We start from the raw sequence: 113,458 nt of genomic DNA, 5'->3' as shown, positions 1-113,458 counted from the left end.
CCTGGGAACAGCCTGTCCGCAACCGCTTCCGCCGGGAACGAACCGGTGTGGCACTTCCGTGGCACTTGCGGCGCATCCGGCTGTGCGCACCTGCTTCCATGGGAGCGGGAGGTCACGGCATGGGGTCACTGGCTCACTGGACGGGTCGTGAAGCACGGGCGCTCCGTCGCGCGTTGCGGCTGAGCGTGCGTGCTTTCGCGGAGCGACTCGGCATCGGCGTCCGCACCGTCACCAAGTGGGAGTCACTCGGCACCGGGACCACTCCGCGCCCGTTCATGCAGTCCATTCTGGACACCGCTTTGTCCGCGGCGGATGCGGAAGCGAAGCAGCGCTTCGAGTTGTTGCTGAGGCAGGACGGTGAGGCACCGGTGCGCGACTACTACCGCAGTGGTCCGCGAGAGTGGGACTACGAGACCTGGACGGACGACCTCGGGCGGGCCGCGGCGTGCCTGGCCAGGCAGGACTTCGCGTTCGCGGGAAGCCTCGTCGACCGCTGGCTGCGGCGTTTCTCGCCGCTGGAGCTCGATGGACCGGGCCTGCACCTGCACGCCCGGTCGCTCGTCCTGCTCGGTGACCTGCAGCGAGACCGGGGCGACGTCCGGGGACCGTTGTCGGCCTCGCACACCTACCGTCGTGCCCACCAGTTCTTCGTCGATCTGCGGGCGCCTCGCCGCATGGCGCAGGTCGAGTTGTCCCTGGCCGTCGTGGAGGAGACGAACGGGCGACTCGAACTCGCTGCCCGCCGGTACGAGCTGCTGGCAAGGGACGCCCGGCTCAGCCCCCGCGACCGCACCCGAGCCCTTCTGTGGGTCGGCACAGCCCTCAGCAAGAAGGGCTCCAACGACCACGCGGTGACCGTGATGGCGGAGGCGATCCGCCTGTTCGAAGAGCTCGAAGAGCCCGACGACTGGTCTGTCGCACATCAGAAGATGGCCCTCGCGCACCGCGGCGCGGGAGCTCTCGGAGCGGCGCTGAGCCACCTCGACATCGCGCTCGCGAACCGCTCCGATTCCCCCATGCAGCGGGTCAGGTTGCAGACAGCTCACGGCCACGTGCTCCTGTCCGACCACGCGACCTCGGACGGCGGGCTCCGGCTGCTCGACGAGGCCGCCGGGACGTCCCGTACGTTCGGCATGTCCCACCAACTGGCCAGCATCGAGACCATCCGAAACGCCTTCGAACGCGTGAACTAGGAGCACAGCACCCGTGAGCCAGCTCATCAGCGACGAGCACCTGCGCGACGCCGAGACCATCTGGGACTACCACCAGATGGGACACGAACCGCGTCCCGTGGACGTCGCGATCGGTCTGGGCAGCCACGATCTCGGTGTAGCCGGCTTCGCGGCCGAGCTGTACCACGCCGGTCTGTTCCCGCTGCTGGTGTTCAGCGGCGGCAACAGCCCGACGACCGCCGCGCGGTTTCCGAACGGCGAGGCAGTGCACTACCGCGAGCACGCCCTGTCGCTCGGCGTGCCGGACAGCGCGATCCTCGTGGAGCCGGCGGCGGCCAACACCGGTCAGAACGTGACGCTGTCCCGCGCGCTGCTGACGGAGCACGGACTAACGCCTCGCTCAGTCCTGCTCATTTCGAAGCCGTACATGGAGCGCCGCGCCTACGCCACGTGCCGGAAGGTCTGGCCGGAGGTCGAGGTGGTGTGCGCCTCGGAACCACTGAAGTTCGGCGACTACCTCAGGCAGATCGGCGACGAGAAGCTCGTCATCGACATGCTCGTCGGAGATCTGCAACGGGTGGTGGAGTACCCGAACCTGGGCTTCGCCGTGACACAGGACGTACCGGCCGGTGTGCACGCTGCCTACGAGCGACTTGTCGGGGCAGGGTTCGACAGCCGCATGCTGCGCCGATAAATCACCAGGAAATCCACGCCTCCCTACCGGACACTTCCACTGTGGACGAAGAGGCCTGGAGGGCCGACAGGGCGCGCGAGTTCGCGTCCCTGAACGGCCGACACGTGCAGTCGTGGATCGGCGTGGAGTTCGCGTTGCGCGAGAACACCCCGGACGCAGGCCCACACGTCTTCCGCGACCCAGCCGTCCCTTGCCTGCAACTCTGGGGCTTGCAGGCCGTCCTGGCAGACGGCAGGTTCGGCATCGGCACGTACCAGCACCACGACTGCTGGGGCCTGTGGAAGGACACCGACACGCGCGTCCAGGACCCGGACCACTGGCGCGAGCCGCACAGCGGCACCCGCTGGCGCGTGCTGGACGACGAACTGCCGGTAGGCCCGATCACCGAGGTGACCGTCTACGGCGACGAGGGCGTGGTGGCCGAGGTCCGGCTGACGATCGGCGGACGACCGCTGCTGCTCGTCGCGGGCGAGGCGGACGAGACGTGGTCGGGCGAGCTGCAGTTCTTGAGGCTGGACGAGTCGGTGCTGGCGTTCACGGACCCGGCCAAGGCAGCAGGCATGCCGTGGACAACACCACGAGGGCGCTTGGAAATCCTTTGAGGGCAATGCCGAAGGCCAGCCACCCCAAGCCCGCCGCAAGCGATGGCGAAGCCGAGGCGTGTGAGCACTGGGCCTCAGTCAAGCGGGCATGGCGCGATGGCGAAGCCGAGGCGTGTGAGTGATGGATGTCGGGTCAGTGGTGGTGACGCAACCACGACGGCGATTGGGGCTTGACTTTGGGTGCGAGGCCTTAAACTTGACCCTCGGCCGGGCTGTTCAGACCCGGCTTTTCTGGGCCGAGGAAGGCCTCGCAAGGGCCCCGAAGTCAAGCCCCAATCGCGATCGTCGCGAAGCGGCGATGCCCGGCACCGGCTCGGTACAGGACGCAAGGTGACCACGCTGGAAGGCGACGGGACGCGCGACCAAAGGCGACCACCCTCGCAAGGCGACCAGTCGCACGGCACCCAGCCCCTCCGCTGGAACAGCCACCAGCCGGACACAAGCCGACCCACGCCACGCAACCTCAACAGACCACCCCAAAACCCCACGCCACCACCCATCCACTACCCCGACCGGCCCACCGCAAGGCCCCGCAGCGCCCCCGCAACACGCCTGCACCACCCCTCAGCCCGGTATGCGACTTTCGTCCCGAAAGTTTCCGGAACAAAGTCGTGAGAGCGTTCCCATTGACGCGGACGTAACACGCCGTTGAGGATCGGCGGCATGCATTGGAGAAGCACTCTCGCCGCAGTGCTGGGGCTGACGCTCGCCGCCGGCACGACCTCGGCGGCCGCGGCGCAGGACGCGCAGCACTGGCCGCCGAAGCCGACGCAACCGGTGATCGGGCAGCCCAGGACGGAGCACGGCTGTGCGCGCATCGAGAAGTCGCTGCCGGAGCTGAAGAGCTGGCCGAAGGTCGACAGCCAGCTGGACGGCGACCGCAGGGACGAGGCCCGCATCAAGGCGATCCTCAAGGACATGACGCTGGCCGAGAAGGTCGGCCAGATGACGCAGCCCGAGATCGCCGCGATCACGCCGGAGGACGTCAAGACCTACGGGTTCGGCTCCGTCCTCAACGGTGGCGGCAGCTGGCCCGGCGCCAAGAAGAACGCGACGCCGCAGGAGTGGCTCGCGCTCGCGGACGCCTACTTCGAGGCGTCGAAGCAGTCGCGCACCAAGATCCCCGTCATCTGGGGCATCGACGCCGTGCACGGCAACAACAACGTCTACGGTGCGACGGTCTTCCCGCACAACATCGGTCTCGGCGCGACGCAGGACCCGTGCCTCATCCGCGACATCAACGAGGCCACGGCCGAGCAGATCCGCGCGACCGGTCAGGACTGGGCGTTCTCGCCGACGCTCGCCGTCGTGCAGGACGACCGGTGGGGCCGCACGTACGAGGGCTTCTCCGAGGACCCGCGCATCACCCGCGCCTACGGCTACGAGGCCGTCCGCGGCCTGCAGGACAACGCCAAGAAGCGCATCAGCGAGGACGGCGTGATCGCCACCGCCAAGCACTTCCTCGGTGACGGCGGCACGACCGGCGGCAAGGACCAGGGCGTCAACGCCTTCTCCGAGAAGGACATGATCAACCTGCACGGCCAGGGCTACTACGGTGCCCTCGCCGCGGGTGCGCAGTCGGTGATGATCTCGTTCAACAGCTGGACGAACGACGTCATCAACGAGGGCAAGGTGCACGGCTCCAAGTACGTGCAGACCGGCATCCTCAAGGAGAAGATGGGCTTCGACGGCCTGCTCGTCGGCGACTGGAACGGCCACGGCCAGGTCACCGGCTGCACGAACGGCAGCTGCCCGCAGGCGGTCAACGCCGGTCTCGACATCTTCATGGTGCCGAACGACTGGAAGGCGTTCATCACCAACACGATCGCGTCCGTCCAGAACGGTGAGATCCCGATGGCGCGCATCGACGACGCCGTCACCCGCATCCTGCGCGTCAAGCTGCGCGCCGGCATCTTCGAGGCCAAGAAGCCGTCGGAGCGCGAGCACGCCGGTGACGCGAAGGCCTTGCAGCACAAGGAACTGGCGCGCGAGGCCGTGCGCGAGTCCGCCGTGCTGCTGAAGAACAACAAGCGCGTGCTGCCGTTGTCCAAGCGCAGCAAGGTGCTCGTGGTCGGCAAGAGCGCCGACAACATCGGCAACCAGACCGGTGGCTGGACGCTGTCCTGGCAGGGCACCGGCAACACCAACGCCGACTTCCCGAACGCCACCAGCATCCTCAAGGGCATCCAGGACACCCTGGGCACGTCCAACGTCACGTTCTCCCAGACCGCGGAGGGCGTCGACCCGGCGCAGTTCGACGCCGTCATCGCCGTCATCGGCGAGACCCCGTACGCGGAGGGCGTCGGCGACCTCGGCAAGCGCTCGTTCGAGGCCGCTCGTCTGCAGCCGCAGGACATCGCGGTGCTGGACAAGGTCTCCGGCAAGGGCAAGCCGGTCATCACCGTGTACGTCGGTGGCCGCGCGCTCTACATGAACAAGGAGATCAACCGCTCCGACGCGTTCGTCGCGGCGTGGCTGCCCGGCTCCGAGGGCGGCGGCATCGCCGACCTGCTGATCAAGGGCCGCCACAACGGGTTCAGCGGCAAGCTGTCCTACTCGTGGCCCGGCGAGGCCTGCCCGGCGCTGCCCGGTGAGCCCGCCAAGAAGCCGCTGTTCAAGCTCGGCTACGGCCTGCGCGACTGGGAGACCGGCCGCGTCGGCACGCTCGACGAGACCAGCCCCGGCGCCCTGTGCTCCGGTGGTGGCGGCGGCACGGCCACCGAGGACCTCGAGGTCTTCAACCGCACCGACATCGCGCCGTACCAGTCGATGATCGGTTCGGCGGAGAACTGGGGCGGCACCGTGATCGGCCCCGACGGTCAGGCCTCGCACGCCGAGATCAACGTCGTGCAGTCCGACGTCAACGTCCAGCAGGACGCGCTCAAGACGACGTGGACCGGCACCGGCCCCGGCCAGGTGTACCTGCAGAGCCCCGCGCCCGCCGACCTGCGCGGCTACGGCAACGCGAACGCGGCCATCGTGTTCGACGTGATCGTGCACCAGGCCCCGGCCAACCGCACGGTCATCAGCTCGCACTGCCAGTACCCCTGCATGGCCGAGATCGACGCCACGCAGATGTTCCGCGACCTCCCCGCCGGGCAGAAGTCGACCGTCAAGATCCCGGTCTCCTGCTTCTCGAACAAGGGGTTGGACCTGGAGCTCGTGAACACGCCGTTCCTCGTCTACACCGACGGCGCGTTCCAGGCCTCGTTCGCGAACATCCGGTGGGTGCCCCAGGCGGGCGCTGACCCGGACGCCCAGCCCTGCACGTAACGCACGACACCCGCGGCGCGCTTCAGGCTGTCTTCTCCAGCAGGAAGCGCGCCGCGGTCTGCGCTTGCCGCGCGGGCTCGGACGACACGGTGATCGCCGTGTTCGTCATCGCCCCCTCGAACAGCAGGAAGATCGCGTCCGCCACCCACTCCGGCCGGCCGGTCGCCGCCACCAGCGCCGCGATCGCGCCCCGCACGCCGGACTTCTGGTGGCGCACCACCGCCGTCACGCGCTCCGAGGACGGCCCCAGCTCCGCGTAGGAGTTGATGAACGCGCAGCCGCGGAAGTCGGTCGTCCCCGACGAGTCCGCCATCCAGTCGAAGACCGCGAGGACCTGCTCCTCCGGCGTCGACGCGCGCAGCACGTACTTCATGGTCGCCGCCGTGATGGCCTCCTCCCGCCGGCGCAGCACCTCCTCGACGAGCGCGTCCTTGCCGTCGAAGAGCGAGTAGAGCTTCTTCAACGAAACGCCGGCCTCCGCGCGCAGCTCGTCCATGCCGACCGCGTGCGCGCTCTTCGCGTAGAACAGCCGGTCAGCGGCCTCCAGAACCCTCTCGCGGGCCTTTGTGTCCGTCGTCACCTCAGTTACCCCTTGCCGTGGAGAACGCTCGTTCTCTACCTTAGCACTCATGCCGGAGAACGAGCGTTCTCCACGACCGAGGGAGACGGAAATGTCGAAGATCGTGCTGGTTCACGGACTGTGGCTGACCCCCGCGAGCTGGAAGAACGTCGCCGAGAGGTTCGAGGCCGCCGGCCACGAGGTGCTCACCCCGACCTGGCCCGGCTACGGCGAGGTCGCGCAGATGAGGGCCCACCCGGAGGTCGCCAACGGCCTGGGCGTCGTCGAGATCACCGACCACGTGGAGAAGTTCATCCGCGACCACCACGCCGAGGACGCGATCATCATGGGCCACTCGTTCGGCGGCCTGATCACGCAGAAGCTGCTGGACCGGGGCCTGGGCAAGGCCGGCGTGGCGATCCACTCGGCACCCGCCAAGGGCACGCTGGGCCTGCCGTTCTCGTCCATCAAGGCAGCCTTCCCGGTGCTGAAGAACCCGGCCAACGTCAAGCGGAACGTCGAGCTGTCGCCGCAGGAGTGGCACTACGCCTTCACGAACACGCTCCCGGAGGACGAGGCCGAGGCGCTGCGGCAGCAGTTCGCCATCACCGCGCCCGGACGCCCGCTTTGGCAGGCCGCGACCGCGAACTTCACCACGCACAACGCGACCAAGGTCGACCTGAAGAACCCGGACCGCGCGCCGCTGCTGTTCATCGCGAGCGAAGGCGACAACGTCGTGCCCGCCTCGATGAACCGCGAGAACGCCCGCCGGTACAAGGGTCCGGCCATCACCGAGATCAAGGAGTTCCCGAACCGGCCGCACTTCGTGATGGGCACGCCGGGCTGGGAAGAGGTCGCCGACTACGCCCTGACCTGGGCCACGAAGTTCTGAGACGGGAAGTTCTAGCTGTCGAGGTCCACCGGCTCGCCCCTGATCGCGGTCACCGCGCCGCCGGTCTGAGCGGCGAGCCAGACCTCGAAGTCGTCCGGGTCCTTCGTGAGAACGGTGAAGGTGACGTCATGACCGTAGTCGGTGTCCGCGACGTGGTACCCGGCCGCGCGCAACGCGTTCTCCAGCTTTCCCGCCTGATCGTGGTCCACGGCCAGAAGCACGCTCTCGTGCCGTTCGCGGGTGAGGGTGCCCAACGCGTCGATGGCCTCCGACACGGCCCGTCCGTACGCACGGACCAGGCCACCCGCGCCGAGCTTGATCCCGCCGAAGTAGCGGGTGACGACCACCGCGGTGTCGACCAGGTCGCGCCGGGTCAGCACCTCCAGCATCGGCACCCCGGCCGTGCCGGCGGGTTCGCCGTCGTCGGACGAGCGCTGGGTGTCCGCCGTCCGGAACGCCGTGCAGTTGTGGTTGGCCTGCCAGTGCTCCTTGCGGATCCGCGCGAAGAACTCCGAGGCCTCGGCGTCGGTGGTGACGCGGGCGACGTGGCACAGGAACCGCGACCGCTGGATCTCGATCTCGTGCGTGCCGTCCCGCTTGATCACCTTCACGACTCGATTGTCCGCCTGCGCTCCGCCTCCCCGAACAGCGCGTCCAACTCGGCCGGCGGCACTTCCTCAAGCTGCTCGTACGTGCACTCAAGCGGCGCCTTGTCCTCACGGAAGCGCACGAGCCGTGCGGTGTGCCGGAACCGTCCGCCCTGCACGTGCTCATAGCGGACCTCAGCCACGCGCGTCGGTGCGAGCAACACGACCTGAAGCTGCTTCTCGGGGTTCCACCGGCTGTTCATGCCGGGACCCTCGTACGTCGCCCACGCGGCCCACGGGTGGTCGGCGGGGTTCAGCAACGGCTCCAGCTCCTCGACCAGCTCCCGCCGCCGCGCCGCGGTGAAGCTGCTGGCCACACCCACGTTGTGCAGCTCGCCGTCCTGGTAGAGCCCGAGCACCAGCGACCCGACGGTCTCGCCGTCCTTGTGCAGGCGGTAACCCGCCACCACGCAGTCGGCGGTCCGCTCGTGCTTGACCTTGAACATCACCCGCTTGTCCGGCTCGTAGACGCCGTCCAGCGGCTTCACCACCACGCCGTCGAAGCCCGCGCCCTCGAACCGGGTGAACCAGTCCTGCGCCACGTCCGGATCCGTTGTGGACGGTGTCAGGTAGACGCCGGGGACCTCGGAGACCGCCTTCTCCAGCCGCGACCGCCGCTCCGCCAGCGGCAGCCCCGTCACGTCCTCGTCGCCCAGTGCCAGCAGGTCGAACGCGACGAAGCTCGCCGGCGTCTCGACCGACAGCTTCCTGACCCGCGACGCGGCCGGGTGCAGCCGCAGCTGCAGCGTGTCGAAGCTCAGCCCGTCCGGTGTGACCAGCACGATCTCGCCGTCCACCACGCAGCGCGGCGGCAGTGCCTCCCGCAGCAGCTCGACGACCTCGGGGAAGTACCGGGTGAGCGGCTTGTCGTTGCGCGAGCCCAGCTCCACCTCGTCGCCGTCGCGGAACACGATGCAGCGGAAGCCGTCCCACTTCGGCTCGTAGGAGAGCCCGTCCCCGCGCGGCAGCTCGGGCACGGACTTCGCGAGCATCGGCTTCACCGGCGGCATCACGGGCAGGTCCACGACCCGACCATAAGCTCAGCGCAACGACACCGCGAGCTTTTCGAGCTCCCGCACGTCGGCGTCCATGCCGTCGTCCTCGGGGATCGCGAGCGCGATCGGCCGCCGCAGCGTCACGGCACCCGAGCGGCGCGTCTCGAGCCCGGCGCGCAACCGGTCGGCCAGCGGCAGCGAGTCCGGCGTCTCCGCGACGTACGGGCTGATCCGCACCAGCCCGTCCCGGCACTCGATCACCCGCCGGTAGTAGCGCCGGTGCACACCCCGCAGCGAGAACGCGTCCCGCCGCGACGGCACGCGGTGCAGGGCGTCCTCGGGGAACGACTCGTGCAGCAACGTCCACAGTGGAGCCAGCCGGTGGTACGCGCGCAGGTGCCGCAGCCACAGGCGCGACGCCGCGAACCGCATCGCCGCGATCGGGTAGATCACGCCGACCACGCAGAGCAGCACGCCCGGCAGCAGGAACCACACCGCGGTCGTCAGCAGCCAGCGGGGGAGCGGCTCGCCGAAGTAGCGGGAGACGTTGGAGGACACGAAGATCGCGTCGGCCGGCACCAGCAGCGCGAGGCCCGTCGAGGTGATCAGCAGCCCGCGCCGCAGCCGGGGCTCGGCGCCGCGCGCGTACCGGCGCGCCCACACGAACATCGTCGCGAAGCCGTAGAGCAGGTACCCGTTGCCGAGCGCGTAGAACACCGTGATCGCGAGGACCCCGGTCGGCCCGCCGCCGAGCGAGTTCGGCACGCGCGCCGCCGCCACGCGCAGGTCGTCGGGGATCGCGAGCACCGCCCACGTCATCACGGTGATGCCCAGCACGAGCGGGACGAGCTGCAGCAACGCCTGCCGCCTGGCCGGCGCGTCGTCGAGCGCGGAGAAGATGAAGAAGCAGATCAGGCCGTACACGCCGACCTGCAGCATCGAGTGCTGGATCAGCTGGCACACCATCGGGTCGAGGCCGAGCAACCACCGGCCGCCGGACGCCGCGCGCCCGAACGGGTAGCCGATCGCCCAGCCCGCCACCAGGACGGTGACGCTGCGCAGACGCGGGTCGGACGGGCGGCGCGCCAGCAGGTACAGGACCACCGCCAGCGCGGAGAACGCGACGATGCCCTGCGTCTCCTTCAGGTACTCCACCTACAACCACCCCAGGCGGTCGGCGAGCGAGGCGGACATCCGGCGCGCGGGACCCTCGGAGGCCCGCGGCGCGACCTTGTCGAGCACCGACGCCCACTCCAGGATGATCGTCGCGACCGTCTCCGCCTCGCGTTCGTGGGCGGAGTCGTAGGACGTGCGCCGCAGCGCCCGCCGCACCGCGTCCGGTTCGAGGTCGGGGTAGAGGCCCGTGAGCAGGTCGTCGTCCTGCTCGTCGCTCGTGTGCCCGGCCAGCAGGTGCCCGAGCTCGTGCAGGATGATGTGGTTCTGGTGCGCCTTCGACGTCTCCTGCTGGTACAGGATGTAGTCGGCCTTGGCCGTCGCGATCCACACGCCGTACGGGCCGGGCACCGGGATCGGGTGCGCGATCAGCCGGATCGGCTTGCCACGCTGGTCACCGACCCGGCGGCAGAGCTCCTGCACGTCGAGCGGCGGCTGGATGTCCAGCTCGTTCAGCAGGCGGCGGCACCGCCTGCGCAGATCGCGTTCGGCCACGAGTCATCCTTCGCCGCGCTCGGCCTGTTCCTGGCGGTAGACCACGTCGAGCAGTTCCATGACCAGGCGGCGGCGGTCCGGGGACAGCTCGCCCGCGCGCATGGCCATGAGCTGCGCGTCGCTGCCCGCGGTGAGCTCGTTGAGGCGCGACTGCTCGTCCTGCAACGACTTCAGCTGCTCGTCGACGCGGTCGGTGACCTCGTCGTCGAAGAAGTAGCTAACGGGCACACCGAAGAAGCCTGCCAGCGCCTGCAGGTGCTTGAACGTCGGGTTGTCCTTCTTGCCCTTGCGCAGCTGCCAGATGTAGCTCTGCGAGATCGTCACGCCGGTGTCGGCGATGGCTGCGGCCACCTGTTCGTTGCTGTACTCCTGGCCCGACCTCGCGGTGTGCCGGGCGAAGAGGTTGTTGAGCCTGTCGGCCAGCGACCGGTCCCCCATGGCCGGCTCCCCTCGTCGGCTGTACGTTTTCCACCCACGGAAAGGGCTGATCGGGTGGCCAGATTTTCACCAGTTGAAAGGCCTCCACTGGTCAACATAGACTCCACCCCGTGCCCGTCTCAACTGCGGAGGGTGTCCGCGCGGTCCGGGACGGTCACCGAGTCCACCTGATCGCCACCTCGCGGAGGTCCTCCGGACATGGCGCTTGCTGAACGACAGGGGTCGTTCCACCGCTCGGTGATCGACGTCGTCTACAAGACCATGAACCAGCTCGCCCAGGCGGAGTCGCCTCACGAGGTCTACGAGCTGCGCGAGCAGCTGCGCGCCGCCCTGCCGTGGTGGCGGGGGCTGCTGCGGATGCACGAGCCGAACGAGCGGCACCGCTGCCGGTCGTGCCGCACCTGGTACGGCCAGCACCGCGCGTGGCCCTGCCCGGTGTGGCGGGACGCGGTGCAGGCGCTGCACCAGCTCAACGACATGTACGGGTTCCTGGGGGCGCCGCACGTCTCCGATCTCGTCCCGGGGGAGCGGGTGGTCGTGAGCGGTTCCGGCCGCCTGGACGACCGGGACCGCTCGCGCTCGTCCTAGTGGCGCGTCTCGGAACGTTGGCGAGGTGATCCACGCTCAGCAGGGCACCTCGCGGCTCTGCCCCCACGCCCCCGTACAACCAGTACGAGGACGTGGGGGCAGAGCCACGGTGCACCCGTCTGACCGCGAATTCCCCCGGCAACGTTCCGAGCCACACCACTAGAACGACACCTTGTCCGTGCTGTCGGCGCGCAGCACCGACTGCTGGCCGAACTGGGACTTGTAGTCGGTGCGGATCTCCTCGATCTCGCGGTTCGCGCCGCGGTCGGAGAGCGGGTAGAGCAGGATCAGGACGTAGGAGTCCTCCTTGCCGCCCTTCCACTGGCCGTGCGCCTGCAGCCACGTGAGCCCGTCGGGGAACGCCGGCGTCACCTCCCGGTCGAGGAACGACTCGAACTGCGCCGGGGTGATCGGGGTGCCGTCCTGCAGGTTGCCGCCGAAGTACAGCTCGGTGCGCTTGTACTGCTCGCCGGGGGAGGGGGCCGCCGTGCCGGCGGCGCTCGCCGAGGTGAGGCCCAGCATGAGGGCTCCGACGAGCCAGGCAACGGTTCCGCGTCGTGTCGTCATGCGCACATTCAACCGGCCGGGACCCGGCCGGTTGAACGTGTTTCGCGCAGTGGGAATCAGCCGATCTTGAAGCTCTGCGCCGAGGAACCGTTGCAGGTCAGCTGCACCAGTCGCACGCCGTCACCGGTGCCGGTCGAGGCGCTCAGGCACTTGCCGGAGTGCCGCGCGGTGAGCGTCGAGTAGCCGTCGGAACCGGTGGTGACCCGCCACTGCTGGTTGGTGGCGCCGAAGTTGTCCCACAGGTGGATGCCGGCGTTGTCCGCGGTGGACACGTCGCTCACGTCGAGCACCTTGTTCGGGTCGTTGCGGTACTCGACGCGCGAGTAGCCGTCCGTCGTCGCCACGACGCGGAAGTTCTGCGCCGTGGTGCCGTTGCACGCGTACTGCTGGATGACGGTGCCGTTGGCCAGTCCCGCCGCCGCGGCGTCGACGCACTTGCCGTTGCCGCGGTTGGTGATCGTCTTCCACTCGCCCTGCGGCGGCGGGGTGCCGCCACCGCCCAGCCAGAGCAGGCTGTCGATCAGGAAGTCGTTCTGCGTGGCGCTCGCGAACGTGGACGACAGCGGCCGGTTCGCCGCGTAGTCCATGGCGTTGTGGCCGAAGTTCGCGTAGATCATCTTGTAGTTCTTGTTGGTCCACATGATCGGGTAGTAGCCCGAGCGCCACTGCTGGTTCGGGTCGGTGCCGAGCGGGAAGCTCGACGGGTCGACGCTCGCCAGCACCTGGATGTTCGGGTTCTGCCGCAGGTCGCGGTCCCAGCTGTACCACTCGCTGACCGCCGACGTGAACTTCTCCGGCAGGCGCAGGGTCGAGGGGTGGCTGCGGGTCTCGACCTTCAGCACGGCCGTGGTCGGGCCCCACGTGTTGCTGACGAAGTTGCCCTTCGCCAGGAACGTGTTGTGGTACCAGGACCACTCGTTCGCGTTCTGGGTGAACGCGCTGACGTGGAAGCCGAAGAAGCCGCCTCCCGCCTCGATGTAGCGCTGGAAGCCCGCACGCGCGGCGGACCCGGTGGGCGCGTCGTCGAGGAAGACCACGACCTGCGCCTGGGCCGGGGTCAGGGTGTTCAGCCTGTTCCAGTCGGTGGTGGACTCGTAGGTGAAGCCGTTCTCCTGTCCCGCGCGGGTGAGCCACGGGTTGGCTTCCTTGACGAACGCGATGTGCGCCGCGTCCCAGGTCCCGTTGTAGAACGCGAGGACCTTGAACGGTGCCGCTTGTGCCGAGATCGGTGCCGAGAGAGAAACCGGGACGAGGGTGGCGGCGAGCATTGCCAGCAACGCCAACAGTTTTCGGGCCATTCGGGTACACACCTTCGTGTAGCAGGGGTTGCGCGCCCGAAGATCATCGTAGAGAAGGTCTAGACCTGTTGGGGACCGGTACGTTCACAGAATTCTTTTGCGCCACAACAGGAAGCCGCCGAGCACGGCGAGCCCGCCCAGGGCCGCGACCACGGCCGCCATGCCGAACCTCGTGGCGTCCGAGGGAGGTTGTTCGCTGCTGGACGCAACGGGAACGGCCTTCGGGATGCTGGAGGCCGGCGCGGACGGCTTGGTCGAGGGTGGCGTGCTCCGGCTCGGCGGGGTGGCCCGCGTGGGCGGTGCGGCGGCGGGAGCCTGCTGGGCCGTCGGCGGTGCAGCGGGTGCGGCCGGTGCGGCGATCTCGACGTCCGTGCACGAGTAGTAGGTGTCGGGCGTGTCCGTGTTCTGCCACACCGTGTAGAGGAGGTGGCGTCCCGTGCGGTTCTTCGGCAGCTGGACCTTAAACTCGTACGAGCCGTTCACGAGCGGGGGAGAGGGCACGTTCAGGAACTGGTCGAGGTCGGCCCACCGCAGCGGCCGGGTCGGCGTGTAGCCGTCGCGCGTCACGTAGAACCGGAACGAGCCCTGGTGCGGGATCGTCGCCCGGTAGGTGAAGCCGGTGTCCTTGAGCTTCGTCACGGGCCACTCGGCGCTCGGCAGGTCGAGACCGGCGTACTTGGCGAGGCCGGCACTGCACAGCCGGCCGTCCGGGACCTTCTGCGCGTCGAGGCCGCGCACGTTCGGCAGCCGGATGTTGTCCCACTCCGTGGACGGCAACCCCGCCGCGATGGCGCTGCGGCACGGCGAGGATGATGCTGTGGGCTGACCAGGTGAACACAGGAAAGCCCTGCTCGCGGGGTCGGTGGGCGCGCCGTGGGCGTGCGCGGGGACCGCGGAGAGCAACATGAGCAGCGATAGCACGCCCACAAGGCGAAACACGGGCACCGCCCCCTTCCTTCTAGGGGTACGCGTGCCAGACCCGAGTCGTTCACGGAAGATGTATTGACATGTCCTTCGCTGATGAGGTGTCCGCGGCCGCAGCCCGGCTCGGTGGAGTCGCCCGCACCACGCCGCTCGAGGTGAACCAGCGGCTGTCCGAGCGGACCGGCGCCCGCGTGTGGTTCAAGCGCGAGGACCTGCAGGTGGGCCGCTCGTACAAGCTGCGCGGCGCGTTCAACCTGCTCTGCCAGACCGAGTTCGCCTTCGGTGGCGCCGTCTGCGCCTCGGCCGGCAACCACGGCCAGGGCATGGCCTACGCCTGCCGCCGCCTCGGCATCGAGGGCCGCGTGCACGTGCCGCGGACCACGCCGCGCCAGAAGCGCGACCGCATCGCCGCCCTGGGCCAGGGCATGGTCCAGCTCGTCGTCGACGGCGACACCTACGACGACGCGGCCGCGCTCGCCAAGGAGTACGCCGTGGCGACCGGCGCCACGCTGGTCCCGGCCTTCGACGACCGCCGCACGGTCGCGGGCCAGGGCACCGTCGGCCTGGAGATCGTGCAGCAGCTCGGCGGCGCCCCCGACGTCGTCGTGGTGCCCATCGGCGGCGGAGGCCTGCTCTCCGGCGTCGGCACGTGGTTCAAGGAGCGCTTCCCGCGCACCCGCATCGTCGGTGTGGAGCCGGCCGGCGCCGCCTCGATGATCGCCGCGATCCACGCCGGCGGCCCCGTCACCCTGCCGGAGGTGGACTCGTTCGTCGACGGCGCCGCGGTCCGCCGCGCGGGCGACGTGACGTTCCCGATGGTCCGCGACTCCGGCGCCGAACTGCTGACCGTCGCCGAGGGCGCGGTGTGCACGGAGATGCTGGAGCTGTACCAGATCGACGGCATCATCGCGGAGCCCGCGGGCGCCCTGGCCTCGGCCGCGCTGCTGGAGGAGATCTCCGTCGCGCCCGACTCGACGGTGGTGTGCCTGCTCTCCGGCGGCAACAACGACGTGTCGCGCTACGCCGAGATCGTCGAGCGGTCGATGATCCACCGCGGCCTCAAGCACTGGTTCCTCGTCGAGTTCCCGCAGGAGCCGGGGGCGCTGCGGCGGTTCCTGGACGACGTGCTGGGCAAGGACGACGACATCGTGCAGTTCGAGTACATGAAGCGGGACAACCGGGAGACCGGTGCCGCGCTGGTGTGCATCGAGCTGGGCCGGCGGGAGGACTACGACCTGCTGTGGGGCCGGATGAAGGAGTCGCCGCTCAAGATCCAGCACGTGGAGCCGGGGTCGACGGCGTACCGGTTCCTGATCTGAGCGTCAGCGGGTGACGTCCGCGAGCAGGTCGGGCAGCAGGTGCCGGAACTGCTGCCGGGCCTCGGCGTCCTGGCGCAGCGGCAGGACCAGTTTCGCGGCCGGGTAGGTCAGGCTCAGCACGGCGCCCTTCGGCCACTCGGGTCCGGCGGCCGACCAGGTGGAGGCCGAGTTCCGCTCGGCCTGGGTGGCGTCCGGCAGGGCGATCCGCTCCTCGATCTCCGCGGAGATCAGCGTGCGACGGGCCCAGGTCGCGACCGTCGCGATCGGCTTCAGGTCGTCCGGCAGGTACGCGGACGCGTGGATCACGCGGTCCTCGGTGAGGACGACACCGGTCCACCAGGTCGTCTTGCGGGAGCGGTGGTGCCCGGCGTCGACGTACACGGCGTCGTCGTCGCCCAGCAGCACCGCGATCCTGTGCGCGACGTCCAGCTTCGGCTCGCGGCCCTGCTCGTCGGCCAGGGCCTGCCGGAGGTCGCGGGTCAGGTCGTTGCTCACGATGATCCATCGTCGCGCCTCATGACGCCCTGGGGAAGGGCGTGCCGGGCACCCCGTCGGCGGAATGCCCGGCACCTGGCGTGGAACTACGGCTTGGGAGGACAGACCTTCCAGGCGAAGTGGTACGTCGTCTCGATCGACCCGTCCGTCGAGTCCATCGCGATGAAACTGGTGACCTTCTTCGGGTCGGACGTGCCCGCCATGACCCGCAGCTCCGTGTTGATGTTGAAGTTCCGCTTCTCGCCGCACGGGTGGTAGACGATGGCGGCCACGTCGGTCGTGTCCGTCGCCTGCCAGTCGTCGCTGAACGGGCCGCGGTAGTTGTGCTGCTTGTACTCCGTCTGCGACATGCCCTGGAAGTAGTAGTTCGCCTTCTCCAGGGCGGTGGCGCCGCGTTCGAGGTGCGCGAAGCCGCGGTAGTCCGTGGACGAGATGCCGTAGGTGAAGCCGGACGGCACGTTGACGCGCAGGTTCAGCTGGCAGTTCTTGCGGAAGTCGGTCGGCAGGGCCTGGGGGCCGACCTGCGCCATGAACTCGCTGTAGGTGACGGTGAACGCCTTGTTGTCCGGGCTGACGGCCACCGCCGCCGTGCCTGCCCGGCAGCCTGAGCCGTTGATCGTCACGACGTCGATGGTGATGTGGTCCGGCGGCGGGGTGTCGCCGGGGGCGCCGCCGGGCGGGATGATGATCGTCGACATCGCGAGCGCGGCCGCGGCCAGTGTGTTGAGCATGGGGCACCTTTCCGTCGGGGTTGTCCGCAGAATGAACGGGCGGCGGTTATCGGTGCCTCGTCAGCAGCGCTTCCAGGAGAACTGGTACTTCGTGCTCACGCTGCTGTCCGTGGAATCCATCGTCATGAAGCTGTTCGCCTTCGACGCGGTTCCCGCGTTCACGCGCAGTTCCGTGTTGATGTTCAGGTGCCGCACTTCTCCGCACGGGGCGTAGACGATTTCCGAGACGGTCGCGCGGTCGGTCGCCTGCCAGTTGTCGCTCTTCGGGCCGGTGAACGTGTGGGTGCGGCTCGCGCCCTGCGACATGCCCTGGAAGTAGTAGTTCCCTCTTTCCGTGCCTGTGGCCCCCTGCTGGAGGTTCGCGAAGCCGCGGTAGTCGGCCTGGGCGATGCCGAACGTGAAGCCCTGCGGGTAGCTCACCTTGATGTTGAGCTGGCAGTTCTTCCGGAAGTCGGTGGGGCCGGAGCCCTGGCCGGCCTGGGCGAGGTACTGGCTGTAGGTGACCGTGAACGCCGTGCGGTCGTCCGCGGCCGCGACGGCCGCGGTGCCGGCGGGACAGCCGGAACCGTTCACGGTGACGACGTCGATCGTCACGAAATCGGGAACATCGGGTGCTGCGTGCGCGGGCGCGGTGAGGATCGCGGACAACGCGAGGGCAGCAGCCGCCACCGTTTTCAGCATGGCCAGCCTTTCTTGTCATGACTTCGGTAGCGGCGGCGGAAATCCGACGATATCGGAAACCCTGCGTGGTGACGGGCCGCCGATCGGGTGACCCCATATTCCGGTAGTGCGCGCAGGAATGTACGACGAATTGCACGGCCGAAATCTTCGGACGCGCGCGAACCATGCTCACCCGCCGTGCGGAGAATTGACCTGACGATTGTCTGACGATCGCCGCGGACTGCGCCGGACGAGTGAGGGGCGCGTCTCCCCTGGCCCGGGAAGAAGCGCCCCTGGTGCGGCGTTCACACTGGTGACGTTGTCCGATCCTCGACGAGGAGTGCGCCTGATGGCTCCCGACCAGCTGACCGTCTACTCGACCTCGTGGTGCGGCTACTGCCGGATCCTGAAGAGCTCGCTCGACCGCGAAGGGATCGAGTACGTCGAGATCAACATCGAGGAGACGCCGGGCGCGGCCGACTTCGTGATGGAGGTCAACGGCGGCAACCGCACGGTGCCCACGGTCCACTTCCCGAACGGCGCGGCGCTGACGAACCCGTCGCTCGCGCAGGTGAAGGAGCAGCTGGCCGCCTGAGGGCGGTCACTCGTAGAGGTGCGCCGTGGTCGACTGACCGTCGAGCGACTCGCGGATGATGTCCGCGTGGCCCGCGTGCTGGGCGGTCTCCCGGATGAGGTGCAGCACGATCCGGCGGATCGACATCGGCTGCGGGTCCGGGTCCCAGGGGGCGCTGGGGAGTGGCACGAGCTTGTCGAGCGAAGCGGTGCGCAGGGCCTCGTCGGTCCGGCGCACCGCTTCGTCGTAGGAGGCGAGCAACTCGCCGAAGTCCCCACCCGTCCAGGTGTACTGGTCGAAGTCCAGCATGCCGGGCGGAGGGAGTGGCTGCTCGGTCAGGATGTGCGTCCAGCCGCGCTCACACCAGGTGAGGTGCTTGAGCAACCCACCCAGCGTGAGCGTGCTGACCGTCGTCCGCTTCACCGCGTCGGCCGGGGTGAGCCCCCGCACGGTGACGCGGAACGTCCTGCGCTGGTCGTTCAGTTCGTGCAGCAGATCGGTGAGCTCCATGGTCATGCAGTGAAGCTATGACCGAACTAGGACGACTCAAGTCCTAGTCAGGACGACCACTAGCAGTAGAGGTTCCCACCGGGGGTCACACCGATGACGCCGGTGATCCGGTTGTAGTTGTTGACGCGGCTCTGGACCTGCGCCGGGTTGCGGCCGTCGCACTCCAGGGAACCGTTGATGCTGCGGATCGTCTGGCCGAATCCGGCGCCGTTGACCATCGCGTCGTGCGCGGTCATCGAGCCGGGGCCGCGCTGCGTCATCCAGTACCAGATCGCCGTCCGCCACGCGGTGGTGGAGTTCTGCGCCACCTGGTACGGGTTCTGCAGCAGGTTCAGGCCGAGGTAGTCACCGGCGGCCTTGTAGTTGAAGTTCCACGACAGCTGGATCGGACCGCGGCCGTAGTAGGCGTAGGTGCCCGCCGGGCAGCCGTAGGGCTGGCTCTCGTCGCAGAGATCGTTGTTCTTGTTGATCTCTTCGATGTAGACGAAGTTGCCCGTCTCGTGCGCGGTGTTCGCGAGGAACGCCGCGACCTCCTGCTTCTTCACCGTGTCGCTGCCGGACGTGCCGAACGCGGGGATGGTGCGTGCCGCGTCGACGAAGCCCTGGTAGGTGTAGAAGCTGTTGCGACCGGAGAACAAGCTGTTGAACTGGGACTCGCTGATGGGGAAGCCACCGCCGCCTCCGCCGCCACCACCGCAGTTGTGCGGCTCCCAGAACCAGGTCGAGATGGTCGGGTCGTAACCGGGGTTGTCGTGCTCGGCGATGTAGTAGGAACCGTTGTAGCGCACGATGTTGCCGGTGTAGTACTGCCGTCCGGCGACCCAGTCGGTGGCGCTGGTGCAGGTGCCGCCGCCGCCACCTCCACCACCGCCGTCACAGCTCGTCGGCTCCCAGTACCAGGTGGAGACCGTCGGGCTGTAGCCCGGGTTGTCGTGCTCGGCGACGTAGTAGTTGCCTTCGAATCTCACGATCGAGCCGGCGGTGTACCACGCGCCCTGAACCCAGTCCGTGAAGGTGCAGGCCTGCGCGGACACTTCTGCCTGTGAGGACGCGGTCGGTGCGATGACGGCCAGCGAAGCCGCCATCACACCTGCCGCGAGAGACGCCAAGATGCGTTTTTTCAGCAAGGTCACCCACTCCTGGAGTCTTGGTGCATCCGAGGAATCAAGGATGTGAACAGTGCTGAGGTTGGCACCAGTGGTCCAGACCAGTCAAGGGTCTAGACCTTTTTCGCCACTCGCAGTATTGCGCGGACTAGCAGTACAGGTTGGATCCTGTTGCGACGCCGATGATCCCGGTGAAGGAGCGGTACTTCGAGACGCGGCTCTCGACCGTGCCGGGGTTGCGGCCGTCGCACTCCAGGGAACCGTTGATGCTGCGGATCGTCTGGCCGAAGCCGCGCGAGTTGACCATCGCGTTGTGCGGGGTCATGGTGCCGGGACCGTTCTGCGTCATCCAGTACCAGATCGCGGTCCGCCACGAGATGGTGGCGTTGGTGGCGACCAGTTCCGGGTTGCCCAGGAGGTTCTGGCCGAGGTAGTCGCCCGCCGCCTTGTAGTTGAAGTTCCACGACAGCTGGATCGGGCCGCGGCCGTAGTACTTCTGGGGTGAGGGGCAGCCGTAGGGCTTGGTCTCGTCGCAGTAGTCGCCGTTCTGGTTGATCTCGCGGATGTAGTACAGGCCGCCGGTCTCGTGCGAGACGTTGGCGAGGAACGCCGCGAGCTCCTGCTTCTTCACCGTGTCGCTGCCCTGGTTCGCGAACGAACCGAACGTCGCCATCGCGTTCTTCAGGCCGGCGTAGGTGTAGAAGCTGTTGCGGGACGGGAACATGCGGTTGAACTGGGCTTCGGTGACGATGAAGGGCGCCGCCGTCGCCGGCTGAACGAGCGTGAAGACGCCGATCAACGCGACGAACAGGGCGGCGGCGCGGGTCCTGAGCATGGGACCAACTCCTCGGAGTGTCAGGGCGGCCACTGCGTGTTACCGCTCTCACGGTGGCAGGCCGGGTACTCCGAGCACAAGAGGTGGTCTATACCTTTTAGGTACGTGAACCGGTTCGTCAGCTGCCGGACCCGTACGGGCGGGTGATGATCTCGAGCGCGTGCCCGTCCGGGTCGTCCCAGTAGACGCCGCGGCCGCCATCGTTGCGGTTGATCTGTCCCGGCTGGCTGTGGAACGGGTCGGCCCAGTAGTCGAGGCCGCGCTCCTGGATGCGGCCGAAGATCTGGTCGAACTCCTCCTCGGACACCAGGAACGCGTAGTGCTGGCCCGTGATGGGGCCGGTGGCGGTCATGTAATCGAGGGAGACGCCGTTCGCGACCTCGACGACGAGGAACGGGCCGTAGCGCACCGGGTCCGGCAGGCCGAGCAGCTCGGTGAGGAAGCGGGCGGAGTGGTCCTGGTCGCTGACGTGGACGATGGTGTGGTTGAGCTGTACGGGCATGACACCTGCTTACTCCAGGTGTCATGCCCACGCACGGGTATTACGCCCTGATCGAGAACACCGGCCACGCACCGGTGTGGGTGGACTTGCGGGTCTCGTAGTCGATCGTGTTGGCGATGAGGTCGCTCGGCCGGTTCTCCACGAAGTTCGCGTAGAACGTCGTGTCGGCGCCACCCGAGTACGGCACCGCCAGGTCGCGCTTGGTGGTCGCGCTCCCACCTGGCGTCCACGACTTCACCAGCAGCCGCCGGCGATCCGCGCTCGCGTAGGAGAAGTCGACGCCGCTCCCGGTCGCCACCAGGTCCTTGAACAACGACGTCGACGTGTCGACCGTCGTGGAGGTCCAGGTGCCATCGGCGAACCGCGAGAGCACGATCCGCGCACTGGTGCTGGTGTGCACGCCGTAACCGAGCACGAGCGAGCCGTCCGCCAGCGGCACGGTCACCGGGTTCTCCTCCGGCAGGGTCTTGTCGGCGGGCAGGTCCGTCGGGTTCGTCGTGACCACACGCGCCTTGTCGGTGTCGGACGAGTCGATCACCGTGCCGAGCGACGCGCCGCCGACCGTGAACAGGTTCCCGGACGCCATGTCGAGGTACGCCACGTAGATGTTCTTGCCACCCCCGTTGTGGCCCTTGGGTCCGCCGTGCAGCGACCAGGTGAGGTAGACGCGGCCGTCGCGGTGCGTCACGCCGAACGCGTACACCTCGGCGTACCGGTCGGCGGTGCGGCCCGAGTCGATGACCGTGCGCGGCGCGGACCACGTGCGGCCGTTGTCCGTCGACTTGATCATCTTGTACGTGCGGTACGGGTGGGACAGGTCCGTGTTGTGGCTGTAGAACAGGTGGATCGTGGCCCCGGTGACGATCGGCTCCGGGTAGGTGTTGCGGTCGGTGCTGATCGTCCGCGCGGTCCACGTGCCGGTGATCGACCGCGGCGTGGGCGCGGTGTAGAGCTGCATCGACGTGGTGTGCGTGGCGCGGAAGACCGCGAGCCGGCCGTCGCCGAGCTGCGTGAGCACCGGGTAGTCGTGGTAGGCGTTGTCGTGCGTCAGGTTCAGCGCGGCCACCCTGACCGCCGCCGACCAGCTGCCCGCGGCGTGGTCGAACGCCTTGACGTAGATGTCGTGCCGGGTCCCCGAGTACGTCACGAACGTCTTGTTCACCGTCGCGTCGTACACCCCCGCGCCGTTGGTGCGCAGGCACCCGTAGACGCTCGCCGTGGTGACCGTGTCGAGGGCCGGTGCGGCCTGCACCGGTTGACAAAATGCGACAAGAATCAGCAACACCGCGCCAAAAACGCGCATCGCCGACCTCCGATGGGTGTCGGGGCGGCGACGATCGGACAATACTGCCTTCCATGCGGAGACTGGTTGTAGTCGGACTGTTACTGGGCTTAACAGTTCCTGCCCAGGCGGCACGGGCGCAGGAAGATCCATCGTCGTTGGTGAACCCCTTCGTGGGGACGCAGAACTTCGGCAACACCTTCCCGGGCGCCTCGGTGCCGTTCGGAATGGTGCAGGTCAGCCCCGACACCGGGGGTCAGGGCGGGTACGACTACAAGGCGAACTCCATCTACGGGTTCTCGCAGACCCACCTGTCGGGCGTGGGCTGCGGCGTCATGGGCGAGCTGCCGGTGATGCCGACGGTCGGGTCCGTTGACAACGTTGACTTCAACGCTTACAAGTCCGAGTTCAGCCATTCGGACGAAGCCGCGCAGCCGGGCTACTACCGCGTCGGGCTGTCCCGGTACGGCGTGAACGCCGAGCTCACGGCGACGCAGCGCACCGGGTGGCAGCGCTACACGTTCCCGTCGAGCGGCGCGGCCAACGTCCTGTTCAACACCGGCCGGTCGAACCAGACGGTGCTGGACTCGGAGATCCACGTCGTCGGCGACCGGACGATCGAGGGCCGGGTGCGCAACGGCCGGTTCTGCGCGGGCAAGGACGAGCACACCGTGTACTTCACGGCGACGTTCGACCGCCCGTTCGCATCCTTCGGCGCGTGGCGGGGGAGCGTTCCCACGCCGGGGGTCCGCGACGCCGCCGGCACGGGCGGGAACGGCGCCTGGGTCACGTTCGACGCGACCGCCGACCGCGATGTCGTGCTGAAGCTCGGCCTGTCCTACACCGGCATCGAGGGCGCTCGGAAGAACCTCGCGGCGGAGGCTCCCTCCTTCGACTTCGACGGTGTCGTCGCGGGCGCGAAGGACGTCTGGCGCAAGCAGCTGGACGCCGTGAAGATCTCCGGCGGCACGAGGGACCGGCAGGTCGCCTTCTACACCGCGCTCTACCACTCGGTGCTGCACCCGAACCTCGCCGGCGACGTCGACGGGAAGTACACGGGCTTCGACGGGAAGGTGCGCACGGCGTCGGGCTACACGCCGTACCAGAACTTCTCGCTGTGGGACACGTACCGGCCGCAGAACCAGTTGCTGCAGATCCTGGAGCCGAAGGTCGCCCGGGACGTCGCACTGTCCGTCGTGGCCAGTGGGCGTGACGGCGGGTGGTTGCCGCGCTGGGCGCTGGCGTCGTCCGAGACCAACATCATGACCGGCGACCCGGTCACGCCGTTCCTCGTCGAGGCCTGGTCCAAGGGGCTGCTGAAGGGCTACGAGGACGAGACGTACCAGCTCCTGCGCGCCAACGCGACGTCGTTGCCGCCCGCCGACTCGCCGTACAACGGGCGGTCGGGTGTCACCTACTACGCGGACCGCGGCTACATCCCGTCCGGCCTGGAGCTCGGCAAGGACTGCGCGCACAAGGGCGGCGACAACGACTGCGTGCACCCGGCGTCCGCGACGCTCGAGTACTCGGCGGCCGACGCCTCGCTCGCGCTGATGGCCAAGGGCCTCGGCAAGAAGGCCGACGCGCGGATGTTCGCGGACCGCGGCCAGTGGTACCGCAACCTGTGGGACGCCTCGATCGGCCAGTTCCGCCCGCGCACCGCCGCCGGCACGTGGCTCGCGCCGTACAACCCGGTCGACGCCGCGCACCAGTTCCACGAGGGCGGCGCCTACCAGTACCAGTGGCTCGTGCCGCAGGACCCGGCCGGACTGGTGTCGCTGATGGGCGGGCGCAAGGAGACGGAGAAGCGGCTCGACTCGTTCTTCGTGTACGACAAGCTGCTCCTGGACCCGGCGGGCACGGCGAAGCGCGACTGGATCACCGAGCCGTACGACTACTACGGCAAGCCCACCTACAACCCGAACAACGAGCCCGACCTGCTGGCGCCGTACATGTACCTGTGGGCGGGCACGCCGTCGAAGACCGCGACGGTCGTGCGGGCGGCGATGACGTTGTTCACCACCGGTCCGGACGGCATGACGGGCAACGACGACCTGGGCACGATGTCGGCCTGGTACGTCTTCTCGTCACTCGGCATCTATCCGACGTTCAACGGGGCGGACTTCCTCGCGCTGTCCTCACCGCAGTTCGAGTCCGCGACCGTCCGAATCGGACAGTACGGCTCGCAGGGCGGCACGCTCACCGTGTCCGCCAAGGGTGTCTCGGACACCAACCGGTACATCAAGAGCGTGTCGTTCGGTGGTCGTGACGTCCGCAAGACCTGGCTGTCGTGGTCGTCGTTGCAGCGCGGGGGGAAGCTGACGCACGAGGTGTCGTCGAAGCCGTCGTCGTGGGGCACCGGACGCGGGGACGAACCGCCGTCGCTCAACGACGGCAAGGAAGACTTGCGCCGGGCGCTCTCGGCGTCGTTGCGCAGCAACGAGATCGTCGTGCCGACGTCGGAGTCCGAGCAGTCGCTGACACTGCAGCTCGACGTGCTGGCGCAGTCGCCCGGCGCGACGACGGTGCGTCCCGTCGTCACCGCTCCGGCCGGCTGGAAGGTGAGCGGCGCCAAGCCGTTCGTCATCGTGTCGCGGCACCTGGCGACGCAGAAGACCGTGCCGGTGACGCTGTCGGTGCCCGCGGGCACGGCGCCGGGGTCGTACGAGGTCGCCGTGCAGGTCGAGTCGGTGGCGCTGAAGGCCGTCGTCGAGGTGAAGCAGGCGGCGCTGTGCGCGTTCTCGACGTGCTCGATCGACGTGACGCCGGAGCTCAACCACGACGGCACCGCCACGGTGGCCGACTCCGCGTCCGGCAACTTCGACGGCGGCGGCTGGAGCTACGACGCCGCGCTGCTGCCGCCCGCCGGACCCGTGACGTGGGGCGGCATCACCTACCAGGCGCCCGACCCCACCGGCACGAAGCCGAACTTCGTGGAGGCACGCGGCCAGGGGCTCCTGCTGCCCAGCGGCCAGTTCTCGTGGCTGCACGTCGTCGGCTCGTCGCACAACGGGCCGGTGTCCGCCGCCTTCACCGTCTGGTACACCGACGGCACCTCGGCCGAGGTCTCCGCGTCGGTGCCGGACTGGGCGGGCGGCGGCCCGACCGTGCTGGAGATGCCGCACCGCATCAAGGCAGGACAGGGCGTGGACGGTCCGCCGGTGAGGCTGTTCGGCCAGTCGCTGCGGCTCGACGCGGCGAAGACGGTCCGGTCGGTGACGCTGCCGGACGACCCGCGAGTGGAGCTGTACGCGCTGACCCTGGCGTGATCCGCGCTGGTCGGGGTGCCCCCTTGACGAACCTCTCGGCGGGCACCTCGACCAGCCGGTACAGCAGCCAGGCCGCGACCATCGACACCACGAACATCCCGAGCGCCGCGAGCACCGGGAACGCGTGCACGTCCAGGAGCTTCTCGCTCACCCGGATGACGATCTGGTGGACCATGTAGAACGCGAACGACACGGTCCCCAGCCACACCATCCACTTCGAGCGCCACGGCGACCACGCGCCGGTGAGGTCGGCGACCGCGGCCGCCGGGATCAGCAGCGCCAGCGGGATGACCGTGCCCGCCACGTACGGAAACGACGCCGGCAGGTACCAGGAGCCGAGGTAGGCGACGACGAACAGCGCGCTCGCCGGCCAGAGCCCGAAGCCGATCCACTTCCCCTGCTGGACCACCCGGGCCATCGCCATGCCGAGGACGAACTCCAGCGCGCGCACCGGCGGGAAGACGAAGACGAACCAGTATTCGAGGTGTCCCGGCATTGACAGTGCAATGGCCGGAACTGTCAAAATCGCGATCACCGCGCCACTTGCCACCAGCCACGGCCTGTGCATCCGCCACTTGATCAGAAATGGGAAAGCCAGGTAGAACGCCAATTCGCAGGACAACGACCACGCGGGCGTGTTGAGACCGAAGTAGACGCTTTCGCCCGGAACCCACGCCTGCGTCAGCGTCAGGTTCGCGAGCGCGGCCGCCGGGCTCGCGGCACCGGCCGCGACGAGCACGACGAGCCAGGTCGCGAGGTGGTTGGGGAAGATCTTCGCGGCCCGCCTGCGCCAGACGGTGACCGGTTTGGTGTCCATTTTCGCGGACCACGTGAGCACGAATCCGGACAGGATGAAGAAGAAGCTGACACCGGTCGCGCCCTGGCGGAACGGCACGTCCAGGTACGGCCACAGACCGGCCGCGTTGATGTGGAATCCGAACACGACGAACGCGGCGATGAATCGCATGCCGGTGAGCGACGGTAATCGCTCCAGCTTCGTTTCCTGGTTCTGCACGACCGTGGACTCGCGTGGATATTGTCTGTTGTTACAGAATTCTCCCCGGCTGTGGAATAGTCGATCTCATGGAGCGACTCCCCAGCGGTGTCCGGACTCGGGTGTGGGCGGACGGCGACCGGATCGTCAAGCAGGTGGTCGAGGATCGGGAGGCGTTCGAGCGGGAGCTGACGGCCCTGCGGCTCGCCGGAGACGGGTGTCGTCCCGCGCGTGCCGGAGGTCGACCGGGAGAGCAGGACCGTGGTGCTCGAACGGCTGCGCTCCGAGGCCGTTCGGGAGGGCTGGGTGATCGTTTCGCCGGCGGACACGGCCCCGCCCTCCCTGGGGGCTGACCACCAGGGGAGCGCCGGGCTGACTTTAGCGCCGGCAGGGCCGCGTCAAGGTGCCGTTCGGCGATCTGTGCACAGGTCGGGGGTGGAGGGCGCGCCGAGGCCGAGTTGTCCACAGGTCGCCGGGAAGCCCTCTTGACAGCTCGGCGATTCGACTACGCTGTTTCTTGGTGGTCAGCCCCCGTGGAGGGCGGGGTCGTCGCTGCGGCGCGATCCCGACATCGGGCGTGCCGAGGTCGTCCACCTCCGCATCGGGTTCTCGCCTGCGTGACCGTCTCGGAGACGCCGAGCGAGCTGAGGCGGGCCGCGGAACAGGCCTGCTTCAAGGAATCGTGCTTCGCGCACCACTCGAAGAGACGTCGCGGTGGTTCGTGGACGGCGACGCACTGGTGCAGCGCGCCGACCGCGACGGCACCGACCACCTCGCCAGGGTCGTCGGCGAGGACTGGTTCTGGTACAGCACGACGGCACGCGGCCGGCTGATGTTCCGCGCGGCCGTGGTGGCGACGTTCACCGAGACCCACCCCGAGACGAGCGCGCTGGCGCGGCGGTTGCTGGACCGGATGAACCGGGCCTGGGAGCCGCAGTCGATCGACGCCCGCCGCACGCACGTCTCATGACCAGGCGGACAACTCCAGCTTCGAGGTGAACGACCGCTCGACCCCCGACACCGGGTCCACGAAGGACAGATCGCGGGCCAGCAACTGCAGCGGCGAAGAGAAGTCGTCGAGCGGACGCTCCCGCAGCACCGGGTAGAAGTCGTCGTTCACGATCGGCACGCCGAGCCCGGACATGTGCAGCCGCAGCTGGTGCGTCCGCCCGGTCACCGGCTTCAGCCGGTACCGCCCCAGCCCGTCGCGGTGCTCCACGAGCGACACGTGCGTCTCGGCGTTCGGTTCGCCGTCGGTCTCGAACGCGGTGATGATCCCGCGCTCCTTGATGATCCGCGACCGCACCACGCGCGGCAGCTCCAGCGCGGGGTCGTACGGCGCGATCGCCTCGTACTCCTTGTGCACCAGGCGATCGCGGAACATCGTCTGGTACTTGCCGCGCAGCTCGCGGCGCACCACGAACAGCACCAGCCCGGCCGTGACGCGGTCCAGCCGGTGCGCGGGGGAGAGGTCGGGCAGGCCCAGCGAGTCGCGCAGCTTCACGAGCGCCGTCTGCATGATGTGCTGGCCGCGCGGGATCGTCGCGAGGAAGTGCGGCTTGTCGGCCACCACGATGTCCTCGTCCTGGTGGACCACCCCGACCTCGAACGGCACGGGCACCTCCACCGGCAGGTCGCGGTGGAACCAGATGTAGGAGTCCGGCACGAACGGCGTGTCGGCGCCCAGCGGTCCGGAGACGCCCCAGATCCGGTCCTCGGCCAGCATCTCGTCGATGCGCTCGGCGGCCACGCGCGGCAGGCGGTCCACGAGGTGGTCGCGCAACGACGCCCACGTGCCCTCGGAGGGCAGCTTCAGCCGGGCCGCGTCCAGGCCGGCCCGCTGGGGGAGGGGGGAGGAGGGTTTGCGTCTCATCGCACCGGTCAGTCTAAATGGTCGGGAAAACCGAACAGTATCGCTTGCAAACATTCGCTGTACCGAATGGACCGCGCGACCGAGACTGGGCGCATGGCGGTTTTCCTGGTCCTCGGCTCGGTCGTCTCACTGCAGTTCGGCGCGGCGTTCGCGAACCGGCTCTTCGGCGACATCGGGGCTCCGGGCGCCACGGCGCTGCGGCTCGGGATCGCGGCGCTGATGCTCGTGGTGATCGCCCGGCCGAAGTTCCGCCAGGAGACGATCGTGCTCGGGCTGACGCTCGCGGGCATGAACGGCACCTTCTACCTCGCGCTCGAACGCATCCCGCTGGGCGTGGCGGTGACGATCGAGTTCCTCGGGCCGCTCGGGCTCGCGGCCGTGCTGAGCAAGCGCGCCAGGGACTTCGTGTGGGTCGGGCTCGCCCTCGTCGGTGTCGTCGTGCTGGGCGTGCGCGAGTACACCGGCGCGAAGCTCGACCTCATCGGCGTGGCGCTCGCGTTGTTCGCGGCCGTGTTCTGGGCCTGTTACGTGCTCGCGGGGCGCAAGGTCGCGACCGCGGGACTCGGTGTCGGGGGCCTCTCGGGCGCGAGCCTGATCGCGGCGGCGCTCACCCTGCCGTACGGTCTCGCGGCGGCCGGCGGCACCCTGTTCGAGCCCCGGATCCTGCTGCTCGGCACGCTCGTGGCCCTGCTCGCGTCCGCGATCCCGTACGCGCTGGAGATCAAGGCGCTCAAGTCGCTCGAGGCCAGCACGTTCGGCGTGGTGCTCGCCCTCGAACCGGCGGCCGCCGCGCTCGCCGGGGCGTTGCTGCTCGGCCAGCACCTGAGCGTGATCTCGTTGTGCGGCATGGCACTGGTGATCACGGCGGGGGTCGGAGCGGCGCTACGGAAAGCGCCAGCGCCTCGCGAAACGCCCGCACGGCCGGATGCTGACCTCGTCCTGCCCGTGCCGCAGTGAACAGCAGCCGGGACATCGGCACCGGCAGCTCGTGCAGGTCCACGGTGATCTCGCGGTCGTACCAGACGAGGTCGGGCAGCAGCGCGACCGCGAGACCCCGTTCCACGAACCGCAGCTTCACCAGCACGTCGGTCGACGAGGAGCGCACGTCGGGCTCGTAACCCTGGTGGCGGCACCAGTGCACGTTGAACGTCCGCTGCGGGAACCCGTCGGGCTCCATGATCCACGGGTGCGTGCCCACCTCGGAGAGCGGCAGTCCACGCGGGACGGCCAACCGGATCGGGTCCCGGACCAGTTCCCGGTACTCGAGACCGGTGAACCGCGCCTCCGGCTGGTCCGGCCACTCCTCCACGAAGACGAGGTCGAAGTCCCTGGCGTTCAACGCGGAAAGCGCTTCCGCGGGGTCGAGCACCTGGAACTCGATCCGCAGGGACGGGTGCTCGTCGCGCATCCGCGCGAGCGTGGCCGGGATCAGCGCCAGCGCCGCGGTCTGGAACGTCGCGACCCGCAGCGTGCCGGTGATCTCGTGCAACGACGCCGCGACCTCGGACTCGGCCTGGTCCAGCCGGGCGAGGACCTCCTCGGTGTGCCGCACCAGAATTTCGGCCTGCGGCGTGAGCTTGACACGCCGCCCGACCGGTTCCAGCAACGGCACGCCGACCTCGTTCTCCAGCAACGACAGCTGCTGCGACACCGACGAGGGGCTGTAGTTCAACGCCTGCGCGACGGCGGCGAGCGTCCCCCTCCGGGAAAGTTCGCGGAGCAGTCGCAGACGGTGGAGGTCGAACATCCGATCATTATCCGATACAGTCCCGCTACCGCCCCCTGAGAAAACGTGCTGTCCTCAGCACGCTTTGAGGAGGTATCGGGATGTCCAAACGACTCCGCATCGTCGCGGGGATCGCGATGGCAACCGGTCTGCTCGTGTCGGTCGCCCCGGCACAGGCCCAGGTTGAAACCGGTCCGTGGACCAGCTACTCGCCGTCGTTCACCGTCCAGGAACGCGGCTGCGGCACCGTCAGCAACCTGACGTTCCAGCTCACCTGCTCCACCGCGAGCGGTGACCAGCGTGCCGAGCGGCGTTACGCCACTTACACCGGCGGCACGCGCCAGTTCGAGGGGAGCTTCCGGATCACGAGTCTCGGCGGCACCCGCATCAGTCTCAAGCAGACGTTCCGGGAAGCTCCCAGCGCCGGACCGTTCTGGATGCTCGCCGTGGAACGCGGCGGCCGGCTCTACGCCGTGCACGGGGGCGCCACCATCGCCACCGGTGCGACCGTGGGAGCCACTGTTCGCGTGAACACCGTGCACAACACGGCCACCGAACACCGCACGTACATCAACGGCTCGCGTGCGCACACCTACGCGAGCTCGGGTACGAGCTTCTACGACAAGTTCGGCGCGTACCGGACGTCCAGTGGCCAGGGCCCCGCCACGGTCACCTGGAGCAACATCCGGTTCTGGCGCAAGTGATCCGACGCTCGGCGCTAGTTCTCCTGCTGTTCCTGGCTGCCTGCGGCCAGGAACAGCAGGACCCCGTGCTGACGTCCGAGCTGACCTCGCCCGTGGACGTGACGCTGCACTGGCGTCCCGAGGCGGGGTCGGCCGGGCAGGTCGTCGAGTACGCGAACACGCGCGACGGCGAGTACACGATCCTGGAGTTCAGCCCCCCGGCCAGGAACTCCTACCGGCACCCGGACCTGATCCCGGAAACCGAGTTCTACTACCGGGTCCGGCCCTACACGGGACCCGCGTCGGCCACCGTGGACGTCGCACTGCCCCCGGGCGACGAGGTGCCGGAGATCGAGGGGCCGGACTGGACCGCGCCCGTCAAAGCGGGCGGCGGCAAGGCGCCGGTGACCTCACCCGAGGCGGCGGCGACCGAGCTGAAGGCGGAGGTGAAGCACGCCAACGGGATCCTGTTCACCTGGCAGGACCGGGCGGGCGACGAGGACGGGTACCTGGTCGAGGTCAAGCCCGCGGGCGCGGCCGACTACCGCGTCGCCGTGCAGCTCGACCCGGACACCACCTCGTACGGGGTGATCACACTTCCAGACGAGAAAACCGCGACCTACCGGGTGCGGGCGTTCCGGTTCGGGGCGGCGTCGAACCTGACGCACCAGACGACGGGGAAGGTCTGAGCGCCTGTCTGGCACTCCACGCGCTCGCGGCGAGAAGCATCGCCGCGAGCGCGTAGGGCCAGATCGCCCGTTCGGTGACGGCCAGCGCGACGTTGATCGCGGCCAGCAGCCCGAACACGCTGGTCAGGAGCCACCAGGTCAGTTGGTCGTCGCGCAGGTCAGCTGTCATTCGGGTGGGCTACCCGTTGTCGACGGCCTTCACACCTTCTTCTTCGTCTTTTTCTTCCTTCTTCTCGCCGCGGCGGCGCATGAAGCCGAAACCGGGGATGCCGAGGATCGCCTGGCGCATGTCGCTCGTGACCTCGAGCAGCTGGTGCACCTCGGGGCCGACCTTGTCGAGGGTCGCGAGGATCGGCAGGATGTCGCTGGTCAGGTGCTCGGTCAGCACCGGCAGCTCGTCCACGAGCTTGATCGCCGCCTCGACCTCGTGCGGCGAGAGTTCCTCCACGAACCGCTGCGCGAGCGGCTGGGCCTGCTTCGCGAGCGGGCCGTAGATGCCGATCAGCTCGTCGGCGGTGTCCGCGGTGTGGCCCGCGGTCGTGACGACCTGGCCGGCCCGTTCCGCGACGTCGCTCGCGCTGGCCGTGATCGCGCGGACCTCGACGACGGCCTTCTCCGCGTCCGTCACGACGTTCGCCGTCCGGTCGACCAGGTCGCCCGCCCGAGCGACGATGCCGTCGACGGCGTCGATCGTGCCGTTGACCTTGCGGACGAGCTGTTCGACCTCGCCGATGAGGCTCAGCACGCGAGCCGGGACCGCCGCGACGGCCACCGTCGTGTCGAGTGCGGTGTTGAGCGCTTGCTTGGCAAGTCCCATGCCGGGGATCTCCATGCGTCCACTCTGCCTTATGCGTTGATCTTTTTGGGGGAGCGCCATTCGTTTTTCGAAACTGCCGGGCCCTGCCATCCGAATCGCCGATGCCTTCCTGTTGGCTGACCGGGCGAACCGGGAACCGGGCGCGGTCCGAAGTTGTCAGAGTCCAGGGTTAGCATCGCCGGCGGGCGAGGGAGGGCGCGCTATGTCGAGGTGGCACCGGGTCAGACGCATTATCTCCGGTGGAGGGCGGGAGTCGGCGAGTTTCGTCGCGGCGCTGCTCGGTGTGCTGGTGCTCGCGGGCGCCGCGCTCGGCCAGGGCATCTCCCGGACGTCGGTCGCGGTGTCGGACGGGCTCACCTGGCTGGGCGACGACCAGCGTGGCGAGGTCGTGCAGATCAACCCCGGCTCCGGCAAGCCGCAGACGCGCCTGCAGATCAGCGGCCCCGACTCGCAGCTCGAGATCGCGCAGGAGGACGGCCGGCTGATCGTCCTGAACCGGCGCACCGGCGAGATCACCGTCATCGACCTGGCCACGCTGCTCGCCTCCGGCCGCCGGCAGGCGCCCCCCGGTGCGACGAGCAAGGTGCTGGTGTCCAACGGGATGGTCTACGTCGTCGACCGCGCCTCGGGCACCGTGCACACCGCCGACCCGCTGACCCTGGCCGACGTCGGGCAGACGTGGCAGGCGGGCCAGCCGCTCGCGGACGCCGTCGTGGACGAGCAGGGCGTGCTGTGGCTCGTCGACCACGGCGGCACGTTGCGCGCGCTCGACTGGTCCTACGACGACGAGAGGTTCCAGGAGCGCTCGCAGCGCCAGATCACCGGCGCCGGGCCGCGCACCGTGCTCGTGCCGCACGACCAGGGCGTCACGCTCATCGGTCTCGACGGCGGTGTCGTCGTGCGCGACGGCACGGGCGAGGACGTCGACTCCTCCACCGACCGCTCCGACGCCGAGGTGATCGCCGCCCAGTCCTCGCCGCTCGACCTGGTGCCCGCGTCGGTGCCGTCGTCGTCGGTCGTCGTGCTGGTCGTCGGCCGCGAGGTGCTGCGCGTCGACGTCGGCGCGATGGGGTGCCCGAAGCCGGGCCGCCCCGCGGTGTTCCGCGACAAGGTCTACGTGCCCTGCAAGGGTTCCGGCAAGGTCATCATCCTCGACCGCGGTGGCAGCCGCGGCGGCGACGACGTCCGCACGTCCGGTGGCGCCGACCCCGAGCTCGTGTTCGACGACGGCCGGTTGTTCGTCAACGTGCCGGGCTCGTCCACGGGCGTGCTGGTCGACCCGGACGGCGCGACGCGCTCGCTCACGATCCGCAGCCCCGAGCTCCCGGTGAAGGACCCGGACCGCTCGCCGCCGCCGTCCGTGCCGCCGCCCCCGCCGCCGAACCCGAACGAGCCGACCAAGCCGCCGCGAAACCCCGGCAACGGCACCAACAACGGACCGACCACGGAGGTCTCCACCCCGCCGACGACGACCACGGCCCCGCCCTCCGCGGGGGGCACCGCTCCGGCCGCGCCCGCGGGCGTGTCGGTGCGCGAGAAGTCGCGCAACGCCTCGGCTCTCGTGGTGACGGTGAGCTGGAACGCGGCCACGTCGGCGGATCCGGTCGTCGGCTACACCGTGGCGGGCTCCGGCTCGTTCTCCGGTGGCTCGGTCTCGGCGCAGACGGCCGGCACCTCCGCGGACCTGTCCGTGCCGTGCGCCGGGTCCACGTTCTGCAGCGGTGGCCGGCTCGACGTGACGGTGCGCGCCTCGACGGCCTCGGCCGCCGGTGCCGCGGGCATGGCCGCGTTCACGGTGACGCCGCCGCCGAACAACCCGCCCCCGAACAACCCCCCGCCGGTGACGACGACGACCACGCCGCCTCCGCCGCCCCCGCCCGTGACGACGACGACCACGCCGCCGCCCCCACCGCCACCGCCGCCGTCGCTGCCCACCGCGGGCGCCACGGTGATCACCGGCATCACCGGCGGACGGCTGGTGCAGCGCCGCACGGTCAGCATGGCGCCGCCCGCCGACTGGGCAAGCCACAACGGCCGCTGCGAGGTCGTGAACAAGACCTACGGGTACGCCGTCGGCATCGCGTGCACCGCGACGACGGCGACGATCGACCTGGAGGAGGGCAGCAACGCGATCGTGGTGCGGGCCTACGCGGCCTCCGGCGCCGGTCAGGTCGACTCGGCGGCGCGCAACGCGTTCTTCACCTACGACGAGTGCGCGGGCAAGCCGAACTGCATCCCGAAGATGGCGCCGGCCGGCGTGGAGACCGCGCCGATGGGCCTGGGCGGGCTCGGACTGCTGGCCTGTGCGTTCCTGCTGCGCATCGGTGTTCGTCGTGGAGATGAGGACAAGTGATCGACACCGGTGAGGTTTCCGCCTTCCGCGACCTGCACACCCGCCTGGGCGACGCGGTCGAGAGCGCGGTGCGCGGCAAGCGCGACGTGGTCGACCTGGTGCTGGTGGCGATGTTCGCGGGCGGCCACGTGCTGCTCGAGGACGTCCCCGGCACCGGCAAGACGACGCTCGCGCGGGCCGTCGCGGGCGCGCTCGGCGGGGTGTCGCGGCGCGTGCAGTTCACGCCGGACCTGCTGCCGTCCGACGTCACGGGCACGTCCGTCTACGACCCGCAGACCGGGCAGATCCGGTTCCGGCCGGGCCCGGTGTTCGCGAACATCGTGCTGGCCGACGAGATCAACCGCGCGGCGGCCAAGACGCAGTCGGCGCTGCTCGAGGTGATGGAGGAGCGCACGGTCACGATCGACGGCGTCGGGCACGCGGTGCCCGACCCGTTCCTCGTGGTGGCGACGCAGAACCCGATCGACCTCGACGGCACGTACCGGCTGCCCGAGGCGCAGCTCGACCGCTTCATGCTGCGCACCTCGATCGGCTACCCGTCCGTCGAGGACGAGCTCGACGTGCTGCGCCCCGGCAGCGGCGCGGGCCGGATCGCCGACGTGCGCACGGTGACGTCGCCGCGCGAGGTCAGCGCGTTCAGCGGCCGGTTGGCGCTGCTGCACGTGGCCGACCCGATCCTGCAGTACATCTCCGCGCTGGGCACCGGCACGCGGACCGACGAACGGCTGCGGCTCGGCACCTCGACGCGAGGCCTGCGCACGCTCGTGCGGTGCGCCCAGGTGTACGCGGCGTCCAAGGGCCGGCACTTCGTGGTGCCGCAGGACGTCCAGGACATCGCCGACCCCGTTCTCGCGCACCGCCTGGTGCTGACGCGGGAAAGCGTGCTGGCGGGCGTGACGACGTCCGAGGTGCTGGCCGACGTGCTCTCGCGCGTGGCCGTGCCCAAGCCCGCGACGCAATGAGACTCACCGTGCGCGGCACCGGGGCAGCGGTGCTGGGCCTGCTGATGCTCGGGGTAGGCCTGTGGTGGCGCTACGCGGGCATGGCGGCGTTCGGGCTGGCGCTGGTCGCCCTGGTCGTCGCCTCGATCGTCTCCGTGCTGGTCGCGTCACCGCTGACGGTGTCCCGCACGGTCCGCCCGCGCACCGTGCCGCGGCTCGCGCGCTGCAACGGCCGCCTGGAGCTGTCCGCGACCGGGCGCTGGCCGGTCGCGCTGGACGCCGTGGACGTGGTGGCGGGCACCGCGGTGGACGTGGACGTGCCCCTGCTGAAGCCCGGCACGGTCGAGTCCGTCTCCTACACCATCCCGACCGAACGCCGCGGTGTCTTCGACGTGGGGCCGCTGACGTTGCGCCGCAAGGGGTTGGCCGGGCTCGCCCAGGCGCGCACCGTGCTCGGCGAGGTCGTCCAGGTGCGGGTGATCCCGCGCGTGCTGCCGGTGCGGGGCCTGCCGTCGGGAGCCCGCCGGGGCCAGATCGGCGCCGACGAACGGGTCGAGCGCGGCGGCACGGACCTGGTGGGGCTGCGCGAGTACGTGCCGGGCGACGACCTGAGGCGCCTGCACTGGGCGACGTCCGCCCGCACCGGCACGCTGATGATCCGCGAGGACGCCGACCCGGCCCGCCCGCACCTGGCCGTGCTGCTGGACGACAGCGCGTCCTCCTACACCGAGGCGCAACGCTTCGAGGAGGCCGTCGAGGTCGCGGCGTCCCTCGTCACCTCGGCCCTGGAGCAAGGCCATCCGGTGCGGCTGCTGACGTCGTCCGGGAGCATCGACATCGAGGAGCAGCAGGACTCCGCGCCGATCCTGTCCGCGCTCGCCGACCTGGAGCTGCAGGACGTGGACGGCCGCCCGACCGTGCCGGTGCGCGACCTCGACGTGGTGGCCGTGATCAGCGGGAGGTCCGTGCCGGCGCTGGTGCTGGAGGCCGGCCGGGCGGCGTTCGGCGTGCTGCTCGTGGTCGACGAGCAGCGACCGGTCTCGGCCGCGGGCTCGGTGCTGGTGGTCAGCGGCGCACGCGCCGAGGACCTGGTGGACTCGTGGAACGCGGTGGTGGCGCGATGACGGCGACCGTGGACACCAAGGCGGGGCGCGGCACCTCGCTGCTCAAGCTCGGCTGGGCCTGCGCCCTCGTGCTCGTCGGCGCGCTCCAGCTCTCCCAGGCCTGGGACGGCGCGTCCGTCTACTTCGGACTCGCGGCGTTCGCCGGGCTGGCCGCCCTGCCGCTGAAACGCGTCGTCCCGGCGGGCCTCGCCGCACTGGCCGTCATGGTCCTCGCGATGACCGGTGGCTTCTTCCTGGCCCGCGGCGCCTCGCCGGACCGCGACCCGACGTGGGTCCTGCTCGACACGGTGCCGCGCCTGCTCACCGCGGCCCGGCCCGCGCCCGCCACCCCCGAGCTCCTCGTTCCCGGTCTGCTGCTCATCATCGGCGTCTCCACCGGCGCGGTGCTGTCGGTGAGCAAGCGCGGCACGGCCCTGTTCGTCCCGGCGCTCGGCGCCGCGGCGCTGTACGTGTCGGCCGCGCTGCTCACCACTGGTCGTTCCGACAAGTACGGACTCGTCGCGTTGACGATGGTCGTGCTGCTCTCGCTGGGCTGGCTGATCATCGACCGGCGCGGGCCCGTCGTACCGCCCGCGGTGCTCGCCACGGCGCTGGCCGCGCTCACGTTGCTGACGTTCGTGTTGCCCGCCAACGGGTTCGAGCCCCGCAAGCTCGTCACGCCGCCGGTCACGAACATCGCGATCTCGAACCCGCTGCCGCAGCTCGCGGCGTGGGCGGCGCAGGGCGACGCGGAGCTGTTCCGGATGCGCGGGCCCGAGGTGCCGGTGCGGCTCGTGACGCTGAGCCGGTACTCGGGTGCCTCGTGGGAGGCGGCGTCGACGTACGGGCCGCTCGGCGTGGTCGACCCGCCGGACCTGCCCACCGGGGGCAAGTTCTCCGACGCCAGTGCGGAGCTTCGAATCACCGGGCTGCAGGGGGAGTGGCTGCCGGGCGTCGGCAAGCCGCAGTCGGTGTCGTTGAGCAACGCCATGGTGGATCCCGACACCGGGTCGCTCGTCGTGGCCGACGGGCTGAGGACGGGACTGAGCTACACGGTCCGCGGCCTGGTCGAGACCCCGGCGGACGCCGACCTCGCCGAGGCGCAGGTGCCCGCCGACGCGACGAAGTACACGGCGTTGCCGAGACTGCCGTTCACGCTGTCCGACTACGCGCGCCAGGCCACGCAGAACGCGCGCACGCCGTACGAGAAGGCCGTTGCGCTGGAACAGGTCGTGCGGCTCAACCGCCGGCCGGACGCCGAGGCGCCGGTCGGGTCGTCCTACGCGCGGCTGGAGACGTTCCTGTTCGGCGCCGCGGGCGAGTCCGGCGCCGGCGCGGGCACGGCCGAGCAGTTCGCGTCGGCCTATGCGGTGCTCGCCCGCGCGGTCGGGTTGCCGACGCGGGTCGTGGTCGGGTTCCAGCCGGTGCCCGAGGAGAACGGCGAACGGATCGTGCGCGCCGCGGACGCCACCGCCTGGCCGGAGGTCTACTTCAGCGGCTGGGGCTGGGTCGCGTTCGATCCCGTGTCCGGCAACGGAAGCGGGCCGAGCGCCGCCTCGAAGCGCGAGGTGCTGAACCGGCTCGCGTCCACCACCGCGAAGCCCGCGCCGACCTCGCTCGCGTCGGTGCCGCCGCTGGTGCAGCCGACCGCGGTGCAGGGCGACCAGGTCGCCGCTCCCCAGGCACCGAAGGGTTTCCCGCTCTGGGTGTTCACGCCGCTCGTCCTGCTCGTGGCGCTCTACGTCGCGCGCACGTCGCGGCGCGTCCGGCTCCGCGCGGCGGGTCCGGTCGGGGCGTGGAACGAGGTGCTCGACGCGCTGCAGCTCGCCGGGCTCAAACCAAGGCCCAGCCGCACCGTGCCGGACGTCGCGCGCGACTGGGGCGAAGCGGGCGCACGGCTCGCCACGATGGTCGACCAGGCGGCGTTCGCGCCGCGGCCGGAGCGCCAGGAGAACAGCTGGCAGTTGGCCCGGCAGGTGAAGAAAGCGGTGCGGCGCAAGGCTTCCTGGTGGCGCAGGCTCATCTGGGCGGTCGACCCGCGGCCGTTGTTCCGCCGCTGATCAGCGCACCACCTGGGCGGGGATGCAGTTGCGGCCCGTGACCTTGAGCAGCGCCTCGCACAGCGACGGCGCCGTGTCCGACGGGAACGGGCCGATCCAGATGAACTGCGTGAACCGGGTGTCCTCCGGGACGATGACCGGGCAGACGTCGTCGCGTCTGCTCAGGAACGCGCTTTGGCCGCGCAGCGCGGGATTCGCGTTCTCCCGGTACTTCACCCAGAGCGACTCGTAGTCCAGCAACACCCGGACCTCCGACTCCGGCATCGCCCCTTCGAGCGAGTGCAGGACGAGGACGGACGAACCGGGATCGCAGGGCATGTCGGAGTATTCGAGCTGATCGGGCACAGCGGGCGACGTCGGTGAGGCGCCGGTGTCCTCGGGGAACCGGGACTGCAGGCCGCCACCGATCAGCACGCCGATCCCGATCCCGACGACGAGCGGGACGGCCGCCCACAGCACGATTGTTCGGCGCTTTCGTCCACGAGCGAACATCGGTGGGCCGGCATAACGAGCGCTCTGCACCGGGGGACCGTACGCCACTACGTGCACCCGCAACAACAAAGGGGGCCACAACCGCCGGAGTCCTCTGCGGCCGTACGACTCCCGTCGAACCAGGACTCCGGTGCGGGCCCTAGTTCCTGTTGGCGCAGACCTTCGCGGAGCTGCCGCGTTCGCCGTTGTAGCCGAACGCCGCGATCTGGAAGCACCGCCGGTCGCCGCCGCCGTCCTCGACGACGTACTTGGTGCCACCGCCCGTCACCCGTGTCAGCGCGGTCGGTTTCGCGCCCGTCACGTCGATCACGACGAACTCGGCCCCGCCGTCGCTCGGGTCGCTCCACTCCAGCTCGATCGCCTTGCCCTGGTACTCGGCGCGCTTGAGGACCGGGACGAACTTCGGGTCGGTGTTCGGCGACGGTCCCGCGTCGGCCGACTCGGACGTCGGCACGGGCGGTGTCGTTGTCGTCACAGGGGGTTGGGCCTGCCGGCCGTCGCCGCCGCGGTTGAGGAAGATGCCCGCGGCGAGTCCGCCCGTCACCGCGACCACGGCGAGCAACGCGAGCACCGCGCCGCGTTTGCTCCGGCGGACCGGTGCCGTCATCGGTTCGACCGGCGGGAGCTCCACGTCCGGCAGCGTCGCGACCGGGACGGGACGCGGAGGTGGCGGCGGGGGCACGAGGTCCCGCTGCCGGTAGGTCAGGTCTTCCAGCTGACCGCGCCACGAGTCGTCGCGTTCCGGTTCGGGTTCCGGTTCCGGCTCGGGGTCCGGCTGGAACCCGCGCGGGCCGAAACCGGGCGCCTCGGTCGGGCCCTCCGGGTAGAAGTCGGGGCGCTCGCCCAGCATCGCCGTCGCGTCCGGGTCCACAGTGGACAGCGCGGTGCCCGCGTTCGCCGCCATCAGCGCGTCCCGCAGCTCGAGCGCGGACCCGAACCGGTCGGCGCGGTCCTTGCGCAGGCAGCGGGCGATCACCGTGCCGAGCCACGCCGGCACGTCGAACCGGGTCAGCGGGCGCGGTTCGCCCTTGCTCACCCGGCCGACGTAGGACAGCAGCGTGTCCTCGTCCGGGTTGTCCGAGGCGAACGGCGGTTTGCCCTCCAGCAACGTGAAGAGCGTCGAGCCGAGCGACCAGATGTCGTCCGCGAACGAGGGCGCGGTGCCCTCGAGCATCTGCGGGGCCGCGTGCCGGTAGCTGACCATCTGCAAGGACGCGGAGTGCCCCGCGTCGGCGCCGCGCGCGATGCCGAAGTCGGCCAGCACGTACGAGGTCGGGAGCACCAGCACGTTCTGCGGCTTCACGTCGCGGTGCAGGATGCCCTGGCCGTGCGCGAACGCCAGCGCGTCGGCCACCGCGATGCCCGCGGCGATCACGTCCTGCACGGGCAACGGGCCCATGGCGCGCAACCGGTCGTGCAGCGAACCTCGTTCGTAGAACTCCATGACGATGCACGGGCGGCCGTCGGGCAACGTGCCCGTGTCCAGCACCGTGACGATGTGCGGGTGCTGGCGGCCCAGCTCGACGGTGATCGCCAGTTCGCGGCGGAACCGCGCGACCGTGGCCGGGTCCGTCACCTGCAGCACCTTGACCGCGACGTCGCGACCCAGGCCGTCCTGGCGGGCGCGGTAGATCGTGCCCTCGCCGCCCTGCGCGATCACGCGGAAGGCGCTGAAGCCGGGCAACGCGATCTCGGGCGCCTGCGCGGCACCCTGCGCGGGTGCCCAGGCCATCAGATCGTCTTCCACCAGCGGATCCTATCCCGGAGAGATGGGGTCACCGCTGGACGTTCGTGCGGAAGGGCAGGTCCGGTTCAGTCCGTGCTCACCTTCACCTGGAATCCCAGCGACTGCAGCATTCCGGTGAGCATCACGCGGGTGTTGTCCTCCGCGCGCCGCAGGATCTCCGACTGCTTGGCCGCCTCCGCGAGCTTGGCCTCGGCGGCGACGTAGAACCGTTGCTGGTCGGGAGGTCCCGCGAGCGCCTGCAGGTCGTTGATCAGCCCGCGCTCCTGGCTGAACACGTACGAACGGTCGTGGTGCAGGTTCGGCTTGTCGAGCTCCGCCTTCGGCACGCGCAGCTCGACGGTCTTGCCGTCCGGGGAGAGCACGAGCCCGTCGTCCTTGAGCTTGCCGAAGTCCACGAAGGCGTTGACCGACCCGGCGGCGACGAACAGCGTGCGCTCGCCCGCCAGCGCCGCGGGCACCCACTTCACGTCGTTCTCGATGTCCAGCACGACCTGGAACTCGCCCGCCGCGGCGTGGTACTGGCTCAGGTCCCGCACCGACTTCAGCATCGCGGGCTGGCTGCGGTCGATGGATTCGTCCCCGAAGGGCCTGAATTGGCCGAAGACGAACACCGCCGCTCCGAGGAGAATGACGACGGCCGCGACCAGAGCTCCACGCATCACCCAGCGCCTGTCCACCGCGTGGGAGTACCCGTGAGGTGATGCGCGCACACGGTCCGTATGGGCTAATCGACCCGTGCGGAATGAGTCCCGTGTCCACATGGTTGGCTTTGGACGAAACGAGAGCTAGTGATCACAGGAGGCGCGCGGTGGACCCGGAGAACCTGTACGAGGTGGACTCGGAGGTGCCGGACCTGACAGGTGCGGTGCTGCTGCACCACTTCGAGGGCTTCATGGACGCCGGCGCCGCGGGCCGTCTGCTCACCGAACACCTGCTGGAGACGCTGGAGCACCGCGTCGTCGCCCGGTTCGACGTCGACGGCCTGATCGACTACCGCTCGCGCCGCCCGCTGATGACCTACGCGACCGACCACTGGGAGGACTACGCGGCGCCCGAGCTGGTCGTGCACCTGCTCTGGGACAGCGCGGGCCACCCGTTCCTGCTGCTCACCGGCCCGGAGCCGGACCGCGGCTGGGAGGCGTTCATCCAGGCCGTGCGCGAGCTGATCGACCGCTGGGGAGTGCGCCTGACGGTGGGCTTCCACGGCATCCCCATGGGCGTGCCGCACACCCGGCCGTTGAACGTCATCGGCCACGCCACGCGCCCCGAGCTGGTCAGCGAGTACCAGCCGTTCTTCAACCGCGTGCAGGTGCCGGGCAACGTCTCCGGCCTGCTGGAGTTCCGCCTCGGCCAGGCGGGCCACGACGCCATGGGCTTCGCCGCCCAGGTGCCGCACTACCTCGCGCAGTCGCAGTACCCGACCGCCGCCGTGACGCTGCTCGACGCCGTCGCCCGCGCCACCGGCCTCGCGCTGCCCATCGGCTCGCTCGTCGACGCCGCCCAGGCCGCCGACGCCGAGATCCACCGCCAGGTCGCGGAGTCGGAGGAGGTGGCCCAGGTCGTCGAAGCGCTTGAGCGGCAGTACGACGCGTTCATCCAGACTGTCGGCGACACCGACCTGCCGAGCGCGGACGAGCTGGGAGCCGAGTTCGAACGGTTCCTCGCCGAGCAGCAGCGACCGCCGGACCACCTGTAGGAGCTCGTGATGGCCACCTGGGACGACGTGCACAGGATCGCCACCTCCATGCCCGACGTGACGGAACGGGTGCGGGAGGGCGTCGTCGACTGGAGGGTCAAGGACAAGCTCTTCGTGTGGGAACGGCCGCTGCGGGGCACCGACCTGAAGGCGCTGGGCGCGGCGGCCCCGTCCGGGCCGATCCTGGCCGCGCGGGTGCCCGACCTCGGGGCCAAGGAGGCGCTGCTGGCCTCGGACCGGTCGGTGTACTTCACGACGCCGCACTTCCACGGCTACCCGGCGATCCTGGTGCGGCTCGAACACATCGGGGTCGGCGACCTGGAGGAGCTGATCGTCGAGGCGTGGCACGCGAGGGCGCGGTAGGCGTTCTGTGAAGATCGGTCCATGGAGTTCTTCTGCCACCACCGGGACCGGCCCGGCTCGCTGCCGTTGCGCCAGGAGCTGCTCGAGGCGCACTGGTCGTACATGGACGGCTTCGAGCTGATCGCGCGCGGCCCGACGTTCACCGGTGGTGTGCTGACCGGCAGCGTGCACGTCGTGGAGGTGCCGGATGCGGCGGCCGCACGGGCGTTCGCGTTCGACGAGCCCGTCTACCAGGCCGGCGGCTACCGCGACGTGCTGGTGCGCCGGTGGCGCAACGTGCTCGGCCGCACGATGTGGGACTCACCGGGAGGCGGCGGCCACCTCGTGCTGGGCCTCGGGTCCGGGGAGCCCGCCGACCTCGTTCCGGTCCGGCCCGACGACCTGGTCGCCTACGGGCCGCTGCTGTCCGACGACGGGTCCGCCTGGCTCGGCACGGCCGCGCTGGTCAGGGCGGCCGATCCGGCGTCCGTGCTCACGGCGGACCGCTACGACGCCGTCGAGGTGTACGAGTGGGAGCCCGGCGGGCGCCGCTAGCGGGCTCTCAGTAGCGGACGAACCGGTAGTGCAGGCCGCTGCTCGACTCCAGCCACTCGCCGACGTGCACGGGCTCGCGGTCCACGGCGGGCGCGTACGTGTCGCCCTCGACGGTCTCGCGGATCTCGGTCACCTCGATCCGGTCGGCGAACGGCAGCGCCGCCGCGTACACCGCGGACCCGCCCATCACCCACAGGTCGCCGGTGACGTCGGCGAGCGCCCTCTCCAGGCTGTCGAAGGTCTCCACGCCCTCCTGGGGCGTGCGCGACAGCACCAGGTTGCGGCGGCGCGGCAACGGGCGGAAGCGCGGCGGCAGCGACTCCCAGGTCCGCCGTCCCATCAGGACCGCGGCGCCCGCCGTGGTCTCCCGGAAGTGCTTCATGTCCTCCGGGACGTGCCACGGGATGGCGTTGTCACGCCCGATCACGCCGTTCGCGGCCTGGGCCCAGATCAGGCCGATCACACCGCCACCGGCGCCTTGATGCCGGGGTGCGGGTCGTACCCCTCGATCGTGAAGTCCTCGTAGGAGTAGTCGAACAGGCTGGAGGCCGTCGCCATCCGCAGCGTCGGGAACTCCCGCGCCTCCCGGCTGAGCTGCAGCTCGACCTGCTCGACGTGGTTGTCGTAGATGTGGCAGTCGCCGCCGGTCCAGACGAAGTCGCCGACGCCGAGGCCGGTCTGCGCGGCGATCATGTGCGTGAGCAGCGCGTAGGAGGCGATGTTGAACGGCACGCCGAGGAACAGGTCCGCGCTGCGCTGGTAGAGCTGGCAGGAGAGCTTGCCGTCCGCCACGTAGAACTGGAAGAACGCGTGGCACGGGGGCAGGGCCATGTTCGAGATCTCGCCGACGTTCCAGGCGGAGACGATGATCCGGCGCGAGTCCGGGTTCGTCCGCAGCGTCTTCAGCACCTCGGCGATCTGGTCGACGTGCCCGCCGTCCGGGGTGGGCCACGAGCGCCACTGCACGCCGTAGACCGGGCCGAGCTCGCCCTCGGGGGAGGCCCACTCGTCCCAGATGGACACCCCGTGCTCCTGCAGCCACTTCACGTTGCTGTCGCCGCGCAGGAACCACAGCAGCTCGTACGCGATCGACTTGAAGTGGACCTTCTTCGTCGTGATCAGCGGGAAGCCGGCGGCGAGCGGGTAGCGCAGCTGGTGGCCGAAGATCGACCGCGTGCCGGTGCCGGTGCGGTCCTCCTTGCGCACGCCCTCCTTCAGGACGTGGCGGAGCAGGTCTTCGTACTGCGTGTCGGGCATGCCCGCACCCTAGCTCCAGCGGTCGAACGAGGTCACCTTCGACACGTCCCTGCGCCGGGCCACCGAGAACTTCTCCGCCGGGTGCCCGAGCGGGACCATCGCGGCGATCTCCCACCCGTCCGGCACCCCGAGCAGCTCCAGCGCCTCCGCCTGGTGCACGCGGATCACCGTGGTCAGCGTGGTGCCGAGCCCCAGCGCCCGCGCGGCCAGGCAGAAGTTCTGGACGGCGGGGTAGACCGACGCGTGCACCGGTCCGATGTCGATGCCCTCCACCAGCGACGGCAGCCGCGGCATGAGGAAGAACACGATCACCGGCACGGACGCCAGGGTGTCCGCGAGGTGGTTCGCCGACCTGCCGATCCGCAGGCCGGCCTCGTCGGTGCGGACCGGCGCGACCTCGGTGTACCGGGTGAAGGCGCTGCGGTACAGCGCGCCGACGGAGGCCCGCACGTCCGGGTCGGTGACCACGAGGTACCGCGTGGGCTGCACGTTGCCGCCCGACGGCGCCTGCTGGGCCGCGCGCAGGCACGTCCACACGTCGTCCTCCTTCACCGGCTCGTCGGTGAAGCGGCGGATCGCGCGCGTGGTCATGATGGCCTCGAGGGCGTCCATCAGAACCTCGACATGTCCGGGCCGAGGCCCAGCTTGAGCATCGAGTACGTCTCCAGCATCCGGCGCGAGACCACGGTGTGCTGGGCCGCCACGTGCGCGTCGCGCAGGCAGCGCTGCAGGGCCGACGACTCGAACACCGAGCTACCGCCACCCGCCGCGAACGCCTTCTGCGTCACGTCCGTCGCCTCGCCCGCCGCGAACGAGCAGGCGAGCCGCAGCCGCGCCTTCAGCGGGTCCGGAGCGGCGGACCCGGTCAGCGCCGCCTCCCAGGCCGCGCTCAATGCCTCGTGCAGGAACGCCGTCGCGGCCGACAGCCGGGCCTCGACCTGGGCGAGCTCGATCTGCAGGCCGGTCTGCTCGGCGAGCCGGGTCGTCGCGTACTGCGGGGTCTTCTCGGTGGCCAGCGCCTCGATCTCGTCGACCGCGCGGCGGGCCACGCCGAGGCACACGGACGCGACGCCCGCGGCGAGGAAGCTGAAGTAGGGGAACACCGTGATCGGACCCTCGATGCCGGGAGTGATCCCGATCGGCCACACGGCGCGGTTCGCGGGCAGGAACGCCTCGGTCACGGAGAACTCGTGTGAACTGGTGGCGCGCAGGCCGGCGGAGTGCCACGTGTCGTGGATCGTCACGTCCGCACGCGGGTACACGGCCAGACGCGGCCCCACGGGCGTGAGAGTGCCACCGATGACCCACGACGAATACGCGACCGCGCTGCCCCAGCCCCAACGGCCCGTGACGCGGTAACCGCCGTCGGTCTCCACGGCCCTGCCCAACGGCGCGGCGGTGCCCGCGATCAACGCGCGCGGGTCGCCGAAGACCTCCTCGGAGGCGTCCAGCGGCAGGTACCAGGCGAGCGACGACGAGATCGTGGTCGTCATCGCGGTCCAGCCGGTCGAGGCGTCGGCGCGCGAGAGCTCCTGCACCTCCCGGCTCCACTCGGGCAGGCCCAGCTCGGCGCCGCCGTAGCGCTTCGGGGCGATCAGGCGGTGGACGCCGTGGTCGACGAGCGCGGCCAGCACCGGGTCGGTGAGGGCGCGGTCCTGTTCGGCCCGCGGTGCTTCGGCGCGGATCAGCGCGTGGAGATCCATGCGCGCGATCTTGCTCGAACGGCTACAGCTTGGCGAGCGCCTCAACGAGTGGCTTGAGCTCGGGCACGGTCCCCGCCTCGGTGAGCGACTCGGAGAGCACCTCGTCGTGGGTCGGGCGGGCGAGCGCGAGCAGCTCGTGGCCCTTCTCGGTGACCTCGGTGTAGATGCCGCGCCGGTCGGTGGGGCAGAGGTAGCGCGCGAGCAGGCCGCGGTCCTCCAGGCGCGTGACCAGGCGCGTCGTGGCGGACTGGCTGAGCACCACGGCGTTGGACAGCTGGTTCATCCGAAGGTGGAAGCCGTCCTGGCGGTTGAGCACGTCCAGAACGGTGTACTCGCTGACGGACAGCTCGTGGGCCTTCTGCAGCGCTCTTTCCAGGCGGTCCTCGATCCGGGCGTGCAGCGCCGCCAGCGTGCGCCAGCCCTGTGCGCGCGCCTGGACGGCGTCGTCGTCCAGTGACATAGGTCAACCCTTCTCGAATAGACAGCGTGTGCAACTATTGCGTACGCTTGTAATCGTCTTCAACAAGTCTACCGGGGAGAGACATGGATCTGTCGGGACGCACGGCACTTGTGACGGGCTCCACCGCCGGCATCGGGTTCGCCACCGCGGAGGGCCTGCTCAAGGCCGGTGCGGCCGTCGTCGTCACGGGCCGCAGCGAGGAGACCGTGGCCGAGGCGGTCGGCAAGCTCAGTGGCCACGGTGACGTGCGCGGTGTCGCGACGGACCTCGCCACCGCTTCCGGTGCCGCGGCGTTGGTCGAGCAGGTGCCCGACGTCGACGTGCTGGTCAACAACCTTGGCATCTACGGCGCGAAGCCGGTCTTCGAGATCGACGACGCCGAGTGGCAGCGCTACTTCGACACCAACATCATGTCCGGCGTCCGCCTGGCCAGGCACTACACGCCGCGCATGGTCGAGCGCGGCTGGGGCCGGGTGATCTTCGTGAGCAGCGAGTCGTCCGTCTTCACGCCCACCGAGATGGTCCATTACGGCATGACGAAGACAGCGCAGCTCGCGCTCTCGCGCGGCATGGCCCAGGAGGTCAAGGGCACCGGCGTCACCGTCAACTCGGTCCTGCCCGGCCCCACGCTGACGCCCGGCGTCGAGGAGTTCATCCGCGACCGCGTCGGCGAGGGCGGCGAAGCGGAGTTCGTCCGCACCGAACGCCCCACGCTGCTGCTGGGCCGCCTGATCCGTCCCCACGAGGTCGCGAACCTCATCACCTACGTCGCGTCGGACCTGTCGTCCGCGACGACCGGAGCCGCGTTGCGCGTCGACGGCGGCACCGCTCCGACGCTGATCCCCTGACAAGGTAAGGATTCTGCTTTGAACACCGTGAAGCTCAACAACGGCGTCGTCATGCCCCAGCTCGGCTTCGGCGTCTGGCAGGTGCCCGACGCGGAGGCCACCCCGGCCGTCGCGGAGGCGCTGAAGGCGGGCTACCGCAGCATCGACACGGCCGCCGCCTACGGCAACGAGGCCGGCACCGGTGCGGCGATCGCCCAGTCCGGCGTGGCCCGCGACGACGTCTTCGTCACCACCAAGCTGTGGAACGACGACCACGGCCGCGACGCCACGCTGCGCGCGTTCGACGCGTCGATGTCCAAGCTGGGCCTCGACGTCCTCGACCTGTACCTGATCCACTGGCCGACCCCGGCGCGCGACAACTACGTCGACACCTGGAAGGCGTTCGTGGAGCTGCAGGAGGAGGGGCGGGTCCGTGCGATCGGCGTCTCCAACTTCCAGCCCGCGCACCTGCGGCGGCTGATCGACGAGACCGGCGTCGTGCCGGCCGTCAACCAGATCGAGCTGCACCCGTACTTCCAGCAGGCCGACCTGCGCGCGTTCCACGCCGAGCACGGCATCCAGACCGAGGCCTGGTCCCCGCTCGGGCAGGGCGGCGAGCTGCTCACCGACCCGGTCGTGCAGAAGATCGCGCTGGCGCACGGCAAGTCCGCGGCCCAGGTCGTGCTGCGCTGGCACCTGCAGCTCGGCAACGTCGTGATCCCGAAGTCCGTGACGCCGTCGCGGATCCAGGAGAACATCGACGTGTTCGACTTCGAGCTGGCCGCCGGTGAGGTCGAGGCCCTGGCTGGGCTGGACCGCGGCGGGCGCATCGGCCCGAACCCGGACGAGCTCAACTGACGCGAAACCCCGGACCGCATCACCGCGGTCCGGGGCTTCGCCGGCGACGAGCCGGACAGCGCTGTGGCCGCCGAACCCCCGGTTCGGCGGCCACAGCACTCAGGCTCGCATGACTGTGGCGATTGGGATCCGCGCCGCCCGGATGGCCGGGATCAACCCGCCCAGCACACCCGCGACCAGACCCGCGATCACGCCCGCGACCCCCGCCTCCCAGGGGAACGCCGTGCCCTGCAACGACGGGAACCGGCTGCCGAACATCATCAGCGCCACCTGCAGCCCCGCCACCCCCGCGCCGATCGCGAGCGCCGCCGTCAGCAGGCCCGTCAGCAACGTCTCCGCGAGCACGATCCCCGCGAGCAGCATCCGCGACATGCCGACCGCGCGCCGCAGTGCGAACTCCTCGACGCGCTCGCCGACCGTGGCGAGACCGACGTTCAGGATGCCCGCGACGCCGATCAGCAGCACCAGGAACGCCATGCCGAGGAAGATCAGTCGCATGATCTTCAGCTCGGACTCCATGCGCTCCTTGGAGTTCACGGGCTGGAACTGCATCTGCTCCTGCGGCAGGCCCGCGCCGACGAGCTTCGCCTTGAGCAGCTGCTGCAGGTCGTCCGTGCCGGGCTGCAGGAAGAGCTCGAGGCTCGTGCCGCCGCCGCGGAACTGGTTGGGGTTGGCGGTCTCCGTGGCCGCCGGCATCCACGTGCGCAGCTCGTCGAGCCGCATGTAGATCCGCGGCTGCATGTCGCCGTCCTGCACCACGCCGATGATCTGCGGCGACACGTGGTGCGTGGCGCCCTCGATCGTCATCTCGCCGGGGACGCGGTACTGGCGCAGGCCCTTGGCGGCCTCCTCGTTCAGCACGATCCGGGGAGCGAGCGACGGCGCGGTGCCGAACTCGAGCCACGAGCCGGAGACCGGGCGGAACGGCTTGAACGGCCGGATGTCGCCGGTCAGCGCGACCATGTTGACCTCGATGGCCTGGCCGTCCGGCTTCTTCTCGGGCTGCTTCTGCTCGTGGCACGTGCCGTTGGCGTCGCAGATCATCGTCGGGCCGTAGTACCCGCGGCCCTGACCGGCGTACTCGAACGGCATGCCGCCCTCGTTGATCGGCCGCACGCCGGGCTCGCCGATGATCGCGTTCGAGCTGATCATCGCGACGGCGTCGGTGCGGCCCTTGAAGGTGGACTCGACGATGCCGGGCGCGCCCTTCTCGCCGGGGACGTAGCCCCGGATCGTGCCGTCCTTGCCGGACTGGAGCTCGACGTCGGTGAGCATCGCGCGTTCGGCGATCTCCGACCCCGCCTGCACGGCCACGACCGCGAGCACGCCCAGGAACAGCGAGACCATCGAGAGGAACGTGCGCAGTTTTCGGGCGCGGATGCCCTGTCCGCCGATGACCAGGGCGGACCGGAACTTGCCGGAAAGCATCAGTTGAACCGCCCGTCGCGCAGTTCCATCACGCGGCCCATCTTGCGCGCGTGGTCGTGGTCGTGCGTGACCAGCACGAGGCCGCAGCCCTGCCTGGTCGTGTTGAGCAGCACCTCGACGACGAGGTTGCCGGTCTCCGTGTCGAGCGCGCCAGTGGGCTCGTCGGCGAGGATGATGCGCGGCTGCCGCACGAGTGCCCTGGCGATCGCGACGCGCTGCTGCTCACCGCCGGAAAGCCTGCTGGGCTTGGACTTCGCGAGGTGCGCGATGCCGACCTGCTCCAGCGCCTCCATCACCTGCTGCTTGCGCTTGCGCGGCCCCGACCAGCCCTGGCCGTTCACCAGCGCCATCGCCACGTTCTGCGCCGCGGTGAGGTGCTTGAGCAGGAAGAAGCGCTGGAACACGAACCCGAACTCCGCGCTGCGCAACGCCGCGGCCCTGCGCTCGGGGAGCTTCGTGATGTCGTTGCCGTGCAGGAAGTACTGGCCCTCGTCGGCACGGTCGAAGAGACCGATCAGCGACAGCAGCGTCGACTTTCCGGAACCGGACCGGCCGAGGATCGCCACGCTCTGTCCCGGGTGGACGGTGAAGTCCACACCGGACAGGATGGTGCGCGGTTCCCCTTGCCCCTTCAGGACTTTCGTGATGCCGTTGAGCTGCAGCAGCGGTGCCTGTACCTGCACCGTCGGCTGGTCTGAGGACAGCGTCATCACGGTCCCGTCGGCTTGCTCTGGTCGCCGCCCTGCTGCTGGCCCTCGGGCAGGTTCGGGCCCGGCACGGCGAGCTCCTCGTCGCCGGTGAGACCCGACTTGACCTCGATGACCTTGCCGTCGGTCAGGCCCAGCACCACGTCGGTGGTGCGGCGGGCGCCGTCGCGCGAGATGACGTCGACCTTGCCCTTGCCCTGCTGGCCCGCCACGGCCTCGACCGGGACCACCAGCGCCTGCGCCGACTTGCCCGTCGTGACCTCGATCGACGCGCTGGCGCCGTTGATCATCTGCACGTCCGCCGGCGCCGTGCACACGATCCGCAGGCCGGTCGACGAGCTCGGCTGCTGGGGCTGCTGCTGCGGTTGCTGGGGCTGCTGCTGCGGCTGGTCCTTCTTCTCGCCGTCCTTGTTGTCCTGCGTGACCGGCGGCTTTTCCGGGATCGTGCCCTGCGGCAGCGCGGCGATCGTGCCGAGCACCGTGCACGGGAACGGCCCGGGACCGTTCTTGATCTGCGCCGTCACGTCCGTGAGCGCGCCGTTGATCTTGTAAGCCTGCTGGCCGTCGATGTCGCCGACGAGCGCGTACCCGACGTGCTTGGCCGACGCGATCGGCATGCCCGCCGTCACCGTCGCCTTGTCGTCGACGAGCCGGCCGCTGAACGTGGACCCCGCGGGCGCCTCGACGTAGTTCGGCGTCTGGTCCTTCCACACGGTCGCGACGCGGATGGGCTTCGTCGGCGTGCCGTTCGGCGCCGCCACGTCGAAGTACCGCACCTGGCCCGCGACCGGCGCGACGAGGCCGAACGTCGGGTTCATCTCGACCTTGCCGGTGATGCTGAGCTTGGTGGTCAGGTCCTGCCGGGTGGGCTTGACCTTGGTCATCGCCGTGCCGCGCGGCGCCAGTTCCGGATTGGTCGGCTCCGGACCTGACGGACTGCACGCAGCCACGCTCACCGTGACCAGCGCGCACAGCGGCGCGAGAAGAATTTTGCGCACGAATGTCCCCCATGTCGTTTCAACCAACCTACCGATAAGGACACCGGACGGACCGTGGAGGTTGCATCGGTCTTTCGGCCGATGTGGCATCGACCTGGTGGCCACGGGTATCCGGCTTCTTGACCGGAAGGAGAACCCCTGTGAATGCGCTTGCCGTGGTAACCGGTGCGTCCAGTGGAATAGGTTACGAACTCGCGAAAGTCCTGGCCGACAACGCCTTCGACGTCGTCGTGGTCGCGGAGGACGAACGGATCGACGACGCGGCGGCCCAGTTGAGGCTGCGCAGCGGTGGTGTCCGGGTCGAACCGATCCGCGCCGACCTGCGCGGCTACGAGGGGGTGGAGACCGTGGTGGCGCGCGTGCGCGCGATGGGCCGCCCGGTGGAGGTGCTCGCGGTGAACGCGGGTGTGGGCGTCGGCGGCGACTTCGTCCGCGACACGTCCGTCGACGACAACCTGGAGATCGTCGACCTGAACGTCCGCTCGTCGGTGCACCTCTCGCACCGGCTGCTCGGCGACATGGTGGACCGCAAGCAGGGCAAGGTGCTGTTCACGTCCTCGATCGCCGCCACCGCGCCGGGCCCGTTCCACTCGGTCTACGCGGCCTCGAAGGCGTTCCTGGCCTCGTTCGCGCAGGGCCTGCGCGAGGAGCTGCGCGACACCGGGGTCAGCGTCACCACGCTGATGCCGGGCCCGACCGACACGGAGTTCTTCGAGCGGGCCGGCATGGAGGACACCAAGGTCGGCGCGGGGGAGAAGGACGACCCGGCGCAGGTGGCGCGGCAGGGGTTCGAGGCGCTGATGAAGGGCGACGACCACGTGGTGGCGGGGTCGCTGAAGAACAAGGCGCAGGCGATCGCGGGCAGGGTCGCGCCGGACGCGGTGAAGGCGAAGATGATGCGGCCGATGACGGAACCGGGCTCCGCGGACAGCTGATCCGGCGGGCTGCCGCGACTTCGGCGGAAGCGGCAGCTCACCGCCACGCCTCACTGGCGTGGCACCAAGGCTCTCAGCGGCCCATCTCCGCCGCGTACGCGGACAGCGCCTCCCGATCCGGCTGCCCGGTCTTCGCGATCAACGACGCCACGTGCTTCTCCACCGTGCGCGGCGAGATGTGCAACCGGGTGCCGATCGCCTTGTTGCCCATTCGGTCAGCCAGCAACACGAACACCTCGAACTCCCGCACCGTCACGCCGTGCCCGCGCAGCTGCCGGGGCACCTGCTCGGTCCCGGTGCGCCGCTGCTGCACCGGCGCACCGGCCTGCCGCAGCAGCCCCCGGCACGCCGACGCCACGGCGGGCACCGCGGCCTCGTGGAAGTACGACTCGGCGGACCGCAGCCACGTCACCGGGTCACCCCAGGCGGCGGCCTCCGGTGCGACGAGCCGCCGGCCGAGGTGCCGCGCCAGCGGGTACGGCTCCGCGGCCTCCGACGCGCGCGAAAACGCTTGCGCCGCTTCGGCGCCGAGGCCGTCGCGGCCGAGCAGCACGGCGTGCGCCAGCGCGACGAACTGCCGGTTCCACCTCATGCGCGACGCGGACGGCGCGGTCAGCGCGTGGTACTCGGTCCAGCCGAACCGGCCGTCGAGCACGCCGAGCAACACCCGCAAGCCGTGCGTGCCCGACAGGTGGAACGTCGTGGGGTTCTGGGACTCCAGGGCGAACGCGTGGTCGAGCTCCGTCATCGCGAGAGCCTGGTTCTCCTCCAGCAACGCGCAGAACGCGCGGGCCAGACCGAAGCACAGAGGGTGTTCCTGGGCACCGTTCTTCGCGACCGCCTCGAACTGCCGCACGGCGTCGTCGGTGCCGGCGCGGTCGCCCTGGTGCCCGGCCAGCACGGCCTTGGTCATCAGCAGGTAGCGGGTGAGCGCGTGGAACCGCAGGCGCGTGGTCGTGCGCAGGCACCGCTCGATCTCCTCGGTGGCGCCGGTGTAGTCGCCGGTGAGCACGGACTGCAGGGCCAGGATCGCGTCCACGTTGTGCGCCACCGTGATCGCACCCGTCCGGCACGCCTCGGTGTGCGTGCGGTCGAGGGCGGCGGTGCTGCCGTGCTCCAGCCAGTCGTTGCCCGCCAGGCGGACCAGCGCGTAGACGTGCTGGATCGGCAGCTGGTGCGCGTCGGCGAGCGCGAGTGCCTTGCCGAAGCACGCGTTGGCCTCGTCGATGTCGTGCTCGCGCGCGATGATCCCGAGCAGCTGCCACGCCTCGCACGCCACCATCGGCAGCCCCGCGCGGTCCGCCGCCTGCGCCGCCTGCCGCGCGAGACCCGCCGCGGAGGAGATCCGGTCCGGGCTCGGGATGTTCAGGGCGAGGTAGGCGGAGTTGACGTCGAGCTGCGCGGCCAGTTCGTCCGGCGCCTCGGTGCCGAGCAACGTCCGCGCGATCCGCACCTGCTCCACGCCCTCGGTGAACCACCCGGCGAGATAGGCCACTCGCGACAGTCGCGTGTGGAGCCGGGCGCGCGCCGGGCCGTCGAGGCCGTGCAGGTCGTTCACCTCCAACGCGAAGGCGCGTTCGAAGTCGCCCGTCTCGGCCAGCGCCGGCAGCAGCAGCTCCAGCACCTCGGCGCGGGGGCCGCCGGTCAGCAGGCCCTGCGCGCGGTCGAGCAGCGTGACGGCCGAGTCCGCCGCTCCACCGGCGAGCGCCCGTTTGCCCGCCTCGGCGAACAGAAGTCCTGCCTGCGCCGAGGAGCCCGCGTCGAACCGCAGCTTCGCGACGAGCGGGCACCAGTCGCCGGGCAGGGCGGGGTGCAGGTCCTCGACGGCGTCGGCGGTGCGCTGCGACAGGTCCGTGTGTTCGGCCGGGGTGAGCTGGGCCATCAACGCGTCCGCGGTCAGCGGGTGCCGGAACGCGTACCAGTCGGGCGCGGGCTCGTCCGGCGTCACGAGCTGCGCGGCCACGCCCGCGTGCAGGTGGCTGAGCAGCTCGCGGTCGTCGACGCCGGTCACCCGCTGCACCACGGAGAGCGGGAACCGGTGGCCCAGCACCGCCGCGACGGAGAGCACCTCGCGGCCCTGCGGTCCCAGCCGGTCCGTGCGGTGCGCGACGCTGCGCACGAACGCGGCCGGCACGGGCAGCTTCAGCTCGCCCAGCACCTGCCAGCCGTGCGCTCCGGCCACCAGCAGGCCGCTGCTCACCATGCCGTGCAGCAGTTCCTCGACGACGAACGGGTTCCCGGCGCTGTCCGTCCACAAGCGATCGACGAGCTCCGCCGGCACGCACTCGCTCTCCAGGCAGGCGGCCGTCATCTGGCCGACCTCCTCCTGCGAGAGCCGGTGCAGCTCCACCAGCCTGCCCGAACCCCGTTGCACCATCCGGTGCACGAGCTCCAGCGCGTGGCCGGGTTCGGTGCGGATGGTCGCGAGCAGCAGGACCGGCTGGTCCTCCAGGTTGTCCGCCAGGTACTCCACCACGGCGAGCGTTTCGGCGTCCGCCTCGTGCAGGTCCTCGAGCACCAGCAGGCACGGCGTCTTGCGCGCGACCGATGCGAGCAGCCGCAGCACCGCCTCCGCCAGCACCACGACCGACTCCGTCGTGGACCGGTGGTCGTGCCACTCCGGGATCAGCGTGCCCAGCACGGGTTTGTACGGTCCCAGCGCGGAGTCGTCCGGCGGTTCGCCGCGGAACAGGCCGAGGAGGGCCTCCGCGATCGGGCGGAACGGCACCATCGGGCCGATGGTCGTGCCGCGTCCTTTGAGCACCCGCACGCCCTCGTCGTACGCGAGCCCCGCCGCGTAGCGGGCGAGCCGCGACTTGCCGATCCCCGCCTCACCGGTGAGGAAAACCGCCCCGCCGCGGGACTCGCGGGCGTGCGCGAGTGCCCCCGTGACGGCCGTGACCTCACGATCACGGCCGACCACGTGGGGCGCTCGGGTCTGCATGTCTGGACCCTAACGGTCCCGGTCCGGTCTCCGTATCGACCGCCCAGACGTATTAGGGGTGAAAGTTTCTACTTGTCGCTCACCGTCGTGTCCGAGATGGCCGGGGTGATCGCCACGAACGCGCTCATGGCCATCGTCAGGCCCATCAACGCGCGCGCCCGCGCGCCCGCGAAGGTCTTCGGCGCGAGTTCCATCTCCCCGATCGCGTGCTCGGCCGGGTCGGCGTTCTCGGCCGTGCGGTGCAGGGACTCGTTCATCGGGTGGGCTCCTCTTGTTCGGGTGACGCTTGCAGTTGCAGGACCGAAGGGATCGCGAACCCCTGCCGCAGCAGGCCGTGGCCGATGCCGGCCAGACCCGTCAGCAGCCCGGGGGAGGGAACGCCGCCGGGAGTGGCGCAGCGCGCGCCGTGCTCCTCGAGCGCTCCCAGCACCAGCGCCACGCGGCGGGCCGCGGCGCTCGGGTGGTGTGCGGCCAGCGCCTCGACGACGCCCAGCTCGCCGTGGCAGAGACTCATGTCCCGCAACGGCGGCGTGGACGCCAGCAGACCGGCCAGCCGCTCGTCGTCACGGGCGAGCGCGACACCGGCCAGACCGCCGCACCAGCCGGTGTCGGTCAGGTCGACGACGTTGCTCTCCAGGAACTTGCGCGCGGCCACGTCCACGGCATCGTCGCCGGCGGTCGCCGCGTAACGCCTCAGCGCCCAGCCGACGCCGGCGTGCCCGCGGGCGAACCCGCTCTCAGGGCAGCGGGCGGCGCTCAGCACGGAGGCGTAGTGACCGGCCAGCGCCAGCGCCTCCGGCGTGCCGACCGCGAGCATCGCGGCGAGCGAGCCGGCGACACCGTCCACGACGGTCGGCGAGGCGTCCTGCGCGGGCATCAGCCGCACGGCCCGGTCCAGCAGACCGGGGTCGAGGCCGAGCAACGGGGTCAGGCGGGCGAGACCGAAGCAGATGCCGCCCAGGCCGTGGACCCCGCCGCTGACGGCCGTGACGAGCTCCGGCTCCCCGGCGAACACCTCCAGCAGCGCGGGCAGCGGGCGCAGCGCGTCGCGCGCGAAGTCGACGTACCGGGCGGCGCCGGTCAGCGCGCCCAGTTCGGCGAGGAACAGCGCGACACCCGTGTAGCCGTTGGACAGACCGGCGCCGAGCGGCTGCACGGTCCAGTGCCGGTCGTCGACGAGCTCCAGGCCGAGCCAGTTCACCCGGTCCCTGCCGGTGACGGCGTGCGCGAGGATCTGGTCCGCGATCCCGCACGCGGCGACCAGCAGCCGGGCCGGGTCCGGGTCGACCGCCGCGACGTGACCGGGCACCGGGGCGCCGCTGCGGTGCGACACCGGCCGCGGCCGCGACGCGAGCAGGGCCTGGATCACCCACTGCTGGTCGTGCCGGTCGACCTCGCTCATCGCGAGGACCTTGCGCGTCACGGCGTGCAGTCCGGGCTCCGGCAGCATCCCCGGCAGCCGGAGCCCGGACGCGGTCCACAGGTCGGTCGACCCGGGCCGGCACGTGAACAGCGGCACGTCGCCGCGCCACAGGTCGGACACCTCGAACGGCACCAGCCGGTCGAGCAGCGGGTCGTCCACCACCAGCACACCGAACGCGAGGTCGCGGTCCAGCGCGTCGGCGAGGACGGACGGGTGGGTCGACTCGTCGAGCAGGCGTGCGTACTGCCGGGTCGCGCGCGCCACGAACCGGACCTCCTCGTCGACGCACTGGCGGACCAGCCGCAGCAGCTCGTCGCGGTGCTCCACGATCGCGTCGTAGCCGGCGCGGAACCCGGCCAGCAGCGGGTCCTGGTAGTCGGCGGGCTCGGCGGGCACATCCCCGAGCAACGGCCTGTTGGACGCGCCCGAGGACGTCTTCGGGCGCCGGACCAGCCGCATCCGGTCGGTGCCCGCGTCCTCCCAGTCGACCGCGTTCACCGGCGACAGCACGCCCTGGTCACCGCCGACGCCGGACACGTCCGCCACCCCGTTGTCGCCCAGCAGCACGTGCGGGAGCAGGGCCGTGCGGTGCACCGACCGCACCAGGGCGAGCGTGGCCGGGTCCGCGTCGGCCTGCGTCAGCGTGGGGTGGAACAGCGTCTCGACGTCCACGAGCACCGGCTGGTCGCCGCACGCGATGAGGTTCTCGTAGTGCATGTCCGTGCCGTCGACCGCGTAGAGCAGGGCCAGCAGCGCGCCGAGCCGCTGGTAGAACTCGGCGACCCCGGCCACGTCCGCACACGGCTCGTGGGCGATGTGCTCGATCCACCCGTACCCGTCGCGGGGGAGCAGGCGCGGCGTCCGGAAGGTGATTCCAGTTCGAGTGGAAAGCCAGGCCAGCTGGTCGGTGAACCGCACGTGCAGCCCGAGGGGGCGTGGCCGGTAGACGAGCTTCGCGCCGGACTCGAAGGTCAGCACCGCGACCGTTCGGCCCTGCTGGTGCGCGTCGCCCTGGCCCATCTCGATCGAGATCAACGCGCCGGGGTCGACGCCGTCGAAGATCGTCCGGACGATCCGGCCGCGGTCGCGGGTGAACCGCGACGACAGCTCGTGGTGCGTGGAAACAGCCTGCTCACAGGCCTGCGCGAGCAACCTGGCCAGCACTGGGTAGCGGTTGAAGATCGACGAGAGGTTCAGCGTCCTGGTGAACTCGGTGAACCTCTCGGCGCTGGTGGGCGCGGTCAGCGTGTCGCGCGTGGCGTGCAGCTCCAGCACGAGCGTGCGGGCCGCGATCGCCACGAGCCGGCGTCCCAGCTGCTCCGCGAACGCCGCGTCGAACGGCGGCGCGACCTCGGTGCGGGACGCGTCGATCAACGGGCGCAGAGCGTGGGCGAACGCCGCTGTCCAGCTCTCGCCGGTGCTGGTCTCGGCCGCGGAGGTCACCCGGTCAACCTCGCACGCGCGGGCGGGTCGGCACATGGGGACCAACCCCCCAGATTTGGGTGGGGCGTGAATATGGGGGATCGCCACCCATGTTTCGCCGCCCGATCGCCCCGAGACTCGATGTCCGAGGGAGGGGTACGGGATGAGGGAGTTCGGAGAACTGCTGCGCACGCACCGGATCGGCGCGGGCCTCACCCAGCAACAGCTGGCTGACTTCGCGATGGTGAGCGTGCGGGCCATCCGGGACCTGGAGTGCGGGCGCACGCGGTCGCCGCGGGCCGAGACGGTGCGGCTGCTCGCGGAGGGGCTGCGGCTCGACGAGGACAGCCGCGCGGACCTGCAGCAGGCGGGCGGGCGTTCGGCCGGGCGGTCCGCGGTGGCGCCGCCCGCTCCCGCCGGGTCCGCCGGGCTGATCGTGGGCCGCGAGGCCGAGTCGGCCGCGCTGGCCGCGTTGCTGACGGAGGCCGCCCCGGCCACGGACCGGCGGCTGGTCACCATCACGGGCGTCAGCGGCGTCGGCAAGACCCGGCTCGCGCTGGAGGTCGCCGGCGAGCTGCACTTCCGGCACGGCTGGTCGGTCCTGTGGCACCCGACCCAGGCGGCCCCGTCGGTCGACGACGACCAGAACACCGTCCTCGTCACCGACCGTCGCCCGGACCCGCGCCTGCTGGACGCACACCCGCGGCTGCGGGTCGTCGTCACGGCACGGGCCCCGCTCGGCCTGCCCGGCGAGCACGTGTTCCCCCTCGGCGCGCTGGCCGACGACGCCGCGGTGCGGATGCTGCTCACGCACGTGCACCGCGTCCGGCCCGCGTTCAAGCCGGAACCCGCGAACCAGGCCGCGCTGGTCGGCCTCGTGCACGCGCTGGACGGACTGCCGTCGGCGCTGGAGTTCGCGGCCGGCTGGTTCATGGTCTACTCGCCGCAGCACCTGCTCGAACGACTGCGGTCGAACCCGCTCGACCCGACGTCGGCCCACCTGCGCGACTCGCTGCGGCTCTCGCTGTCCACATTGGACACCGACGGGCGCGAGCTGCTGCGGCGGATGGCCGAGGGGGAGGACCCCGGGCACGACAGGTCACTCGGGGACCTGTGCGTGCGCGGGCTCGTCCGTCGCGCCGGATCCCGGTACGAGGTGCTCAACCTCGTCCGCGCGGCGGTGCTGGAGCCGGTGCCGGGGCCGCACCTCGCCGGAGGTGTGGCCCTGACCTGGCCCGTCTAGAACGCGGCGGTGAGACAGGCGAGGCGGTCGCCAGCCGTGCCCGCCTTGCCGTGCTCGGTGCTGGTGTGCGCGGCGTGCACGACGACCGAGTTCGCCTCGCCCTCGCGGAACTCCCACGCCACCGAGGCGCTGCCGGTCGCGGCGCCCTGCGCGTCGGTGGTGAAGTCGAGCCAGATCTCGTTGTCCGCGTTGGCGTACGCCGGGTCGACGCTCGGCGACACCGGGTCCTTCGTGTGCTGGTAGTGCGGACCGGAGTCGGCGGGCTTGGCGCCACACGGCTTGGTGTGCACGTGCGAGCCGTACTTCGTGTTCGGCAGCAGCCCGGACACCTTCAGCTCCACCGTCGTCCGTCCATTCGAGACGGACAAGCCGGTGGAGAGCCTGGCGCCCAACGGGATCCGCGCGACGTCGTACGTGACCCCCTTCGGCTGGTCGCCGGAGGCGGCGGGCGCGGCCACGGCGGTCTCCGCCACGGGTTTCACGGCGGGGGCGGGCTCGGGGGTGTCGGAACAGGCGGCCAGCCCCGCGGTGAGCAGTACGGCACCCACCAGGGTGGTCACGGTCGTGCGCATGGTTCTCCTCAAGTCAGCTGCGGTCCAGGTTCCCACCCCCTGCACGTCCACGATCGGGTGACTGGTTCAGATCAACCGAGACGAGGTGCGCGAACGCCTCCCGGTAGGCGGCGCACAGGTGGTAGTCGCCGTGGGTCTCCACTTTGTCCGGTGAGCCGCCGGTCTCGTCCGCGCGGCGGTCGAGGTCGTTGGACTCCCAGCCGTGCACCGGGAAACCCAGGTAGTCGGTGCGGCGCCACAGGTTCACCCAGCTCGGGCCGAGCAACGCCGCCAGGCCGCCTTCCGGTGCCGTGCCTGCCTTTCGCACCCACGGGTCGCACGAGAACAACGCGCCCGCGCGCACCGGGGGTGTGCCGAGCACGGCGGGTCCCAGCAGTTCCGGGAAGATCCGCCCGAAGTACGGCCGCAGCTGCACGCCGTACGTCAGCAGCTGCACGCGGCCCAGGTACCCGTCGGGCAACGCGTACAGCGCCGCGACGGCCAGCACGGCGCCCAGGCTGTGCGCGGACAGCACGACGCGGTGCTCCGGCGACTCGTCCAGGAACTCGCGCGACCGGTCCGCGATCTCCGGCACGGCCCGCTCGGCGTAGCAGGGCGGCGCGAACGGGTGGGCGGTGCGCGGCAGGAAGCACATCAGGTCCCACAGCAGCCCGAGTGGCCGCCGGTTGGTGAGCATCCCCGCCCCGACGAACGACCCGACCACCGCGACCCCGGCGAGCCCGGTGACCCAGTCGCCCTTGCCCACCACCCACGCCACCCCGGACCACCGCGACCACGCCGGCTCCGCGAACGTCAGGTAGCACGTCAGCAGCAGCGACAGGACGCCCAGCACCGACAGCACCCCGGCGGTGGTCTCGGCGCGGTGCGACACGGCGACCACGTGCCGCACCCGGACCACGAGCGCCTCGGCCTCGCCGTCCAGCAGCGCGGGCGCGATCAGCCGCGACAGCAGCACTAACGCCTGCGCGAGGACCAGCAGCACCAGCGGGACCAGCGCGCACGCGAAGGCCGCGCTGAACCACGAGTAGAACGGCGGCACCCGCAACCCGGTGCCGACCCAGCCCCGGAACGTCAGCACCAGCACCGCCGACAGCATCACCGACGACACGAGCGACAACCCCAGCAGGACACCGGGGCCGGCGCCGTTCCAGGCCTGCCACTCGTCCCCGGCCCGCGGTCGCGCCCGCCACGCCAGCGCCCCGCCGAACACCGCCGCGCCGATCCAGGCGAGCGGAAACCACTGCGTGGCAACCATGAAAGCCACGAACAGCACCAGCAGCACCAGGGGACCCTTGGCGTCGTTGCGCCGCCACGACCACGCCGCCATCACCGACCCGAGCAGCGCGACGACCACCACCGGTGGTCCCCATTCCAAGAGCCACAACGGTGCGCCGAACTCCGGGGCGATCGCGTACAACCCGAACCCGTGCGCCAGCAGGACGACCACCGCGGAGACCATCAGCAGCCACGACCACAGCCCGCCCTGCTCGGTCGTCGGCACGTCCGGGCAGTCGGTCGTCGTGACCACCGCCCGTGCCACCACGACCGCCAGGACGCCACCTGCGAGCACGGTGAGCACCAGGAAGAACACGTGCTGCCACAACGCGGTGCTCGTCGCGAGCACGACCACGCAGCACCCGGCCGCGAGGTGCAGCCGGGTGAGCCGGCGGATCCGCGGGCTGCCCTGCCACATCGACGCCCGGCTGAGCATCACGCCCGCCCTCCGCTGCGGCGTGCGCACGGACGTCATCTCGTACCTGCTGCGGGACAACGACGTCAGCGCCAGCAGCCCGAGCAGCAGCACCACCGGCACGGCGGACGCGGCCAGCACGCGGACGTGCCGCGCGGGGTCGCCGAGCACGTCGAGGAAGTCCGGCAGCCGTTTGCACGCGCTGCCCGGCAACGAGCACTGGACCGCGTAGACGTCGACGGCCACCTCGCACACCGCGAGCACCAGCAGCACCGTCAGTCCCAGCCCGAACAACCGCGTCGAGGCGGCACCGCGCCCGGCGTTCCACCACACCATCCGCCGCGCCGGCGGAACCGAGTCGTCGGGCAGCTTCCGGGACCAGTACGCGACGTTCGCGAGCCCGAACGGCAGCAGCAGCGCCCAGCCGACCCGCCCCAGCGCGTTCGCGAGCACCGACGGCACCCCGCTGCCCGGCACACCCGGAGTGCTGCGCGCCATGCCGCCCCACGAGTACGCCTCGCGCCGCACGCCCCCGGGCACCTGTCCGGCGTGATCCGGTGGCAGGTCGGCGAGTTTGCCGGGCTCCGGGCGCCAGAAGCTGCCGAAGCGGTCGCCGCGGAACTGCTCCACGGCGTGGTCGGGAAGGGCCAGCATCGCGTCCGGGGGCGTGTTGTTGACCCCGTGGATGCGCAGTTCCAGGACGGGTGGACTCATCGCCGACCTCCCCTTTACTCCAGTTGTCGTCCGGAAAGCTGCTCCGATTAGCGGCCGAACGGGTGAAAAAGGTGTATCCAGACGGCCCGGAAAGCCTCTACTGAGCAAGGAGGCCCCACCATGACCGCAACCGCTCATCCGAACGTCGCAAATTCCGTCGGTCTCGCCGAGTTCCTCGCCACCGCCGGCACGCTGACCCTGGCGCAGCGCAAGCTCATCGTCGACCAGGCGCTGATCCTGCTGGAGCAGAACTACGCCCACCTGCCTCTGAAGGTCGCGATGCACGCGGTGAACCCCGTGCAGAGACTCAGGGTGCTCAGAGCGAGACTCGAACGGCAGACCGACGCCACGGCCGAGCCCGAGTGGCAGTTCCACCGCGAGCTGTCGAGCACCTTCCACTCGGTGCGCGACCTGCACACGAACTACCTGCTGCCCGCGCCGTTCGCGGGCAAGATCGCCTTCCTGCCGTTCCAGCTGGAGCGCTGCTTCGCGGCCGACGGCACCGAGCAGCACCTCGTGGCCCGCACGGTCGCCGGGTTCACCGGTCTCGAGGCGGGCACCGAGGTGACGCACTGGAACGGCACGCCGATCGCCCGTGCCGTCGCGCTGAACGGCGCGATCTTCGCCGGCAGCAACACCGCCGCCAACCTCGCGCGCGGGCTCGAGTCGCTCACGTTGCGCCCCTTGGTGATCCAGCTCCCGCCCGACGAGGACTGGGTCGTCGTGAGTTTCCGCGACGCCGCCGGCACCGCGGGGGAGGTCCGCGTCGACTGGCAGGTCACGGAGAACCTCCCGCCGATGACCGACGTCGACTCGCTGTCACCCGCCGCGGCCGCGCAGGGCGTCGACCTCGACTCCGACGAGAAGGCCCGCGCCAAGAAGTTGTTGCACGCGCCCAAGGTCGTGCAGGCCGAGGCCGCCGGCGGCGCCGTCGCGATGTCCGTGACCGACGTGCCGACGACCATGCCCGGCGTGTTCCGGGCGCGCCCGGTCGTGACGCCGTCCGGCACGTTCGGGCACCTGCGGATCTTCACGTTCAGCGTGGACGATCCGGACGCGTTCCTCGCGGAGTTCGTGCGACTCGCGGCACTGCTGCCGCAGAACGGGCTCATCGTGGACGTCCGCGACAACGGCGGCGGCCACATCTTCGCGTCGGAGTTCCTGCTGCAGACCCTGACCCCGCGCCCGATCCAGCCGGAACCCGTGCAGTTCCTCAGCACGCCACTGAACCTGCGGATCTGCCGCCGTCACGCGGAGAACCCGACGAAGCAGATCGACCTCGGTCCGTGGTTCCCGTCGCTCGACAGCTCCACCGAGACGGGCCAGGCGTTCTCCTGCTCGCACACCATCACGCCGGTCGACGGCGCGAACGCGGTGGGCCAGACCTACCACGGCCCGGTCGTGCTGGTCACCGACGCGCGCTGCTACTCCGCCACCGACATCTTCGCGGCGGGCTGGGCGGACCACGAACTGGGCCCGATCCTCGGTGTGGACGACAACACCGGCGCGGGCGGCGCGAACGTGTGGACGCACGGCCTGCTGTCGACGCTGCTGAAGATCCCGGCACCGCTCGACGCCGAGTCGCCCTACAAGACGTTGCCCAACAAGGCGAACATGCGCGTCTCGATCCGCCGCACGTTGCGCGTCGGCAAACTCGCCGGCACCCCGGTGGAGGACCTGGGCGTGCGCCCGACGCACCAGCACAAGGTCACGCGCGCGGACCTGTTGGAGGGCAACGTGGACCTGCTCGCCCGAGCGGGTTCGCTGCTGGCGGAGCTGCCCGTGCGGCGGCTCGGCGTGGCGGTCGCGGGCACGACCGTCTCCTTGGACACCGTGAACCTCGACCGGGTGGACGTCTACGTCGACGGCCGCCCGATGACCTCGCTGGACGTGACCGACGGCGCGCACACCGCGACGTTGAGCGCGACCGGGCGCGAGGTGCGCGTCGAGGGCTTCGCGGACGGGCAGTTGGTGGCCGCGCGCAAGGTCGCCAGCTGAACGAGCGGGCGCTTCCGGTGTCTTCCACGACCGGAAGCGCCCGTTCACTTCCCGCTAGCGCGTGAAGGTGTAGGCGCGGTCGGAGGCCACGGCCGCCACCTGCGCCTTCGTGTCCTTCGCCCAGCTCTGCGCCCAGACGACCTCACCGTTCGGGCGGAAGTTCCACGCGACCGTGATGCCGTACTCGGGCCTCTCCGTGAAGACGGTCAGGCCGCCCCTGTGGTCGCTCACCCTGCCGGTGCACTTGTCCCGCTCGCACAGCTCCTGCGGCGAGGTCTGGAAGAACCCCGGCGCGTTGACCTGCGTGAACACCTCGGTGGCCTGGCCTCGGTAGGTGAGCGTGGTCCAGCTGGTCAGGTACTGCTGGCCGTCGGAGATGCTGCCGGCCGACTCACCGCCCCACTGCCCGTGCACGACGTTCTCGGCGCCGCGGAAGATCCGCGGGAACGTCCGCTCCTGGCGAGCCGTGAACTCCGCCGCCTGCTCCTGCAGCTCCGCCTTGGTCTTGTGGACCGGCGTGACGTCCTTCGGCGGCCACGTCAGGTCCTCAGAGCCCTGTGCCGACGCCGTGCCGGCGAGACCGATCAGTGCGAGGCCCGTCAGGGCAGCCGCCATCACCTTGCGCATGCGCATTGTTGAATCCCCCTGGTGAGTGATCACTTGCTGTACGTGAAGACGCCACAAGATCACCGAAGGTTGCACGGGCTCCTAGAGCCAGCCCCGGCGCATCGCCTGCACCCCGGCCTGGAACCGCGTCTGCGCGCCGCACCGGTCCATCAGCTGCCGCACCCGCCGCTGCACCGTGCGCGGCGCGAGCCCGAGCTGCCGCGCGATCGACTCGTCGGTGAGCCCGGCCGCGAGCAGCCCCAGCAGGCTCGGGTCCACGTCGGACGCCGCCGCGTAGATCCCGCCGGGGCTGAACGGGATCCCCTTGTCCCAGTACAGCTCGAACGTCGACCGCAGCACGTCGAGCAGCGCGGACGGCCGGATCAGCAGCACCTTGTCGACCACGTCGTCGTTCACGACCGGCAGGACGGCGGCGTGCGTGTCGATCACGGCGAGCTTGAACGGCAGGGTGGGGGTGACGCGGGCGCGTTCGCCGGCCGCGACCAGTTCGATGATCTCCGTGACGCGGCCGGGGATGTCGACGGCCGAGCGGTCGTAGACGACCCGCCACTGCACGTCCCGCAGCCGCGTCTCGTCCTCCAGCGCGACGTGCTGGCCGAGCGGCGTGACGTACGGCGGCTGGTCGAGGACGCAGACCTCCTCGCGGGCGCCGCGCAGCAGGGCGTGCCACAGCTCGCGCACGGCGTCCACACCGGACACCACCTCGACGAACGCGTTGTCCGCCAGTTCCTCGTCGCGGTTGCGCAGGTAGAGCTCCATCAACGGGCCGACGTCCGCGCGCGCCCGGCGGTTCTGCTCCTCGCGCGCGGCGATCAGCGCCTCGACGGCGAGATCGGGCGCCACGGCCTGCCACACGTCGCCGGGCAGGTGCCGGACCAGGCCGAGGTCCCGCATCTCCTCGAGCACCGAGGCGGTGACGCCGATTTCCTCCGTGGTGCGGCTTCCACCCGTCACCAGCAGCTCGTAGACGGCGGTGAGCTCCGGCGCGACGCCCAAGTGTCCGAACACGGCCACATTGTGCGCCATTCAGCCCAACAACTCTGTCGTGAACACGACAGTGTCGGAAATCTGACTCCGCTAGACCTGTTTTCGCAGGTGTGACCCGACTTACGGTCCCTCCACCTCCGCAGCCGGTTCAGAACCCTGACGCCCTCAACGGCACGCGAAGGCCCTGCGTGGAAGGACCTCACGTGAACAAGATGCGACGCACGAGTGTGTGCGCCGCGGCAGTTTCCGCCGCCGTGCTCAGCGTTGTCGCGCCCGCCGCGACCGCTGCCCCCGCCCAGCAGTCCCAGCCGGACTCGACCCAGGTGAACCGCCCGTTCGAGCGGCTGATCGTCGGCTACAAGCCGGGCACCGCCGAAGCCTCGTCCGACACCGCTGCCTCGGACGACGCCCGCAAGAAGGGCAAGTCCCTCCACCGCCGCACGGCGAGTGGCGCGGTCGTCGTCGACCTCGGCTCGAAGACCACGAACGCCGACAGCACCATCCAGGCGTTCAAGAACGACCCGAAGGTCGCCTACGTCGAGCCGGACCTGCTGATGCAGCCGTTCGCGGACCCGAACGACACCGAGTACTCCCGCCAGTGGGACCTCTTCGAGGCCACCGCGGGCATGAACGTGCCGGGCGCGTGGTCGAGCACCACCGGCGCCGGCGTGACCGTGGCGGTCATCGACACCGGCTACGTCGCGCACAGCGACCTGTCGAGCAAGGTCGTCGCGGGGTACGACTTCGTCTCCGACGCCGCCCGTGCCCGTGACAACAACGGCCGCGACTCGAACCCGGCCGACGAGGGCGACTGGGTGGCGCGCGGCGAGTGCGGCACCGACGCCAACGGCAACCCGGTCCCGGCCGCCGACCAGGGCTCGTCCTGGCACGGCACGCACGTCGCGGGCACCATCGCCGCGTCCACGAACAACAGCAAGGGCATCGCGGGCATCGCCTACGACGCCAAGATCCAGCCGTTGCGCGTGCTGGCCAAGTGCGGTGGCGCCACCTCGGACATCGCCGACGCGATCACCTGGGCCTCCGGCGGCACGGTGAGCGGCGTGCCCGCGAACCAGAACGTCGCCAAGGTCATCAACATGTCGCTGGGCGGCCAGTCCTCCTGCTCCACGACGTACCAGAACGCGATCAACGGCGCCATCAACCGCGGCACCACGGTCGTCGTCGCGGCCGGCAACTCGAACATGAACGTCGCCAACTTCACCCCGGCGAACTGCACCGGCGTCATCACCGTCGCGGCCTCGTCCCGTGAGGGCAACAAGGCGTTCTACTCGAACTTCGGCACCCGCATCGACATCGCGGCCCCCGGCGGCGAGACCCGCCGCGGCACCGACACCCCCGGCACGATCACCACGCCGGAGAACGGCATCTGGTCGACGCTGAACGCGGGCACCACCACCCCCGGCGCCGAGAACTACAAGCCCTACCAGGGCACCTCGATGGCGGCCCCGCACATCGCGGGCCTCGCCGCCCTCCTGGTCGCCAAGAAGCCGTCGCTCACCCCGGCCCAGGTCAAGGACCTGATCAAGACGAACTCCCGCCCGCTCCCCGGCACCTGCTCGGGCGGCTGCGGCGCGGGCCTCGCGGACGCCACCAAGACCGTGAACGCCGTCGACACGACTCCTCCGCCCTCCGGCGGCCTGGAGAACACGACCGACGTCGCCATCCCGGACCGCGGCACCGCAGTCACCTCGTCGATCACCTCGACCCTGACCGGCAACGCCTCCTCGAGCACCAAGGTCGGCGTGGACATCGTCCACACCTACCGCGGTGACCTGGTGATCGACCTGATCGCGCCGGACGGCACCGCCTACCGGCTGAAGAACTCGTCCTCTTCGGACAGTGCCGACAACGTGGTGGCGACCTACACGGTCAACGCCTCGTCCGAGGTCGCGGCGGGCACGTGGAAGCTGCGGGTCCAGGACGTGTACTCCGGTGACACCGGGTACATCAACGCCTGGAACCTGACCCTGCGATAGCTCCGCGGGTTCGCCGAGGGGCGGCGCCTCCCAGCCTGCACTGGGGGAGCGCCGCCCTTTCACATGCCCGCCGCACCAAGTCGGCCCCTCACGATGTCCGGCACCGGCTCGGTACGAGCGAAGGTGACCACGCCGGAAGGCAACGGGACGCGCGGCCAAAGGCGACCACCCTCGCAAGGTGCACCAGCCGCATGGCACCCAACCCCTCCGCTGGACCAGGCACCAGCCCACCCGCGCGCCGCACCCCCACGCACACCAGGCGTAACACCCCCACCCCACGGGTAACGTCAGAACCATGGCGACACTGGTGACGTTCCACGCCCACCCCGACGACGAGTGCATCGTCACGGGCGGCGTGATGCGGAAGGCGTTCGAAGAGGGCCACCGAGTCGTGCTGGTAGTGGCAACCCGAGGCGAGGCAGGCGAGATCCCCGACTTCCTCGACGAGAACGAGGAACTCTGGCAACGCCGAGTCGTCGAGACCCACGCCGCCGCCGACCTGCTGGGCGCGGCACGTGTGGAGTTCCTGGGCTACCGCGACTCGGGAATGATGGGCGACGAGCTCAACACCGCCCCCGGCTCGTTCTGGACGGCGGACGTCGAGGAGGCCGCCCAGAAACTGGCCGCGATCCTCAAGGACGAGGACGCGAAGGTCCTCACCACGTACGACAGCTACGGCGGCTACGGCCACCCGGACCACATCCAGGTCCACCGCGTGGGCGTGCGGGCGGCGGAGATCGCCGGCACCCCGGCCGTCTACCAGGCCATGGTGCGCGAGTCGCACTTCCGCGAGGCGTTCCGGATGGCGGACATCGACGAGCCGCCACCCCTGGGCGAGGACGCGGTCCCCGAGTCCCGGATCAACGTGGGCGTGGACGTCCAGAAGTACCTGGAGGTCAAGCGAGCCGCGATGCGCGCGCACGCCTCGCAGATCGGCGAGCAGTCGTTCTTCCTGTCGCTGGACGAACCGACGTTCGCGCACGCGTTCGGCACCGAGTGGTTCATCCGCGAGGGCCACGGCCCGGCCACCGCCCTGGACCTCTAGCAAGCGCAACGGGGCGGTCCGAAGTGGACCGCCCCGCCTGGGAAATCACATCACGCGCTGCGACGGCGGCGCAGGAACAGCAGGGTGCCGGCACCGGCGCCCACCAGACCCAGACCCGAGAGCAGCAGCCACGTCGGGGACGCACCGGTCGCCGCGAGCGGCGGTTCCGGAGCGCTGCCGCCGGGAGCGGCCGGGGTCGTCGACGGCGGGGCCTCGGAGGACGAGGGCACCTCCGGGGCCGTGGTGGCCGGAGTCGTGGTCGTCGTCGTGGGCTTCGTCGTCGTGGTCGGCGGCGTCTTCACGCACGCCTCCGTCTCACGGGACGCGTCGAAGCTCCAGTTCTTCTGGAAGTTCGGGTCGTCGTACGCGGTGACCTTGACCCGGTACGTGTGCTTGACGCTGCCGTCAGCCTCGTACCGCTTCTCGTCGAGCTTGCCCTTGAAGGTGATCTTCGGCTTCGCCTCGCCGTCGACCCAGACCTCGACAACGTTGTCCTTCTGGTTGCCGTAGTCCTTGAGGGCCACGGTGAACCAGGACTTGCCGGACTTGGTGTCACACCCCTTGTTCAGGGTGGGGGTGTGCGCCTGCGCCGTGCCCGTCAGCGCCAGCGTGGCCAGCGCTGCGGTTGCGGTCACCGCTATCGCGCCGAGAACTCTCCTTGCCAACGAATCTCTCCTGCTCTGCATTGATGCGTGGCGGGTCGAGCAAACATTCATGATCTGAATCACCCGACCGGGTGAACCGCGTCACGCTAACAACTCAGAGCACTCGAAAGGTCACCGTATGACAACGCTACGGTGTCACCACGGGTAGATCCTCATGTTTTCTGTTAGCCCGATCGTGCCCGCGACCAACCGCATCTGCTCCACTCCGCGCACGTCCGCGTCCAGCAAACGGGGCGAGCAGATCATCACGGCGAGCACCTGCGCCCGCGACAACGCCACGTTCAACCTGTTGCGTGACAGAAGAAAGTCCAGGCCACGCGGCAGATCCACGGTGGACGACGACGTCATGGACATGATGACCGCCGGTGCCTCCTGGCCTTGGAAGCGGTCCACGGTGCCCACCCGCGTGCCCTCGAACCCGGCCTCGGCCAGTCGCCGCCGGATCACCCGCACCTGCAGGTTGTACGGCGCCACCACCAGGATGTCCGCATCGGTCAGTTCGCGCGTTTTGCCGTTGTCCGTCCACTCTCGACCGACGATCGCGCGCACCGTGTCCACCACCGCGTCGGCCTCCTCGACCGACGACGTGATGTTGTGCCGGTGGTCGACCTCGCGCAGGTAGATGCCGGGCTCAATCCCGGAGATCGACCGCAGGGCAGCGCTTTCGTGCGAATGGAGCAGTCCGGCGTAGGACAGTTCGGACACGGGCCGGCACACCGCCGGGTGCATTCGCCGCGTCTCGGCGAGGAAGTAGCCCAGGTGCGGCGGAATGACGTCCGCGTCGCCCAGCAGGTGGCCCAGCGCCGAGGCGTCCGAACCGGGTGGGTGCACGCCCTGCACGACCTGCGGCAGCTGCTGCGGATCGCCCAGCAGCACGAGGTTGCGCGCCGCCGTCGCCACCGCCACCGCGTCGGCCAGGGCGAACTGGCCCGCCTCGTCGATGATCATCACGTCGAACGGCTGCGCCTTGATCACGGCGTTGGAGAACGTCCACGCCGTGCCTCCGACCAGGTGGCCCTGCGGGTGCTCCTCACGCCAGCGGGCGAGCGCGCCGTTGTCCTTCGGCTGGTCCCACGGCAGGCCCTCCTCCGGCTTCTTCTCCTTGGAGCGCTTGGCCATCGGGATGTCCGGGTCGACCGACGACAGCACGTTCTCCACGGCCTTGTGCGACGTCGACGTCACCGCGACCGTCTTGCCCTGGTCGATCAGGTGCCGCACGAGCTTCGTCGCGAGGTACGTCTTGCCGGCGCCGGGCGGACCCTGCACCGCGAGCGTCCCGCCGTCGAGCTGGTCGACGGCCTTGATCACGGCCTGCACCACGTCGTCGTGCTGCGGCAGCGGTTGCGCGGGCGGCGTGCGCAGCAACAGGTCGATGCCGGGGTTGCGGGGGAGCAGCGGCAGCAGGCCGACCGCCTGCTCGGCCAGTTCCGCGACGGCCTCGTCCTTCGGCGACGCGGGCACGGGGCTGCCCGGAAGCACGGCGATCGGCATGTCGCCGTGCTCCACCGCGTTGCTCTCGGTCAGCACCAGCTCGTACGGGTTGTCGTCGGACACCAGGGCGTTGCGCGTCACGTTGCCGGGGTACAACAACCGGACCTGCTCGCCGGAGCCGAACGGGTGCGGGCGCTCGGGGTCGATCCGCGCGTGCACCTGCCGCTTGTGCGTGCGGACGCGACCGGCGGGCGGCACCCAGTCCTCGGCGCGCACCGTGATCGGCACCGCGCAGTTCGAGTCCGTCTCCAGGTCGGAGATCGGCGCCAGCGCCTGCCGGAAGAAGTCGCCCCACGCCGGACTTGCCTCGCGCCGGTGGTAGCCGACGGTCGCCGCGAACAGGTCGTGGCCCTCCGCCACCAACGGTTCGGTCAGCGCCGCCATCCGCCGCGCCCGCTCGGCCGCCTTCTCCAACGCCGCCTCGTCGCGTTCGACGGGCGCCGCCGTCTCGATCTCCCGTTCGAGCTTGACGCGGTGCAACAGGTCCCGCAGCCCTCGCGTCGGGACCTCGTCGTCCAGCAAAGGCTTCAGCGCGGGCAGCGTGTACTCCCTTGTGGACACCCGCAACACCCGTCGCGTCAACGCACCCAGGTCGACGCACCGCCGCACCAGTTCGTCCACTTCGGACTCCAGCGTCGCCGACCGAGCGGCACGCCCGGCCAGGTCGTGCGGCGTGAAGTGGTAGACCGTGCCGGACGGCGTCCGCGCGACGAACTCCGCGAAGGTGCCGGACCACCCCGGAGTCCGGAACGTGTCGCCGTCGACCTCCAGGAACACGTCGTCCTCGGCGGGCTCCGGCAGGTTCGCCAACGCCTCGGGCGCCACGACCTCGTACGTGGTCACGCCCGTGCGTTCCTGCTCCACCTGCAACCGCGCCTGCGCGGTCAGCGCCGTGAACGACGCGGGCGACAGCGTCGCCGGCCGCTCCGACATCTCCGCGAGCGCGTCGATCGTGTCGATGCCCGCGGAGACCAGCTTCCGCCGCTGATCGGCCCGCAACCCGGCCACCAGCGACAGGTCCCGCGCCTCTTCCCGTCCCGACGCGCAGTGCCGCGCGAACCGGCACCCGACGCACGCCGCCCGCACGTCGCCCCACGACCGGGCCGGCGGGGGACCGGGGTGCGCGAGCCGCGCCCGCAGCCGTCCGGCCAGCGGCAGGAAGTCGGCGATCCGGAACGACGTCCGCCGCCCGTCCACGACCAGGTGCGCACGCTCGGACCCCACCGCCTGCGCCGCCGCGACCAGCGACAACACCGCGATCGGCGTCACCTCGGACGCCTCGTCGCACGGTTCGTACCCGCGAGGCGTGCGCACGAGCGTCCGGGCCGAGCAGTGGAACTCGCCGTCGAAGAACACGGCGTTCTCGACCAGGTCCGCACCCGACCGCATCTCGGCGGCGGTGCGGTCGGCGGCCGCCACGAGCTCCGCCGGGTCACCTCGTCTCTCGTCCCGCGCCAGGAAGCTGCGGTGCTCGCACTCGAGCAGGTCGACGAGATCGGCGGGGCTGACGAGCATGGAACGGGATGCTAACCAGCCCCACCGACAGAACGGGCGCGCGACCCGCGTTCATCCCCGACGCGCGGCTCGCGTGCCCGCACTGCCTAGACGTTCGCCTCCACGAGGTGCAGCAACGCCTCGTGGTGCGTGTTCGGGTAGTCGTGCGGCCGGAACGGACGGGTCTGCGCCCGCACCAGCGCCGCCGCGGCCGCCAGCTCACCGGTGCGCACCTCGGTGTCGCGGTGCAGGAACGCGAAGTGCGGCTCCCGCACCTCGTCCGGCCACAGCAGCGTGTGCAGCACCAGCACCCCCTGCTGCGGACGCAGCGCGGCCAGCGTCTCCTTGCCCCGCAGGCCGAACTTCACGATCGCCGCCGTCTTGGTGCGCTCCAGCGTCTCCCGCAGCAGCACGTAGGACCGCACGGACAGGTCGTCCGGCTCCACGTAGTAGCTGCGGTGCAACGCGACCGGGTCGACGTCGACCTGCGGCGCGAACTGCTGCACGTCGATCACGCCGTCCTCGGGCGCAGGCAGGTCTCCCGGGTCGATCTGCACGATCCGCCCGTCGTCGAGCTCGTAGCCCCGGCCGATGTCCTCCGGCGTCAGCCTCAGCGAGCACTCGCCGCACACCTGCTGGTGCCGGACGCGGCCGCTGTCCTCGCGGTGCACCAGGTGCACCTTGCTGCGGTGCTCGGTGGACGCCGACACCAGCCGCACCGTCATCGTGCTCATCCCGAACCGAAGTGCTCCCCGCCACACAGTTCTCATGACAAATGAGTACTCGAACAGGTGTTCAACTACGCATAACACCTGGTGGAAGGCCTCGTTCGGACGCGTCCGACAGGTATCTCGGACGCGTGTATCCGACGAAAGTCACTCCAACGCTCTACCAGGGAGACGGCGCGTAGTCCTTGAGGAAGCAGCCGTACAGGTCCTCGCCGGCCTCGCCGCGCACGATCGGGTCGTACACCCGCGCCGCGCCGTCGACCAGGTCCAACGGGGCGTGGAAGCCCTCCTCGGCCAGCCGCAGCTTGAGCGGGTGCGGCCGCTCGTCGGTGATCCAGCCCGTGTCGACGGCGGTCATCAGGATGCCGTCGGCCTGCAGCATCTCCTCGGCGCTGGTGCGCGTCAGCATGTTCAGCGCGGCCTTGGCCATGTTCGTGTGCGGGTGCCCGGAACCCTTGTAGGCGCGGGAGAACTGGCCCTCCATCGCCGACACGTTCACCACGTACTTGCGGCGGTACGACGACTTCGCCATGGACGCGCGCAGCCGCGAGATCAGCAGGAACGGCGCGGTCGAGTTGCACAGCTGCACTTCCAGCAGCTCGACCGGGTCGACCTCGTCGACGTTCTGGATCCACGAGTTGGTGGCCGCGGTGTCCGGCACCAGGCCGCCCGCGTCGATGTCCTTCGAACCCGCCATCAACGCCAGAGTGGTGACGGAGTGCGCCTCCGGCACGGCGGTGCCGGGCAGGGCCAGCTGACCGTGCCCGCCGAACGAGATCAGCTCCGGACGCCGGGCGTCACCGGTCAGCTCGGCGTGCTCGGCGTGGGCGAGCGGCGCGTAGGCACCGGCGGAGCGGCGCACGGTCTGCGCGGCGTTGTTGATCAGCACGTCGAGCGGACCGCGCGAGGCCACGTCGTCGGCGAGGGCGAGCACCTGGGCGGGGTCGCGCAGGTCGATGCCGACGATCTTCAGCCGGTCGATCCAGTCCTCGGCGTCCGGCATCGACGCGAAGCGGCGGGCCGCGTCCTTCGGGAACCGGGTGGTGATCGTGGTGTGCGCGCCGTCCCGCAGCAGGCGCAGCGCGATGTACATGCCGATCTTGGCGCGGCCACCGGTCAGCAGCGCGTTGCGGCCGGTCAGGTCGGTGCGGGCGTCGCGCTTGCCGTGGTTGAACGCGGCGCAGTCCGGGCAGAGGTTGTGGTAGAACGCGTCCACCTCGACGAACCTCTTGCGGCACGTGTAGCAGGACCGCGCGCGCAGCAACGTCCCGGCGGTGGCACCGGTGGCGGTGGACACCAGGGGGAGGCCCTGCGTCTCGTCGTCGATGCGGTCGGGCGACCCGGTGGCGGTCAGCGCGGTGACGGCGCGGTCGTTGGCCAGCACGGCGGCCTTGCGCTCGGACTTCCGGAACTTCTTCGCGGCCTTGAAGATCTTCGCGGTGGCCCGGCGGACGCGCACGGCGTCGTCGTGTTCCGCCGGCAGGTCCTCGACCTGGGCAAGCACGCGCAGGCAGACTTCCAGCTCTGCGGGGTCGATCGAGGTCATGATCAGGCATTTTACGGGGAGTGGGGGGTGGTCCGGTGACCGGGCCTGAGCTGCTGGTGCTGTGGGACATCGACAACACGCTGATCTCGGCGCGGGGGTTCGGCGGGCGGATGTACGCCGAGGCGTTCCGCACGGCGTTCGGCCGGGAGTTGCGGGGTCCGGTCGACCTCGGCGGCCGCACCGAGCGGGACGTCATCGAGGAGGTCCTGCGCCGGCACGACATCGAGACCACGGAGGAGGCTCGCCGGCTGCTGAGCGACGCGCTCGGCGACTCGTTCGAGGCGCGGCGGGCCGAGCTGCCCGGTCACGGGGAGGTGCTGCCGGGCGCGCTCGCCGCCCTCGAGCACTTCGCGCACGACCCGCGCGTGCACCAGGCCGTGCTGACCGCGAACCTCGCCAGCGTGGCGCTCGTCAAGCTGGAGGAGTTCGGCCTGGCCCACCTCGTCGACTGGGACGTCAGCGCGTTCGGCGACGACCACGTGGACCGCGCGGACCTGGTGGACGTGGCCCGCGAGCGCGCCCGGCACATCCGGTCGTTCGCCTCCGACGAGGTCGTCGTCATCGGCGACACCCCGCACGACGTGCGCGCGGCCGCGAAGGCCGGGGTGCGGCTGGTCGCCGTCGCCACCGGCCGCAGCTCGCGGCACGACCTCCGCTCGGCCGGAGCCCAGATCGTGATCGACGACCTGAGCGACCTGGAACTGCTGGTCGGCGGGGTGTGGGCGTCCTGAGACGGGTCTGAACGGCCCTGGCCAGAGGTCGATCACGGCGTTATGGTGCCCGGCATGCCCACAGCAGGCGGCCCGACAGTCAAACGGCTGTCCCAGCCGGACGCCGACATCAAACCCAAGGCCCTCGGCTTGCCCCGAGGCCGCACGGTGATCTCGGTCTTCGGCTCCACCCAAGACATCGAGACGGATCTCGCCGCGAAGTTGTTGCCGGTGCTCAGATCCGTGGTGGTGACCGCGGCGCGCAACAGCGCCGTGTTCGTCACCGAAGGCACGGACCGAGGCGTAGTCCACTTGCTGGGCATGGCTTTGCAGGCGTGCGAACAGCAGTGGCCCGTCGTGGTCGGGGTGGCACCGAGCAGCAAGGTGCACGACCTCACCGAGACCTCCACCAACGGTCAGGTCCCGCTGGAACCCAACCACAGCGTCGCCGTCATCGTCCCCGGTTCGGAGTGGACGGACGCGACCCCGGTGCTGTTCCGCACGATCGACGCCGTGCGCCACAAGAAGCCCGTCGTCGCCCTCGTCGTCGGCGGCGAGAACGAGCAGGAGGTCGTCGACCACCTCAGCGGTGACAACCCGCTGCTGGTGCTCGCCGGCACCGGCGGTCTCGCGGACCGCATCGCGACCGGGGACCTCAAGGGCGACCTGGCGGTGCTCGTGCGCAGCGGCAAGATCTTCATCGTCCACGTGGACGAGGGCGCCGGCAAGGCCGCCACCGCCCTGGAACGGTTGCTGGGCAAGGAGACGCCCGTCCGGCCGCCGAGGATCCTGCCCAAGGTCCGGTACCGCGCACCGGAGGCGCGACCGCTCGTCGACCCCGGCTTCGTGGTCGCGTACCCGGCGCTCGCCGACGCCATCCACGACGCGAACCAGGTTGTCGCACCGGCGTTCCAGGAGCTCGACGCCGAGGCCGAGGTCGAGCAGAACCGCTACCGGCTCACGGCCGTGCTCGCGATCGCGGGCGGCCTGACGACGACGGTGTTCGCGGGGCTGCAGACGTGGCTGAAGGACACGCCCTGGCCCGGTGTGCTCGTCGTGGCGGGCGGCGCGTTCGCCGCGGCCATCACGATCGTGGCGCGCAAGCGCGAGTCGCTCGACAAGTACCTGACGGCCCGGTCGCGCGCGGAACGACTGCGCGCCTTGTACTTCGCGCATCTCGCCTCGGTCGCGCCCGCGACGGAGGAGGAGCGCCAGGACAAGGTGGCGGACCTGGAGGCCGCGGTCAGCAACCGCAAGCACGAGGTGGTCAGGACATGAGCGACAAGCAGCAGCGCCAGGCCCAGTTCGTGGAAGCCTATCTGCGCCACCGCTTCCAGGACCGGCTCGACCACTTCGAACGCGCCCGCAAGCGCTACTCCCGCGCTCGCACGTGGACGGTCGCGCTCGCCGCGGCCCTGTTCATCGCCGCCGCTGCCGCCGCCGCGATCGGCATGGCGGACGGCCCGCGCAGGGCCATGTGGGGTTTCGTGGCAACGGCTCTGGCCGCGCTGGGCACCGCGATGTCGCTCTACGAGGCGACGTTCGGGTTCCGCCGCCTGGCGCGGGAGAGCGCCACCACTTCCGTTGCGCTGCAACGGCTCGCGGTGGACGGTCCCACGCCGGACGACGTGGACGACGAACGGCTGGTTGCATTTGTGACCGAAGTGGAGTCTGTCCTCAGATACGGCCGGTGAAGCCGAAAACCGGCAACAATGGGCGGAAGATCATTGGAAGAAAGCGCTCCCACGGTTAGCACGCTGCGTGGGTGATCGATTACGGTAAGCACAAGTTCTGGTGTTTCCGCCACCCGCTTGTCATGATGACCACATCCCCCGATGCGGAAGCAGGCACGACATGACTTGGGCGCGTCCCGCGATCGCCGAGCCCGAAACCGGCACCTTCGCCGAGGCCAAGGCTCTGGAAAAGGAGCACAGCTCGATTCAGAACAGCAAGGCGGCACGCACCGTGGCCTGTCACGCCACGGACGCGCTCGACTGCGCCGACCTGCTGGAGATGCTGGGCCTGAGCGCCACGGAGGGCAAGGTCCGGGTGTAACCCCGCGACTGGACCCACCACTCGGCCACCAGCAGGTTCACCACGAACGACAGCCAGTTGGCGGTGGCGAAGACCAGCAGCCCCTCGGCATCACTGCTGGGAGACACCACAGCGCCGAGTGCCAGGCCCCAGAGGCGACCCGTGATGGCGGCGCCGGTGAGTGCGAAACCGCGGATCATCCAGATGCGGTGTTCGCCGAACTGGCGCCGCCTCGCCGTTTTCTGGCCGTACACCGCGCTCGCGAACCAGAGCACGGACAGCACGGTCAGCGGCGCGGACGACGCCAGGCCGGCCAGGGAGAGCTGCGCGCACACGACGCCGAGCACCGACGACGGGAAGACGGCCGCGAAGTAGACGCGGCCCATCACGCGGTGCACCTTCGGGTGACGTGCCCGCAGGCCCGGCCAGAACTGCGAGACACCCGCCAGGACGGCGACCGTTCCGGTGAAGATGTGCGCGACGAGCAACCCGTAGTGCGCCGGTCCGTGCAACGGCGGCCGCGACTGCTCCATGTCCAGCGTGACGTACGCGCTCGCCGCGAAGATCGTTATCGCGACGCAGACGAATCCCGACACCGCCAACCAGGCGGCGTACCCCCTCGAAGTTTTCATAGTCGTAAGGCTGTCAACGGTTTCACTCGAACGCGCTGGGGACGGCCCCCGAGCAAGCGGTGGGGTGCGCCCTACTGGGATGATGTGGCTCATGCGGACGGTCGAGATCTCCGAAGAGCCGATCAGGCTAGGGCAGTTCCTCAAGCTGGCGCAGCTCGCCGAGGACGGCGGGCACGCGAAAGAGCTCATCGAGGACGGAGAAGTCCACGTCAACGGCTCTGTGGAGCTGCGGCGCGGCGCCCAGCTGAGGCACGGCGACGTGGTTGTCGTCAACGGTGACGAAGCACGCGTTTCCGTTCGGCCGTAGCGCATTACTCCGTTCAGCGGTAAGAGCATGCACAAACACAGTCGATCAGACTAGGGCCTGAAGGCCTCTTCTGAACGATTACCTCGCGACATACGTATCCATTATGTCCCTTGTGGACATCTGGAAACGCGTTACGTCGCTTTGGTTTCCAGGTGGTGAGACGCGCGTCACGTCCGGTATTCGGACTTCGGGAAACTTTTTTCCAGGGTCTGTAACGCCGATCCCGGTACGCGCGAATCACCGGTTGCGAGCTTCGGCTGCCGATCCAGTTCGACGGCGTTGACGAAGATCGCGGAGTCCAAGAATCAAGGTCCTCGGGGTGACCTGTGCACGTGCACGTCCGGAATCGCCGCTGAGCCGGGGAGATCAGAACGATGAGTGAGCAGGTCCGCGCTACCCGTGACGTCGACGGGTTGCGCTCCACGCTCAACACGCTGTCGGAACGCAGACAGACCCATCCGCCCGTAGCGCGTTGGGAAAGCCGCTACCGCTATGCCGTGATCACCGCCGATGTGCTGACCGTTGCCCTGGTCGTCATCGCCGTCGGCGCGGTCATGAGCATCCGTCACACGGCCTTCGGCCCGCTTTCCCTTGCATTGCTGGACATACTCACAGTAGTCCTCGTCGTCGGTTCGCTCGCCATCAACCGCGTGTGGACCCCCACCGTCCTGGGTCAGGGGGCCGAGGAGTTCCGAAGACTCGGCCGGGGTTTGTTCGGTGCCGTCGTGGCGCTCGGTCTCGGAGCGCTCGCCGTCGACATCCCCGGCGCCCGCCTGTGGATCTTCGTCGTCGTCCCCGCGATCGCCCTGGTCGCCTTCCCCATGCGCTACCTCCTGCGCCGCCCCCTGCACCGCGGCCGCAGTGAAGGGCGCTTCCTGCTCTCCGTCCTCGCCGCCGGCAACCTGGACACGGTCGAGGACCTCATCCACCGCACCAAGCGTGTCGCCCACCTGGGCTGGCGCGTGGACGCGATCTGCACGATCGACGGCCGCGGCCGCTCCGGCACGGAGGTCGACGGCGTGCCCGTCGTCGGCCAGCTGCGCGAGCTCGCCGAGCACGTCCGCCGCGGTGGGTACCGCATCGTCGCCGTCACGCCCGACGCCTACTGGACACCTCGCCGTCTCCAGCAGCTCGCGTGGGCACTCGAGGGCACCGGTGCCGAAATGGTCGTGTCGCCCGGACTCATGGAGGTCGCCGGCCCGCGACTGCACATGAGCGCCGTGCTCGGCATGCCGCTGCTCCGCGTGAGCGAACCGGCACTGAGCGGGTTCCGCCGTCTGGTCAAGGAAGTCGTCGACCGCGTGGGAGCGTTCGTCCTCCTCGTCCTGCTGGCGCCGCTCATGTTCGCCGTCGCCGCGTTCGTGATGATCGACAGCCGGGGACCCGTGTTCTACCGCCAGAAGCGGGTCGGCAGGACCGGTGTGCCGTTCACGATCATCAAGTTCCGCACCATGGTGACCAACGCCGACGCGTTGCGCGCCAAGCTCGCCGCCGTCGACGAAGGCAACGGCGTGCTGTTCAAGATGAAGAAGGACCCGCGCATCACCAAGGTCGGCACGTTCCTGCGCCGGTACTCGATCGACGAGCTGCCCCAGCTGTTCAACGTCCTCGCGGGCAGCATGTCGCTCGTCGGTCCGCGCCCGCCGCTGCCGGAGGAGACCGCGAAGTACTCCTCGGACGTGCGGCGCCGCCTCCTGGTGAAGCCCGGCCTGACCGGCCTCTGGCAGGTGAGCGGCCGCAGCGATCTCTCGTGGGAGGAGTCGGTGCGCCTCGACCTGCGCTACGTCGAGGACTGGTCGCTCGCACTCGACCTCGTGATCATGTGGAAGACCTTCCGCGCCGTCTTCGGCGGCCAGGGGGCCTACTGATGGAGAACTCTGACTTGCACACGCGCACTGGCATCGGAGGCCAGGGCTCTGAAGGGACGGCGGCATGACGGACAGCCCGATCGGCCTCGCCGTCATCGGTGCCGGGTACTGGGGGCCGAACCTCGTTCGCAACGCCCAGGCCACCCCGGCGCTGCACCTGCGCCACCTGTGCGACCTCGACGTGGAGAAGGCCCAGCGCGTGCTGGGGCAGTACTCCACGGTCCGCGCCACCGCGTCCCTGGACGAGGTCCTCGCCGACCCCGACGTCCACGCGGTCGCCATCGCGACCCCCGCCGCCACCCACCTGCCCGTCGCACTGGCGGCGCTGGAGGCCGGCAAGCACGTCCTCGTCGAGAAGCCGCTCGCGGCCAACTTCGAGGACGGCCTCAAGCTCGTCGAGACCGCGGAGCAGCGCGGCCTCACGCTGATGCTGGACCACACCTTCGCGTACACGTCGTCGGTGCAGCACCTGCGCAAGATCATCCGCGCCGGCGACCTCGGCGACATCCAGTACATCGACTCGGTCCGCATCAACCTCGGGCTGGTGCAGCCGGACGTCGACGTGCTGTGGGACCTCGCGCCGCACGACCTGTCGATCTTCGAGGCGATCCTGCCGGACGACGTCCACCCCGTGGAGGTCTCCGCGCACGGCTCGGACCCGATCGGCGCGGGCGTCGCGTGCGTCGGCCACCTCACGGTGCGGCTGTCCAACGGCGCGATCACGCACGTGCACGTGAACTGGCTGTCGCCCACGAAGATCCGCACGATGGTCATCGGCGGTTCGCAGCGCACGGTCGTGTGGGACGACAACAACCCCGCGCAGCGACTGTCCATCTACGACCGGGGTGTCGACCTCTCCCCGGAGCAGCAGAAGATCTCCTACCGCACCGGCGACATGGTCGCGCCGGCGTTGGTGGAACGCGAGGCGTTGCGGTCGATGATGGCGGAGTTCGCCGCGTCCATCACCGAGAAGCGCGCTCCGCTGACCGACGGCCGCGCGGGTCTGCGCGTGCTGGCGGTGCTGGAGGCGGCGTCGGAGTCGCTGCGCTCCGGCGGGGTCTTCGTTCCCGTTCAACAAGTCGAAGGCAGGGTTTCTTGATGTCGGCCGAACAAGGTCTGGCTCAGCCGATCACCGGGCAGCGCGCTCTCGTCACCGGTGGCGCGGGCACGATCGGCTCCTCGGTGGTGGACCAGCTCGTCGAGGCCGGCGCGGCCGAGGTCGTCGTGCTGGACAACTTCGTGCGCGGCCGCCGCGAGAACCTGGCGTCCGCCCTGGAGTCCGGTGTCGTCCGCGTCGTCGAGGGCGACATCAACGACAAGGCCCTGGTGCGCGAGCTGACCGAGGGCATGGACCTCGTCTTCCACCTCGCCGCCATCCGCATCACCCAGTGCGCCGAGGAACCGCGGCTCGCGCTGGAGTGCCTGGTCGACGGCACGTTCACGATCCTCGAGGCCGCCGCGGCCGCCGGCGTGAAGAAGGTCATCGCGTCGTCGTCGGCGTCGGTCTACGGGCTCGCGGAGTCGTTCCCCACGAACGAACGGCACCACCCGTACAACAACGACACCTTCTACGGCGCCGCGAAGGCGTTCAACGAAGGCATGCTGCGCAGCTTCAAGGCGATGTACGACCTCGACTACGTGGCGCTGCGCTACTTCAACGTGTACGGCCCGCGGATGGACGTGCACGGTCTGTACACCGAGGTGCTCATCCGCTGGATGGAGCGCATCGTCGACGGCAAGTCGCCGCTCATCTTCGGCGACGGCGCCCAGACGATGGACTTCGTGCACGTGCACGACATCGCGCGCGCCAACATCCTCGCGGCCAAGGCGCCGGTCACGGACACGGTGTACAACATCGCGTCCTCGAAGGAGACCTCGCTCAAGGAACTCGCCCTCGCGTTGCTCGCCGCGATGGACTCCGACCTGCCGCTGGAGCACGGCCCCGAGCGCAAGGTGAACGGCGTGACGCGCCGGCTCGCCGACATCAGCCTCGCGGCCACCGAGCTCGGGTGGAAGCCCGAGATCGAGATGGACGGCGGACTCCGCGACCTCGTCGCGTGGTGGCGGGCCGAGAAGGCCGCCGCCGAGCAGAACGCCTGACAGCCCGACCGCGGTCGCGGCCCGCGACCGCGCACCGCAAAGCCGCGGCGCGGTGCCGGCGGACACCCCCAGGTCCGCGAGGCACCGCGCCGCACCCTTTCCACCCCACGAACGTTCGTCCGCCAGCGAAGGGCAGTACCAGTGATCCCGGTTATGCGGCCGTTGCTCGGTGAAGAAGAGGCACTCGCCGCCGCCGAGGCCGTCCGGTCCGGCTGGGTGGCGCAGGGCCCCCGAGTCCGCGAGTTCGAAGAGGCGTTCGCCGCGTCCGTCGGCGCGCAGCACGGTGTCGCCGTGTCGTCCTGCACCACGGGCCTGCACCTCGCCGTGCACCTGCTCGGCATCGGCCCCGGCGACGAGGTCGTCGTGCCGTCGCTGTCGTTCATCGCCACGGCCAACGCCGTGCGCTACACCGGCGCGACCCCGGTCTTCGCCGACATCGAGGCGGAGACGGGCAACCTCAGCGCGTCCACAGTGGAGCCGGTGCTCACCGAGCGCACCCGCGCCGTCATGGTCGTGCACCAGGCCGGCGTGCCCGCGGACGTCGACGCCCTCAAGGCGCTGTGCGAACCGCGCGGCATCGCGGTGATCGAGGACGCGGCCTGCGCCGCCGGCTCCACCTACCGGGGCAAGCCGGTCGGCACGAACGCGCTGCTGGCCGCCTGGTCGTTCCACCCGCGCAAGCTCCTCACCACCGGTGAGGGCGGCATGGTCACCACCGACGACCCCGAGTGGGCCGTCCGGCTCAAGCGCCTGCGCGAGCACGGCATGAGCGTCTCGGCGGCCGACCGCCACCACGGCGGCAGCGCCGTCATCGAGCAGTACCTCGAGACCGCGTTCAACTACCGGATGACCGACATCCAGGCCGCCGTCGGCCTGGTGCAGTTGTCCAAACTGGACGCGATCATCACCCGTCGCCGTGAGTTGGCCGCGCGCTACCACGAGTTGCTGGCGGGGCAGAACATCACCACGGTCCGCGACCCCGAGTACGGGACGACCAACTACCAGTCGTTCTGGGTCTGGCTGCCGGAGGGCGCCGACCGCCAGGAAGTCCTTGCGGGTCTTGCCGAACGCGGCGTGAGCGCACGGCGCGGAATCATGGCGTCACACCTCGAACCCGCCTACCACGGGCACCCGAGCGCTCCGCTGCCGGTGACCGAGGCGTTCACGGCCAGGACGCTGATCCTCCCGCTCTTCCACGACATGACCGAGTCCGAACAGGACACCGTCGTGTCAGCGTTGTCGGAAACTCTGCACACACCCCAGCTGACCGTGCGTGGTTGAAAGATAAATATTCAACCGACTCTGGAACATTTTTGTGTTGACACGTAACAGTTTTAACCAGCTCGCCGACGTTCGGAGTAGCAGCCCTGTGCTGTCCAGCGTAGTGCGTGGATCACACACGGTAACTCCGTCCGAGAGGTGAAACCCAATGGTGGCTCAGCAGTCGCGTCTCGTGCGGGTGCTTGTGATCACGGCATTAATCGCATCCACGATGTTCGTGCTCGGCGTCTTCAACCCGGGCAAGGCCAACGCCGCTCCGTGTGACTTCCCGGTCACCAACAAGGTCGCGTGCGAGAACACGCAGACCGGTGCCGACAACTGGCAGGCGCAGTACCGGGACGACTCGATCCTCGGGTACACGACGGACATCTCCTACAACATCGGTCAGACCGTCAGCTTCAAGATGCTGACGTCGGCCTCGTCGTACAAGCTCGACATCTACCGGATGGGCTGGTACGGCGGCAAAGGCGCCCGGTACATGGGCACGGTCAACCGCAACACACCGCAGAACCAGCCACCATGTCTGCGGGAAGCGGCGAGCGCGCTCATCGACTGCGGCAACTGGGCCGTCTCCGTCACCTGGAACATCCCGTCCACCGCGGTCTCCGGCATCTACTACGTGCGCATGACGCGCAACGACACCGGTGCCGAGAACGAGATGGCGTTCGTCGTCCGCGACGACAGCTCCCAGTCGAAGATCTTCTTCCAGACCTCCGACGCCACCTGGGTCGCCTACAACCGCTACGGCGGCAACAGCCTCTACTTCGGTGACGGCCCCGGCCAGGGCGGTTCCTCGTACAAGGTCAGCTACAACCGCCCGTACACCGGCGGTGACGGCGACGAGAACTTCATCTTCAACGCCGAGTACCCGATGCTCCGCTTCCTGGAGCGCAACGGGTACGACATGAGCTACACGACCGACGTCGACTCCGCGCGCCGCGGGCACCTGATCAAGAACCACAAGGTGTTCATGGCGGTCGGCCACGACGAGTACTGGTCGAACGAGCAGTGGAACAACGTGATGGCCGCCCGTGACGCGGGCGTGCACATGGCGTTCCTGACCGGCAACGAGATCTTCTGGAAGACCAAGTACGACAAGAGCCTCGACTCCTCCCAGACGGACTGGCGCACCATCGTCTGCTACAAGGAGACCAAGGGCACCCAAAACGACGGCGAGAACACCTGGACCGGCACGTGGCGCGACCCGCGCTACAGTCCGCCGCAGGACGGCGGCAGACCGGAGAACGCGTTGCTCGGCAACATGTTCACGGTCAACGGCCGGCGGGACGACTCGCTGCAGGTGCCGGCCGCGTACGGCAAGATGCGGCTCTGGCGCAACACCGACCTGCAGAACATGACCGCGGGCACCACGTACACGTTCGAGCCGGGCACGCTCGGCTACGAGTGGAACACCGTCTACGACAACGGCTTCCAGCCCGCGGGCGTCGCGCAGATGTCGCGCACGACGGTCCAGCTCGACGGCTACTACGCGCTGAAGAACTACGGCGACGAGTACGGCTCCAGCACCGAGACGCACGCGATCACGTACTACCGCGCGCCGTCCGGAGCGCTGGTGTTCGGCGCGGGCACGGTCCAGTGGGCGTGGGGCGTCGACGACGAGCACGCGTTCCCGACCAACACCCCGACGTCGGACAAGCGGATCAAGCAGGCGACCGTCAACTTCCTCGCGGACATGGGCGTGCAGCCCTACCAGCTGTGGGCGGCCGATCAGCTGACGATCTCCGGCGCGATCAACGACAACACGGCACCGGGCGTGCAGATCACGACGTTGCCGGCGCAGTCGGTGGTCGGTCAGGCCTACACCTTCGGCGGCACCGCGATCGACGCCGCCGGCAAGGTCGCGGGTGTCGAGGTCTCGACCGACGGCGGAACCCGCTGGCACTACGCCAACTGGCAGGCCGGTCAGACGTCGTGGAGCTACACCTACACGCCGTCGCAGTCCGGCACGGCGCAGATCAGGGTCCGCGCGGTCGACGACTCGCTGAACCTGTCCACGCCTGTCTCGGCGACCCCGAACGTGACCGCGAAGACCTGCCCGTGCGGCATGTTCTCCGGCACCGAGGTCCCGAAGGTCGCCGCCGCCAACGACAGCTCGCAGCTCGAGCTCGGCGTCAAGTGGCGGGCCGCGAGCAACGGCTACGTCCGCGGCGTGAAGTTCTACAAGGGCACGGGCAACACCGGCACGCACACCGGCAGCCTGTGGTCCGCCAACGGTGACCTGCTCGCCACGGGCACGTTCACCAACGAGAGCCCGACCGGCTGGCAGACGCTGCTCTTCCCGCAGCCCGTCGCGGTGAACGGGAACACGACCTACATCGTGTCCTACTACACGCCGACCGGGCACTTCGCGTACGACTCCGGCGGGTTCTTCCAGCAACAGGCGTACATGGAACCCATCACCGGCCTGAAGTCCGGTGTGGACGGACCGAACGGCGTCTTCCGCTTCGGCGCCGGCTTCCCGAACCAGACGTTCGACCACACCAACTACTGGGTCGACGTGGTGTGGGCGACGGACCCCGGTCCCGACACCCGCGCGCCGATCCAGAGCGCGATGTCCCCGGTGTCCAACGCCGGTTCCGTCGCGCTGAACACCGCGGTGTCCGGCACGTTCGACGAGAACGTGACCCTAGCCTCGGCCCAGGTCACCGTGACGGGTCCGAGCGGTGCGGTCACCGGCACCAAGTCGATCTCCAACGACGCCCGCACGATCACGTTCACGCCGTCGGCACCCCTGGCGGCGGCCACGTCCTACACCGTCACGATGAGGGCGGCGGACGCGGCAGGAAACCTCTCCGCGCAGTCCAACTGGACGTTCACGACAGGCTCGCCGCGCCCGGCGACCTGCCCGTGCACCGTCTGGGACGACTTCGCGGCACCGGCGGTGATCGACTCCGGTGACACGAGCGCGGTCGAGCTCGGCACGAAGGTCCGCTTCGACGGCAAGGGCGAGGTGCTCGGCGTCCGCTTCTACAAGGGCACCGGCAACACCGGCACGCACACCGGTTCGCTGTGGACCTCCACGGGTCTGCTGCTCGCGACCGGCACGTTCACCGGCGAGACCACGTCCGGCTGGCAGAAGCTGATGTTCAGCTCGCCGGTCCAGGTGCAGGCGAACACGACGTACATCGTGTCGTACAACGCACCGAACGGCCGGTACTCGGTGACCTCCGGCTACTTCAACGGCCAGGAGGCGAGCTACCAGTCGCTGCACGCGCTGCAGAACGGCGCGGACGGTGGCAACGGCGTCTACAAGTACGGCAACGGTTTCCCGAACAACTCGTACAACGCCACGAACTACTGGGTCGACGTCATCTACCGCAACGGGCTCAACGGCGACACCACGCCGCCGACGATCACGAACCGCACGCCGGCCGTGAACGCGACGAACGTGGGCCTGCAGAGCGCGCTGACGGCGACGTTCAGCGAGCCGGTCGACCCCGCGTCGGCGCAGATCTGGCTGAAGGACCCGAAGGGCGCCAAGCTCTCCGGCTCGGTGTCGCTGTCGGGTGACCAGAAGACGGTCACCTGGACGCCGTCCGCGAAGCTGGTGTCCGGCACGCAGTACCAGGCGCACGTGGGCATCGCGGACGTCAACGGCATCGCGATGCCGAACGCCGCGGAGTGGAACTTCACGACCACGACGACCGCGACCTGCCCGTGCTCGCTCTTCAGCACGGCGACGGTGCCGGACGAGACGTCCGCGGACGACTCGGGCGCGTACGAGCTCGGTGTCCGGTTCACCCCGACCCAGTCGGGCCAGATCACCGGAGTCCGCTTCTACAAGGGCGCGGGCAACACCGGCACGCATACCGGCAGCGTCTGGAACGCGAGCGGTCAGCGCCTCGCCACGGGCACCTTCACGGGTGAGACCGCGACGGGCTGGCAGACGCTCACGTTCGCGCAGCCGCTGATCGTCAGCGCGGGCCAGACCTACACCGCCTCGTACACGACGACCACCGGGCACTACGCGGTGAACGCCGGGTACTTCGGGACGGGTCCGGTCAACTCCGGTCCGCTGTCGGCGCCGCAGGAGACCAACGGCGTGTTCATGCCGGGCAGCGGGTTCCCGACGATGACGTACGGCTCGGGCAACTACTGGGTCGACGTCGTCTACCAGCCCAACGCGGACAACACCGCTCCGGTGGCGCAGTCGCACACGCCGCTGACCGGTGCGTCCGACGTGGCGCTGAACACCACGATCACCGTGTCGTTCGACGAGGCCGTCGACCTCAACTCGGCGCAGTTCGACGTCACCGACCCCGGTGGCGCGAAGATCGCCGGCACGCGGTCGCTCTCGCAGGACAGCCGGATGATCACGTTCACGCCGGCGGCCAGGCTCGCGGCGAGCACCGTGTACTCGGTGACCGCCAAGGCCGCGGACACGTTCGGCAACATGATGGCCAACCCGGTCACGTGGTCGTTCACGACGACGGCGACGCAGACCTGCCCGTGCTCGCTGTTCAGCGCGGCGACGGTTCCCTCGGTCACGTCGGCCGACGACAACGGCGCGTACGAGCTGGGCGTGAAGTTCACGTCGAGCACGAACGGGCAGATCACCGGCGTGAAGTTCTACAAGGGAGCGGGCAACACCGGCACGCACACCGGTTCGCTCTGGTCCGCTGACGGCCAGCGCCTCGCCACCGGCACGTTCTCGAACGAGACCGAGTCCGGCTGGCAGACCCTGACCTTCAGCTCGCCGGTGTCGATCACGGCGAACACCACCTACACCGCCTCGTACACCACGACGACGGGCCACTACGCGGTCAACGCGGGATACTTCGGCACGGTGACCTCACCGCCGCTGGGTGCCGCCCCGTCCGCCGGTGTGTTCACGGCGGGGTCGGGCTTCCCGACCTCGACCTACAACGGTGGCAACTACTGGGTGGACGTGGTGTTCCAGTGATGCACAGGTGACCGGACGGCCACTGCTGTTCATCGGGGCAGGTGGACTCGCCCGCGAGACCCTCGCGGCGGTCCGCCTCCTCCCGGAGGAGTGGGACCCGATCGGGGCTCTCGACGACTCCACCGCCCTGCACGGCACCCTGATCGACGGGGTGCCCGTGCTGGGTGGGCTCGACACCCTGGCCGACCACCCGGACGCGGCCGTCGTGCTCTGCATCGCGAGCGCGCGGCGGTCGCTGGTCCGGCTGGCTGTGGCCAGGGAGCTCGACCTGCCGGACGAGCGGTGGGCGACCGTCGTGCACCCGGCGGCGGTCACCTCCGGCGCTTCTCTGGGCGCCGGAACGGTTCTACTGGCGGGCGTCGTGATCACGACCCCGCTTTCTCTCGGCAGGCACGTGGTGGCGATGCCGCACGTGCTGATCACCCACGACGACGAGGTGTCGGACGGCGTCACGTTCGCCGGCCGCGCCTCGCTCGCGGGTTCCGTGCACGTCGGGGAGGCCGCGTACCTGGGACAGGGAGCCATGGTGCGCGAGGGGTTGAAGATCGGCGCCGGTGCCGTGATCGGCATGGGAGCCGTTGTCCTGCAGGACGTTCCGGCAGGAGAGACGTGGGCCGGCGTACCGGCCCGCCCGTTGCGTGGGGAGAGCGCGTGATCGAGATTCCGCTGGTGGACCTGCGTGCCCAGCACGAGCAGGTGGCCGACGAGGTCGCCGACGGCTGGGCCGAGGTGCTCAAGACGACGGCCTTCATCGGAGGCCCCCAGGTCGCCCGGTTCGAGTCGGAATTCGCTGCCTACCAGGAAGTGCCGCACGTCATCGGCGTCGGCAACGGCACCGACGCCATCGAGCTGGCGTTGCGCGCGCTGGGCGTCGGCCACGGCGACGAGGTCGTGCTGCCCGCCAACACGTTCATCGCCACGGCCGAGGCCGTCGCCCGCTGCGGCGCGACACCCGTGCTCGTGGACTGCGTGGACGACACGCTGCTGATCGACACTTCTCAAGTGTCCTCTGTGGTCACTTCGCGCACCAAGGCGATCGTGCCCGTGCACCTGTACGGCCAGGCCGCCCCGGTCGAACTGCTGCCTTTGGGGGTGCCGGTCGTCGAGGACGCCGCCCAGGCCCAGGGCGCCCGCCGCAACGGCGTGGCCGTCGGCGGTCTCGGCGTCGCGGCCGCGACCTCGTTCTACCCCGGCAAGAACCTCGGCGCGTACGGCGACGGCGGTGCCGTCCTGACCACGTCGGACGCCGTCAACGAGTCGGTCCGCCTGCTGCGCGAGCACGGCTCGCCGCGCAAGTACGAGCACCCGGTGCTGGGCTTCAACAGCCGCCTCGACACGCTGCAGGCCGTCGTGCTGTCCGCGAAGCTGCGCCGCCTGGAGTCCTGGAACCAGGCCCGCCGCGCGGCCGCCTCGAGGTACACCGAGATGCTCGCCGACGTTGATGGCGTGCGGACGCCCGTGGTGCTGGACGGCAACCTGCCCGTGTGGCACCTGTACGTCGTGCGCGTGGCCGAGCGCGACCGCGTGTTGAAGTCGTTGCACGAGGCCGGAATCGGCGCGGGCATCCACTACCCGACGCCGCTGCACAAGACCGGCGCGTTCAGCGGGCTGGCCGGGTCCTTCCCGGTCGCGGAGACCTCGGCCGCGGAGATCCTGTCGCTGCCGCTCTTCCCGGAGATCACCGAGGCCCAGCAGGCCCGCGTGGTCGAGGCGCTGAAGGCGGCGCTCTGATGACGGGCGTCCGCGTGCACCCGCACGGCCTGTGCGAGTCCGACGACGTAGGCGACGGCACGCGCATCTGGGCGTTCGCGCACGTCCTGCCAGGCGCCCGCATCGGCCGTGACTGCAACATCTGCGACGGCGCGTTCGTCGAGTCGCGAGCCGTGCTGGGCAACAACGTGACGGTCAAGAACGGCACGCTCGTGTTCGACGGCGTGACGTGCGAGGACGACGTGTTCCTCGGCCCGAACGTGCTGTTCACCAACGACCTGCGCCCGCGCGCACACGTCAAGAAGACCGGTGACGCGCTGGAGACGACCCTCGTGCGTCGTGGGGCGACTCTCGGCGCCGGCGCGGTCGTGGTGTGCGGCACGGTGATCGGCGAGCACGCGTTCGCGGCGGCCGGTGCGGTGGTGACCCGGTCGGTGCCGGCGCACGCGTTCGTCGCCGGCAACCCCGCGGTGGTCAAGGGCTGGGTGTGCGCGTGCGGTGCGAGGCTCTCAGATGATCTCTCGTGCCCCGAGTGCGGGATCCGGCACGAGGAGACGCCGGACGGCCTGAAAGCCGTCTGAGAGAGCACTGAGTCGGCCGGCCGGTGTCCCTGACGGGGCACCGGCCGGTACAGTGGCGTCATGATCGAGCGAATCGAGTTCCACCCCGCCCGGTGAGGCGCGAATGGCCGGACCTCCTCGAGACGGGGTCCGAAGAACGCCGTCAGGCGTTGACCGCACTTCTGCGGGACTTCACCACCGACACGGCGACCTCCGCCGACACCCTGCACGACAGGTGCACGGAGCTCGCGTTCTACGACTACGACGTGCGAGCCGTGCTGCGCGACCTGGCCCCGGAGCCCTCGCCGCGCCTGACGAACGCCGCCAGGCAGTTGCTCACGAGCGAGAACCAGCGCGCGGTCCTCATCGGACTCGCGCTCCTGACCGGTCAGGCCCGCGAGAAGGACATCCCGCTCCTCAGAGCGCTCGGACGGCACGAGTTCGCCGCGCCCCAAGTTGTGCGCGCGTTGCTGGCGATCCCCGGCGCGCAGACCGACGCCATCTGGGTCGCCGACCGCGTGCCGAGCGTCCGCGGTGAGGTCGGCGAAGCCCTGCGCGGGCACCCCGACCCGGACGTCTGCCACTGGGCCTGCCGGAACTCGTCGCGGTACATGAGATATGTGCGCGAAAGGGCGGGCAAACACGACTTGCGCGTGCAACTGCTCGACGACGCGCACGTGGACGACGAGTCGTGGGACCGCATGGGCAAACGTCTGCACGCCATGTGCCACAACTTCCTGTCGTCGGAGTTCGGCTACTACCCGCACGACACGACGGCGTTGAGGCGGTGGGTGGCGCTCGCCTCGACTCGACCGGCCACAGTGGACCGTGCCGTGCTGCTCTGCTCCCTGGCGGAGGAACTGGTGTCCGGACACGCGGCCGTGGTCGTGCGCGACCTTCGCCACGATCTCCTGAGCGAGATCAGGAGCGTGTTGTCGCGCTGGAGCGGCGTGCTGGAGACCCAGGCCGCGCACGACGGCCGCGCGGCGTGGGTGCTCCGCGAGACCCCGGGCCTGCGCGTGCCGTCGAAGCGGTTCGCGGTGCGGATCGCGACGCACGCGCCGGACCCCACCGGTGGTGTGGAGGCCAGGATCCTTCTCGACCACGTGCCGATCTGCGTGGCGTTGTTCGGGGGAGGTTTCTCCGGATGGCCGGAGTGGACCGTCGACGGCGGCCGCCTGCTGGCCACCGACGAGCCGCGCGAGGTGCTCCTCCACGATCACGACGGCACCGACCTGTACGTCACGATCGTGCGGGAGGACGCGGAGGTCGTGTGGAAGGACTGGCGGTGGACCAACCACAGCGGTCGGCTGCCGGGCGAGTACCGCTTCGACGCCGAGGAGTACGACGCGGAGGTGGCGCTGGCGGAGGCGGACCGCTCCTGGGAGTGGCCCGCCCGCACGGTGGCCCGGCTGGTCGAGCAAAGGCTGAGGGCCGATCCCTCGATCCTCGGCCGCTGGGACTGCGGACCCGGCCACTGCCACAGCGCACGGGACGTCCACGACGCCGCCGTCCTGGACTTCCGGTACCCGGCCGACGCGTCGTGGGACGAACCGTCGGTGACGTTCCGGCACGGCATCGACGTCGCCGGCCGCGACCCGGCCGCGGTGGCGGAGGACGTCGTCGCGATGTTGTGCGCCTCTGACCCGAAGAACACGGTGGGCATGGTCGGCGTCGACAGCGCGGCCACGGCCGAGCGGCTGGGCCTGGTGCACCGCCGCTCGACCGTCACGTACCACTGACTCAGGACGGCACCCAGGCCCCCAGCTGGTCGAGCACCTCCGCGTTGCCGTCGATCTTCAACGGCTCCAGCGACCCCCGCCCGTAGAACACCATCAGGAAGTCGTGCGCCGCCCCTTCGGCTGACGCGTCAGCCACGTCGTCGCCGGCCTCGACGACCCGCGCACCGTTCGCGGACATCGAGATCCGCCACGACCCGCCCTCGTCTAGGCGGTAGTCGACGACGGCGGGCTCGTGCGGCCACGGGCTGGACGTCGAGAAGCAGGTCAGCAGGAACTCGTCCACACCGTCCACCGCGATCTCCGCCGGGATGGGCTCGGGCTTGCCGGCCGCGACCTGCGCGTCGTAGGTGTGGGCGGCGATCTCGTGCAGCTGGCGACGTGCGGCCGTCGCGACCGTGGGCGGCGACTGCGAGTCGCCCCACCAGTTCCAGCACCCCTGGTCCGGGCCTGCCGCTTCGAGTGCGGCGATCAACAGCCGGGTGGACTCGGTCATCCACTCCGCCAGGCCTTCGCGCGGCGCCTCGACCGGCGTGCGGTCCGGGGGAGTGTCGGACGGGCCCGCGGCCACGATCTCCGCCCACTTGCGGCGGCCGTCGCCCAGGTGCTGCACGAGGTCGAAGACCGTCCAGCCGGGGCAGGTCGGCACAGGAGCGTCGAGGTCGTCCACCGCCGCGATGAACGCCTTGGTGCGCTCGTCGATCAGGCGGAGCAGGTCCGGAAAGCTGAGGGGCTTGTGCACCGGCGCTGTGTATCACCCGGTCGGTGTGCGCCGACAGTGAATTTCGCCGTAGCGGGGTGGCGGCGCGGGGCGACAGACAGGTGACGGGGCCTGAACGGGAGCTGGTCGCCATGCTGACCGAACGCGAGGAGAACTGGCTGATCGAGGAGTACAAGCTGCTGTCGCTGCACTACTTCCACGAGGACCAGGTCTACTTCCGCACCGGCGGACTGCTGATCACGCTCAACGGCGCGCTGATCGCGTTCTCGGCGGCGTCGGCGAGCGTGCCGCGCCTGCCGGTCGGCATGGTGGTGTTGTTCGCGGCGTTCGGCCTGGCGCTGACCCTCGGCTGGATGGCGATGCTGTGGCGCATCCGCGCCGTCCGCCAGGTCGCGAGCAACCGCATCGCCGAGATCGAGACCGCGCTGGAGTCGGAGTGGTCCGCGGACGTCCCGTCGCCGCGCATCCGGTTGCGGCTGCGCGACAGGCTCGAGGCGATGTCGCGGCGCCGGCCGTCGCGGGTGATCACGCGGGTGCCCGCGACGGTGCTGTTCCAGATCGTGTCGGTGGTGGCCGCGGCGTACTGGGTCTGCCTGCCGTTCTGGCGGTGATCCGTTTTCACCCGTACGAGCCGTTCAATGGAGTTCCTTCAACGGTTACGGTCGGGGAGCATGACCGTGATCACATCGACCGCGTACAGCCGCGACCTGGGCGACGAGCTGCGCAGGATCCGCGAGACCTGCACCAGTTTCGGCGGCCGTGCGATGGCCGCCCAGTTGGGGTGGGACCCGAGCAAGGTGTCGAACATCGAGACGGGTAAGGCGCGCGCGACGGAGATCGACCTCGCCCAGTACTTCGCGACCTGCGGCAAGGACCTGGACTACCTGCAGGAGTTCACCAGCCGGTACCGCCACGCCTTCGACCTCTACTTCGCCCAGGTGCCAACGAATCTGCGCACGCTCGCCATGGTCGAGGCGATGGCCACGAAGATGTGCGTTTACGAGGTCCTGGCCATCCCGGGGCTGTTGCAGACGGAGGCCTACGCCCGCGCGATGTTCCTGGAGACCGGCCACGAGTCGCTGGACGACATCGCCGGGTTCGTCGCGCTGCGCATGGAGCGGCAGGCGATCTGGCGGCGGCCGTACCGCCCCGAATGCGTTTTCTACGTGCACGAACTGGCGCTGCGGATGCGGATCGGCGGCGCCAAGATCATGGAGGACCAGTACCTGCGGCTGCTCTTCAACGCTCACATCGTGCGGATCATCCCGGCGACCGCGGTCGGTCTCGCACTCAAGTCGATGATCACGCTGTTCGAGTTCGGCAAGGCGTCACCGCTGGCCTACACGGAGTCCGACCTCGCCAAGGTGTTCGCGCAGGACACCTCGGCCGTCACGTCGACCAGGAAGCTGATCTCGCGGTTGGATGCGGTCGCGCTGGATGAGGAACAATCTCGGAGCATGCTGGCGGCGTACGTCAGCGGACTGCGGGAGGACCCTCATGACCATCGAACGGACCTGGCGTAAGAGCAGCTACAGCGGTGGTACCGGGGACAGCAGCTGTGTCGAGGTCTCGCTCGCCCACGACGCCCTCGTCCGCGACTCGAAGAACGCGAGCGGCGCCGTCCTCGCGTTCTCCGCCCTCGCCTGGCGCAGCCTGCTCAGCTGGCTGGACTGACCGCGGCCGCCTTCCGCTCAGCGGCCTCCTGTCTGGCGATCCGCAGCAACGCCCCCGACACCCCGATCAGCATGAACGTCATCCCGGTAGCCACGCTGAACGCCAGCTCGTCGAACGTCGCCGCCCCCAACGCGGACGTCAGCAACGACGCCACCAGACACATCGCGATCCCGCGCACCCCGGAGTCGCGGGACAGCGCGCGAGCCCGCAGTGCGGCGAAGATGCCGCCCAGGAACAGCAGCACGAACGCGATCAGGCCCAGGTAGCCGTTCTCGATCATCGTCAGCAGGTACTGGTTGTCGAGGATCGTGTACTTCGACGGCAGGAACGTGCCGAAGCCGCGGCCCAGCCACGGGTGTTTGGCGATCTCCAGCCACGCGCCGTCGTAGTCCTTGGTGCGGCCCTGGAACGACGGGTCGTCCTCGATGTTCGAGAACATCGACGTCACGGTGCCGAACAGGCCCGGTACGACGACGGACGCGCCGCCGAGGAACACCGCGCCGATGCCGAGCAGGGGCAGGCCGCGTTCGCGGGGGAGCAGGATCGCCATTACGATGCCGGTCACCACGAGGCCGAGGATCGCGGTGCGCGACAGCGACAGGATCGACATCAGGGCCAGCAGCGACAGCGCGGTCCACCAGCGGCCCACGGGTTCGCCGCGGTCCTTGGCCTGGAAGACGAAGTGCGCGGCGAACGGGACGCCCAGCACGCAGACCAGACCGAACTCGATCGGGTGGTTCACGGTGCCGGCCGGGCGGAAGAAGATCGAACGGGACTCGAGTGCCGAGTAGCCGTTGTCCTGCACGCGCAGGCCCGGCAGCGAGATGTACGACGCGAGGTCGAGGCCCAGGCCGAACTGGAACAGGCCGACGAACGCGCTGACCGTCAGGCACGCCACCATCACCCGCAGCGCGCGACTCAGGCGGTCGCCGTTGCGGACGCCGTCGCAGATGAAGACGGCGAGCGCGGACATCGACACGATCCTGATCAGCGCCGAGTCCGAGACCGACAGCTCGTCGATCGGCAGGTAGCGGCGCGTCGCCAGGGCGTACGTCGTGAGGTGCAGAACCACGTAGATCGCGAGGATCGTGCGGACGGCGTTGCGGCCCTTGGCCATGCCGAGGTGGTCGACGAGGTGGGCGGCGAACCACACCACGGCGAGGCACATCGCCACGAACAACGCCGGGGGGAGCGTGATCGGGACGAACGCGATCGTGAACCGGGCCGGGACGACCAGCAGCGCCACCATGTAGAAGATCAGCAGAGTGGCGCCGTCGGCACGTTGGGCGATCAGTCGTCTTTCGTCGGCCATGCCGGGTCAGGTTTGGGTGCGGCGATGATGACGGTCTTCTGGTGCGCGTTCGGCACGCCCTGCGGGGTGGGGCGCTGCGGCTGGGGCGGGCCGCCGTTGCCGTTGGACTGCGGGCGCACCGGGGGCACGGGCGCGGGCGTCGTGTCCTTCTCGGACGGTGCCGGGTCCTTCGCGGCGTCCTTGTCCTTGCCCTCCTTGCGCCGCTTGGCCCTGGTCATGATCGAGTCGGCGGCGAACGTGGAGGCGAGCGTCAGCAGCAGCAACACCACGGTCGCCGCGCCGACGTACCGGACCTTGCCGCCGATCTTGGCCGACGCCGTCGTCGGCTTCACCAGGATCTGCGCGGTGATGAACGTCTGCTCGGGCGCGCTCAACGCCTTCTGCTGCGCCGCGAGCTCCGCGACGGTCTTCTCGAGCACCTTGCCGACGAGGCCTTCCGCGGACTCGGCCGAGTCGGCCTCCGTCGTGACGAACAGCAGCGGGCCGCCGACGGGGCCGGTGTTCGCGGTGTAGACGGCCGTGGAACCCTTGCCCGCCAGCTCTTCCGCGGTCTTCGGGTCGCCGAGGATCTGCGTGAGGATCTGCGCGGTGGTGGTGAGGCTGCCGTCGAACTGCAGCAGCGGGTTGACCTTGACGACGTCCTCGGGCTTGGTGTTCGCCGTGTACCGGCCGCCGGCGGCGGGGGAGGTGAGGACCAGCACGCCGCTCGACTCGTACCGGGTGGGCACCGTGGCGTAGACGTACAGCGCGAGGATGCCCGTGAGCAGCACTGCGGGCAGGGCGATGTACCACCGCCGCCGCAGCACTCGTACGGTTCCCCAGAAGTCCATCAAAAACCCCGATCCGCGGCTCGGTCTTGCGAACGCAATGTTCGTAGGGTATCGCCTGCTTTGAAAATCGGGGTGAGCTGCCAACTGTTACAGGCCGTAGCTGACGAGCGATGAAGGAAGGGAATCCAGGAGGCAGCATGCGCGCAGGACGACTGACCGTGACCGTCGCGGCCATTCTCGTGGTCATCGGCGGAACAACGGCTTACGTCGTCACGGCGGCCACCGACGCGAAACAGCCGGCGGGCGCCGAGAAGGTGTCCCAGGCCAAGACCGGCGATCTGCTGTTCGTCGATCTCGCGGGTGGTCAGAACCGGGTCGAGAAACTCGCCGACAGCGGCACCCGAACCCCGACGGAGCTGGTCTGCCAGCGCTTTTACGCCGCCGGCGGCACGAGCGTCTGCCTCAAGCTGGCCGGTCCCGGCCCGACCTACGCGGCCGAGGTGAGCCGCGACGGGAAGCCGTTCAAGACGATTCCGCTGCCGGGCATCCCGAGCCGCGCGAAGGTCTCGCACTCCGGGAACCTGGTGTCGTGGACCAGTTTCGTCACCGGCGACTCGTACTCCGTTCCGGGCGGTTTTTCCACCCGCACCGGATTCTTCGACGTGCGAACGGGTGAGACCGTTGAGTCGATCGAGCATTTCTCCGCCACTGTGGAGGGTGCTCCGCTCACAGCCAGTGACGCGAATTACTGGGGTCTGACCGTGGCCTCGGACGACAGGACGTTCTACGCCACGCTCGCGAGCGGCGGCTTCACCTGGTTGGTGAAGGGCGACCTGGTGACCAAGGCTGTGACGTCGTTGCGCCGTGACGCGGAATGCCCGTCGCTCTCGCCGGACGGCACGAAGGTCGCGTACAAGAAGCGCATCGGCCGCCTCGGGCCGTGGGACCTCGCGGTGCTCGACCTCGCGACCAACACGGAGAAGCGGCTGCCCGGCACGGCCGGCGTCGACGACCAGGCGACCTGGCTCACGCCGGACGAGCTCGCGTTCGCCGCGGTGCCCAAGGACGCGAGGCTGCCCGCCGTTCACGTCGTGCCCGCCGACGGCTCGGTGGACGCGCGCGTGCTGATCTCCGACGCCACCTCTCCGTCTCCCGTCATGTAGCGAGTTCGCGGCGGAGCACCTTCTCGAGCTCATGACCTGCCGCATCCCAGGATCGTCCCTCCACACTGGACGCGGCCGCCCGGGCGACCGCGTCGAAGTCCGGCGATGTGACCACTTCGGACAGCGCACGCGCCAGTGAGTGCGGGGTGGGTGTCGCGTACCGGACGTGGTCGTTGTCCAGGACTACGCGGTTGAAGTGCGCGTCGTTCACCACGGGGATGCACCCGGCCGCCAGCATCTCGTGCGGCACGAGGGAGACGTTGGTCATCGACAGCGACAACCCGGCGAAACAGCGGTTGTAGATGGCGTTCAGGTCGTCGGGGGTGACCAGGCCGTGGTCGACGAACTGCGGCCCGAGGTCGCCGATCTTCTCGCCGTAGACGTGGATCTTGAGGTCCGGGTGCCGCTGCGCGAAGACCTCCAGCGCGAGCACGCCGAGCTCGAACGCGCGGCGCGGTGCCTTGCGGCGCGCGTAGAAGACGATGCCGTCCCGCTTCTCGTCGCCGAGCTTGTAGCGGTCGGCGTCGCAGCCGAAGTCGAAGTGGTCGGCCGGCATGCCGTGCTCGTCGCGGACCTTGTCGGCGAGGAACCGGCCGGCGGTGAAGCCGTGCATGCCCATCCGGTAGGTGTTCTCCGCCAGCGCGTAGAGGCCGCCCTGCGGGTAGAACCACGGCTCGTAGTCCTGCACGAGGTAGAACCTCTTGCCCGCGCACGGGTCGTTGAACGCCGGGTAGGCGGTGATCCACGCCGTCGCGAAGACCGCGTGGGCGTCGGCCATGCCGTCCGTCACGTCGTGGATCGAGCCGCGGAAGAACGGGAACGCCGCCCTGATCCCGGGTTCGAGGTCGGCGACGGTGTTGCCGAACGTGTCGTACAGGTAGAGCCGGCAGTCGTGACCGATCGACTCCAGGTGCCGGATGAGCCGGAACATGGTGGTGTGGCCGCCGGATCCCGCGGAAGGGGGAGTGGTGACCCAGTTGATCGTGAGCCTGCCGTCCTGCGGGATCGGCGGGATCACCACGGGCTTGCGCTGCTCCACGTCGGCCCTGCGCACGTCCTCCAGGCGCACGGGCAGCTCGTCGCCCTCGGCGCCGAGCCTGCGGGTCGCGGCCGTCAGCAGCCGGACGCCGAGCTGCTTGGCGCCCTGCTCGCGGACGATCTTCGTGACCTGCCTCAGTCGTCTCACGCGACCGCCCTCTTCTTCAGCACCGCAATGATTTCGTGTCGCATGGGGAAGACCACGAGCGCGTAGGCGAGGCACGACAGCGTGCCGCCGACGAGGATCTGCAGCAGCTCGCTGTCGATCACCTGCCGCACCGCCAGCACCACGGCGACCATCAGCACCCCGCCGAGGAACGGCCGCAGCAGCCTCGCCCCGAGCGCCCCGGCCCGGATGCCGTACGGCTTGAACGTGACGAGGTACGCCGGCGTGATGACCAGCACCGCGACGACGACGTGCGCCGCCGCGACACCGCGGATGCCGTCGAGGTGCGCGCCCAGCGCGAGCAACGGCACCAGCGCGCCCAGCCACACCAGGTGGATCACGAGGATCGCTCGCGACCGCCCCGCCGACGCGAGGAAGTCGTACCCGAGCTCCAGCGCGACCCGCACGGCCCCGAGCAGCACGAGCAGGGCCAGCGCGGCCGCCGCGGGAGCCCACCGCTCGCCGTAGACGACGCGGATCAGCGGATCGGCCAGCGCCGCCAGCAGCACGCAGGCGGGAATGGTGACGAGCGCGAGCAGCCCCAGCGCGCGGCCGAACGCCCGTTGGAACTGCTCGGGGTCCTCCCGCACCTTCGAGAACGCGGCGAGCGACACGCTGCGCACCGGCGCGGAGAACGCCGCCACCGGCCAGCTCGCGAGGTTGAACGCCAGCAGGTAGAAGCCGAGCGGCACGGTCCCGAGGACCGCGCCGACGACGATGTAGTCGACGTTCATCACGCCGAAGATCAGCAGGCTCGACCCGGCGAGCGGCAGGCCGAACGCCAGCAGCTCCCTGGCCTGGGCGGCGTTCCAGCCGGGGCGGAACCGGTCCTTGGTGAGCCAGAACATGATGACGGCGGCGGACAGGTTCTGCGCGATCCGCTGCCACGCGAGGCTCCACGCGCCGAAGCCCATGACCGCGAGCACGACGGCGACCGCGGTACCGCAGACGAACGCCGCCGTGTCGGCGTAGAACTTGTGGTCCTGGCGGAAGTTGCGCTGCATCATCGCGCCCGGCACCGCGGTCGCGCCGGCGATGACGAGGGCGACCGACATGAGCTGGATGACGCCGGTCGCCTCGGGGGCGTCCATGGCGCCCGAGAACCACGGCGCGCCCACGACGCAGATCAGCGCCAGGAACCCGCCGGAGGCCAGCGACAGCGTCGTGACGGTCGGTGCCATCTCGTCGATCGGACCGTTGTGGCGGACCAGGGCGGCGCTGACGCCGAGCTCGGAGACGCTCAGGACGATGTTGAGGACCACCAGGGCGACCGCGAACACGCCGAACTGCTCGGGCGCGATGAGGCGCGCGAGCAGGATGCTGATGCCGACGGCGGCGAGGCGCTGCAGGAGCGAGTTGACGGCGCTCCAGCGGATCGCCGAGGAGACACGACCTTCTAGCTGACCGGTGTCCTGCTCCGTCGTCACCACTCGCCCCGCCACTTCCACTTCTGCGTCCCGACCCACAGCTTCGCCCTCTTGTAGGCGTGCGGGGCGAGGAAGAGTTGCGTGCGGCTCAGAAAACGGGGGCTGAACTTCTGGCGACGCAGCAGCGCGCGGTACTCGGGCAGCTCCTCCAGCGCGGGGTACGTCTCGTGCGCGAAGTCGAGCAGCTCCTTCTCGGTGCCGTCGAGCTGGTCCCGGTCGTGCAGCCGCACGGCCCGCCACAGAGCGTCGCCCGCGATCGCCTTGTGCGCCAGCGACTTCAGCCGCGCCGGCAGCCCGGGGTTCTGCTCCAGCACGAGGTCGAACACGTCCCGCCGCTGCTCCAGGTCGGCGAACACGGACTTGAACGTCGTGCGCATCATCGAGTTCTCGTGCACCCGGTAGTACGCGCCCGGCTTGCCCGACACGTACCCGATGTCGGACACGGCGGCGATCCGCAGCCACATCTCCAGATCACCCGCGTGGGGGAGGTCGGACCGGTAGCCGCCGACCTTCTGCTGGACCTTCGTGCGCACCACGACCTCCGGCGAGGAGATCACGTTGCGGCTGCTGCGGAAGCGGTTCTCGATCCACTCCTCGCCGCGCCAGACCTTCGACGTCACCGGCACCTCGGTCACGCGCGGCAACGCGTCGTGGTCGCTGTAGTACACGACGCGTCCGTAGACCATGCCCACGTCGGGGTTCTGCTCGAAGACCGCGGCGGCGCGCTGCAACGCTCCCGGTGCCAGCAGGTCGTCCGCGGACAGCAGCACCGTGTAGTCGGCGGTCGCCCAGTCCAGCAGGCCCTCGTTGTAGGTGGCGATGTGCCCCTTGTTCACCTCGTGCCGGTAGCCCTCGACGCGCTTGTCGGCGGCCATCAGCTCGGCCATCACCTCAGGGGTGTTGTCCGAGGACGTGTCGTCGATCACCAGCACCCGCACGTCCACGCCCGGCTGGTCGAGGACGCTGCGGACGCAGGCCGGTAGGAAGTGGGCGTAGTTGTAACAGGGGATCACGACGTCCACTGTGGGAAGCGTTGGCACAACCTCACTATCGGTTCCCGTGAGCATTCGTTAGCCCCGCAACGTTTTGGGCCCGTCGCACGATGTACGCGATGACCGGAGTAAGGGGAGTCATGGCCGACCACGTCATCCTGACGCGCTTCAACCTGCCTTCGAAGGGCGCCGAAAGTTACGTCCGGGCAAAGGAAGGATGGCTGACCGAACGCGTTGCGCTGTTCGAGCGCTACTGCCTGCCATCGGTCGTGGCCCAAACGGACAAACGGACGCGTTGGATCATCTATTTCGACCCCGAATCACCGCAATGGCTCAAGGACAAAATCGCCTCACACGGTGACGCGTACACGCCCGTTTACCGTGCGGAAGTCTCGCGGGAAGAACTGAGGTCGGACATCCGGTCCCTTTTCTCCAAGACCGGTTCCGAGCTCATCACGACCAACCTGGACAACGACGACGGCCTCGCGGTCGACTTCGTGGAACGCCTCTGCGCGGCACCCCGGCCGACCACGACCGCGGCGTACTACCTGGTCAACGGCCTGATCAAGTCCCCAGGAGGGCTGTACCACCGGGTCGACCGGCACAACGCGTTCGTGAGCGTCCGCGAGAGCTGGGACGAGCCGGTGACGTGCTGGGCGCACTGGCACAACCACATGCACCTGCACTTCCCGGTCGTCGAGCTGGGCGGCGCGCCCGGCTGGCTGCAGGTCGTGCACGGCGGCAACGTGTCGAACCGCACACGCGGCCGTCTCGTGTCGCCGGAGCCGTTCAAGGCCTCCTTCGGCGCGTCGCTGGACGACGTGCCGGAGCCCGGGACGCTCGCCGTCGCCCAGGACCGGCTGTTGGATCAGCCGATCCGGTTCGTGCGCGACTCGGGCCGCGTGGCCGCGAAGAACGCGGCCATGAAGGTGCTCGGCAAGGGCGGCTTCGAGAAGATCAAGCAGAAGCTGGCGTCTCGCGGTTGATCCCGTAAGCCACGATGAGGGTCACGGTGAGCGCGGCCAGCGCCACCGTGATGCTCAGGCTGAAGCTCGAGAACTGCAGCAGCAGTCCAAAGGCGACGGACGAAACGAGACGCCCCAGCGCCTGGCCGGTCTGCACGACCGACAGCCCCGACGCCCGCAACGACTCCGGCGCCGACTCGCTCACCTTGGCCGACAGCACGCCGTCCGTCGCCGCGTAGAACAGCCCGTGCAGCAGTAGCGCCGCGATCGCGACCCCCATCCCACCCTCGGGGATGAACAGCAGCGCGTACACGCCCAGCAGCAGCGCGTGGCCGGCGAGGAACATCCGCCAGCGCCCGACCTTGTCCGACAGGCGGCCGAGAGGCGTGGCCGCGGCGAGGAACACCAGCGCCGTGCCGAGCGGCAGCAGCGGCAGGAAGCCGAGCGAGATGTTCGTGGCCTTCTGCACCAGCACGTAGACGAACGCGTCCGACACCGTCGCGAGACCCAGCATTCCGGCGGAGAGGGTCGTGCGGCGGAACTGGCGGTCCGTCAGCAGGTTCAGCCCCGCCCGGAACGACGGCCGCGGCCCCTTCGGCTTCTTGTCGGTCGGCGTGTCCCGCACGAACGCGATCAGCACGATCAGGCCGATGACCGCGAACGCCGCCGACACCGCGAAGATCGGCCCCGGCACCGTGCCGATCTGCATGAGCAGCGCGAACGTGATGAGCGGGCCCAGCAGTGCGCCGAACGTGTCCATGCTGCGGTGCACGCCGAACGCCGCGCCGAGCCGGTCCTCCGGCGTGGCAAGCGAGATCATCGCGTCGCGCGGCGCGGTCCGGATGCCCTTGCCCGCCCGGTCGGCGGCCATCAGCGCGCCGATGCCGAACGGTGAGGCGCCGACCAGCGGGAAGAACACCTTGGTGACGGCCGACAGGCCGTAGCCCGCGGCCGCGACGGCCTTGGGCTTGCGGAACTTGTCCGAGACGCCGCCGCCGACGAGCCGCAGCACGGCCGTCGCGCCGGTGTAGATGCCGTCCAGCAGGCCGAACTGCGCGTACCCCAGGTTCAGCGTGAACAGCAGGTACACCGGCAGGAACGCGGTGATCATCTCGGCGGAGATGTCGGTCAGCAGGCTGACCGTGCCGAGCGCGAACACGGTGCCCGGCAACCGCTTGCGGAAGTCGGTCTTGGACGGGCGGGAGGAGGCGACGTACATCGCGTCACCCGCCCGCGCCGGTGGTGAAATCCCTGTTCATGGACCGTCCTACCAGCTGAGCGTCTGGTGCCAGACTTCGAGCGACAGCAGCGTCCAGATGCGCGGCTGCTCGTTGCGGTCACCGGAACTGTGGTCGTCGAGCAGTGACCGCACCGCGGCCCGGTCGAAGGTCTTGCCCACGAACGACGTGGGCCCGGTCAGCAGGTCGTACGCCATGTCCCGCAACCCGTCGCGGAACCAGGCGTCGAGCGGCACCTTGAAGCCGGACTTCGGCCGGTCGACGATGTCGGCCGGCAGGTGCTGGCGCGCCACCTCCTTCACGACCCACTTGGTCGTGCCGCCGCGCACCTTCACGCTGCTGGGCAGCGAGAACGCGAGCTCCGCGACCCGGTGGTCGAGGAACGGCGGGCGGAGCTCGAGGGACGCGGCCATCGACATGCGGTCGCCGCGTTCGAGGAGGTTGTCGGCGAGCCAGGTGTGCGAGTCGGCGTAGAGCATGCGCCGCAAGGCGTCGCCGCGGCCGTTCTCGTACGGGGCGAGGACGGACCTCGTCGCCGGGCCGCCGAGCAGCTCTGCCCGTTCGGCCACCGTGAACGGCGCGAACCAGCCGCGCATCCGTTCGGCGTAGCTCGGTTCGGCGATGGCCCGCAGCGCGATGCCCAGCCGTGCCTTGGACGCCGGGAGTGCCTTCTCCAGGCGCTTCAGGGCCGCGGAGGGCGCGAACCCGGCGAGACGGGTCGCCTGGGCGAAGCGGTACTTGGGGTAGCCGCCGAAGAGCTCGTCGCTGCCCTCGCCGGACAGCACGACCTTCACGTCCTTGCGGGCCAGCTCGGCCAACCGGAACACGGCCACGTCGGCCGGTTCGGACAGCGGCGCGTCGCGGTGCCAGGAGAGCTTGGCCCAGCTGTCGCGGAAGTCGTCGGCCGTCACGATCACGTTGTGGTGCTTGCTGCCGACGAGCTTCGCGACCTTCTCGGCGTGGTGGATCTCGTCGACCCTGGGGTCGCCGAAGCCCGCGGAGAACGTGTGCAGCTCGGCGCCGTCCCGTTCGCGGGCCACCAGAGCCGTGATGAGCGACGAGTCCACGCCGCCGGACAGGTAGGCGCCGACCGGCACGTCCGCGACCAGAGCGTCGCGCACGGAGGCCGTGAGGGCCTCGTCGACGAGCCGCACCGCCTCCTCGGGCGAGACCTGGAGGATCTCCGACTCGCGCGGCAGCTCCCAGTACGGCTCGGTGCGCACCTCGCCCTGGGCCGTGACGACCAGGTGGTGGCCCTGCGGCACCTTCCGCACGCCCCGCACCAGCGTGTGCGGCGCCGGGACGGACCGGTGCGCCAGGTAGTCGTGCAGCGACTCGTGGTCGACCTCGGCCGCGCCGATCGCCGGCAGCAGCGCCTTGATCTCGGACGCGAACGCGAACTGCTGCGCGTCGGCGTAGAAGTACAGCGGCAGGATGCCCAGGCGGTCGCGGAAGAGGTGCGTCTCGCCGGTGTGCGCGTCGTGGATCGCGTACGCGAACTGGCCGCGCAGCTTCTCGACCGCCTTGGGGCCGTGCTGTTCGTACAGCGCCAGCAGGACCTCGGTGTCGCCGTTGGTCCGGAACGGGTAGCTGAGCTCCTCGCGCAGCTGCCGGTAGTTCAGGATCTCGCCGTTGAACGCGATGGTGGTCGTGCCGGACGCGCCGGCCATCGGCTGCGGCGACCCGGCCAGGTCGATGATCGACAGCCGGGTGTGCGCGAAGCCGATCGGGCCGTCGGACCAGAAGCCGCTGTCGTCGGGACCGCGGTGGTGCAGCCGCTTCGCCATCTCGGCGAGGAGCTCGGGGGAGACGGGAGCGCCGTCGAACCGTCTGATTCCTGCGATGCCGCACATGATCAGCGGTCCTCCGCGATCTGCATGAGCTCGCGGGCACGGGAGTCCCACGAGGCGGTGAGCACGGCCGCGCGGCGCTCGGCCGGCGTCTTCAGGCCGCCGTCCTTGAGCGTGAGCCGGATCTGGTCGATGAAGTCGGCCTCGCCCTGGGCGATCCGGATGACGTCGCCGTACCGCTCGACCTCGGGGAAGTCCGTCGAGACGACGGCCAGGCCCAGGGCCAGGTACTCCTTCATCTTGATCGGGTTGGCGTGCTTGATCCAGTCGTTGTCGAGCCACGGCATCAGCGCCACGTCGAAGCCGCTGCCGTAGCCGGGGATCTGGTCGTAGGAGCGGAAGTCCAGCCAGTGCACGTTCGGGTACTTGGCGTAGCGCTCCATCGAGCAGGTCGCGTCGCCGATCAGCACGACGCTCGCCTCGGGGAACTCCTGCGCGACCTTCTCGATCAGGTCGAAGTCCACGAGGTAGTCGTCGAGGCTGCCGAAGAACCCGATGCGCGGGCCGGGGATGCTCGCGATGTCCGCGGGCAGCTCGGTGCGGCGGGTGAAGTGGTCGACGTCCACGCCGTGGTCGAGGAAGTGGGCGCGGGTGCCCGTGAGCCTCGACTCCTCCTCCTGGAGGGCGCGGCTCACGTAGAGCACGGTGTCCGAATTGGACAGCAGCTGGTTCTCCAGCGCCGCGATCGTGCCCTGGTCGGCCTCGGGGAACGCGGAGTGCCGGTCGGAGCGGTTGAAGATCAGGCCCTTGGTCTTCATGGGCTTCACGACGTCCCACGCGGTGGGAATCGTGGCCACGACGATCGGCGTGCCCATCCGCAGGAAGAGGCACACGGCCTTGACCTGCGTGCGGACCAGGACCGAGTTGAGCTTGCGCAGCCACGGCTTGCCGTAGAACGGCAGGGGAGCGGGCGTCATCACGTAGAAGTTCGGGGTGTCCTCGATCGGACGGCGCACGAGCTTCGCGACGCTGCCCGCCTTGCGCAGGATCCGGCGCAGGAACTGCGTGCTCTTGCCCGGCGAGGGCATCCGCAGGCCGATGCTGTTGACCAGCAACACCTTGCGGTGCTTGGCGACGCGGCGCAGCAGCTGGAAGTCCGAGTGGGCGCGGTTGTGGTACCACCAGTCCTGCGCGGAGAAGCACAGGTAGCTCGGTCCCTCGGAGGCCACTTCCTCCGGCCAGCGGCGCATGCTGAACAGCCCCTTCAACGCGGTGCGGTGCTTCGGCGACCGCGCGCGAAGCCCTTCGTTCACGACCATGGCGACCCACATGAGCGCGGCGGCGAACCGGCCGTGCAGCTCGCGGTGCAGGCGGACCTTGTTCGACGTGAGCATCGACCACAGGCGGGCGTTCGTGGAGACCTCGCCACCGATGTGCGTGACCTTCGCCCGCGGCTCGAACCAGACGCCGCCGGCCCGGAGCATGTACTCCGTCTCCTCCGAATAGAGGAAGTACCGTTCGTCCAAAAGGCCGTGTCGCTCGATCACCTCGCGCTTGACCAGCCACGCGCAGCCCGTGGCCCAGTCGGCGTGGTGGGCGCCCTGGTAGGCCTTCGCGTCGGTGACGGTCTCGCCGAGGCCGATGCTCCCGGCCCGGCCGCCGCCCATGAGGGCTTCCACGAGTGCCTTGGCAGCGGTGGGTGTGCGGCGCAGCGAGAACGAGAGCGCGCCCGATTCGTCCACCAGTTTCGGTGCGACGATCGGTTTGTCGGCAGCGCGCAGTGATTCCACGGCTCCTGGGTGCAACCGGATGTCGGCGTTCAGGATGAGGACGTCGTGCCCTTCCGCCGCTTTGATGCCCAAATTCACACCGGCGGCGTATCCGCCGTTGACCGGGCTGCGCAGAATTTCCACGCCGGGGCGAGTGGCGGCCGCCACAGTGCCGTCGGTCGAGGCGTTGTCGACGACGATCACCCTCACGTCGTCGGGCAACGAGTCCAGGCATCCGGCGATGACCTGTTCGCTCTGGTAAGTGACGATGACCACCGCGACAGGTGACCGCTCCACAACCGCTCCCCACTTTTCGGGCCTCTGCGCCTACATCGAGCGTTTTGCAACCTCCGTTACGAGATTCCGCGCATGTGTAACCGTTTTGCCCTCCGGAACGAGAACCAGAGCGTGACGTCATCGCCGCACGTGTTGATCATCGTGCAGAACCTCCCCGTGCCGCTGGACCGCCGGGTGTGGCTGGAATGCCGTGCCCTGACCAACGCCGGGTACGAGGTTTCGGTGATCTGCCCCAAGGGTCCGGGTGATCCCGCCTACCAACTCCTCGACGGAGTGCACATCTACAAGTACGCTCCGCCGCCCCAGGCCGAAGGCGCGCTGGGCTATGCGTGGGAGTTCCTGTACTGCTGGGTGCGCACGGCGTTGCTGAGCGTGAAGGTGCGTGCGCGCAGGCGGTTCGACGTCATGCAGGCCTGCAACCCGCCGGACACCTACTGGGCGCTGGCGTTGCTGTGGCGCCTCGGCGGCGTGAAGTTCGTCTTCGACCACCACGACCTCAACCCCGAGGTGTTCCTGTCGCGCTTCGGCGAGCCCAAGGGGTTCGCGGGCAAGATGCAGTACCGGATCCTGAAGTGGCTGGAGCGCCGGACGTTCCGCACGGCCAACCGGGTGACGTCGACCAACACCTCGTACCAGAAGATCGCGTGGACGCGCGGCGGCGTTCCGCCCGAGCACACCTCCGTCGTGCGCTCCGGTCCCGACACCACCGTGATGCGGCCTGTCGAGGCGGTGGACGAGCTCCGACGCGGCGGCAAACACTTGGTGGCCTATCTCGGAATCATGGGACCGCAGGACGGCGTCGACGGGGTCCTCGAAGTCGCACGGAGAGTTGTTTTCGACCGGGGCCGCACCGACGTCCGGTTCGCGCTGCTGGGCTTCGGCGACTGCCTCGAGGACCTGAAGAAGCAGGCCACGGCCTGGGGGCTCGACCCGTACGTCGAGTTCACCGGACGGGTTGGGCCCGAACAGATCACCCGTTACCTGTCGACTTCGTCGGTCGGACTGGGCCCGGATCCGTTGTCGCCTTTGAACGACGTGTCCACTATGAACAAGACCATGGAGTACATGGCCTACGCGCTGCCGGTCGTCACGTACCGGTTGCAGGAGACCGTGGTGTCGGCCGGCGAGTGCGCCGTGCTGGTCGAACCGGGTGACGTCGAGGGCTTCACGACGTCGTTGCTCGACCTGCTCGACGACGCGGAACGCCGTGCCCGCCTCGGCTTCGAGGGCCGGCGCCGGTGCGAGTCGGTGCTCGACTGGCGCCCGCAGGCCGAGAACTACGTGGCGGTGTTCGACGGGCTCACCGGCTTCGTCTCGCGCGGCCCGTTCCCCGACGGCAGGCCGGAGCTCGGTGCCGGGACCGACCAGTGGGGCAACAAGATGATCGACGTGAGCGACGACGCCGTGCTCCGCGCGTTCGCCGTGACCCGAACGGGAGAATGATGTTCGTCAGAAGGATCGCTGTCGTCGGCACCGGCTACGTCGGTCTGACCACCGGTGCCTGCCTCGCCTCGCTGGGCCACCGCGTGGTGTGCGCGGACGTCGACGCCTCCAAGGTCGAGCGGCTGTCGCGCGGTGAGGTCGACATCCTCGAACCGCGCCTCGCCGAGCTCGTCGCCGAGGGTCTGGCCTCCGGTCGCCTGTCGTTCGTGCTGGGTGCGTCCGCCGCCGTGTCGGACGCCGAGGTCGTGTTCCTCTGCGTGCCCACCCCGATGGGTGTCGGCGGCATCGCGGACCTGCAGGCCGTCGAGTCCGTTGTGGACGAGACGCGCGACCTGCTGCCGTCCGGTTGCGTGATCGTCAACAAGTCCACCGTGCCGGTCGGCACCTCGCTGCGCACCGCCGAGCTGCTGCGCCGCGACGACGTGGCCGTCGTGTCGAACCCCGAGTTCCTGCGCGAGGGCTCGGCCGTGCACGACTTCCTGAACCCCGACCGCATCGTCGTCGGCTGCGACCAGCAGGACGCGGCCGAGCGCGTGGCCGCGCTGTACGCCCGCCTGGGCGCACCGACGGTGCTGACCGACGCGGCCTCGGCCGAGATGGTCAAGTACGCGGCCAACTGCTTCCTCGCGATGAAGCTCTCGTACGTCAACGCCGTCGCCGAACTGTGCGAGCGCCTCGGTGCGAACATCACCGACGTCACCGAGGGCATGGGCTACGACAAGCGCATCGGCCAGGCGTTCCTCAACCCCGGCCCCGGCTGGGGCGGCTCGTGCCTGCCCAAGGACACGCACGCGATGCTCCAGGTCGCCGACGCCGCGGACTTCGAGTTCCGCCTGCTGCGCGCCACGATCGACACCAACGAGCGCCAGCGCCAGCGGATGGTCGAGAAGGTCCGCCTGGCGGTCACCGGCAAGCGCGGCGGCTCGCTGTCACACATCCGCCTGGGCCTGCTGGGCCTGACGTTCAAGGCGGGCACGGACGACCTGCGCGACTCGCCGGCGTTGGCCGTGGCGGCGTTGCTGAAGCAGGCCGGCGCGGAGCTCGTCGGCTACGACCCGGCGCTCACCGGTGGGTCCGACCTCGGCGCGGTGTCCGTTGTGGACGATCCGTACGTCGCGGCGAAGGACGTCGACGCGCTCGTGGTGCTGACCGAGTGGCCGGAGTTCCGCTCGCTCGACTGGGCGCGCCTGGCCGAGACCGTGCGTCAGCCCGTGGTCGTGGACACCCGCAACATCCTCGACCCCGATGTCATCCGCCGCGCGGGCCTGACCTGCACGTCGCTGGGACGCGGCTAGTCCACTTGAGACTGTCCATTTAGCTCAATGGGGTGACAGGGCGCGCGACCTGGTTGTGGTAGCGCTTTGATTCCCGGCAACACCCGGTGGGACTGGCCCGCCGGGTCTTGTCGGGGAGGTTCCCGTGGCTGGACTCATGGACATGGTCAACGGTCTCGTGCACCAGGCTTCCGGTCTGCTGGCGCAGGCTTCCGAGCTCGCGCACGGCCTGCTGTCCGCACTGCCGCTCTAGAGGCCCGCGAACAGGTCTGTCTCCGGCAGCGGGGCGTTCGTCCTGTCCAGGTCTCGGAAGTAGGTCTCCTGCTTCTGGACGGCGGACGCCCCCACGTCGATCACCGTCGCGCCGCTCGTGGCCGTCAGGTACAGCTTGTCCGGGATGCCGGTCCGGTGCACCGCCACCTTGGTCTCCCTGAGCGGTCCGTTGTGGTCGCAGACGACGACCTGCGGTTCGTAGCGGATGATCAGGTCGTAGGGGTCGGCCTCGTCCGCTGTCGCACCGAGCTCCTCGGCCTGGTCCCGGACGGCCGCGTTCCGGCTGTGCACAACGACTCTGACGCCTTTTCCGGCGTAGAGTGCCACCGTTCCGGCGGTGGTGCCCAGGTCGTCCGCGAGCACCACCAGCAGCGTCCTCACCACCGCGGCAGATCCGGTCCGTGATGCGTGATGCCGGCGAACAGGTCGGTCTCGGGCAGCGGGGCCCCGGTCGTGTCGAACGCCCGGATGTAGGACTCGGCCGCGAACCGCTGCTGCGCCGTCAGCTTCCCGATGAGCGACTGACTTTCATAGCAGTGCAAAGCTTTCCGCTTCAGGTCGGCGACCGCGGACGTGTCGACCGTGGTGGTCGCCAGCGTGTCGTGGGCCTCGAGGTACAGCTTGGCCGGGATCCCGGTCTCCTTGACGGCGTGGAGTGCGACCCGTGCCGCGTGCACGTGGTCGCGGTGCTGGTGCGGGTTGTGGTGGTCGTGCGTGACGACCACCTGCGGCCGGAAGTGCTCGATGAGCGCGGCCAGCCGGCCGGCGGCGGTCTCCACGGGAATGGAGCAGAACGCGCCGGGCGGCACCTCTCCGGTCTCGCCGGAGTCGTGGTACCCCAACAGTTCCAGGTCTGTGATGCCGAGCACATCGCACGCGGCGTTGAGCTGGGCCCGCTTCCGGGCGGCCACCGCCCGCGGGTGGTGGTTCACGTCGCCGGGCTTGATGCCACCGGGCATGTCGCCCAGCTCTCCGCCGGTACACGTGACGAGCACGATCCGCACGCCCTGGCGGGCGTAGTGGGCCAGGATTCCTCCGGTCGACCGCGACTCGTCGTCGGGGTGAGCGTGGACGGCCAGCAAGGTTCTCGGTCCATCGAACTGCACGCGGGGGAACGTACCCGGAAACTATTGTGCGGCGCGTGACCGACTTGCCGTCCGGCTTGAAGCCGTTGGAACTCGCCCAGCACCTGCAGGGACAGATCACGCGCGGGCACGAGTACGCCCGCTCGCGCAAGCAGCGGTTCAGGTGGAAGTCCGTAACTGTCCGACTGACCACTTTGGTGCTTTCGGCGGTGTCGACGATCATCCTGGGCCTGCAGAACCTGGACCCGTGGACGGGGACCGCGTTCGCGCTCGTGGCGGTGGTGACCGTGGTGTCCGCTTTGGAGCCGTTCTTCGCGTGGCGGTCGTTGTGGGTGTTGATGGAGGACGCGTCTTACCGGTTTCACCGGTTGGAGGACGATCTTGCGTATTACGTGGCGTCCACTCCGGCTGATCAGGTGGACGTGGAGGTGGTTCGGGGGATGTTCGAGCGGTACCAGGAGATTTGGGACTCGTTGAGTTCGCGGTGGTTGAAGTTGCGCGACAACGGGTGAGGGGGCGGGTGGGGCTTGGGTGCGGGTCTGGCTTGGGCGCGGGTCGGCTTGCGTGGGCTGGCGCCTGTTCCAGCGGGGTGGGCGGGTGCCGTGTGTCCCGTTGCCGTGCGAGGGTGGTCGCCTTTGGCCGCGCGACCTGTCGCCTTCCAGCGTGGTCGGCTTGCGTCCTGTACCGAGCCGGTGCCGGGCATCGCCGCTTCGCGACGATCGCGATTGGGGCTTGACTTCGGGGCCCTTGCGAGGCCTTCCTCGGC

At 69.9% G+C, this 113,458-nt stretch carries 103 protein-coding genes and 1 pseudogene; 48 read left to right on the top strand and 56 right to left on the bottom strand.

The window, feature by feature from the left end:
- The first annotated feature begins 119 nt into the window (after positions 1–119).
- The 4 genes from ABZX02_RS05790 to ABZX02_RS05775 all read left to right on the top strand — a co-directional run bounded on the left by ABZX02_RS05790 (position 120) and on the right by ABZX02_RS05775 (position 5,741).
- On the top strand, positions 120–1,193 hold the full coding sequence (locus ABZX02_RS05790; protein ID WP_355295208.1) for a hypothetical protein: 1,074 nt from the start codon (positions 120–122) through the stop codon (positions 1,191–1,193).
- 13 nt (positions 1,194–1,206) lie between these two features.
- A complete protein-coding gene (locus tag ABZX02_RS05785; protein ID WP_355295206.1) occupies positions 1,207–1,866 on the top strand; it encodes a YdcF family protein in 660 nt (219 codons plus the stop codon).
- A gap of 41 nt (positions 1,867–1,907) precedes the next feature.
- Positions 1,908–2,468 (top strand): hypothetical protein, encoded by a 561-nt coding sequence (locus ABZX02_RS05780; RefSeq protein ID WP_355295204.1) that lies wholly within the window; start codon positions 1,908–1,910, stop codon positions 2,466–2,468.
- Between the two features lie 663 nt (positions 2,469–3,131).
- Positions 3,132–5,741 (top strand): exo 1,3/1,4-beta-D-glucan glucohydrolase, encoded by a 2,610-nt coding sequence (locus tag ABZX02_RS05775; protein ID WP_355295203.1) that lies wholly within the window; start codon positions 3,132–3,134, stop codon positions 5,739–5,741.
- A 22-nt stretch (positions 5,742–5,763) separates the two neighbouring features.
- Here ABZX02_RS05775 and ABZX02_RS05770 read toward each other — a convergent pair whose 3' ends face one another.
- Positions 5,764–6,321: a TetR/AcrR family transcriptional regulator gene (locus tag ABZX02_RS05770; protein WP_355295201.1), complete on the bottom strand. Its 558-nt coding sequence runs from the start codon at positions 6,319–6,321 to the stop codon at positions 5,764–5,766.
- 91 nt (positions 6,322–6,412) lie between these two features.
- Here ABZX02_RS05770 and ABZX02_RS05765 point away from each other — a divergent pair, with 91 nt between their 5' ends.
- Entirely contained in the window at positions 6,413–7,192 is a 780-nt protein-coding gene (locus ABZX02_RS05765) for an alpha/beta hydrolase (protein ID WP_355295199.1), read from the top strand.
- Between the two features lie 11 nt (positions 7,193–7,203).
- Here ABZX02_RS05765 and ABZX02_RS05760 read toward each other — a convergent pair whose 3' ends face one another.
- The 5 genes from ABZX02_RS05760 to ABZX02_RS05740 are packed head-to-tail and all read right to left on the bottom strand — an operon-like array spanning position 7,204 to position 10,940.
- Positions 7,204–7,803 (bottom strand): YigZ family protein, encoded by a 600-nt coding sequence (locus tag ABZX02_RS05760; protein ID WP_355295198.1) that lies wholly within the window; start codon positions 7,801–7,803, stop codon positions 7,204–7,206.
- Positions 7,800–8,864: an ATP-dependent DNA ligase gene (locus tag ABZX02_RS05755; RefSeq protein ID WP_355295197.1), complete on the bottom strand. Its 1,065-nt coding sequence runs from the start codon at positions 8,862–8,864 to the stop codon at positions 7,800–7,802. The genes ABZX02_RS05760 and ABZX02_RS05755 overlap by 4 nt, the downstream gene beginning before the upstream one ends.
- A 15-nt stretch (positions 8,865–8,879) precedes the next feature.
- Entirely contained in the window at positions 8,880–9,989 is a 1,110-nt protein-coding gene (locus tag ABZX02_RS05750; RefSeq protein WP_355295195.1) for an MAB_1171c family putative transporter, read from the bottom strand.
- Entirely contained in the window at positions 9,990–10,502 is a 513-nt protein-coding gene (locus ABZX02_RS05745; protein WP_355295193.1) for a hypothetical protein, read from the bottom strand. It lies immediately after the preceding gene.
- 3 nt (positions 10,503–10,505) lie between these two features.
- A complete protein-coding gene (locus ABZX02_RS05740) occupies positions 10,506–10,940 on the bottom strand; it encodes a helix-turn-helix domain-containing protein (protein ID WP_355295191.1) in 435 nt (144 codons plus the stop codon).
- Between the two features lie 198 nt (positions 10,941–11,138).
- Between ABZX02_RS05740 and ABZX02_RS05735 the strand changes: the two genes are divergently transcribed.
- A complete protein-coding gene (locus tag ABZX02_RS05735; protein WP_355295189.1) occupies positions 11,139–11,528 on the top strand; it encodes a hypothetical protein in 390 nt (129 codons plus the stop codon).
- Between the two features lie 159 nt (positions 11,529–11,687).
- Here ABZX02_RS05735 and ABZX02_RS05730 read toward each other — a convergent pair whose 3' ends face one another.
- From ABZX02_RS05730 to ABZX02_RS05720, 3 genes are all read right to left on the bottom strand, one after another.
- Positions 11,688–12,095, bottom strand: coding sequence for a DUF3574 domain-containing protein (locus tag ABZX02_RS05730; RefSeq protein ID WP_355295188.1), 408 nt, complete (start codon positions 12,093–12,095; stop codon positions 11,688–11,690).
- A gap of 56 nt (positions 12,096–12,151) precedes the next feature.
- On the bottom strand, positions 12,152–13,393 hold the full coding sequence (locus ABZX02_RS05725) for a ThuA domain-containing protein (protein WP_355295186.1): 1,242 nt from the start codon (positions 13,391–13,393) through the stop codon (positions 12,152–12,154).
- 84 nt (positions 13,394–13,477) lie between these two features.
- On the bottom strand, positions 13,478–14,314 hold the full coding sequence (locus tag ABZX02_RS05720) for a lytic polysaccharide monooxygenase (RefSeq protein ID WP_355295184.1): 837 nt from the start codon (positions 14,312–14,314) through the stop codon (positions 13,478–13,480).
- 86 nt (positions 14,315–14,400) lie between these two features.
- On the opposite strand from ABZX02_RS05720, the gene ilvA reads away from it, so the two are divergent.
- Entirely contained in the window at positions 14,401–15,636 is a 1,236-nt protein-coding gene (gene ilvA / locus ABZX02_RS05715) for a threonine ammonia-lyase IlvA (protein WP_355295182.1), read from the top strand.
- Between the two features lie 3 nt (positions 15,637–15,639).
- On the opposite strand, the gene ABZX02_RS05710 is transcribed toward ilvA, so the two are convergent.
- The 3 genes from ABZX02_RS05710 to ABZX02_RS05700 all read right to left on the bottom strand — a co-directional run bounded on the left by ABZX02_RS05710 (position 15,640) and on the right by ABZX02_RS05700 (position 17,543).
- Positions 15,640–16,131, bottom strand: coding sequence for a hypothetical protein (locus ABZX02_RS05710; RefSeq protein WP_355295181.1), 492 nt, complete (start codon positions 16,129–16,131; stop codon positions 15,640–15,642).
- A gap of 86 nt (positions 16,132–16,217) precedes the next feature.
- Positions 16,218–16,862 (bottom strand): DUF4360 domain-containing protein, encoded by a 645-nt coding sequence (locus ABZX02_RS05705; protein WP_355295179.1) that lies wholly within the window; start codon positions 16,860–16,862, stop codon positions 16,218–16,220.
- 60 nt (positions 16,863–16,922) lie between these two features.
- Positions 16,923–17,543: a DUF4360 domain-containing protein gene (locus ABZX02_RS05700; protein WP_355295177.1), complete on the bottom strand. Its 621-nt coding sequence runs from the start codon at positions 17,541–17,543 to the stop codon at positions 16,923–16,925.
- A gap of 328 nt (positions 17,544–17,871) precedes the next feature.
- Here ABZX02_RS05700 and ABZX02_RS05695 point away from each other — a divergent pair, with 328 nt between their 5' ends.
- Positions 17,872–18,117, top strand: a complete 246-nt coding sequence (locus tag ABZX02_RS05695; protein ID WP_090069138.1) for a mycoredoxin — start codon at positions 17,872–17,874, stop codon at positions 18,115–18,117.
- Positions 18,118–18,123: 6 nt separating this feature from the next.
- Here the strand turns inward: ABZX02_RS05695 and ABZX02_RS05690 are convergent, their stop codons facing one another.
- The 5 genes from ABZX02_RS05690 to ABZX02_RS05670 form a co-directional block, all read right to left on the bottom strand.
- Positions 18,124–18,612 carry a DinB family protein gene (locus ABZX02_RS05690; RefSeq protein WP_355295174.1) on the bottom strand — a complete coding sequence of 163 codons (489 nt, stop codon included), beginning with the start codon at positions 18,610–18,612 and terminating at the stop codon, positions 18,124–18,126.
- A gap of 53 nt (positions 18,613–18,665) precedes the next feature.
- Positions 18,666–19,691: a glycoside hydrolase family 19 protein gene (locus ABZX02_RS05685; RefSeq protein ID WP_355295173.1), complete on the bottom strand. Its 1,026-nt coding sequence runs from the start codon at positions 19,689–19,691 to the stop codon at positions 18,666–18,668.
- Between the two features lie 169 nt (positions 19,692–19,860).
- A complete protein-coding gene (locus ABZX02_RS05680) occupies positions 19,861–20,547 on the bottom strand; it encodes a chitinase (protein ID WP_355295171.1) in 687 nt (228 codons plus the stop codon).
- A 118-nt stretch (positions 20,548–20,665) separates the two neighbouring features.
- Positions 20,666–21,049: a VOC family protein gene (locus tag ABZX02_RS05675; protein ID WP_355295170.1), complete on the bottom strand. Its 384-nt coding sequence runs from the start codon at positions 21,047–21,049 to the stop codon at positions 20,666–20,668.
- Between the two features lie 40 nt (positions 21,050–21,089).
- Complete coding sequence (locus tag ABZX02_RS05670) at positions 21,090–22,301, bottom strand: BNR-4 repeat-containing protein (protein ID WP_355295168.1); 1,212 nt, start codon at positions 22,299–22,301, stop codon at positions 21,090–21,092.
- Positions 22,302–22,312: 11 nt separating this feature from the next.
- On the opposite strand from ABZX02_RS05670, the pseudogene ABZX02_RS05665 reads away from it, so the two are divergent.
- Positions 22,313–24,667 (top strand): annotated as a pseudogene (locus ABZX02_RS05665) (GH92 family glycosyl hydrolase); the annotation flags it as partial.
- Between the two features lie 793 nt (positions 24,668–25,460).
- Here the strand turns inward: ABZX02_RS05665 and ABZX02_RS05660 are convergent.
- Positions 25,461–26,567: an acyltransferase gene (locus ABZX02_RS05660; protein WP_355295166.1), complete on the bottom strand. Its 1,107-nt coding sequence runs from the start codon at positions 26,565–26,567 to the stop codon at positions 25,461–25,463.
- Positions 26,568–27,276: 709 nt separating this feature from the next.
- Between ABZX02_RS05660 and ABZX02_RS05655 the strand changes: the two genes are divergently transcribed.
- Positions 27,277–27,564, top strand: coding sequence for a hypothetical protein (locus ABZX02_RS05655; RefSeq protein ID WP_355295164.1), 288 nt, complete (start codon positions 27,277–27,279; stop codon positions 27,562–27,564).
- Here ABZX02_RS05655 and ABZX02_RS05650 read toward each other — a convergent pair.
- A complete protein-coding gene (locus tag ABZX02_RS05650; RefSeq protein WP_355295162.1) occupies positions 27,559–28,467 on the bottom strand; it encodes an RluA family pseudouridine synthase in 909 nt (302 codons plus the stop codon). The two genes, ABZX02_RS05655 and ABZX02_RS05650, sit on opposite strands and share 6 nt — an antisense overlap.
- A gap of 93 nt (positions 28,468–28,560) precedes the next feature.
- On the opposite strand from ABZX02_RS05650, the gene ABZX02_RS05645 reads away from it, so the two are divergent.
- On the top strand, positions 28,561–29,424 hold the full coding sequence (locus ABZX02_RS05645; protein WP_355295160.1) for an EamA family transporter: 864 nt from the start codon (positions 28,561–28,563) through the stop codon (positions 29,422–29,424).
- On the opposite strand, the gene ABZX02_RS05640 is transcribed toward ABZX02_RS05645, so the two are convergent.
- Positions 29,327–30,214 (bottom strand): LysR family transcriptional regulator, encoded by an 888-nt coding sequence (locus tag ABZX02_RS05640; protein WP_355295158.1) that lies wholly within the window; start codon positions 30,212–30,214, stop codon positions 29,327–29,329. The genes ABZX02_RS05645 and ABZX02_RS05640 overlap by 98 nt on opposite strands.
- Before the next feature lie 80 nt (positions 30,215–30,294).
- On the opposite strand from ABZX02_RS05640, the gene ABZX02_RS05635 reads away from it, so the two are divergent.
- Together ABZX02_RS05635 and ABZX02_RS05630 are read left to right on the top strand one after the other, a co-directional pair.
- Positions 30,295–30,897, top strand: coding sequence for a hypothetical protein (locus ABZX02_RS05635; RefSeq protein WP_355295157.1), 603 nt, complete (start codon positions 30,295–30,297; stop codon positions 30,895–30,897).
- Complete coding sequence (locus tag ABZX02_RS05630) at positions 30,894–31,565, top strand: fibronectin type III domain-containing protein (protein WP_355295155.1); 672 nt, start codon at positions 30,894–30,896, stop codon at positions 31,563–31,565. Before ABZX02_RS05635 ends, ABZX02_RS05630 begins: the two co-directional genes overlap by 4 nt.
- A 178-nt stretch (positions 31,566–31,743) precedes the next feature.
- Here ABZX02_RS05630 and ABZX02_RS05625 read toward each other — a convergent pair whose 3' ends face one another.
- Positions 31,744–32,397 (bottom strand): hypothetical protein, encoded by a 654-nt coding sequence (locus tag ABZX02_RS05625; RefSeq protein WP_355295153.1) that lies wholly within the window; start codon positions 32,395–32,397, stop codon positions 31,744–31,746.
- A gap of 187 nt (positions 32,398–32,584) precedes the next feature.
- Here ABZX02_RS05625 and ABZX02_RS05620 point away from each other — a divergent pair, with 187 nt between their 5' ends.
- The 4 genes from ABZX02_RS05620 to ABZX02_RS05605 are packed head-to-tail and all read left to right on the top strand — an operon-like array spanning position 32,585 to position 38,839.
- Positions 32,585–34,735: a hypothetical protein gene (locus ABZX02_RS05620; protein WP_355295151.1), complete on the top strand. Its 2,151-nt coding sequence runs from the start codon at positions 32,585–32,587 to the stop codon at positions 34,733–34,735.
- A complete protein-coding gene (locus tag ABZX02_RS05615) occupies positions 34,732–35,697 on the top strand; it encodes a MoxR family ATPase (protein ID WP_355295149.1) in 966 nt (321 codons plus the stop codon). Before ABZX02_RS05620 ends, ABZX02_RS05615 begins: the two co-directional genes overlap by 4 nt.
- Entirely contained in the window at positions 35,694–36,800 is a 1,107-nt protein-coding gene (locus tag ABZX02_RS05610; protein ID WP_355295147.1) for a DUF58 domain-containing protein, read from the top strand. The genes ABZX02_RS05615 and ABZX02_RS05610 overlap by 4 nt, the downstream gene beginning before the upstream one ends.
- Positions 36,797–38,839, top strand: coding sequence for a transglutaminase domain-containing protein (locus ABZX02_RS05605; RefSeq protein WP_355295146.1), 2,043 nt, complete (start codon positions 36,797–36,799; stop codon positions 38,837–38,839). Before ABZX02_RS05610 ends, ABZX02_RS05605 begins: the two co-directional genes overlap by 4 nt.
- On the opposite strand, the gene ABZX02_RS05600 is transcribed toward ABZX02_RS05605, so the two are convergent.
- The 3 genes from ABZX02_RS05600 to ABZX02_RS05590 form a co-directional block, all read right to left on the bottom strand.
- Entirely contained in the window at positions 38,840–39,298 is a 459-nt protein-coding gene (locus ABZX02_RS05600; protein ID WP_355295144.1) for a hypothetical protein, read from the bottom strand. It lies immediately after the preceding gene.
- Between the two features lie 172 nt (positions 39,299–39,470).
- Positions 39,471–41,078 (bottom strand): serine/threonine-protein kinase, encoded by a 1,608-nt coding sequence (locus ABZX02_RS05595; protein ID WP_355295142.1) that lies wholly within the window; start codon positions 41,076–41,078, stop codon positions 39,471–39,473.
- A gap of 65 nt (positions 41,079–41,143) precedes the next feature.
- Complete coding sequence (locus tag ABZX02_RS05590) at positions 41,144–41,737, bottom strand: DUF4230 domain-containing protein (RefSeq protein ID WP_355295140.1); 594 nt, start codon at positions 41,735–41,737, stop codon at positions 41,144–41,146.
- A 149-nt stretch (positions 41,738–41,886) separates the two neighbouring features.
- Between ABZX02_RS05590 and ABZX02_RS05585 the strand changes: the two genes are divergently transcribed.
- From ABZX02_RS05585 to ABZX02_RS05575, 3 genes are read left to right on the top strand one after another with little or no spacing between them, the layout of a single operon-like run.
- Complete coding sequence (locus ABZX02_RS05585; protein WP_355295139.1) at positions 41,887–42,774, top strand: PAC2 family protein; 888 nt, start codon at positions 41,887–41,889, stop codon at positions 42,772–42,774.
- Between the two features lie 9 nt (positions 42,775–42,783).
- Entirely contained in the window at positions 42,784–43,137 is a 354-nt protein-coding gene (locus tag ABZX02_RS05580; RefSeq protein ID WP_355295137.1) for an MmcQ/YjbR family DNA-binding protein, read from the top strand.
- Positions 43,138–43,158: 21 nt separating this feature from the next.
- A complete protein-coding gene (locus ABZX02_RS05575) occupies positions 43,159–43,671 on the top strand; it encodes a YciI family protein (protein ID WP_355295135.1) in 513 nt (170 codons plus the stop codon).
- A 7-nt stretch (positions 43,672–43,678) separates the two neighbouring features.
- Here the strand turns inward: ABZX02_RS05575 and ABZX02_RS05570 are convergent, their stop codons facing one another.
- From ABZX02_RS05570 to ABZX02_RS05550, 5 genes are read right to left on the bottom strand one after another with little or no spacing between them, the layout of a single operon-like run.
- Positions 43,679–44,134 carry a dihydrofolate reductase gene (locus ABZX02_RS05570; protein WP_355295133.1) on the bottom strand — a complete coding sequence of 152 codons (456 nt, stop codon included), beginning with the start codon at positions 44,132–44,134 and terminating at the stop codon, positions 43,679–43,681.
- Complete coding sequence (locus ABZX02_RS05565; protein ID WP_355295131.1) at positions 44,131–44,928, bottom strand: thymidylate synthase; 798 nt, start codon at positions 44,926–44,928, stop codon at positions 44,131–44,133. The genes ABZX02_RS05570 and ABZX02_RS05565 overlap by 4 nt, the downstream gene beginning before the upstream one ends.
- A gap of 9 nt (positions 44,929–44,937) precedes the next feature.
- Entirely contained in the window at positions 44,938–45,540 is a 603-nt protein-coding gene (locus tag ABZX02_RS05560) for a nitroreductase family protein (RefSeq protein ID WP_355295129.1), read from the bottom strand.
- Complete coding sequence (locus ABZX02_RS05555) at positions 45,540–46,631, bottom strand: acyl-CoA dehydrogenase family protein (protein WP_355295127.1); 1,092 nt, start codon at positions 46,629–46,631, stop codon at positions 45,540–45,542. The genes ABZX02_RS05560 and ABZX02_RS05555 overlap by 1 nt, the downstream gene beginning before the upstream one ends.
- A gap of 22 nt (positions 46,632–46,653) precedes the next feature.
- Positions 46,654–47,091 (bottom strand): MarR family transcriptional regulator, encoded by a 438-nt coding sequence (locus ABZX02_RS05550; RefSeq protein ID WP_355295125.1) that lies wholly within the window; start codon positions 47,089–47,091, stop codon positions 46,654–46,656.
- 83 nt (positions 47,092–47,174) lie between these two features.
- Here ABZX02_RS05550 and ABZX02_RS05545 point away from each other — a divergent pair, with 83 nt between their 5' ends.
- Both ABZX02_RS05545 and ABZX02_RS05540 read left to right on the top strand, forming a co-directional pair.
- On the top strand, positions 47,175–47,939 hold the full coding sequence (locus ABZX02_RS05545; protein ID WP_355295123.1) for an SDR family oxidoreductase: 765 nt from the start codon (positions 47,175–47,177) through the stop codon (positions 47,937–47,939).
- Between the two features lie 51 nt (positions 47,940–47,990).
- Complete coding sequence (locus ABZX02_RS05540; protein WP_355295827.1) at positions 47,991–48,776, top strand: aldo/keto reductase; 786 nt, start codon at positions 47,991–47,993, stop codon at positions 48,774–48,776.
- A gap of 99 nt (positions 48,777–48,875) precedes the next feature.
- Here ABZX02_RS05540 and ABZX02_RS05535 read toward each other — a convergent pair whose 3' ends face one another.
- Genes ABZX02_RS05535 through ABZX02_RS05525 form a run of 3 tightly spaced genes read right to left on the bottom strand, consistent with a single transcriptional unit; the run spans position 48,876 to position 51,909 of the window.
- Entirely contained in the window at positions 48,876–50,204 is a 1,329-nt protein-coding gene (locus ABZX02_RS05535; protein ID WP_355295121.1) for an ABC transporter permease, read from the bottom strand.
- Entirely contained in the window at positions 50,204–50,914 is a 711-nt protein-coding gene (locus ABZX02_RS05530; protein WP_355295119.1) for an ABC transporter ATP-binding protein, read from the bottom strand. Before ABZX02_RS05530 ends, ABZX02_RS05535 begins: the two co-directional genes overlap by 1 nt.
- Positions 50,914–51,909 carry an efflux RND transporter periplasmic adaptor subunit gene (locus tag ABZX02_RS05525; RefSeq protein ID WP_355295118.1) on the bottom strand — a complete coding sequence of 332 codons (996 nt, stop codon included), beginning with the start codon at positions 51,907–51,909 and terminating at the stop codon, positions 50,914–50,916. The genes ABZX02_RS05530 and ABZX02_RS05525 overlap by 1 nt, the downstream gene beginning before the upstream one ends.
- Positions 51,910–52,049: 140 nt before the next feature.
- Here ABZX02_RS05525 and ABZX02_RS05520 point away from each other — a divergent pair, with 140 nt between their 5' ends.
- Positions 52,050–52,844: an SDR family NAD(P)-dependent oxidoreductase gene (locus ABZX02_RS05520; RefSeq protein ID WP_355295116.1), complete on the top strand. Its 795-nt coding sequence runs from the start codon at positions 52,050–52,052 to the stop codon at positions 52,842–52,844.
- Positions 52,845–52,917: 73 nt separating this feature from the next.
- On the opposite strand, the gene ABZX02_RS05515 is transcribed toward ABZX02_RS05520, so the two are convergent.
- The 3 genes from ABZX02_RS05515 to ABZX02_RS05505 form a co-directional block, all read right to left on the bottom strand.
- On the bottom strand, positions 52,918–55,788 hold the full coding sequence (locus tag ABZX02_RS05515) for an AAA family ATPase (RefSeq protein ID WP_355295115.1): 2,871 nt from the start codon (positions 55,786–55,788) through the stop codon (positions 52,918–52,920).
- 68 nt (positions 55,789–55,856) lie between these two features.
- The gene (locus tag ABZX02_RS05510; RefSeq protein WP_355295113.1) at positions 55,857–56,045 is read right to left on the bottom strand and encodes a hypothetical protein; all 189 of its coding nucleotides are present in this window, start codon (positions 56,043–56,045) and stop codon (positions 55,857–55,859) included.
- Complete coding sequence (locus ABZX02_RS05505; RefSeq protein WP_355295112.1) at positions 56,042–58,654, bottom strand: type 2 lanthipeptide synthetase LanM family protein; 2,613 nt, start codon at positions 58,652–58,654, stop codon at positions 56,042–56,044. Before ABZX02_RS05505 ends, ABZX02_RS05510 begins: the two co-directional genes overlap by 4 nt.
- A gap of 142 nt (positions 58,655–58,796) precedes the next feature.
- Between ABZX02_RS05505 and ABZX02_RS05500 the strand changes: the two genes are divergently transcribed.
- A complete protein-coding gene (locus ABZX02_RS05500; RefSeq protein WP_355295110.1) occupies positions 58,797–59,876 on the top strand; it encodes a helix-turn-helix domain-containing protein in 1,080 nt (359 codons plus the stop codon).
- Here ABZX02_RS05500 and ABZX02_RS05495 read toward each other — a convergent pair.
- Both ABZX02_RS05495 and ABZX02_RS05490 read right to left on the bottom strand, forming a co-directional pair.
- A complete protein-coding gene (locus tag ABZX02_RS05495; protein WP_355295109.1) occupies positions 59,873–60,448 on the bottom strand; it encodes a superoxide dismutase family protein in 576 nt (191 codons plus the stop codon). The two genes, ABZX02_RS05500 and ABZX02_RS05495, sit on opposite strands and share 4 nt — an antisense overlap.
- Positions 60,449–60,461: 13 nt before the next feature.
- Positions 60,462–62,852 carry a hypothetical protein gene (locus ABZX02_RS05490; RefSeq protein ID WP_355295107.1) on the bottom strand — a complete coding sequence of 797 codons (2,391 nt, stop codon included), beginning with the start codon at positions 62,850–62,852 and terminating at the stop codon, positions 60,462–60,464.
- A 120-nt stretch (positions 62,853–62,972) separates the two neighbouring features.
- Between ABZX02_RS05490 and ABZX02_RS05485 the strand changes: the two genes are divergently transcribed.
- Complete coding sequence (locus ABZX02_RS05485; protein ID WP_355295105.1) at positions 62,973–64,850, top strand: S41 family peptidase; 1,878 nt, start codon at positions 62,973–62,975, stop codon at positions 64,848–64,850.
- Between the two features lie 54 nt (positions 64,851–64,904).
- Here ABZX02_RS05485 and ABZX02_RS05480 read toward each other — a convergent pair whose 3' ends face one another.
- Positions 64,905–65,483 carry a hypothetical protein gene (locus tag ABZX02_RS05480; RefSeq protein WP_355295103.1) on the bottom strand — a complete coding sequence of 193 codons (579 nt, stop codon included), beginning with the start codon at positions 65,481–65,483 and terminating at the stop codon, positions 64,905–64,907.
- A 75-nt stretch (positions 65,484–65,558) separates the two neighbouring features.
- Complete coding sequence (locus tag ABZX02_RS05475) at positions 65,559–66,485, bottom strand: LuxR C-terminal-related transcriptional regulator (protein WP_355295101.1); 927 nt, start codon at positions 66,483–66,485, stop codon at positions 65,559–65,561.
- Positions 66,486–66,676: 191 nt separating this feature from the next.
- Between ABZX02_RS05475 and ABZX02_RS05470 the strand changes: the two genes are divergently transcribed.
- Both ABZX02_RS05470 and ABZX02_RS05465 read left to right on the top strand, forming a co-directional pair.
- Entirely contained in the window at positions 66,677–68,461 is a 1,785-nt protein-coding gene (locus ABZX02_RS05470; protein ID WP_355295825.1) for a S8 family serine peptidase, read from the top strand.
- A gap of 295 nt (positions 68,462–68,756) precedes the next feature.
- Positions 68,757–69,506, top strand: a complete 750-nt coding sequence (locus ABZX02_RS05465) for a PIG-L family deacetylase (RefSeq protein WP_355295099.1) — start codon at positions 68,757–68,759, stop codon at positions 69,504–69,506.
- Positions 69,507–69,556: 50 nt separating this feature from the next.
- Here the strand turns inward: ABZX02_RS05465 and ABZX02_RS05460 are convergent, their stop codons facing one another.
- The 4 genes from ABZX02_RS05460 to ABZX02_RS05445 form a co-directional block, all read right to left on the bottom strand.
- Positions 69,557–70,141 (bottom strand): LPXTG cell wall anchor domain-containing protein, encoded by a 585-nt coding sequence (locus ABZX02_RS05460; protein ID WP_355295097.1) that lies wholly within the window; start codon positions 70,139–70,141, stop codon positions 69,557–69,559.
- Positions 70,142–70,306: 165 nt separating this feature from the next.
- Positions 70,307–73,177, bottom strand: coding sequence for an AAA domain-containing protein (locus tag ABZX02_RS05455; RefSeq protein WP_355295096.1), 2,871 nt, complete (start codon positions 73,175–73,177; stop codon positions 70,307–70,309).
- A gap of 86 nt (positions 73,178–73,263) precedes the next feature.
- Positions 73,264–73,890 carry a Ku protein gene (locus tag ABZX02_RS05450; RefSeq protein WP_355295094.1) on the bottom strand — a complete coding sequence of 209 codons (627 nt, stop codon included), beginning with the start codon at positions 73,888–73,890 and terminating at the stop codon, positions 73,264–73,266.
- A 154-nt stretch (positions 73,891–74,044) separates the two neighbouring features.
- Complete coding sequence (locus ABZX02_RS05445; RefSeq protein WP_355295092.1) at positions 74,045–75,430, bottom strand: SDR family NAD(P)-dependent oxidoreductase; 1,386 nt, start codon at positions 75,428–75,430, stop codon at positions 74,045–74,047.
- 35 nt (positions 75,431–75,465) lie between these two features.
- On the opposite strand from ABZX02_RS05445, the gene ABZX02_RS05440 reads away from it, so the two are divergent.
- From ABZX02_RS05440 to ABZX02_RS05430, 3 genes are read left to right on the top strand one after another with little or no spacing between them, the layout of a single operon-like run.
- Positions 75,466–76,161, top strand: a complete 696-nt coding sequence (locus ABZX02_RS05440) for a haloacid dehalogenase-like hydrolase (RefSeq protein ID WP_355295090.1) — start codon at positions 75,466–75,468, stop codon at positions 76,159–76,161.
- Between the two features lie 54 nt (positions 76,162–76,215).
- Positions 76,216–77,418, top strand: coding sequence for a DUF4231 domain-containing protein (locus ABZX02_RS05435; protein ID WP_355295088.1), 1,203 nt, complete (start codon positions 76,216–76,218; stop codon positions 77,416–77,418).
- Positions 77,415–77,834 carry an SLATT domain-containing protein gene (locus ABZX02_RS05430; protein WP_355295087.1) on the top strand — a complete coding sequence of 140 codons (420 nt, stop codon included), beginning with the start codon at positions 77,415–77,417 and terminating at the stop codon, positions 77,832–77,834. The genes ABZX02_RS05435 and ABZX02_RS05430 overlap by 4 nt, the downstream gene beginning before the upstream one ends.
- A gap of 279 nt (positions 77,835–78,113) precedes the next feature.
- Here the strand turns inward: ABZX02_RS05430 and ABZX02_RS05425 are convergent, their stop codons facing one another.
- A complete protein-coding gene (locus ABZX02_RS05425) occupies positions 78,114–78,806 on the bottom strand; it encodes a DUF2306 domain-containing protein (protein ID WP_355295085.1) in 693 nt (230 codons plus the stop codon).
- Positions 78,807–78,897: 91 nt separating this feature from the next.
- On the opposite strand from ABZX02_RS05425, the gene ABZX02_RS05420 reads away from it, so the two are divergent.
- Positions 78,898–79,113, top strand: a complete 216-nt coding sequence (locus tag ABZX02_RS05420; protein ID WP_355295083.1) for an RNA-binding S4 domain-containing protein — start codon at positions 78,898–78,900, stop codon at positions 79,111–79,113.
- A 167-nt stretch (positions 79,114–79,280) separates the two neighbouring features.
- Here ABZX02_RS05420 and ABZX02_RS05415 read toward each other — a convergent pair whose 3' ends face one another.
- A complete protein-coding gene (locus ABZX02_RS05415) occupies positions 79,281–79,415 on the bottom strand; it encodes a hypothetical protein (RefSeq protein WP_355295081.1) in 135 nt (44 codons plus the stop codon).
- 72 nt (positions 79,416–79,487) lie between these two features.
- On the opposite strand from ABZX02_RS05415, the gene ABZX02_RS05410 reads away from it, so the two are divergent.
- The 9 genes from ABZX02_RS05410 to ABZX02_RS05370 all read left to right on the top strand — a co-directional run bounded on the left by ABZX02_RS05410 (position 79,488) and on the right by ABZX02_RS05370 (position 93,298).
- Positions 79,488–80,981 carry a sugar transferase gene (locus ABZX02_RS05410; RefSeq protein ID WP_355295079.1) on the top strand — a complete coding sequence of 498 codons (1,494 nt, stop codon included), beginning with the start codon at positions 79,488–79,490 and terminating at the stop codon, positions 80,979–80,981.
- A 64-nt stretch (positions 80,982–81,045) separates the two neighbouring features.
- On the top strand, positions 81,046–82,080 hold the full coding sequence (locus tag ABZX02_RS05405; protein ID WP_355295077.1) for a Gfo/Idh/MocA family oxidoreductase: 1,035 nt from the start codon (positions 81,046–81,048) through the stop codon (positions 82,078–82,080).
- The gene (locus ABZX02_RS05400; protein WP_355295075.1) at positions 82,080–83,081 is read left to right on the top strand and encodes an NAD-dependent epimerase/dehydratase family protein; all 1,002 of its coding nucleotides are present in this window, start codon (positions 82,080–82,082) and stop codon (positions 83,079–83,081) included. The genes ABZX02_RS05405 and ABZX02_RS05400 overlap by 1 nt, the downstream gene beginning before the upstream one ends.
- Before the next feature lie 141 nt (positions 83,082–83,222).
- The gene (locus tag ABZX02_RS05395; protein WP_355295073.1) at positions 83,223–84,362 is read left to right on the top strand and encodes a DegT/DnrJ/EryC1/StrS family aminotransferase; all 1,140 of its coding nucleotides are present in this window, start codon (positions 83,223–83,225) and stop codon (positions 84,360–84,362) included.
- A 148-nt stretch (positions 84,363–84,510) separates the two neighbouring features.
- The gene (locus ABZX02_RS05390) at positions 84,511–89,286 is read left to right on the top strand and encodes a DUF4082 domain-containing protein (RefSeq protein WP_355295071.1); all 4,776 of its coding nucleotides are present in this window, start codon (positions 84,511–84,513) and stop codon (positions 89,284–89,286) included.
- Between the two features lie 7 nt (positions 89,287–89,293).
- Positions 89,294–89,941, top strand: coding sequence for an acetyltransferase (locus ABZX02_RS05385; protein WP_355295069.1), 648 nt, complete (start codon positions 89,294–89,296; stop codon positions 89,939–89,941).
- Entirely contained in the window at positions 89,938–91,017 is a 1,080-nt protein-coding gene (locus ABZX02_RS05380; protein ID WP_355295067.1) for a DegT/DnrJ/EryC1/StrS family aminotransferase, read from the top strand. Before ABZX02_RS05385 ends, ABZX02_RS05380 begins: the two co-directional genes overlap by 4 nt.
- The gene (locus tag ABZX02_RS05375) at positions 91,017–91,577 is read left to right on the top strand and encodes an acyltransferase (RefSeq protein ID WP_355295065.1); all 561 of its coding nucleotides are present in this window, start codon (positions 91,017–91,019) and stop codon (positions 91,575–91,577) included. The genes ABZX02_RS05380 and ABZX02_RS05375 overlap by 1 nt, the downstream gene beginning before the upstream one ends.
- Before the next feature lie 92 nt (positions 91,578–91,669).
- Positions 91,670–93,298: a hypothetical protein gene (locus ABZX02_RS05370; RefSeq protein ID WP_355295063.1), complete on the top strand. Its 1,629-nt coding sequence runs from the start codon at positions 91,670–91,672 to the stop codon at positions 93,296–93,298.
- A gap of 1 nt (position 93,299) precedes the next feature.
- Here ABZX02_RS05370 and ABZX02_RS05365 read toward each other — a convergent pair whose 3' ends face one another.
- Positions 93,300–94,037, bottom strand: coding sequence for a maleylpyruvate isomerase family mycothiol-dependent enzyme (locus ABZX02_RS05365; protein ID WP_355295061.1), 738 nt, complete (start codon positions 94,035–94,037; stop codon positions 93,300–93,302).
- An 80-nt stretch (positions 94,038–94,117) separates the two neighbouring features.
- On the opposite strand from ABZX02_RS05365, the gene ABZX02_RS05360 reads away from it, so the two are divergent.
- The 3 genes from ABZX02_RS05360 to ABZX02_RS05350 are packed head-to-tail and all read left to right on the top strand — an operon-like array spanning position 94,118 to position 95,690.
- Positions 94,118–94,627 carry a hypothetical protein gene (locus tag ABZX02_RS05360; RefSeq protein WP_355295059.1) on the top strand — a complete coding sequence of 170 codons (510 nt, stop codon included), beginning with the start codon at positions 94,118–94,120 and terminating at the stop codon, positions 94,625–94,627.
- Positions 94,628–94,687: 60 nt separating this feature from the next.
- Positions 94,688–95,539 carry a helix-turn-helix transcriptional regulator gene (locus ABZX02_RS05355; protein ID WP_355295057.1) on the top strand — a complete coding sequence of 284 codons (852 nt, stop codon included), beginning with the start codon at positions 94,688–94,690 and terminating at the stop codon, positions 95,537–95,539.
- The gene (locus ABZX02_RS05350; RefSeq protein ID WP_355295055.1) at positions 95,514–95,690 is read left to right on the top strand and encodes a DUF397 domain-containing protein; all 177 of its coding nucleotides are present in this window, start codon (positions 95,514–95,516) and stop codon (positions 95,688–95,690) included. Before ABZX02_RS05355 ends, ABZX02_RS05350 begins: the two co-directional genes overlap by 26 nt.
- On the opposite strand, the gene ABZX02_RS05345 is transcribed toward ABZX02_RS05350, so the two are convergent.
- On the bottom strand, positions 95,674–97,002 hold the full coding sequence (locus tag ABZX02_RS05345) for an O-antigen ligase family protein (RefSeq protein WP_355295053.1): 1,329 nt from the start codon (positions 97,000–97,002) through the stop codon (positions 95,674–95,676). The genes ABZX02_RS05350 and ABZX02_RS05345 overlap by 17 nt on opposite strands.
- A complete protein-coding gene (locus tag ABZX02_RS05340; protein ID WP_355295051.1) occupies positions 96,981–97,832 on the bottom strand; it encodes a hypothetical protein in 852 nt (283 codons plus the stop codon). Before ABZX02_RS05340 ends, ABZX02_RS05345 begins: the two co-directional genes overlap by 22 nt.
- 137 nt (positions 97,833–97,969) lie before the next feature.
- Here ABZX02_RS05340 and ABZX02_RS05335 point away from each other — a divergent pair, with 137 nt between their 5' ends.
- On the top strand, positions 97,970–98,935 hold the full coding sequence (locus tag ABZX02_RS05335; protein ID WP_355295049.1) for a hypothetical protein: 966 nt from the start codon (positions 97,970–97,972) through the stop codon (positions 98,933–98,935).
- Here ABZX02_RS05335 and ABZX02_RS05330 read toward each other — a convergent pair.
- Genes ABZX02_RS05330 through ABZX02_RS05320 form a run of 3 tightly spaced genes read right to left on the bottom strand, consistent with a single transcriptional unit; the run spans position 98,928 to position 102,588 of the window.
- Positions 98,928–100,121, bottom strand: coding sequence for a glycosyltransferase family 1 protein (locus ABZX02_RS05330; protein ID WP_355295047.1), 1,194 nt, complete (start codon positions 100,119–100,121; stop codon positions 98,928–98,930). The two genes, ABZX02_RS05335 and ABZX02_RS05330, sit on opposite strands and share 8 nt — an antisense overlap.
- The gene (locus ABZX02_RS05325; protein ID WP_355295046.1) at positions 100,118–101,566 is read right to left on the bottom strand and encodes a lipopolysaccharide biosynthesis protein; all 1,449 of its coding nucleotides are present in this window, start codon (positions 101,564–101,566) and stop codon (positions 100,118–100,120) included. The genes ABZX02_RS05330 and ABZX02_RS05325 overlap by 4 nt, the downstream gene beginning before the upstream one ends.
- A complete protein-coding gene (locus tag ABZX02_RS05320) occupies positions 101,563–102,588 on the bottom strand; it encodes a glycosyltransferase (protein ID WP_355295044.1) in 1,026 nt (341 codons plus the stop codon). The genes ABZX02_RS05325 and ABZX02_RS05320 overlap by 4 nt, the downstream gene beginning before the upstream one ends.
- A gap of 110 nt (positions 102,589–102,698) precedes the next feature.
- Here ABZX02_RS05320 and ABZX02_RS05315 point away from each other — a divergent pair, with 110 nt between their 5' ends.
- Complete coding sequence (locus tag ABZX02_RS05315) at positions 102,699–103,544, top strand: glycosyltransferase (RefSeq protein WP_355295042.1); 846 nt, start codon at positions 102,699–102,701, stop codon at positions 103,542–103,544.
- Here ABZX02_RS05315 and ABZX02_RS05310 read toward each other — a convergent pair.
- Genes ABZX02_RS05310 through ABZX02_RS05300 form a run of 3 tightly spaced genes read right to left on the bottom strand, consistent with a single transcriptional unit; the run spans position 103,516 to position 108,596 of the window.
- Complete coding sequence (locus ABZX02_RS05310; RefSeq protein ID WP_355295040.1) at positions 103,516–104,742, bottom strand: MFS transporter; 1,227 nt, start codon at positions 104,740–104,742, stop codon at positions 103,516–103,518. The two genes, ABZX02_RS05315 and ABZX02_RS05310, sit on opposite strands and share 29 nt — an antisense overlap.
- 48 nt (positions 104,743–104,790) lie before the next feature.
- The gene (gene asnB / locus ABZX02_RS05305) at positions 104,791–106,614 is read right to left on the bottom strand and encodes an asparagine synthase (glutamine-hydrolyzing) (protein WP_355295038.1); all 1,824 of its coding nucleotides are present in this window, start codon (positions 106,612–106,614) and stop codon (positions 104,791–104,793) included.
- A gap of 2 nt (positions 106,615–106,616) precedes the next feature.
- On the bottom strand, positions 106,617–108,596 hold the full coding sequence (locus ABZX02_RS05300) for a glycosyltransferase (protein ID WP_355295036.1): 1,980 nt from the start codon (positions 108,594–108,596) through the stop codon (positions 106,617–106,619).
- Positions 108,597–108,728: 132 nt separating this feature from the next.
- Here ABZX02_RS05300 and ABZX02_RS05295 point away from each other — a divergent pair, with 132 nt between their 5' ends.
- On the top strand, positions 108,729–110,060 hold the full coding sequence (locus ABZX02_RS05295) for a glycosyltransferase family 4 protein (protein WP_355295035.1): 1,332 nt from the start codon (positions 108,729–108,731) through the stop codon (positions 110,058–110,060).
- Positions 110,060–111,355, top strand: a complete 1,296-nt coding sequence (locus ABZX02_RS05290) for a UDP-glucose/GDP-mannose dehydrogenase family protein (RefSeq protein WP_355295033.1) — start codon at positions 110,060–110,062, stop codon at positions 111,353–111,355. Before ABZX02_RS05295 ends, ABZX02_RS05290 begins: the two co-directional genes overlap by 1 nt.
- A 228-nt stretch (positions 111,356–111,583) precedes the next feature.
- Here ABZX02_RS05290 and ABZX02_RS05285 read toward each other — a convergent pair whose 3' ends face one another.
- Both ABZX02_RS05285 and ABZX02_RS05280 read right to left on the bottom strand, forming a co-directional pair.
- Positions 111,584–111,988: a hypothetical protein gene (locus tag ABZX02_RS05285; RefSeq protein WP_355295031.1), complete on the bottom strand. Its 405-nt coding sequence runs from the start codon at positions 111,986–111,988 to the stop codon at positions 111,584–111,586.
- A complete protein-coding gene (locus tag ABZX02_RS05280) occupies positions 111,985–112,713 on the bottom strand; it encodes a PIG-L deacetylase family protein (protein WP_355295029.1) in 729 nt (242 codons plus the stop codon). Before ABZX02_RS05280 ends, ABZX02_RS05285 begins: the two co-directional genes overlap by 4 nt.
- Positions 112,714–112,748: 35 nt before the next feature.
- Between ABZX02_RS05280 and ABZX02_RS05275 the strand changes: the two genes are divergently transcribed.
- Positions 112,749–113,204 (top strand): DUF4231 domain-containing protein, encoded by a 456-nt coding sequence (locus ABZX02_RS05275; RefSeq protein ID WP_355295028.1) that lies wholly within the window; start codon positions 112,749–112,751, stop codon positions 113,202–113,204.
- Positions 113,205–113,458: the final 254 nt, after the last annotated feature.

It is taken from the genome of Lentzea sp. NPDC003310 (assembly GCF_040610935.1).
Taxonomy (GTDB): domain Bacteria; phylum Actinomycetota; class Actinomycetes; order Mycobacteriales; family Pseudonocardiaceae; genus Lentzea.
Note: the sequence above shows the minus strand (reverse complement) of the source record. Positions and strands in the feature narration are given on the sequence as shown.

Bases quoted from the DNA above. Each gene is read 5' to 3' on its own strand.
- ABZX02_RS05790 (WP_355295208.1), top strand. From the start codon at position 120: ATGGGGTCACTGGCTCACTGGACGGGTCGTGAAGCACGGGCGCTCCGT.
- ABZX02_RS05775 (WP_355295203.1), top strand. From the start codon at position 3,132: ATGCATTGGAGAAGCACTCTCGCCGCAGTGCTGGGGCTGACGCTCGCC.
- ABZX02_RS05765 (WP_355295199.1), top strand. From the start codon at position 6,413: ATGTCGAAGATCGTGCTGGTTCACGGACTGTGGCTGACCCCCGCGAGC.
- ABZX02_RS05740 (WP_355295191.1), bottom strand. From the start codon at position 10,940: ATGGGGGACCGGTCGCTGGCCGACAGGCTCAACAACCTCTTCGCCCGG.
- ABZX02_RS05735 (WP_355295189.1), top strand. From the start codon at position 11,139: ATGGCGCTTGCTGAACGACAGGGGTCGTTCCACCGCTCGGTGATCGAC.
- ABZX02_RS05730 (WP_355295188.1), bottom strand. From the start codon at position 12,095: ATGACGACACGACGCGGAACCGTTGCCTGGCTCGTCGGAGCCCTCATG.
- ABZX02_RS05725 (WP_355295186.1), bottom strand. From the start codon at position 13,393: ATGGCCCGAAAACTGTTGGCGTTGCTGGCAATGCTCGCCGCCACCCTC.
- ilvA (WP_355295182.1), top strand. From the start codon at position 14,401: ATGTCCTTCGCTGATGAGGTGTCCGCGGCCGCAGCCCGGCTCGGTGGA.
- ABZX02_RS05705 (WP_355295179.1), bottom strand. From the start codon at position 16,862: ATGCTCAACACACTGGCCGCGGCCGCGCTCGCGATGTCGACGATCATC.
- ABZX02_RS05700 (WP_355295177.1), bottom strand. From the start codon at position 17,543: ATGCTGAAAACGGTGGCGGCTGCTGCCCTCGCGTTGTCCGCGATCCTC.
- ABZX02_RS05695 (WP_090069138.1), top strand. From the start codon at position 17,872: ATGGCTCCCGACCAGCTGACCGTCTACTCGACCTCGTGGTGCGGCTAC.
- ABZX02_RS05690 (WP_355295174.1), bottom strand. From the start codon at position 18,612: ATGACCATGGAGCTCACCGATCTGCTGCACGAACTGAACGACCAGCGC.
- ABZX02_RS05685 (WP_355295173.1), bottom strand. From the start codon at position 19,691: ATGGCGGCTTCGCTGGCCGTCATCGCACCGACCGCGTCCTCACAGGCA.
- ABZX02_RS05680 (WP_355295171.1), bottom strand. From the start codon at position 20,547: ATGCTCAGGACCCGCGCCGCCGCCCTGTTCGTCGCGTTGATCGGCGTC.
- ABZX02_RS05675 (WP_355295170.1), bottom strand. From the start codon at position 21,049: ATGCCCGTACAGCTCAACCACACCATCGTCCACGTCAGCGACCAGGAC.
- ABZX02_RS05660 (WP_355295166.1), bottom strand. From the start codon at position 26,567: ATGCGATTCATCGCCGCGTTCGTCGTGTTCGGATTCCACATCAACGCG.
- ABZX02_RS05650 (WP_355295162.1), bottom strand. From the start codon at position 28,467: ATGAGACGCAAACCCTCCTCCCCCCTCCCCCAGCGGGCCGGCCTGGAC.
- ABZX02_RS05645 (WP_355295160.1), top strand. From the start codon at position 28,561: ATGGCGGTTTTCCTGGTCCTCGGCTCGGTCGTCTCACTGCAGTTCGGC.
- ABZX02_RS05640 (WP_355295158.1), bottom strand. From the start codon at position 30,214: ATGTTCGACCTCCACCGTCTGCGACTGCTCCGCGAACTTTCCCGGAGG.
- ABZX02_RS05635 (WP_355295157.1), top strand. From the start codon at position 30,295: ATGTCCAAACGACTCCGCATCGTCGCGGGGATCGCGATGGCAACCGGT.
- ABZX02_RS05625 (WP_355295153.1), bottom strand. From the start codon at position 32,397: ATGGAGATCCCCGGCATGGGACTTGCCAAGCAAGCGCTCAACACCGCA.
- ABZX02_RS05620 (WP_355295151.1), top strand. From the start codon at position 32,585: ATGTCGAGGTGGCACCGGGTCAGACGCATTATCTCCGGTGGAGGGCGG.
- ABZX02_RS05610 (WP_355295147.1), top strand. From the start codon at position 35,694: ATGAGACTCACCGTGCGCGGCACCGGGGCAGCGGTGCTGGGCCTGCTG.
- ABZX02_RS05605 (WP_355295146.1), top strand. From the start codon at position 36,797: ATGACGGCGACCGTGGACACCAAGGCGGGGCGCGGCACCTCGCTGCTC.
- ABZX02_RS05590 (WP_355295140.1), bottom strand. From the start codon at position 41,737: ATGCGTGGAGCTCTGGTCGCGGCCGTCGTCATTCTCCTCGGAGCGGCG.
- ABZX02_RS05580 (WP_355295137.1), top strand. From the start codon at position 42,784: ATGGCCACCTGGGACGACGTGCACAGGATCGCCACCTCCATGCCCGAC.
- ABZX02_RS05575 (WP_355295135.1), top strand. From the start codon at position 43,159: ATGGAGTTCTTCTGCCACCACCGGGACCGGCCCGGCTCGCTGCCGTTG.
- ABZX02_RS05565 (WP_355295131.1), bottom strand. From the start codon at position 44,928: ATGCCCGACACGCAGTACGAAGACCTGCTCCGCCACGTCCTGAAGGAG.
- ABZX02_RS05560 (WP_355295129.1), bottom strand. From the start codon at position 45,540: ATGGACGCCCTCGAGGCCATCATGACCACGCGCGCGATCCGCCGCTTC.
- ABZX02_RS05555 (WP_355295127.1), bottom strand. From the start codon at position 46,631: ATGGATCTCCACGCGCTGATCCGCGCCGAAGCACCGCGGGCCGAACAG.
- ABZX02_RS05550 (WP_355295125.1), bottom strand. From the start codon at position 47,091: ATGTCACTGGACGACGACGCCGTCCAGGCGCGCGCACAGGGCTGGCGC.
- ABZX02_RS05545 (WP_355295123.1), top strand. From the start codon at position 47,175: ATGGATCTGTCGGGACGCACGGCACTTGTGACGGGCTCCACCGCCGGC.
- ABZX02_RS05540 (WP_355295827.1), top strand. From the start codon at position 47,991: ATGCCCCAGCTCGGCTTCGGCGTCTGGCAGGTGCCCGACGCGGAGGCC.
- ABZX02_RS05535 (WP_355295121.1), bottom strand. From the start codon at position 50,204: ATGCTTTCCGGCAAGTTCCGGTCCGCCCTGGTCATCGGCGGACAGGGC.
- ABZX02_RS05530 (WP_355295119.1), bottom strand. From the start codon at position 50,914: ATGACGCTGTCCTCAGACCAGCCGACGGTGCAGGTACAGGCACCGCTG.
- ABZX02_RS05515 (WP_355295115.1), bottom strand. From the start codon at position 55,788: ATGCAGACCCGAGCGCCCCACGTGGTCGGCCGTGATCGTGAGGTCACG.
- ABZX02_RS05510 (WP_355295113.1), bottom strand. From the start codon at position 56,045: ATGAACGAGTCCCTGCACCGCACGGCCGAGAACGCCGACCCGGCCGAG.
- ABZX02_RS05500 (WP_355295110.1), top strand. From the start codon at position 58,797: ATGAGGGAGTTCGGAGAACTGCTGCGCACGCACCGGATCGGCGCGGGC.
- ABZX02_RS05495 (WP_355295109.1), bottom strand. From the start codon at position 60,448: ATGCGCACGACCGTGACCACCCTGGTGGGTGCCGTACTGCTCACCGCG.
- ABZX02_RS05490 (WP_355295107.1), bottom strand. From the start codon at position 62,852: ATGAGTCCACCCGTCCTGGAACTGCGCATCCACGGGGTCAACAACACG.
- ABZX02_RS05485 (WP_355295105.1), top strand. From the start codon at position 62,973: ATGACCGCAACCGCTCATCCGAACGTCGCAAATTCCGTCGGTCTCGCC.
- ABZX02_RS05480 (WP_355295103.1), bottom strand. From the start codon at position 65,483: ATGCGCATGCGCAAGGTGATGGCGGCTGCCCTGACGGGCCTCGCACTG.
- ABZX02_RS05470 (WP_355295825.1), top strand. From the start codon at position 66,677: ATGCGACGCACGAGTGTGTGCGCCGCGGCAGTTTCCGCCGCCGTGCTC.
- ABZX02_RS05465 (WP_355295099.1), top strand. From the start codon at position 68,757: ATGGCGACACTGGTGACGTTCCACGCCCACCCCGACGACGAGTGCATC.
- ABZX02_RS05455 (WP_355295096.1), bottom strand. From the start codon at position 73,177: ATGCTCGTCAGCCCCGCCGATCTCGTCGACCTGCTCGAGTGCGAGCAC.
- ABZX02_RS05450 (WP_355295094.1), bottom strand. From the start codon at position 73,890: ATGAGCACGATGACGGTGCGGCTGGTGTCGGCGTCCACCGAGCACCGC.
- ABZX02_RS05445 (WP_355295092.1), bottom strand. From the start codon at position 75,430: ATGACCTCGATCGACCCCGCAGAGCTGGAAGTCTGCCTGCGCGTGCTT.
- ABZX02_RS05435 (WP_355295088.1), top strand. From the start codon at position 76,216: ATGCCCACAGCAGGCGGCCCGACAGTCAAACGGCTGTCCCAGCCGGAC.
- ABZX02_RS05430 (WP_355295087.1), top strand. From the start codon at position 77,415: ATGAGCGACAAGCAGCAGCGCCAGGCCCAGTTCGTGGAAGCCTATCTG.
- ABZX02_RS05425 (WP_355295085.1), bottom strand. From the start codon at position 78,806: ATGAAAACTTCGAGGGGGTACGCCGCCTGGTTGGCGGTGTCGGGATTC.
- ABZX02_RS05420 (WP_355295083.1), top strand. From the start codon at position 78,898: ATGCGGACGGTCGAGATCTCCGAAGAGCCGATCAGGCTAGGGCAGTTC.
- ABZX02_RS05410 (WP_355295079.1), top strand. From the start codon at position 79,488: ATGAGTGAGCAGGTCCGCGCTACCCGTGACGTCGACGGGTTGCGCTCC.
- ABZX02_RS05405 (WP_355295077.1), top strand. From the start codon at position 81,046: ATGACGGACAGCCCGATCGGCCTCGCCGTCATCGGTGCCGGGTACTGG.
- ABZX02_RS05400 (WP_355295075.1), top strand. From the start codon at position 82,080: ATGTCGGCCGAACAAGGTCTGGCTCAGCCGATCACCGGGCAGCGCGCT.
- ABZX02_RS05390 (WP_355295071.1), top strand. From the start codon at position 84,511: ATGGTGGCTCAGCAGTCGCGTCTCGTGCGGGTGCTTGTGATCACGGCA.
- ABZX02_RS05375 (WP_355295065.1), top strand. From the start codon at position 91,017: ATGACGGGCGTCCGCGTGCACCCGCACGGCCTGTGCGAGTCCGACGAC.
- ABZX02_RS05355 (WP_355295057.1), top strand. From the start codon at position 94,688: ATGACCGTGATCACATCGACCGCGTACAGCCGCGACCTGGGCGACGAG.
- ABZX02_RS05350 (WP_355295055.1), top strand. From the start codon at position 95,514: ATGACCATCGAACGGACCTGGCGTAAGAGCAGCTACAGCGGTGGTACC.
- ABZX02_RS05345 (WP_355295053.1), bottom strand. From the start codon at position 97,002: ATGGCCGACGAAAGACGACTGATCGCCCAACGTGCCGACGGCGCCACT.
- ABZX02_RS05340 (WP_355295051.1), bottom strand. From the start codon at position 97,832: ATGGACTTCTGGGGAACCGTACGAGTGCTGCGGCGGCGGTGGTACATC.
- ABZX02_RS05335 (WP_355295049.1), top strand. From the start codon at position 97,970: ATGCGCGCAGGACGACTGACCGTGACCGTCGCGGCCATTCTCGTGGTC.
- ABZX02_RS05315 (WP_355295042.1), top strand. From the start codon at position 102,699: ATGGCCGACCACGTCATCCTGACGCGCTTCAACCTGCCTTCGAAGGGC.
- ABZX02_RS05310 (WP_355295040.1), bottom strand. From the start codon at position 104,742: ATGTACGTCGCCTCCTCCCGCCCGTCCAAGACCGACTTCCGCAAGCGG.
- asnB (WP_355295038.1), bottom strand. From the start codon at position 106,614: ATGTGCGGCATCGCAGGAATCAGACGGTTCGACGGCGCTCCCGTCTCC.
- ABZX02_RS05290 (WP_355295033.1), top strand. From the start codon at position 110,060: ATGTTCGTCAGAAGGATCGCTGTCGTCGGCACCGGCTACGTCGGTCTG.